The 113,726-nt window shown below is 63.7% G+C and carries 100 protein-coding genes, 1 tRNA gene and 1 pseudogene (1 of these 102 running past the window's edge); 43 read left to right on the top strand and 59 right to left on the bottom strand.

The annotated features are described in order from the left end of the window. Nucleotides 1-180, top strand: partial view of a glutathione S-transferase gene (locus ACKLLE_RS17685; protein ID WP_420058647.1) — the end only. It extends 441 nt beyond the left edge of the window; 180 of the gene's 621 nt are visible here — the last part of the coding sequence; its start codon lies beyond the left edge, outside the window; its stop codon occupies nt 178-180. Between the two features lie 208 nt (nt 181-388). Here the strand turns inward: ACKLLE_RS17685 and creD are convergent, their stop codons facing one another. The 4 genes from creD to rloA2 form a co-directional block, all read right to left on the bottom strand. Then, complete coding sequence (gene creD, locus ACKLLE_RS17680) at nt 389-1,720, bottom strand: cell envelope integrity protein CreD (protein WP_420058646.1); 1,332 nt, start codon at nt 1,718-1,720, stop codon at nt 389-391. Nucleotides 1,721-1,807: 87 nt separating this feature from the next. Then, the gene (creC, locus tag ACKLLE_RS17675; protein ID WP_420058645.1) at nt 1,808-3,241 is read right to left on the bottom strand and encodes a two-component system sensor histidine kinase CreC; all 1,434 of its coding nucleotides are present in this window, start codon (nt 3,239-3,241) and stop codon (nt 1,808-1,810) included. Continuing rightward, nucleotides 3,241-3,927 carry a two-component system response regulator CreB gene (creB, locus tag ACKLLE_RS17670; protein ID WP_420058644.1) on the bottom strand — a complete coding sequence of 229 codons (687 nt, stop codon included), beginning with the start codon at nt 3,925-3,927 and terminating at the stop codon, nt 3,241-3,243. Before creB ends, creC begins: the two co-directional genes overlap by 1 nt. A 90-nt stretch (nt 3,928-4,017) precedes the next feature. Next, nucleotides 4,018-4,515 carry a retropepsin-like aspartic peptidase RloA2 gene (rloA2, locus tag ACKLLE_RS17665; protein ID WP_420058643.1) on the bottom strand — a complete coding sequence of 166 codons (498 nt, stop codon included), beginning with the start codon at nt 4,513-4,515 and terminating at the stop codon, nt 4,018-4,020. Nucleotides 4,516-4,693: 178 nt separating this feature from the next. Here rloA2 and ACKLLE_RS17660 point away from each other — a divergent pair, with 178 nt between their 5' ends. Further along, a complete protein-coding gene (locus ACKLLE_RS17660; protein WP_064303676.1) occupies nt 4,694-5,584 on the top strand; it encodes an acyltransferase in 891 nt (296 codons plus the stop codon). Here the strand turns inward: ACKLLE_RS17660 and ACKLLE_RS17655 are convergent. The 8 genes from ACKLLE_RS17655 to ACKLLE_RS17620 all read right to left on the bottom strand — a co-directional run bounded on the left by ACKLLE_RS17655 (nt 5,573) and on the right by ACKLLE_RS17620 (nt 14,513). After that, a complete protein-coding gene (locus ACKLLE_RS17655) occupies nt 5,573-6,160 on the bottom strand; it encodes a DUF2780 domain-containing protein (RefSeq protein WP_420058642.1) in 588 nt (195 codons plus the stop codon). The genes ACKLLE_RS17660 and ACKLLE_RS17655 overlap by 12 nt on opposite strands. A gap of 199 nt (nt 6,161-6,359) precedes the next feature. Beyond that, the gene (locus tag ACKLLE_RS17650; RefSeq protein ID WP_420058641.1) at nt 6,360-6,521 is read right to left on the bottom strand and encodes a hypothetical protein; all 162 of its coding nucleotides are present in this window, start codon (nt 6,519-6,521) and stop codon (nt 6,360-6,362) included. Then, nucleotides 6,518-7,624: a PepSY-associated TM helix domain-containing protein gene (locus ACKLLE_RS17645; RefSeq protein WP_420058640.1), complete on the bottom strand. Its 1,107-nt coding sequence runs from the start codon at nt 7,622-7,624 to the stop codon at nt 6,518-6,520. Before ACKLLE_RS17645 ends, ACKLLE_RS17650 begins: the two co-directional genes overlap by 4 nt. A 6-nt stretch (nt 7,625-7,630) precedes the next feature. Beyond that, a complete protein-coding gene (locus ACKLLE_RS17640) occupies nt 7,631-10,060 on the bottom strand; it encodes a TonB-dependent siderophore receptor (RefSeq protein ID WP_420058639.1) in 2,430 nt (809 codons plus the stop codon). A 196-nt stretch (nt 10,061-10,256) separates the two neighbouring features. Further along, nucleotides 10,257-11,234: a FecR domain-containing protein gene (locus tag ACKLLE_RS17635; protein ID WP_064303672.1), complete on the bottom strand. Its 978-nt coding sequence runs from the start codon at nt 11,232-11,234 to the stop codon at nt 10,257-10,259. Beyond that, the gene (locus ACKLLE_RS17630) at nt 11,231-11,749 is read right to left on the bottom strand and encodes an RNA polymerase sigma factor (protein WP_009404165.1); all 519 of its coding nucleotides are present in this window, start codon (nt 11,747-11,749) and stop codon (nt 11,231-11,233) included. Before ACKLLE_RS17630 ends, ACKLLE_RS17635 begins: the two co-directional genes overlap by 4 nt. Nucleotides 11,750-11,868: 119 nt before the next feature. Then, nucleotides 11,869-12,579, bottom strand: coding sequence for a 3'-5' exonuclease (locus ACKLLE_RS17625; RefSeq protein ID WP_420058638.1), 711 nt, complete (start codon nt 12,577-12,579; stop codon nt 11,869-11,871). Further along, nucleotides 12,576-14,513 carry a DUF294 nucleotidyltransferase-like domain-containing protein gene (locus ACKLLE_RS17620; protein WP_064303019.1) on the bottom strand — a complete coding sequence of 646 codons (1,938 nt, stop codon included), beginning with the start codon at nt 14,511-14,513 and terminating at the stop codon, nt 12,576-12,578. The genes ACKLLE_RS17625 and ACKLLE_RS17620 overlap by 4 nt, the downstream gene beginning before the upstream one ends. Before the next feature lie 191 nt (nt 14,514-14,704). On the opposite strand from ACKLLE_RS17620, the gene ACKLLE_RS17615 reads away from it, so the two are divergent. Next, the gene (locus ACKLLE_RS17615; protein WP_037061633.1) at nt 14,705-15,148 is read left to right on the top strand and encodes a response regulator; all 444 of its coding nucleotides are present in this window, start codon (nt 14,705-14,707) and stop codon (nt 15,146-15,148) included. Between the two features lie 153 nt (nt 15,149-15,301). Here ACKLLE_RS17615 and ACKLLE_RS17610 read toward each other — a convergent pair whose 3' ends face one another. Beyond that, a complete protein-coding gene (locus tag ACKLLE_RS17610) occupies nt 15,302-17,479 on the bottom strand; it encodes a malate synthase G (protein WP_420058637.1) in 2,178 nt (725 codons plus the stop codon). Between the two features lie 437 nt (nt 17,480-17,916). Here ACKLLE_RS17610 and ACKLLE_RS17605 point away from each other — a divergent pair, with 437 nt between their 5' ends. Further along, a complete protein-coding gene (locus ACKLLE_RS17605) occupies nt 17,917-18,435 on the top strand; it encodes a glycine cleavage system transcriptional repressor (RefSeq protein WP_064303018.1) in 519 nt (172 codons plus the stop codon). 226 nt (nt 18,436-18,661) lie between these two features. Here ACKLLE_RS17605 and rarD read toward each other — a convergent pair whose 3' ends face one another. From rarD to ACKLLE_RS17580, 5 genes are all read right to left on the bottom strand, one after another. Beyond that, the gene (gene rarD, locus ACKLLE_RS17600) at nt 18,662-19,549 is read right to left on the bottom strand and encodes an EamA family transporter RarD (protein ID WP_009404173.1); all 888 of its coding nucleotides are present in this window, start codon (nt 19,547-19,549) and stop codon (nt 18,662-18,664) included. A 60-nt stretch (nt 19,550-19,609) separates the two neighbouring features. After that, on the bottom strand, nt 19,610-20,584 hold the full coding sequence (locus ACKLLE_RS17595; protein WP_009404175.1) for a serine/threonine protein kinase: 975 nt from the start codon (nt 20,582-20,584) through the stop codon (nt 19,610-19,612). Nucleotides 20,585-20,746: 162 nt separating this feature from the next. Then, nucleotides 20,747-22,651, bottom strand: coding sequence for a PhoX family protein (locus ACKLLE_RS17590; RefSeq protein WP_420058636.1), 1,905 nt, complete (start codon nt 22,649-22,651; stop codon nt 20,747-20,749). Between the two features lie 65 nt (nt 22,652-22,716). Then, a complete protein-coding gene (locus ACKLLE_RS17585; RefSeq protein WP_420058635.1) occupies nt 22,717-23,481 on the bottom strand; it encodes a TOBE domain-containing protein in 765 nt (254 codons plus the stop codon). 60 nt (nt 23,482-23,541) lie between these two features. Next, nucleotides 23,542-24,279, bottom strand: coding sequence for a ComF family protein (locus ACKLLE_RS17580; protein ID WP_064303014.1), 738 nt, complete (start codon nt 24,277-24,279; stop codon nt 23,542-23,544). Nucleotides 24,280-24,368: 89 nt separating this feature from the next. Between ACKLLE_RS17580 and bioB the strand changes: the two genes are divergently transcribed. The 9 genes from bioB (at nt 24,369) to ACKLLE_RS17535 (ending at nt 34,913) form a co-directional block, all read left to right on the top strand. Beyond that, entirely contained in the window at nt 24,369-25,427 is a 1,059-nt protein-coding gene (gene bioB, locus ACKLLE_RS17575; protein ID WP_420058634.1) for a biotin synthase BioB, read from the top strand. A 7-nt stretch (nt 25,428-25,434) separates the two neighbouring features. Next, the gene (gene bioF, locus ACKLLE_RS17570; protein ID WP_064303012.1) at nt 25,435-26,607 is read left to right on the top strand and encodes an 8-amino-7-oxononanoate synthase; all 1,173 of its coding nucleotides are present in this window, start codon (nt 25,435-25,437) and stop codon (nt 26,605-26,607) included. Continuing rightward, nucleotides 26,600-27,331 (top strand): alpha/beta fold hydrolase, encoded by a 732-nt coding sequence (locus ACKLLE_RS17565; protein ID WP_420058633.1) that lies wholly within the window; start codon nt 26,600-26,602, stop codon nt 27,329-27,331. The genes bioF and ACKLLE_RS17565 overlap by 8 nt, the downstream gene beginning before the upstream one ends. Further along, nucleotides 27,324-28,148 carry a malonyl-ACP O-methyltransferase BioC gene (gene bioC / locus ACKLLE_RS17560; RefSeq protein ID WP_064303010.1) on the top strand — a complete coding sequence of 275 codons (825 nt, stop codon included), beginning with the start codon at nt 27,324-27,326 and terminating at the stop codon, nt 28,146-28,148. Before ACKLLE_RS17565 ends, bioC begins: the two co-directional genes overlap by 8 nt. A gap of 1 nt (nt 28,149) precedes the next feature. Then, nucleotides 28,150-28,830 carry a dethiobiotin synthase gene (gene bioD / locus ACKLLE_RS17555; RefSeq protein ID WP_420058632.1) on the top strand — a complete coding sequence of 227 codons (681 nt, stop codon included), beginning with the start codon at nt 28,150-28,152 and terminating at the stop codon, nt 28,828-28,830. Nucleotides 28,831-29,049: 219 nt separating this feature from the next. Beyond that, the gene (locus ACKLLE_RS17550; RefSeq protein ID WP_064303009.1) at nt 29,050-29,346 is read left to right on the top strand and encodes a hypothetical protein; all 297 of its coding nucleotides are present in this window, start codon (nt 29,050-29,052) and stop codon (nt 29,344-29,346) included. Nucleotides 29,347-29,608: 262 nt separating this feature from the next. Further along, complete coding sequence (locus ACKLLE_RS17545) at nt 29,609-31,414, top strand: phenylacyl-CoA dehydrogenase (RefSeq protein WP_064303008.1); 1,806 nt, start codon at nt 29,609-29,611, stop codon at nt 31,412-31,414. 313 nt (nt 31,415-31,727) lie between these two features. Continuing rightward, nucleotides 31,728-33,011, top strand: a complete 1,284-nt coding sequence (locus ACKLLE_RS17540; RefSeq protein WP_064303007.1) for a GGDEF domain-containing protein — start codon at nt 31,728-31,730, stop codon at nt 33,009-33,011. 123 nt (nt 33,012-33,134) lie between these two features. After that, the gene (locus ACKLLE_RS17535) at nt 33,135-34,913 is read left to right on the top strand and encodes an acyl-CoA dehydrogenase C-terminal domain-containing protein (RefSeq protein ID WP_009404199.1); all 1,779 of its coding nucleotides are present in this window, start codon (nt 33,135-33,137) and stop codon (nt 34,911-34,913) included. 240 nt (nt 34,914-35,153) lie between these two features. Here the strand turns inward: ACKLLE_RS17535 and ACKLLE_RS17530 are convergent, their stop codons facing one another. After that, nucleotides 35,154-36,074, bottom strand: a complete 921-nt coding sequence (locus ACKLLE_RS17530; RefSeq protein ID WP_064303005.1) for a LysR family transcriptional regulator — start codon at nt 36,072-36,074, stop codon at nt 35,154-35,156. A gap of 228 nt (nt 36,075-36,302) precedes the next feature. Here ACKLLE_RS17530 and ACKLLE_RS17525 point away from each other — a divergent pair, with 228 nt between their 5' ends. Both ACKLLE_RS17525 and ACKLLE_RS17520 read left to right on the top strand, forming a co-directional pair. Then, nucleotides 36,303-37,565 carry an aspartate aminotransferase family protein gene (locus tag ACKLLE_RS17525; protein WP_064303004.1) on the top strand — a complete coding sequence of 421 codons (1,263 nt, stop codon included), beginning with the start codon at nt 36,303-36,305 and terminating at the stop codon, nt 37,563-37,565. A 147-nt stretch (nt 37,566-37,712) separates the two neighbouring features. Continuing rightward, nucleotides 37,713-37,871: a YqaE/Pmp3 family membrane protein gene (locus tag ACKLLE_RS17520; protein WP_009404205.1), complete on the top strand. Its 159-nt coding sequence runs from the start codon at nt 37,713-37,715 to the stop codon at nt 37,869-37,871. Between the two features lie 93 nt (nt 37,872-37,964). Here ACKLLE_RS17520 and ACKLLE_RS17515 read toward each other — a convergent pair whose 3' ends face one another. From ACKLLE_RS17515 to ACKLLE_RS17470, 10 genes are all read right to left on the bottom strand, one after another. After that, nucleotides 37,965-39,770 (bottom strand): S9 family peptidase, encoded by a 1,806-nt coding sequence (locus ACKLLE_RS17515; protein WP_420058631.1) that lies wholly within the window; start codon nt 39,768-39,770, stop codon nt 37,965-37,967. Further along, nucleotides 39,736-40,887, bottom strand: coding sequence for a pyrroloquinoline quinone biosynthesis protein PqqE (pqqE, locus tag ACKLLE_RS17510; RefSeq protein WP_064303002.1), 1,152 nt, complete (start codon nt 40,885-40,887; stop codon nt 39,736-39,738). Before pqqE ends, ACKLLE_RS17515 begins: the two co-directional genes overlap by 35 nt. After that, entirely contained in the window at nt 40,859-41,134 is a 276-nt protein-coding gene (gene pqqD, locus ACKLLE_RS17505) for a pyrroloquinoline quinone biosynthesis peptide chaperone PqqD (protein WP_009404210.1), read from the bottom strand. Before pqqD ends, pqqE begins: the two co-directional genes overlap by 29 nt. Further along, entirely contained in the window at nt 41,131-41,880 is a 750-nt protein-coding gene (gene pqqC, locus ACKLLE_RS17500) for a pyrroloquinoline-quinone synthase PqqC (protein WP_009404211.1), read from the bottom strand. Before pqqC ends, pqqD begins: the two co-directional genes overlap by 4 nt. Before the next feature lie 11 nt (nt 41,881-41,891). Further along, a complete protein-coding gene (pqqB, locus tag ACKLLE_RS17495; RefSeq protein WP_009404212.1) occupies nt 41,892-42,803 on the bottom strand; it encodes a pyrroloquinoline quinone biosynthesis protein PqqB in 912 nt (303 codons plus the stop codon). A 68-nt stretch (nt 42,804-42,871) separates the two neighbouring features. Further along, nucleotides 42,872-42,943, bottom strand: a complete 72-nt coding sequence (pqqA, locus tag ACKLLE_RS17490) for a pyrroloquinoline quinone precursor peptide PqqA (RefSeq protein WP_003243383.1) — start codon at nt 42,941-42,943, stop codon at nt 42,872-42,874. 142 nt (nt 42,944-43,085) lie between these two features. Further along, complete coding sequence (gene pqqF, locus ACKLLE_RS17485) at nt 43,086-45,236, bottom strand: pyrroloquinoline quinone biosynthesis protein PqqF (protein ID WP_420058630.1); 2,151 nt, start codon at nt 45,234-45,236, stop codon at nt 43,086-43,088. Between the two features lie 41 nt (nt 45,237-45,277). Continuing rightward, nucleotides 45,278-46,075, bottom strand: coding sequence for a carbon-nitrogen hydrolase family protein (locus ACKLLE_RS17480; protein ID WP_420058629.1), 798 nt, complete (start codon nt 46,073-46,075; stop codon nt 45,278-45,280). A 13-nt stretch (nt 46,076-46,088) separates the two neighbouring features. Next, the gene (locus ACKLLE_RS17475) at nt 46,089-47,771 is read right to left on the bottom strand and encodes a flavin monoamine oxidase family protein (RefSeq protein ID WP_064302999.1); all 1,683 of its coding nucleotides are present in this window, start codon (nt 47,769-47,771) and stop codon (nt 46,089-46,091) included. A 236-nt stretch (nt 47,772-48,007) separates the two neighbouring features. Beyond that, nucleotides 48,008-48,469, bottom strand: coding sequence for an Lrp/AsnC family transcriptional regulator (locus ACKLLE_RS17470; RefSeq protein ID WP_064302998.1), 462 nt, complete (start codon nt 48,467-48,469; stop codon nt 48,008-48,010). A 233-nt stretch (nt 48,470-48,702) separates the two neighbouring features. Between ACKLLE_RS17470 and ACKLLE_RS17465 the strand changes: the two genes are divergently transcribed. From ACKLLE_RS17465 to ACKLLE_RS17445, 5 genes are all read left to right on the top strand, one after another. Beyond that, nucleotides 48,703-49,503 carry an AraC family transcriptional regulator gene (locus tag ACKLLE_RS17465; protein WP_420058628.1) on the top strand — a complete coding sequence of 267 codons (801 nt, stop codon included), beginning with the start codon at nt 48,703-48,705 and terminating at the stop codon, nt 49,501-49,503. Nucleotides 49,504-49,746: 243 nt separating this feature from the next. After that, on the top strand, nt 49,747-50,658 hold the full coding sequence (gene kdgD, locus ACKLLE_RS17460; RefSeq protein ID WP_009404223.1) for a 5-dehydro-4-deoxyglucarate dehydratase: 912 nt from the start codon (nt 49,747-49,749) through the stop codon (nt 50,656-50,658). 104 nt (nt 50,659-50,762) lie between these two features. Then, nucleotides 50,763-52,130: an MFS transporter gene (locus ACKLLE_RS17455; protein WP_009404224.1), complete on the top strand. Its 1,368-nt coding sequence runs from the start codon at nt 50,763-50,765 to the stop codon at nt 52,128-52,130. 79 nt (nt 52,131-52,209) lie between these two features. Beyond that, a complete protein-coding gene (gene garD / locus ACKLLE_RS17450; RefSeq protein WP_009404225.1) occupies nt 52,210-53,763 on the top strand; it encodes a galactarate dehydratase in 1,554 nt (517 codons plus the stop codon). Between the two features lie 119 nt (nt 53,764-53,882). Next, nucleotides 53,883-55,466, top strand: a complete 1,584-nt coding sequence (locus ACKLLE_RS17445; protein ID WP_420058627.1) for an aldehyde dehydrogenase (NADP(+)) — start codon at nt 53,883-53,885, stop codon at nt 55,464-55,466. 45 nt (nt 55,467-55,511) lie between these two features. Here ACKLLE_RS17445 and ACKLLE_RS17440 read toward each other — a convergent pair whose 3' ends face one another. From ACKLLE_RS17440 to rpsU, 7 genes are all read right to left on the bottom strand, one after another. Next, a complete protein-coding gene (locus ACKLLE_RS17440) occupies nt 55,512-56,270 on the bottom strand; it encodes a FadR/GntR family transcriptional regulator (protein ID WP_009404229.1) in 759 nt (252 codons plus the stop codon). Between the two features lie 157 nt (nt 56,271-56,427). Next, on the bottom strand, nt 56,428-56,622 hold the full coding sequence (locus ACKLLE_RS17435) for a helix-turn-helix domain-containing protein (RefSeq protein ID WP_420058626.1): 195 nt from the start codon (nt 56,620-56,622) through the stop codon (nt 56,428-56,430). 101 nt (nt 56,623-56,723) lie between these two features. After that, nucleotides 56,724-56,800 (bottom strand) — tRNA-Ile (locus tag ACKLLE_RS17430). 13 nt (nt 56,801-56,813) lie between these two features. Next, on the bottom strand, nt 56,814-60,557 hold the full coding sequence (locus ACKLLE_RS17425; protein WP_420058625.1) for a bifunctional diguanylate cyclase/phosphodiesterase: 3,744 nt from the start codon (nt 60,555-60,557) through the stop codon (nt 56,814-56,816). Between the two features lie 122 nt (nt 60,558-60,679). Further along, nucleotides 60,680-62,530 (bottom strand): RNA polymerase sigma factor RpoD, encoded by a 1,851-nt coding sequence (gene rpoD, locus ACKLLE_RS17420; protein ID WP_420058624.1) that lies wholly within the window; start codon nt 62,528-62,530, stop codon nt 60,680-60,682. 67 nt (nt 62,531-62,597) lie between these two features. After that, nucleotides 62,598-64,592: a DNA primase gene (gene dnaG, locus ACKLLE_RS17415; protein WP_064302988.1), complete on the bottom strand. Its 1,995-nt coding sequence runs from the start codon at nt 64,590-64,592 to the stop codon at nt 62,598-62,600. Between the two features lie 321 nt (nt 64,593-64,913). Continuing rightward, a complete protein-coding gene (rpsU, locus tag ACKLLE_RS17410; protein ID WP_002551877.1) occupies nt 64,914-65,129 on the bottom strand; it encodes a 30S ribosomal protein S21 in 216 nt (71 codons plus the stop codon). Between the two features lie 201 nt (nt 65,130-65,330). Here rpsU and tsaD point away from each other — a divergent pair, with 201 nt between their 5' ends. Then, nucleotides 65,331-66,356 carry a tRNA (adenosine(37)-N6)-threonylcarbamoyltransferase complex transferase subunit TsaD gene (gene tsaD / locus ACKLLE_RS17405; RefSeq protein WP_064302987.1) on the top strand — a complete coding sequence of 342 codons (1,026 nt, stop codon included), beginning with the start codon at nt 65,331-65,333 and terminating at the stop codon, nt 66,354-66,356. On the opposite strand, the gene plsY is transcribed toward tsaD, so the two are convergent. Beyond that, nucleotides 66,353-66,922: a glycerol-3-phosphate 1-O-acyltransferase PlsY gene (gene plsY / locus ACKLLE_RS17400; RefSeq protein WP_064302986.1), complete on the bottom strand. Its 570-nt coding sequence runs from the start codon at nt 66,920-66,922 to the stop codon at nt 66,353-66,355. The two genes, tsaD and plsY, sit on opposite strands and share 4 nt — an antisense overlap. Nucleotides 66,923-66,997: 75 nt before the next feature. Here plsY and folB point away from each other — a divergent pair, with 75 nt between their 5' ends. Together folB and folK are read left to right on the top strand one after the other, a co-directional pair. Continuing rightward, nucleotides 66,998-67,354: a dihydroneopterin aldolase gene (gene folB / locus ACKLLE_RS17395; protein WP_009404245.1), complete on the top strand. Its 357-nt coding sequence runs from the start codon at nt 66,998-67,000 to the stop codon at nt 67,352-67,354. Next, nucleotides 67,345-67,860: a 2-amino-4-hydroxy-6-hydroxymethyldihydropteridine diphosphokinase gene (gene folK, locus ACKLLE_RS17390; protein ID WP_064302985.1), complete on the top strand. Its 516-nt coding sequence runs from the start codon at nt 67,345-67,347 to the stop codon at nt 67,858-67,860. The genes folB and folK overlap by 10 nt, the downstream gene beginning before the upstream one ends. A gap of 109 nt (nt 67,861-67,969) precedes the next feature. Here the strand turns inward: folK and ACKLLE_RS17385 are convergent, their stop codons facing one another. The 11 genes from ACKLLE_RS17385 to ACKLLE_RS17335 form a co-directional block, all read right to left on the bottom strand. Beyond that, nucleotides 67,970-69,199 (bottom strand): multifunctional CCA addition/repair protein, encoded by a 1,230-nt coding sequence (locus ACKLLE_RS17385; protein WP_420058623.1) that lies wholly within the window; start codon nt 69,197-69,199, stop codon nt 67,970-67,972. Nucleotides 69,200-69,259: 60 nt separating this feature from the next. Continuing rightward, a complete protein-coding gene (locus ACKLLE_RS17380; protein WP_009404248.1) occupies nt 69,260-70,822 on the bottom strand; it encodes a SpoVR family protein in 1,563 nt (520 codons plus the stop codon). Beyond that, nucleotides 70,819-72,090: a YeaH/YhbH family protein gene (locus ACKLLE_RS17375; protein ID WP_009404249.1), complete on the bottom strand. Its 1,272-nt coding sequence runs from the start codon at nt 72,088-72,090 to the stop codon at nt 70,819-70,821. The genes ACKLLE_RS17380 and ACKLLE_RS17375 overlap by 4 nt, the downstream gene beginning before the upstream one ends. Nucleotides 72,091-72,231: 141 nt before the next feature. Continuing rightward, nucleotides 72,232-74,154 (bottom strand): PrkA family serine protein kinase, encoded by a 1,923-nt coding sequence (locus tag ACKLLE_RS17370; RefSeq protein ID WP_009404250.1) that lies wholly within the window; start codon nt 74,152-74,154, stop codon nt 72,232-72,234. A 282-nt stretch (nt 74,155-74,436) separates the two neighbouring features. Then, entirely contained in the window at nt 74,437-74,766 is a 330-nt protein-coding gene (gene glpE, locus ACKLLE_RS17365; protein ID WP_009404251.1) for a thiosulfate sulfurtransferase GlpE, read from the bottom strand. 32 nt (nt 74,767-74,798) lie between these two features. Next, the gene (locus ACKLLE_RS17360) at nt 74,799-75,662 is read right to left on the bottom strand and encodes a symmetrical bis(5'-nucleosyl)-tetraphosphatase (protein WP_064302982.1); all 864 of its coding nucleotides are present in this window, start codon (nt 75,660-75,662) and stop codon (nt 74,799-74,801) included. Beyond that, nucleotides 75,662-76,042, bottom strand: coding sequence for a Co2+/Mg2+ efflux protein ApaG (gene apaG / locus ACKLLE_RS17355; protein WP_009404253.1), 381 nt, complete (start codon nt 76,040-76,042; stop codon nt 75,662-75,664). Before apaG ends, ACKLLE_RS17360 begins: the two co-directional genes overlap by 1 nt. Nucleotides 76,043-76,145: 103 nt before the next feature. Beyond that, a complete protein-coding gene (gene rsmA, locus ACKLLE_RS17350) occupies nt 76,146-76,952 on the bottom strand; it encodes a 16S rRNA (adenine(1518)-N(6)/adenine(1519)-N(6))-dimethyltransferase RsmA (protein ID WP_009404254.1) in 807 nt (268 codons plus the stop codon). Further along, a complete protein-coding gene (gene pdxA / locus ACKLLE_RS17345; RefSeq protein WP_420058622.1) occupies nt 76,949-77,938 on the bottom strand; it encodes a 4-hydroxythreonine-4-phosphate dehydrogenase PdxA in 990 nt (329 codons plus the stop codon). Before pdxA ends, rsmA begins: the two co-directional genes overlap by 4 nt. Then, the gene (surA, locus tag ACKLLE_RS17340) at nt 77,935-79,251 is read right to left on the bottom strand and encodes a peptidylprolyl isomerase SurA (protein WP_420058621.1); all 1,317 of its coding nucleotides are present in this window, start codon (nt 79,249-79,251) and stop codon (nt 77,935-77,937) included. Before surA ends, pdxA begins: the two co-directional genes overlap by 4 nt. Continuing rightward, on the bottom strand, nt 79,232-82,051 hold the full coding sequence (locus tag ACKLLE_RS17335; protein WP_420058620.1) for an LPS-assembly protein LptD: 2,820 nt from the start codon (nt 82,049-82,051) through the stop codon (nt 79,232-79,234). Before ACKLLE_RS17335 ends, surA begins: the two co-directional genes overlap by 20 nt. Before the next feature lie 271 nt (nt 82,052-82,322). Between ACKLLE_RS17335 and ACKLLE_RS17330 the strand changes: the two genes are divergently transcribed. The 3 genes from ACKLLE_RS17330 to ACKLLE_RS17320 are packed head-to-tail and all read left to right on the top strand — an operon-like array spanning nt 82,323 to nt 84,767. Next, a complete protein-coding gene (locus ACKLLE_RS17330) occupies nt 82,323-83,336 on the top strand; it encodes an aminoglycoside phosphotransferase family protein (RefSeq protein WP_420058619.1) in 1,014 nt (337 codons plus the stop codon). Next, nucleotides 83,333-84,004: an N-acetylmuramate alpha-1-phosphate uridylyltransferase MurU gene (gene murU, locus ACKLLE_RS17325; RefSeq protein WP_064302977.1), complete on the top strand. Its 672-nt coding sequence runs from the start codon at nt 83,333-83,335 to the stop codon at nt 84,002-84,004. The genes ACKLLE_RS17330 and murU overlap by 4 nt, the downstream gene beginning before the upstream one ends. Before the next feature lies 1 nt (nt 84,005). Further along, nucleotides 84,006-84,767 (top strand): TerB family tellurite resistance protein, encoded by a 762-nt coding sequence (locus ACKLLE_RS17320; protein WP_064302976.1) that lies wholly within the window; start codon nt 84,006-84,008, stop codon nt 84,765-84,767. Here the strand turns inward: ACKLLE_RS17320 and ACKLLE_RS17315 are convergent. Beyond that, on the bottom strand, nt 84,764-85,756 hold the full coding sequence (locus ACKLLE_RS17315) for an alpha/beta hydrolase family protein (RefSeq protein ID WP_420058618.1): 993 nt from the start codon (nt 85,754-85,756) through the stop codon (nt 84,764-84,766). The two genes, ACKLLE_RS17320 and ACKLLE_RS17315, sit on opposite strands and share 4 nt — an antisense overlap. Nucleotides 85,757-85,851: 95 nt before the next feature. Between ACKLLE_RS17315 and ACKLLE_RS17310 the strand changes: the two genes are divergently transcribed. The 9 genes and pseudogenes from ACKLLE_RS17310 to trpE all read left to right on the top strand — a co-directional run bounded on the left by ACKLLE_RS17310 (nt 85,852) and on the right by trpE (nt 96,737). After that, entirely contained in the window at nt 85,852-88,254 is a 2,403-nt protein-coding gene (locus ACKLLE_RS17310) for a PAS domain-containing sensor histidine kinase (protein ID WP_420058617.1), read from the top strand. Beyond that, a complete protein-coding gene (locus ACKLLE_RS17305; RefSeq protein WP_009404263.1) occupies nt 88,251-88,880 on the top strand; it encodes a response regulator in 630 nt (209 codons plus the stop codon). The genes ACKLLE_RS17310 and ACKLLE_RS17305 overlap by 4 nt, the downstream gene beginning before the upstream one ends. Before the next feature lie 261 nt (nt 88,881-89,141). After that, nucleotides 89,142-90,266 carry an ABC transporter ATP-binding protein gene (locus ACKLLE_RS17300; protein WP_009404264.1) on the top strand — a complete coding sequence of 375 codons (1,125 nt, stop codon included), beginning with the start codon at nt 89,142-89,144 and terminating at the stop codon, nt 90,264-90,266. 40 nt (nt 90,267-90,306) lie between these two features. Then, nucleotides 90,307-91,341, top strand: a complete 1,035-nt coding sequence (locus ACKLLE_RS17295) for an ABC transporter substrate-binding protein (RefSeq protein ID WP_009404265.1) — start codon at nt 90,307-90,309, stop codon at nt 91,339-91,341. Nucleotides 91,342-91,407: 66 nt separating this feature from the next. After that, the gene (locus tag ACKLLE_RS17290) at nt 91,408-92,655 is read left to right on the top strand and encodes an ABC transporter permease (RefSeq protein WP_009404266.1); all 1,248 of its coding nucleotides are present in this window, start codon (nt 91,408-91,410) and stop codon (nt 92,653-92,655) included. Nucleotides 92,656-92,666: 11 nt separating this feature from the next. Continuing rightward, nucleotides 92,667-93,494: an ABC transporter permease gene (locus ACKLLE_RS17285; protein ID WP_064302973.1), complete on the top strand. Its 828-nt coding sequence runs from the start codon at nt 92,667-92,669 to the stop codon at nt 93,492-93,494. 204 nt (nt 93,495-93,698) lie between these two features. After that, entirely contained in the window at nt 93,699-94,373 is a 675-nt protein-coding gene (gene rpe / locus ACKLLE_RS17280; protein WP_009404268.1) for a ribulose-phosphate 3-epimerase, read from the top strand. Then, nucleotides 94,370-95,186: pseudogene (locus ACKLLE_RS17275) on the top strand (phosphoglycolate phosphatase). The gene rpe and the pseudogene ACKLLE_RS17275 overlap by 4 nt, the downstream one beginning before the upstream one ends. Nucleotides 95,187-95,258: 72 nt before the next feature. Further along, nucleotides 95,259-96,737 carry an anthranilate synthase component I gene (gene trpE, locus ACKLLE_RS17270; RefSeq protein ID WP_420058616.1) on the top strand — a complete coding sequence of 493 codons (1,479 nt, stop codon included), beginning with the start codon at nt 95,259-95,261 and terminating at the stop codon, nt 96,735-96,737. A 165-nt stretch (nt 96,738-96,902) separates the two neighbouring features. Here the strand turns inward: trpE and estP are convergent, their stop codons facing one another. Continuing rightward, the gene (estP, locus tag ACKLLE_RS17265) at nt 96,903-98,810 is read right to left on the bottom strand and encodes an esterase EstP (RefSeq protein WP_420058615.1); all 1,908 of its coding nucleotides are present in this window, start codon (nt 98,808-98,810) and stop codon (nt 96,903-96,905) included. Nucleotides 98,811-99,175: 365 nt separating this feature from the next. Here estP and ACKLLE_RS17260 point away from each other — a divergent pair, with 365 nt between their 5' ends. The 4 genes from ACKLLE_RS17260 (at nt 99,176) to ACKLLE_RS17245 (ending at nt 102,522) form a co-directional block, all read left to right on the top strand. Then, on the top strand, nt 99,176-99,769 hold the full coding sequence (locus ACKLLE_RS17260) for an aminodeoxychorismate/anthranilate synthase component II (RefSeq protein WP_064302969.1): 594 nt from the start codon (nt 99,176-99,178) through the stop codon (nt 99,767-99,769). Between the two features lie 9 nt (nt 99,770-99,778). Beyond that, nucleotides 99,779-100,828, top strand: a complete 1,050-nt coding sequence (trpD, locus tag ACKLLE_RS17255) for an anthranilate phosphoribosyltransferase (RefSeq protein ID WP_279900049.1) — start codon at nt 99,779-99,781, stop codon at nt 100,826-100,828. Further along, nucleotides 100,825-101,640, top strand: a complete 816-nt coding sequence (gene trpC / locus ACKLLE_RS17250) for an indole-3-glycerol phosphate synthase TrpC (protein WP_009408507.1) — start codon at nt 100,825-100,827, stop codon at nt 101,638-101,640. Before trpD ends, trpC begins: the two co-directional genes overlap by 4 nt. A gap of 177 nt (nt 101,641-101,817) precedes the next feature. Beyond that, nucleotides 101,818-102,522, top strand: a complete 705-nt coding sequence (locus tag ACKLLE_RS17245; protein WP_420058614.1) for a lipoate--protein ligase family protein — start codon at nt 101,818-101,820, stop codon at nt 102,520-102,522. Here ACKLLE_RS17245 and crp read toward each other — a convergent pair. Beyond that, nucleotides 102,519-103,163 carry a cAMP-activated global transcriptional regulator CRP gene (gene crp, locus ACKLLE_RS17240; protein ID WP_009408511.1) on the bottom strand — a complete coding sequence of 215 codons (645 nt, stop codon included), beginning with the start codon at nt 103,161-103,163 and terminating at the stop codon, nt 102,519-102,521. The two genes, ACKLLE_RS17245 and crp, sit on opposite strands and share 4 nt — an antisense overlap. Nucleotides 103,164-103,354: 191 nt before the next feature. Between crp and ACKLLE_RS17235 the strand changes: the two genes are divergently transcribed. Further along, a complete protein-coding gene (locus tag ACKLLE_RS17235) occupies nt 103,355-103,777 on the top strand; it encodes an OsmC family protein (protein WP_064302966.1) in 423 nt (140 codons plus the stop codon). Between the two features lie 4 nt (nt 103,778-103,781). Here the strand turns inward: ACKLLE_RS17235 and ACKLLE_RS17230 are convergent, their stop codons facing one another. From ACKLLE_RS17230 to hemJ, 6 genes are all read right to left on the bottom strand, one after another. After that, on the bottom strand, nt 103,782-104,618 hold the full coding sequence (locus tag ACKLLE_RS17230) for a DUF2157 domain-containing protein (RefSeq protein ID WP_420058612.1): 837 nt from the start codon (nt 104,616-104,618) through the stop codon (nt 103,782-103,784). Nucleotides 104,619-104,624: 6 nt separating this feature from the next. After that, a complete protein-coding gene (coq7, locus tag ACKLLE_RS17225; RefSeq protein ID WP_420058611.1) occupies nt 104,625-105,272 on the bottom strand; it encodes a 2-polyprenyl-3-methyl-6-methoxy-1,4-benzoquinone monooxygenase in 648 nt (215 codons plus the stop codon). Between the two features lie 65 nt (nt 105,273-105,337). Beyond that, nucleotides 105,338-105,676: a histidine triad nucleotide-binding protein gene (locus ACKLLE_RS17220; protein ID WP_009408519.1), complete on the bottom strand. Its 339-nt coding sequence runs from the start codon at nt 105,674-105,676 to the stop codon at nt 105,338-105,340. Nucleotides 105,677-105,750: 74 nt separating this feature from the next. Continuing rightward, nucleotides 105,751-106,524, bottom strand: coding sequence for an SDR family NAD(P)-dependent oxidoreductase (locus tag ACKLLE_RS17215; RefSeq protein ID WP_009408521.1), 774 nt, complete (start codon nt 106,522-106,524; stop codon nt 105,751-105,753). Nucleotides 106,525-106,573: 49 nt separating this feature from the next. Next, nucleotides 106,574-107,530: an NAD(P)H-dependent flavin oxidoreductase gene (locus ACKLLE_RS17210; protein ID WP_420058610.1), complete on the bottom strand. Its 957-nt coding sequence runs from the start codon at nt 107,528-107,530 to the stop codon at nt 106,574-106,576. Between the two features lie 27 nt (nt 107,531-107,557). After that, nucleotides 107,558-107,980: a protoporphyrinogen oxidase HemJ gene (gene hemJ / locus ACKLLE_RS17205; protein WP_420058658.1), complete on the bottom strand. Its 423-nt coding sequence runs from the start codon at nt 107,978-107,980 to the stop codon at nt 107,558-107,560. A 142-nt stretch (nt 107,981-108,122) separates the two neighbouring features. Here hemJ and argC point away from each other — a divergent pair, with 142 nt between their 5' ends. Next, a complete protein-coding gene (argC, locus tag ACKLLE_RS17200) occupies nt 108,123-109,157 on the top strand; it encodes an N-acetyl-gamma-glutamyl-phosphate reductase (RefSeq protein WP_009408527.1) in 1,035 nt (344 codons plus the stop codon). Between the two features lie 144 nt (nt 109,158-109,301). Beyond that, a complete protein-coding gene (gene erpA / locus ACKLLE_RS17195; protein WP_009408529.1) occupies nt 109,302-109,652 on the top strand; it encodes an iron-sulfur cluster insertion protein ErpA in 351 nt (116 codons plus the stop codon). 59 nt (nt 109,653-109,711) lie between these two features. Here erpA and ACKLLE_RS17190 read toward each other — a convergent pair whose 3' ends face one another. Continuing rightward, nucleotides 109,712-110,803, bottom strand: a complete 1,092-nt coding sequence (locus ACKLLE_RS17190; protein WP_420058609.1) for an anhydro-N-acetylmuramic acid kinase — start codon at nt 110,801-110,803, stop codon at nt 109,712-109,714. A 3-nt stretch (nt 110,804-110,806) separates the two neighbouring features. Then, a complete protein-coding gene (locus ACKLLE_RS17185) occupies nt 110,807-112,234 on the bottom strand; it encodes a peptidoglycan DD-metalloendopeptidase family protein (protein ID WP_420058608.1) in 1,428 nt (475 codons plus the stop codon). Between the two features lie 210 nt (nt 112,235-112,444). On the opposite strand from ACKLLE_RS17185, the gene tyrS reads away from it, so the two are divergent. Then, a complete protein-coding gene (gene tyrS / locus ACKLLE_RS17180; RefSeq protein WP_420058607.1) occupies nt 112,445-113,644 on the top strand; it encodes a tyrosine--tRNA ligase in 1,200 nt (399 codons plus the stop codon). Nucleotides 113,645-113,726: the final 82 nt, after the last annotated feature.

Below are 113,726 nucleotides of genomic sequence, written 5' to 3'. Positions count from 1 at the left end.
AACCACTACGCCGAGATCGCCTCGGCGTTCGATGTGGCTTCGATTGGCGTGGCCTGCGCCCTGGGCTATATCGACCTGCGCATGCCGGACTTCGGCTGGCGCGAGCAGCAGCCGAAGCTGGCGGCCTGGTATGCCGAGGTCAGTCAGCGGGCTTCGATGAAGGCGACTGTCCCGGCCTGATCCTCAATGTCGGGGCCGCCCCGGACCCTGTGGGAGCCGGCGTTGCCGGCGATGGCGGCAGCAGGTTCAACCCTGCTGCCTGTCCGGGCCTTATCGCTGGCAACGCCAGCTCCCACAAGGTGATGGGCCAGCAGCACCTGTGCGTTCCACAAGACCCTGATCCCCTTCACCAACTCTTCCCCAAACTCCCGGTCCTCCCTGAGCCCGCTCATCCTTGCACCTGCCCGGCCCGGTACCAGTCCAGCCGCCGCGTCAGCACCATGAATACCCCAAGCAGCGCGAACAGCAGCAAGGCCCCCATCAGCAGCGCGTAATCCTCGGCGCTCAACAGCCCGTAGAGCAGCGCATACAACACCGCCAGCCCGCCAGCGAAACCGAACCCGCGCACACGGCTGTGCAACACGTGGCACAGATAGAAACCGATCAACAGCACACAGCCGCCCGCCGACAACAGATACGCCAGGCCAAACCCGATGTGCTCCGACAACGACAGCAGCAACAGGTAGAACAGCGCCAGGGCCGCGCCCACCAGCGCGTACTGGATCGGGTGCACGCTGAGGTTGCGCAGCACCTCGAAGAGGAAGAAGCCGGCAAAGGTCAGGGCGATGAACAGCAGCGCGTATTTGATCGCCCGCTCGCTCTTCAGGTATTGGTCCACCGGGTCGACGAAGCTCACGCCAAACGCCCGGCTTGCGAAGCCCTCGCAGTTCTGCTGGGTAGTGCAGCGGCCCAAGGTTTCTTCGAGGTTGGTGGAGAAAAACGAGGTCTGCCATGTCGCCTTGAAGCCCGTCGCGTCGATCTCGCGGCTGGTGGGCAGGTAGTTGCCGATGAAGCTTGGATGCGGCCAGTTGGCGGCGAGCGTCACGCTGCTGCTGCGGCCCACCGGCAGCACATGCAGTTGCCCGGTGCCTTGCAGGTCGAGGTCGAAGGCATAGTCCAGGCGCATCTCTGCCTTGCTGTCGAGGTTGTCGATCACCGCGTGCACGCCGCCGCCCAGCCAGTCCAGCCGGCTGCCGGCGGCGAAGTCCAGGGTGCGGCCGTCGAGCTGCAGTTGCAGGCCGTTCTGGATGCCGCGGATATCGCTGATGCCCACGGCGATGAAGGGCTTGTCGAAGCGGTAGTCGTCCAGGTCGCTGGTGATGCCCCAGTTGGCCGGAACCTTGAACTGCCCGCTGATCCGGCTCTGCGCATGGAACAGCCGCGCTTGGTAGATGCCCCGCGAGCGCAGTTCGGTGCTGGCGCTGCCGTCGAGGACGAAACGCTCGGGGAGAAACACCAGGTAGCTCCTGGTCACCTCGGCGGTCTGGAAACTCTTGCCATCCTGGATCTTCCATACCCGCTCGTACTTGCTGTACGGCACCACCAGCAGCGGCCCGCTGATCTGCTGGGCGCGGCTGGCGCTTTGCGCGATATCCTCGACCACGCTGTCGCGCAGGGCCTGGCGTTCATCGATAAGGCCGCCGATCATGACCAGCGGGATCAGCAGCACCACCACCAGCAAGGCGATGGTGCCGAGTTTCAGGCTTAGTGACTTGTTCATGCAAAGGGCTCCGCTTGAGAAGGAGCCCAGTCTGGCGGCGCTATGTGGAGGCTTTCGGGAGCTTGTGTGGAGCTTGTGTGGAGAGATTCAGCCCAGGCGACTGGCCGGCAGCCATAGCCGCACGCGCACCCCATCCTCGACATTGGCGATCTCCAGCGAGCCGCCATGCAAGTGCAGCACTTCCTCGACGAAATTCAGGCCCAGGCCGGTGCTCTTGCGGCCCGTGCCCGGGCGCGGCAGCGAATAGAACCGTTCGCTGAGCCGGCCCAGGGCGTAGTCGGGGATGGCCTCGCCCTGGTTGAACAGGCTCAGGGCCACGCGCTGCGCATCCTGCTCCAGCTCGAACACCAGCAAACCACCGGGCGGGGTGAAATCGAGGGCGTTTTCCAGCAGGTTGCCGATGGCCTGGCGCATCAGGAAGGGCTCGCAGTACAGCCGGGCCACGGCCGGGATGCGTTGCCGGACCTGCAAGCCGGCGCTTTCGATGCGCGCGCCGCGCGCCATCAGCAGTTCATCGACCAGCGCCGCCACGGCCACCTGCTGTTGATCTTCCAGGCCCTGGCGCTGCTCGACCTGGGCCAGGTCCAGCAGGCGCTCGATCAGTTGCTGCATGCGCGCGCTTTCGCTTTCGATATTGCTGGCGAAGCGCTGCCGCTGCTCTTCGCTCATCGGCCCCTGCAGCAGCTCGCTGGCGCCACGGATCGCGGCCAGCGGGCTTTTCAACTCATGGGTCAGGGTGTGCACGTAGCGTTCGACGTAGTCCTTGCCTTCCAGCTGGGTGCGCATGCGTTCCACGGCGGCGGCCAGCATCGCCAGCTCGCCGCCGCGATAGTGCGGCAGGGCGACCCGCTCGCCCTCGCTGACCGCCTGGGCATAACGGGTCAGGCGCCGCAGCGAGCGCGCCAGCCACCAGGACAGCGCCGCGCCGACCAGCAGGCCGAGGACGATCAGGCCGATGCCGAGGGTGATCAGGCGTTTCTCCGAGCGATCGACGTAGGGCTTGAGCGACAGGTTGGGCTTGGCCACGGTGACCACGCCGATCAGGGTTTCACCATCGCGGATCGGCGCCGCCACGTGCATCACCGACGAGTCGGGATCGTCGGGATCGCTGCGGGTCGAGCGCGCACCGTACTGGCCGCGCAGGGTCAGGTAGACGTCGTTCCAGCGCGAATAGTCCTGGCCTACAGCCTCGCCGGCAGAGTCGAGCAGAACGATGCCCTTGGCGTCGGTAACGTAGATGCGGTGATTGACCTCGGTCTTGGCCAGGCCCCAGATATCCGCGTTGGGCCGGCGTTGGCCGTAGGCCTTGAGCACGTGCGGCAACTCGCTCTGGCCGAGTGTCCCGGCCTTGACCTGGTCACGCAGGATCTCGGCGAGCAGGTTGGCGGTGTCCACCAGGGTTTCCTCGGTGGACTGGCGCACCGCCGGGCGTACCTGTTCACGCACGGTGTTGAGGACGAACCAGGCGGTCAGCCCGACGAACAGGAAGTACACCAGGAAGATGCGGGTACCCAGGCGCATCAGGCGTGCGCCGGGTTGTAGCTGTAGCCCAGGCCGCGGTGGGTCTGGATTGGCTCGGCATCGGCGGCGACCCCGCGCAGCTTGGCGCGCAGGCTCTTGATATGGCTGTCGATGGTGCGCTCGTAGCCGGCGTCGGCGGACACCCCCACGGCATCGAGCAACTGCTCGCGGCTGAACACCCGCTCCGGTTGCGCCAACAGGCATTGCAGCAGGCGGAATTCATGGCGGGTCAGGTTGAGCAACTGCTCGCGGTAGTGGATCTGCATGCGCAGGGTGTCGAGGCTGAACGGCGTGCTGGCCGGTGCCGGGGCGAGGGCAGGCGCTGGCGCCATGCGCTTGAGGATGGCGCGCACCCGGGCGCTGACTTCACGCGGGCTGAAGGGCTTGACCACATAGTCGTCGGCGCCGATTTCCAGGCCCACCACCCGGTCGATCTCGCTGTCGCGGGCACTGAGGAACATCACCGGCACCTCGCTGAAGCATCGCAGTTGCCGGCAGGTCTCGAAGCCACTGATATCCGGCAGGCCGATGTCCAGGATCACCAGGTCCGCCGGCTGCTGGCGCAGGCGTTCCAGAGCCCGTTGGCCGAGGCTGACCCACTCGGTGCTGTGGCCGTCGCCTTGCAGGGCGAAGACCAGGGTGTCGGCGATCGCTGCTTCGTCTTCAACGATGAGGATGTGGGGCATGGGCAGTTGCAAGCGGCAAGTGGGAAGCTGCAAGTGTAAAGCGATCTGCCTTTGCTTGCCGCTTATCGCGTGCAGCTTGCAACTGCTGCGTCAGCAGCCGGGTTTGCCGGCGGTGTAGCGACGGGCCGGGTTGACCGCGGCGTTGAACTCGCGCAGGGCCTTGGCGCCAATCAGCAGCGGGTAGTTGAAGCTGCTGCGGTCGGTGAGGTTGACCTCGACGGTGCGCTTGACGTCGCCCAGGCACAGTTCCAGGTCGATCACCGGGCGGTGGGCGATATCGGCGCCTTCCTCGTCCTCTTCGTCGGCGCGGTTCTTGATCTTGCTCATGCGCGCGAGCTTGTGTTCGTAGACCTTGTCGTCGGCGTCCTTGGTGGCCAGGCGGAAACGCACCCAGTCCTCGCCGTCACGGGTGAACTGCTCGATGTTCCTGGCCGACAGCGAGGCGGTCAGCGCACCGGTGTCCATCTTGGCCTTGAAGGTCTGGCCGATATCGGCAACGCCGATGTATTCGTAGCGGCCATACAGGTCGGGCTCGGCGGCCATCACCGGCAGGGACAGCAGGCCGAGCAGGGCAATCAGTGGTTTCAATGCAGTGCTTCCTGGGATCGTGACAGTGCTTAGACTGCCGTTGGGCTACAGGTTCGGCAACAGACTGTAAACAACACAATGTGAAACATTTGTCTGTGACCGTATGCCGGTGGCGTTTGGTGTTCCTCACCCGGCTGCTTAAAATGGCCGACTGTTTTCCCACGATAAGAGTCGACTTATGCGTCGCCTGCTCACCGGCAGTTTCGTCACCCTGTTGCTGTTGCTCAACACCCTGGTCCTTATCGGGCCGCTGATGGTTTTCGCCTTGCTCAAGCTGGTCCTGCCCGGTCGCTACCGCGACTACGCGTCATGGATGGTGATGTGGTTCGCCGAGACCTGGGCCGAGATCGACAAGCTGATCTTCGCCCTGTGCATTCCTACGGTCTGGGATGTGCGCGGCAACTCGAACCTGCGCCTGGACACCTCGTACCTGGCGGTCAGCAACCACCAGACCTGGGTGGATATCCCGGCGTTGATCCAGGTGCTCAACCGCAAGATCCCGTTCTTCAAGTTCTTCCTGAAGAAGGAACTGATCTGGGTGCCGCTGCTGGGCCTGGCCTGGTGGGCGCTGGATTACCCGTTCATGAAGCGCTACAGCAAGGCCTTTCTCGACAAGCACCCGCACCTCAAGGGCCAGGACCTGGAAATCACCAAGGCCGCCTGCGAGCTGTTCAAGCGCCAGCCGGTGACAGTGGTGAACTACCTTGAAGGCACCCGGTTCACCGAGGCCAAGCGTGCGGCGCAGCAGTCGCCGTACAAGCACCTGCTCAAGCCCAAGGCGGGCGGGGTGGCGTTCGTCCTGGCGGCGCTGGGCGAACAGCTGGATGCGCTGCTGGACGTGACCATCGTCTATCCGGGCGACAAGGCCCCGGGGTTCTGGGACCTGGTCAGCGGCTCGATCCCGCGGGTGATCGTCGATATCGAGGTGCGCGAGCTGGACCCGGCGCTGTGGGCCGGCGACTACGAAACCGACCCCGCCGTGCGCCAGGCCGTGCAGGCCTGGGTCAACCAGCTGTGGCACGACAAGGACGAGCGCATCGAGCGCCTGCGCGCCGAATTAAACCGATGAGCGCGGCGTCGGGGCCAGCGGTGCGGTAGTGCCGTGGCCCCAGATGCCGGCCAGGCTCTGCAGCAGCGAACCGGCCACGCCCTGCTGGCCGAGGTATTGCAGGATCAGCGGGGCGAACTGGCCGATCATCCCGATATCCATGCCCAGTGCGCTGAAGGCGTTGTTCAGGTCGGTGCCGTTCTTCACATTGCCACCCAGGGCATTGCCCAGGGCCGAGCTTTCTCCGCTCTTGCCGAGCAGTTCACCCAGCCCCGCCAGCCCGCCCAGGGCGTTGTCCCCGGACAGCATGTCCAGGCCCGGTACCGCCTTGCTCAGTTGTTCGTAGTCGCTGCCGCTGAGCTGGTTGCGCGCCAGGCCCAGCAGGGCACCGGTGCCGCCGATGGCTTGCTCGGGCGTGATGTTCAATTGACTGCCCAGGGTATTGAGCAGGTTGGCCGAGGCTTCGGGCGCCTGGACCGGAGCCTTGTTCTGCTGGCCTTGAATGGTCGAGATGGCGTTGGCCGCATCGCCGAGATTGAAGGCGAACACCGGGGTGGCAGCCAGGGCCAGGAAGGAGACCAGGGCGAAGCGTTTCATGGAGAGGAACCTCGTCAGCCGGGAAAGGCAGGGAAAACGAGGGTTGGATCGGGATTTTGGGGGAATGTTCCCTAGCACCGACGCAGAGGCCGTACGCGGACCCTGTGGGAGCGGGTTCACCCGCGATTGCGTCAGTGTGGCCACCACCGCAATCGCGGGTGAACCCGCTCCCACAAGGACCGCACTGGCCGCTGGATATTCAGGGAGACCTGAAGAACCCCCTGAACCCATACCACGCCGGCAACCCCAGCCCAACCCAGGACAGGACATCCCACCAGCCATCCCCGAGCAGCGCGGCAAACAGCCCCGCCGCGCCGAGCACGCCGATCAGCAGCGGCATGCCGAATACCTTCCAGTTCATCGGCCCACCTCCGTCCGTCGGCGCACCCACCACAGGTACAGCCCGCTGCCCAGCACGATGATGGTCAGCACATCCAGCGCTGCCCAGAGCATCTGCATGGGGCGGCCGCCGTAGTCGCCGAAATGCAGGGGCGCCGACAGGCCCATGGCATCCATGTACCAGGGGCGCTCGCCCACGGCCGTGACCTTCAGGGTGCTGGCATCGATCAATACCGGCGTCAGCAGGTGCGAGGTCAGGTGCGTGCTGCCTTTCATGAACACCGCATAGTGGTGCTCGCTGGAGAAGCGCGTGCCCGGGAAGGCGATGAAGTCCGGCTGCATGCCCGGCGCGGCTCCGGCTGCGATATCCAGGACCCGGCTGACCGGAGCCGGTTCGGTCAGCGGCGGCGCATCCCGGTACGGCGCGACCATCTGTGCCAGGCTGTCGTTGCGCCAGGCGGCGATGACCAGGTCGGACAGCGCGCTGATCACCCCGGTCATGCCGACCACCAAGGCCCAGGTCAGGGTGACGATGCCGATCAGGTTATGCAGGTCGAGCCAGCGCGTACGCCGAGCCTTTTCATGGCGCACGGTGGCGAAGTCCAGGCGGCGCATGAAGGGTGCGTAGAGCACCACCCCGGAAATGATCGCCACCACGAACAGCACGCCCATGAAGGCCAGCAGCAGCTTGCCTGGCAGCCCGGCGAACATGTCCACGTGCAGGCGCAGCATGACCATCATGAAGCCGCCGTTGGCCGACGGCATTTCCACCGCCTCGCCGGTACGGGCGTCGAGCATGAAGGTATGCGACGAGTTCGGCTCGGTGCCGGCGCTGGCCGCCATGATCGCCACCACGCCGTTGCTGTCGTCCTCGTCCCAGCCGAAGTACTGCATCACCTCGCCCGGGCGGTGTGCCTCGGCCTTCAGGACAAGCTGTTGGAGGTCCAGCCTGGGCGTGTCGGCAGGCATCTCCTGCAACTCGGGCGCATCGCCCAGCAGGTGGTCGATCTCGTGATGGAAGATCAGCGGCAGCCCCGTTACTGCCAGGAGCAGCAGGAACAGGGTGCAGATCAGGCTGGTCCAGCTGTGGACTGCGGACCAGCGGCGGATGGTCTTGCTCTTCATCCCGGCTTAGAACTTGTAGTTCACGCTGGCCACCACGTTGCGCTCGTCGCCGTAGTAGCAGTAGTAGCCGTCGCAGGTGGACAGGTAGTCCTTGTTGAACAGGTTCTTCGCGTCCACCGCCACGGTCATGCCCTTGAGGCTGCTGTTGACGCGGCCCAGGTCGTAGTGCACCGAGGCATCGTAGACGGTGTAGGAACCTACATGACCCCAGTAGGTGTTGGTGGTGTTGCCGTAGGTGTCGCCGACATAGCGCACCCCGGCACCAACGCCGAAGCCGTCGAGCAGGCCGCTGCGCCAGGTGTAGTCGGCCCAGGCGGTGGCCTGGTTGCGTGGCACCTGGGCCATGCGCTTGCCTTTCTCTTCTGCGGTGCCCTTGGTGATTTCGCTGTCGTTATAGGTGTACGAGGCCACCAGCTTGAGGCTCTCGGTCACGTCGGACGTGGCTTCCAGCTCCAGGCCACGGTTGCGCACTTCACCGACCTGGCGGGTGATATTGGCCTCGGTGACCGACATGTTTTGCTGGGTCAGGTCGAATACCGCAGCGGTCAGCAGGGTCTTGCTGCCTGGCGGCTGGTACTTCACGCCCAGTTCGTATTGCTTGCCTTCGGTCGGCTTGAAGGTGCCGGTACTGGCGACCTGGGTGCCGATGGCCGGCTGGAACGACTCGGCGTAGGAGATGTACGGGGTGATGCCGTTGTCGAACACGTAGCTCAGGGCCGCGTTGCCGCTGAACTGCTTGTCGCGCAGGGTGTTGGTGGCGTCGCCCAGGTTGTGGAAGGTGGTGCCGTTGTGCACCCAGTCTTCACGACCGCCCAGGGTCAGGCGCCAGTTGTCCAGGGCCAGTTGGTTCTGGATGTACAGACCGGTCTGCTGGATCTTTTGGGTGTAGTCGTACATGTCGAAGTACGTGACGTTGGAGAAGTCCTGTCCGTAGATCGGCTTGTGGATGTTGCTCGACGGCACGCCGGCCGAGCCCCAGCGCCAGCGCGCATCGGAGGTGGAGCGCTGGTGGTCGAGGCCGAGCAGCAGGGTGTGGCTGATTGCGCCGGTCTGGAAATCGGCCTGGAAATTGTTGTCCACGGCGAACTGGCCGATGTCTTCCTCGACGATACCGGCGGTGCGGGCGACTGTGCCATCCGGTTGTACGGCCTGGTCCGGGCCGGCTGGCCAGATACTGCCACCGGCGGTGATGCCCTTGAAGTCCAGCTCGTTGCGGGTGTAGCGCAGGTTCTGGCGGAACTGCCAGGTGTCGTTGAGCCGGGTCTCGAAGGCGTAGCCAAGGGCGTAGTAGGTGCGGTCGTAGGATTCCCAGTCCGGATCGCCAAGGTTCTTGTGATGGGAAATCTTGCCTGCGGCGCTGTCGATCTTGGTTCCTTGCAGCGGCAGGAACTGCCCGGTGATACCGGTATCGTCCCGGGTGAACTGGGAGATGAAGGTCAGCCGGGTATCATCGTTGATATTCCAGGTGACGCTCGGCGCCAGGTTGTAGCGTTTGTCCGGGATGTGGTCGACCGGAGCGTTGCTGTCGCGCACGGTACCGCTGACGCGGTAGAGGAATTGGCCGTCGTCGTCGATCTTGCCGGTGCTGTCGAAGTTGATCTGGCGGTGTTCGTTGCTGCCGACCTGGACTTCCAATTCATTGCTGCTTTCGGCTTGCGGGCGACGGGTGACCATGTCCACCAGGCCGCCGGGCGGGGTCTGGCCATAGACCGAGGAGGCCGGGCCGCGCAGGACGGCGACGCGCTCGAGGTTCCAGGTCTCGATCTTCGGCGTGGCGTAGTTGCCCCGTGGCAACGGCAGGCCGTCGAGGAACTGGGTTGGCACGAAGCCGCGAACCAGCAGCCAGTCGCTGCGCGAGTCGGAGCCGTAGCCGCTGCTTTGCACGCCGGCGGCATAGCGCAGTGCATCGTTGAGGTTGAGGACCGGGCGGTCCTCCATCTGCTGGCGAGTGACCACGGTCATCGAGCGAGGAATCTCGGCAATGGCGGTGTCGGTCTTGGTGCCAGCGGCGGAGCGGGTGGCGGTGTAGCCTTCGACCGCGCCCCAGGCGCTTTCGTAATTGCCGGCGGCGTTGATCTCGGTTTCCGGCAGGGCCAGGGTGCCCTCTGGAATCGCTACCAGGCTGTAGGTGCCGACGCTGCTTTGTTGCAGTTGCAGACCGGTGCCGCGCAGGGCCTGTTGCATGGCGCTGACGCCATCGTACTGGCCGTTGACCGGTGCCGAGCTCTTGCCGCTGGCCAATGCCGGATCCAGCGTCAGGGCGATTCCTGCCTGGCTGGCGATCCGGGTCAGGGTGCTGGCCAGCGGGGCCGCCGGCAGGTTGTAGCTTTGGGTCTGTTCGGCGGCGAGCAGCGGCGTGGCGGCCAGGGGGGCGGCGATGGTGATGGCCATGGCCAGCAGGCTGGGGCGCAGGAGGCTTTCGATTGAGCGGGTCATGCGGGTCCTCGACGGGAATTTTGTACTGAGTAGCCTCCATGCCGAACGAAAAACGAAAAGTGATAGGGGTTAGTGAAAATATTTTTGATTTAGATTTCGGTGGTGTTTGTGAGGGCCTGATCGCTGGCAACGCCAGCTCCCACAGGGATCGCATATTCCCTGTGGGAGCTGGCGTTGCCAGCGATAGGCACAGCACTTATTTGTCTGCGCGAGCCACCACGGTCACCCACCATGGCGTGCGCTGCTGCACCTGCACCGGCAAGGTCGGCAACAACGACTTCAGCGCCAGGTCGGTGTCATGCAGCGGGAAGCTTCCGGTGATGCGCAGGTCCGCCACTTCCGGTGCCACGCCCAGGTATCCGGTGCGATAACGACCCAGTTCGCCGACCAGATCTGCCAGCCGCACGTTGTCCACCACCAGCATGCCGCGGGTCCAGGCGTCGGCCCCGACCGCGAGTGTGTCGATCCGCCCCAGGCGCTCATGGTTCATCAACACCTGGTGACCTTCCTGCACCACCTGCTCCTCGCCGCTGTCCTGCGGCTTGGCCGCGACTGCCGACTGCAACACGCTCAACCGCGTGCCGTCGCTCTCCAGGCGCACCAGGAAACGGGTGCCCAGGGCACGCAGGCGGCCGTCGTCGGTAGCGACCACGAAGGGCCGTCGGTCGTTGTCCTTGTGTCCGGTCTCGACGGAGATCTCGCCATCGTGCAGGACGATCAGGCGCTCCTTGGCCGTGAAGCGGATATCCACGGCGGAGTGCGTGGCAAGGCTGACCAGGGTGCCGTCGTCCAGGCGCAGGCTGCGGGTTTCGCCGGTGCCGGTGCGTTGGTCGGCGAGCCAGTAGCCCAGCGGCTGGTGCAGGTTGATCCAGTTGAGCAGGCCACCCAGCAGTACCAGGCTGGCCAGCCCGCCGCCGAGCTTGCGCACGCGCTGGCGCAGGCCGACGCGGGATTGCTGCAAGGCCTTGCGTGCCGGGCCCGCGGCCGCGGCGAAACGCTGGTCGAGCATGCCCAGTTGTCGCCAGGCCCGGGCGTGCTCCTCGCTCGCGGCATGCCAGCGCTCGAACTCGGCCCGCTGCTGGGCGCTGTCGCTGCCGGCATCGAAGCACAATTGCCAGTTGATCGCGGCATCGAGCACCGGGGCCGAGACCGGTGCACCATTCATCCCCTTCATGTCGGCTCGCCGTACAGGGCGATGTAGCACTGGCGCATGCCCTGGGCCAGGTACTGGCGCACCCGTGCTACCGAAACGCCGAGCCTGTCGGCGATCTCGGCGTGGCTCATGCCGTCCAGGCGGCTGTGCAGGAAGGCCGCGCGGGCCTTGCTCGACAGCTTGCCGAGCAGACGGTCGATGGCCTTAAGGTCTTCGAGGATCAGGTGCAGGGCTTCCGGAGACGGGTGCTCGGCCTCGGGCATCAGCAGCAGTTCGTCCAGATAGGCCTGTTCCAGCGCGGTGCGGCGGAAATGGTCGAACAGCAGCCCTTTGGCCACCGCCATCAGGAACGCCCGCGGCTGGCGCGGGGCGGTCAGCTCGTCGCGGCCGAGCAGACGAACGAAGGTGTCCTGGCTCAGGTCTTCGGCACGTTCGGCGCTGGCGAGGTTGCGGCGCAGCCAGGCGAGCAGCCAGCTGCGGTGATCGCGGTACAGTGCGCCAACCAGCTCGCTGTGAGGGCTAGGTACGGACGACAAGGCGTTCCCCGGAAAAAGAAAGTGTTAACTAACGAGAATTATTCGCGATTGTGTCAGAGCAGCTAGCACTGTGCAATTAACGCTTATCGGATTGCTCGTTGGTCTTTCCGGGAAAGGTCTTACAAACCGTGATGCTGCTGGCGCTTGCGCCGCCAGCCTTGCAGGCGCTGTTCCAGCTGCCGCGGACTGTCGAGCAACTGGCGTCGGGCCTGGCTGAACAGGATCAAGGCGATTTCGGCAGTAACCTGGGCATCGGCGCTGGCGTTGTGGCGTTCCTCGACCTGCAGGCCGAAATGAGCGATCCAGTCATCGAGCCCGGCGTCCCGTAGCACAACGTCCGGGTTGAGCAGCGGTGCCAGTTCGGCGACATCCATGAACGGGTGCTGGAGCTTGTAGCCGAGGCTGTCCTTGAGTGCGCGGCCCAGCATGCGCTGGTCGAACCCGGCGTGGAAAGCCAGCAGCGGGCTGTCGCCGATGAACTCCATCAGGTCCAGCAAGGCTTGCGCCGGATCGCACCCCGCGGCGATGGCGCTGGGTGCCAGGCCGTGGATCAGCACGCTGGGCGCCAGCTTGTGGTCGTGACGGTGCAGGGTGCGTTCGAATTGCTGGCCGAAGTCGATGGCGCCGTCCTCGATCACCACCGCGCCGATGGACAACACCTGGTCGCGGTTAAGGTTGAGGCCGCTGGTTTCCAGGTCCAGCACCACCCAGCGCTGCTGGCGCAGGGGCCGCTCGTCCAGGACGGGCGCGGCAGCCAGCCGGGCCAGACGCTGGCGCTGGTCGTCCTGCAGGGTGGGTTGGGCGGGACGCAGCCAGGCGAACAGGCTCATAGCTGGTACCGCAGCGCCAGGCTGCTTTGCAGGCGCTGGGCCTGCCGCAGGGATTCACGCAGGATGCGCCGGTCCAGGTCGTTCAGGTCGTCCGGATCGACGCGGTTGGAGTAGGGAAGGTTCTGCCGGGTCTGGATCTGGTGCTGCTGCATGCGGGTCTGCTGGATGAAGTGATACGCCTCCTCGAAGGCACCGCCGTCCAGTGGGTCGATCACCTCTTTTTCCACCAGTTGGCGCAGGCGCTCCAGGGTGTTGTTGGCGCTGATGCCGTGGGCCAGGGCCAGCAGGCGTGCGCCATCGACGAAAGGCGTCAGGCCCTGGACCTTGAGGTCGAGGGTGGCGGCCTTGTCATTGCCGCTGCGGGTCAGGACGAATTCGCGGAAGCGGCCCACGGGCGGTTTCTGGCGCAGCGCGTTGTCGGCCATCATGCGCTGGAACAGGCGGTTGTCGGCGACCTGTTCAAGGATGCCGTGGCGCAGTTGCTCGCAGCCCCGGTCATCGCCCCAGACCACCCGCAGGTCGAAGTAAATGCTCGAGGCCAGCAGGTTTTCCGGGGTCGCCTCGCGGATGAATGCGGAGAAGCGCCGGGCCCATTCGCTGCGCGACAGGCACAGCTCCGGGTTGCCGGCCATGATGTTGCCCTTGCACAGGCTGAAGCCGCATTGCGCCAGGTCCTGGTTGATGCGCTGGGCCAGGGGCAGCAGGCGCTCGCGGATCGCGGCGGCTTCCACCGCGTCCTTCGCCTCGAAGAGGATGCCGTTGTCCTGGTCGGTGTGCAGTGTCTGCTCGCGGCGGCCTTCGCTGCCGAAGCACAGCCAGGAGAAAGGTACGCCGGGGTCGCCCTTGTCCTCGATCGCCAGTTCGATCACCCGGCATACGGTGTGGTCGTTGAGCAGGGTGATGATGTGGGTGATCTGCGTCGAGGAGGCGCCGTGGGCCAGCATGCGCTCCACCAACTGGCCGATCTCGCCGCGCAGGGCGACCAGGTTGTCCAGGCGCGGCGCGCTGCGGATGGTGCGGGCCAGGTGAACCAGATCGACCCGTTGCAGGGAAAACAGGTCGCGCTCGGAAACCACGCCGCACAGGCGGCGGTCCTCTACCAGGCAGACGTGGGCGATGTGGCGTTCGGTCATGGCAATGGCGGCATCGAAGGCGCTGGCCTGGGGCGGCAGGTAGAACGGCGAGGCCGTCATGTGCCCGGACACCGCCGAGTCAAGGTCGGTTTCGGCGCGTGCCACCACCTGGCGCAGGTCGCGCAAGGTAAAGATGCCCACCGGAAAGCGCTGCTCATCGACGATCACGATGCTGCCGACCTGGCTCTCATCCATCATCCGCACCGCTTCGCGCAGGCTGGTTGCCGGCGTGCAGACCACCGGATGACGCATCGCCAGTTCACCGAGGCGGGTGTTGAGTGAATACTGGTTGCCCAGGGTTTCCACGGCACGGCGCTGGACCTGCTGGTTGACCTGGTCGAGCAGGCTGCTCACGCCACGCAGGGAAAAATCCCGAAACACATCGGACAGGGCGAACAGGCGGATAAAGGCGGCCTTGTTCAGTTGCAGGCAGAAGGTGTCCTCGCCGGCGATATGCTCGGTGCGGGTAGCCCTTTCGCCGAGCAGGGCGGCCAGCGGGAAGCATTCGCCGCGGGTGATTTCGAAGGTGGTTTCCGTGCCGCCCTTGACCACATGGGTGCGCTCGCCGACCACGCGGCCCTGCTTGACGATGAAGAAGTGCTCGACGGGGCCGTCGGCGGGTTTGATGATGCTGTCCCCGGCGGCGTAGAAGCGCAGCTGGCACTGTTCCACCAGGTACGCCAGATGGGCGTTTTCCATCTGGTTGAACGGCGGAAAGCGCTGCAGGAACTGCATGGTCCCCTGGATGTTCTGCATTACCGCGGTTTTACCGGCCTGGTCGAACGCGTCCATTTTGCTCATCAACGGCACCGTCTCGGGGTCTCGTGGGCGAAACCGATTGTTGTTATTGCCGCCATGGTCGGATGTGCAAGGGCCGGGTGCCCATTGGACGTAAGTCTAGGGCGCCGACGAAATGCAGGTTGCAAGCGCTCTGTTTGCGGTCTGAACTTGATAAATGAGCTTTTGCGTGCTCTGGAACCAATGAGATGCCCATGCCTGACCACGACGATTTACTGAGCGACGCAGAGCGCGAGGCCCTGGCGGAAGTGTCCGCACCGCCCGCCCGGCCGCAGAAAGTGCTGGTCGTCGATGATGATGAAGACGCCAGCGAGTTGCTGGCCCAGTACCTCCAGGCCGAAGGCATCGAATGCCTTGCCCTGACCGATGCGCGCGAGGCGCTGAAGACGATCCTGCGCGACCGGCGCATCGGATTGCTGGTCACCGATTTGCGAATGGGGCCCTTCGATGGCCTGGAACTGATCGGCAAGGTGCGCGAGTCGGAGCGGGCGGAGCTGCCGATCATCATCATTTCCGGGGATGCCGGGGTGCAGGACGCGATCACCGCGATGCACCTGAGCGTCGTGGACTTCCTGCTCAAGCCGATCGAGGTGGGGAAATTGATGGAGTTGGTGCGGCGGGAGCTGGGGATCAGCTGAAAAGAAGCCTTTGCACGGACCCTGTGGGAGCGGGTTTACCGGATCGCCGGACCGCCGCGATTACGTCGGTGAATTCACTACCACAATCGCGGGTGAACCCGCTCCCACAGGACCGCGCCGACCAGGACAATCATTGCCTGGTCGACCCATCACTTACAGGCCGTTACGCGCCTTGTACTCGCGACGACGACGATGCAGCACCGGCTCGGTGTAGCCGTTCGGCTGCCTGGCACCTTCCACTACCAGCTCGACCGCCGCCTGGAAGGCGATGTTGTTGTCGAAGTCCGGTGCCATCGGGCGGTACAGCGGGTCGTTGGCGTTCTGCTTGTCCACCACCGGCGCCATGCGCTTCAGGCCTTCCACTACCTGCGCTTCGGTCACCACGCCATGTCGCAGCCAGTTGGCCAGCAACTGGGCGGAGATGCGCAATGTGGCGCGGTCTTCCATCAGGCCGACATCGTTGATGTCCGGCACCTTCGAACAACCCACGCCCTGGTCGATCCAGCGCACCACGTAGCCGAGGATGCCCTGGGCATTGTTGTCCAGCTCGTTGCGGATTTCCTCGGCGGACCAGTTGGTGTCCGGTGCCAGCGGGATGGTCAGGATGTCGTCCACGGACGCCGGGGCACGCTTGGCCAGTTCGGCCTGGCGTTCCTTGACGTTGACCTTGTGGTAATGCAGCACGTGCAGGGCCGCAGCGGTCGGCGACGGTACCCAGGCGGTGTTGGCACCGGCCAGCGGGTGGGCGATCTTCTGCTCCAGCATGTCGGCCATCAGGTCCGGCATGGCCCACATGCCCTTGCCGATCTGGGCACGGCCTTGCAGGCCGGTGGCCAGGCCGATATCGACGTTGGAGTTCTCGTAGGCGCCGATCCATTTCTGCGCCTTCATGGCACCCTTGCGCACCATCGCGCCGGCTTCCATGGAGGTGTGGATCTCGTCGCCGGTCCGGTCGAGGAAGCCGGTGTTGATGAACACTACGCGCTCGCTGGCGGCCTTGATGCATGCCTTGAGGTTGACCGTGGTGCGGCGCTCCTCGTCCATGATCCCGACTTTCAGGGTGTTGTGCGGCAGGCCCAGCATGTCTTCGATGCGGCCGAACAGCTCGTTGGTGAACGCGGCTTCTTCCGGGCCGTGCATCTTCGGCTTGACGATGTACACCGAACCCTTGCGGCTGTTCTTGCGCGAGGTGTTGCCGTTCAGGTTGTGCATCGCCGCGAGGTTGGTGACCAGGCCGTCGAGGATGCCCTCGGGCACTTCGTTACCGTCCTTGTCGAGGATCGCGTCGATGGTCATCAGGTGACCGACGTTGCGCACGAACAGCAGCGAACGACCGTGCAGGGTGACAGTGCCACCGTTCGGCGCGGTGTACTCGCGGTCCGGGTTCATGGTGCGGGTGAAGGTCTGGCCGTTCTTGCTTACGCTTTCCGCCAGGTCGCCCTTCATCAGGCCCAGCCAGTTGCGATAGACCACGACCTTGTCGTCGGCATCCACGGCAGCGACAGAGTCTTCGCAGTCCATGATGGTGGTCAGGGCGGCTTCGACCAGGATGTCCTTCACGCCGGCGGCGTCGGTCTGGCCGACTGGGGTGGTCGGGTCGATCTGGATTTCGAAGTGCAGGTCGTTGTGCTTGAGCAGGATGCCGGTCGGCTCGCTGGCCTGGCCCTGGAAGCCGATCAGTTGCGCGTCGTCACGCAGGCCGCTGTTGCTGCCACCCTTGAGGGCGACGATCAGTTTGCCGCCTTCGATGCTGTAGCGGGTGGCGTCGACGTGGGAGCCGGCGGCCAGTGGCGCGGATTCGTCGAGGAAGGCGCGGGCGAAGGCGATGACCTTGTCGCCGCGGACCTTGTTGTAGCCCTTGCCCTTTTCGGCGCCGCCTTCTTCGCTGATGGCATCGGTGCCGTACAGCGCGTCATACAGCGAGCCCCAGCGGGCGTTCGAGGCGTTCAGGGCGAAACGGGCGTTCATCACCGGAACCACCAGCTGCGGGCCGGCCATCACGGCGATTTCTTCGTCGACATTCTGGGTGGACACCTGGAAATCCGACGCTTCTGGCAGCAGATAACCAATTTCCTGAAGGAAAGCCTTGTAGGCCGCGGCGTCATGGGCCTGGCCTTTGCGCGCCTGGTGCCAGGCATCGATCTGCGCTTGCAGGGTGTCGCGTTTGCTCAGCAGGGCTTTGTTCTTTGGAGCGAGGTCGTGGATGATCTTTTCCGCACCTGCCCAGAACTTCTCGGCGCTGACGCCGGTTCCGGGAATCGCTTCGTTGTTCACGAAGTCGAACAGGACTTTGGCGACCTGAAGGCCACCGACTTGAACGTGTTCAGTCATTGCTTGCCTCACTCTGCTCAGCTATATCGCTTTTCTATTTATGCCTTGCGCGCTTCTCTAAACACGGCACCAGGACATGCCCTGACGGGCGACTGGATGCGGCCCGCCAGGCTGGCTGGAGGGCGGTTGCGCATTTTCACAGGCGCTTGGCAGACATCGATCGGAACGTTTTGTAGTCCACGCTGCGGCATACTACATGATGCGCTGCGCATGTGAAAATTAGACTAAATACGTCGTTCTGCGACCGTTTGGTCGCATGGGGTCACGCTGGGAAAGGATATGTTCGCAAAAAACGTGTGGATTGTTCCAGATAAATCTTAAAACAGTACACGATTCGCTTTTCCGTTCCTCTGCGGCAGGTTGCCGCGCCTTGCCTATACTGACCCGACGCCATGCTGCCAGCGGCGTTTCCACGGGTATTGCAGAGGGTCGTCCGCGTGAACCATCTTGTTCTCACCGTCATTGCCGCCGACAAGGCCGGGCAGGTCGAGCGTATCGCCCAAACCATCGCCGAGCATAACGGCAATTGGCTGGAAAGCCGCATGTCGCGGATGGCCGGGCAGTTCGCCGGGATCCTGCGCATCGCCGTGCCGGCCGAGTCCCATGATGAACTGGTCGACGCCCTGCAGGCCCTGGGCGAGCGTGGCATTCGCGTGTTGATCGCGGAAAGCGGGATCGAGCCATCCTGTTCATGGAAGCCGATTGCCATGAGCCTGGTGGGCAATGACAGGCCCGGGATCGTCCGCGATATCACCCGTCTGCTGGCCGAGCAGGGCGTCAATGTGGAGCGCTTGAGTACCGACGTGCGCCCGGCACCGATGAGCAGCGAGCCGCTGTTCCATGCCGAGGCCCTGCTTGCGGTACCGCTGACCCTGTCGCTGGACGGCCTGCAGGCGCGCCTTGAAGAGCTGGCCGACGACCTCATGGTCGAGTTGGAACTGCGTCCGGAGGAGTAGGTTATCCCCAGGCACTTATCCCGTTTTCGCGTGGATCGCCCTGTGGATAAGCTGGGGGCTGCGACGTGCAGGCCACGTGGCTCAAGGCTTCCCAAGGATTGAGCAAAAAACCGCCAGAAATCAGCGGCTTGTGCACAAAGCGCGGGGATGAGGGTGTGGATAACCTTGGGAGAGGTTGCTACAGGCCACGAATCACGTGGCCTGTAGCGGCTTGATCGTTTTTTGATCAGGCGCGTTTGCGCAGGCTCAGCCAGGCATCGACGCTGTACAGGGCCAGGCCGGCCCAGATAAACATGAACGCAACCAGGGTGCTGCTCGACAGGTGCTCGTCGAACAGCAGCACCGCCTGCAGCAGCACCAGGGTCGGCGCCAGGTACTGCAGGAAGCCCAGGGTGGTATAGGGCAGATGGCGGGCCGCCGCGTTGAAGCTGACCAGCGGCACCAGGGTCACCGGCCCGGCAGCCATCAGCCACAACGCCTGGCTGGTGGTATAGAACTCCGGCTGGGCGCTGCTGGCCATCGGGTTGAGCAGCAGCCAGCCGATGGCGATCGGCACCAGCATCCAGGTTTCCACTACAAGGCCGGGCAAGGCCGCTACAGGCGCCTGCTTGCGGATCAACCCATAGAAACCGAAGCTCAGGGCCAGGGCCAGCGATACCCACGGCAGGCTGCCCACTTGCCACACCTGCTGCGCCACGCCCGCCGCCGCCAGACCCACCGCGACCCATTGCAGGCGGCGCAGGCGCTCACCGAGCAGGAGCATGCCCAGCAACACGTTGACCAGCGGGTTGATGTAGTAGCCGAGGCTGGCTTCGAGCATGCGCCCGTTGTTCACCGCCCAGACGTAGGTCAGCCAGTTGAAGGCGATCAACGAACCGCTCAGGGCCAGGATGGCCAGGCGCCGCGGGTTCTCGCGCAGCTCGCGCCACCAGCCGGGGTGTTTCCAGACCAGCAGCAACGCCGCGCCGAACAGCGCCGACCACAGCACCCGGTGGACGATGATTTCCACTGCCGGGACGCTTTGCAGGAGCTTGAAGTAGATGGGGAACAGGCCCCAGATGATGTAGGCGGTCAGGCCGAGAATGTACCCGCGGCGCGGGTTGGCGGCAGTCATGAGGATCCTTGCTTGGGCTAACGGGTTGCGCGGCTATTGTAGACAGAGGTCCTGCCGCTTCTAGAACAATTTCAGTGGCTCTTCGTCCAGTGCCGCGCACTGCTCGCGCAATGCCAGGATCTGGTCGCCCCAATAGCGCTCCTGGCCGAACCAGGGGAAGCTGCGCGGGAACGCCGGATCGTCCCAGCGCCGCGCCAGCCAGGCGCTGTAGTGCAAAAGGCGCAGGCCGCGCAGGGGCTCGATCAAGGCCAGCTCGCGGGGATCGAAATCGTGGAATTCGTTGTAGCCATCCATCAGCTCGGCGAGCTGGCCGAGGCGCTCTTCGCGGCTGCCGGCGAGCATCATCCACAGGTCCTGGACTGCGGGGCCCATGCGACAGTCGTCGAGGTCGACGATATGGAATACCTCGTCACGGCACATCAGGTTGCCGGGGTGGCAGTCGCCATGCAGGCGGATCTGCTGGTGCGGTGTGCGGGCGTAGATGGCCTCGATGCGCTTGAGCAGGTCGCGAGCCACGGATTCGAAGGCCGGAAGCAGGCTTTTCGGCACGAAGTCGCCTTCCAGCAGGGTGCTCAGCGAGGCGTGGCCAAAGTTATCCACAGCGAGGCTTTCGCGCTCGACAAAAGGACGGCTGGCACCGACCGCATGCAGGCGGCCGAGCAACTGGCCGAGGCGATAGAGCTGGTCGAGATTGCCTGGCTCCGGCGCACGACCGCCACGACGGGGGAACAGCGCAAAACGAAAACCGGCGTGTTCGAACAGGGTCTTGCCGTTATGCAGCAGCGGGGCGACCACGGGCACTTCGCACCCGGCCAATTCGGCGGTGAAGGCATGTTCCTCGAGAATGGCGGCATCGCTCCAGCGGCCGGGGCGGTAGAACTTGGCGATCACCGGCTCGGCGTCTTCGATGCCGACCTGGTACACGCGGTTCTCGTAGCTGTTCAGTGCCAGCACGCGGGCATCGCTGAGCAGGTCCTGGCTTTCGATGGCATCCAGGACCAGATCGGGGGTGAGGGTATCGAAGGGGTGGGACATGCGCGACTCCGGCTGTGCGGCGGGGAAAAGGGCCGCATCGATTCCGGCATGGTAACCCAGGGGCTGTTTCCTGGAGAGGTCCAATTCTCAAGGCATTCAGAGAACCTTGTGGCAGCTGGCAAGCCAGCTCCCACAGGGTTTTGTGTTAACCAGTCCTTTGTGTCAGGCGCCGATGATGCCGCCATCCTCCCGGGTAATCGCCATTACCGACGACCGTGGCTTGCCATTCGGCAGGTGCTCGGGGAAGGTCGAGCCGCCGGTTTCGCCCGGGTGCTGGATACCGACGAACAGGGTCTTCTGGTCCGGCGCAAAGGCGATTCCGGTCACCTCGCAAGCTACCGGCCCGACCATGAAACGGCGGATCTCCCCGGTCGCCGGATCGGCGCAGAGCATCTGGTTGTTGCCCATGCCGGCAAAATCCCCGGCATTGCTGTAGTCGCCGTCGGTGAGGATCCACAGCCGGCCGTCCGGGTCGAAGCCCAGGCCGTCGGGGCTGTTGAACATGTTCTGTGCGGTGACGTTGCCCGAGCCGCCTTTGGCCGTTCCTGGATGCACCTGCGGATTGCCGGCGACCACGAAGAGATCCCAGTCGAAGGTCATCGAGCCATGGTCATCACCTGTTTCGCGCCAGCGCAGGATCTGCCCGTAGACGTTCTTCTCCCTAGGGTTCGGGCCGCCGACCGGCTGGCCTTCTTCACCGCGCTTGACGTTGTTGGTGAGGGTGCAATAGACCTGCCCGTCCTTCGGGCTGACTACGATCCATTCCGGACGGTCCATGCGCGTAGCCTTCAGCACGCTGGCGGCCAGCCGCGCGTGGATCAGGACCTGCGCCTGGCTGGCGAAACCGGCGGCCGCGTTGAGGCCGTTCTTGCCGTGGGTGAGTTCCAGCCACTGGCCCTTGCCCTTCGGATGCCCGGGGTTGCCGTCGCCATCGTCGAAGCGGGCCACGTACAGGGTGCCGTGGTCCAGCAGGTTGCGATTGGCGGTGGGGTTCTTGTGGTCGATGCGCTCGCGGCTGATGAACTTGTAGATGAACTCGCCGCGCTCATCGTCGCCCATGTACACCACGGCGCGGCCGTCGCGGGTTTCGCCCAGTGCTGCGTTTTCGTGCTTGAAACGGCCGAGGGCGGTGCGCTTGACCGGGGTGGACTGCGGATCGAACGGATCGATTTCCACCACCCAGCCATGGCGGTTCAACTCGTTGGGGTTTTTCGCCAGGTCGAAGCGCGGGTCATGCTGGTGCCAGCCGACCTCCTTGCCCGCCACCGAGGCGCCATAGCGCTTCTGTCCGGCATCGAAGGCCTGCTGCGGATCGCTGCTGCCGAAGCAATCGGTGAAGTTTTCTTCGCAGGTCAGGTAGGTGCCCCAGGGCGTCTTGCCGTTGGCGCAGTTCTGGAAGGTGCCGAGGACCTTGCTGCCGCTGTTGTCGGCGGCGGTGCGCAGCCAGGCATCGCCGGCCGCCGGGCCGCTCATGCGCATCGGGGTGTTGCCGTGGATGCGCCGGTTGTACCTGGAGTCCTGGACGAACTGCCATTGGCCGTTCCTGCGCTGCACTTCGATCACCGACACACCCTCGGCCGCCTGGGCCTTGTGCACGTCCTCGGCGTTGGCCGGCTGGCCGCCGTGATCGAACAGGTAGCGATAGTTGGTGTACTCGTTGTTGATCGCGATCAGCGCGCGGTTTTCATCGCCCGGGAAGGGGAACAGGCTCATGCCGTCGTTGTTGTCGCCGAACTGCACTTCCTGGGCCTTGGCCGTGCCCTTGCCGGACGGGTCGAAAGCCGGCGCTCCGGGATGCAGGGGCTGGCCCCAGCTGATCAGCACCGAAGCCTTGTAGCCCGGCGGCAGGCTGATGCCGTCGGCGGTGGAGGAAGCAATCGCGCTGAATCCGAGCAACGGGCTGCCGGACGCGGCGCTGACACTGTTGGCCAGCACGCTGCGGCTCAGCAGGCTGCCGCCGAGAAACAGCGCCGCTCCACACAAGGCGCCGGCACCGATGAAACGGCGACGGCTGAGGCCGACCAGTTGCTCGAGGTCGGTCGGCTGGTTTTCTTCTAATAGGTTCATGTCAGGCTCCCTGCGGTTCGTGGCAGTCACCTTAATCAGGCCCTATGACAGTTTTGTGGCGTTTTTCAGGCGGGTATTCCGAGAAGAACGTAGGTAGGAAGGAAGGTGACCTGTACGAAACTTCCGACGCCAAGGCTGTGGGTGTTCAGCCAGTCCGGCTCGGCGAACGCACACAGGGTCTGTCCGCTGCCCAGGCTCAGGCGCAGTTCGCTGGCGCCCTGGGGATCTTCCTGCACCTCGTCGATACGCGCTTCCAGGCAGTTGCTGCCGTGCGCGACCGCAGCGTCGCGGCTGGCCAGTTGCAGCCAGCCGGCCTTTATCAGGGCGACCACGGTGGTGCCGATCTGCAGTTCCAGGCGCTGGGTGCTGTCGCGGGTGATCTGCGCCTGGATGCGCAGGTCGCCGGGCAGGGTCAGTTCGATGGTGTCGTTGCGGCCTTGCGGGTGGATGGCGCTGACCTGTCCATGCAACTGGTTACGCGCGCTGGTGCGCAGCATCAGGCGCCCGATCAGGTCGAGGTCGCTGCTGTCTTCGGCTTCCTCAAGGACCTGCGCCTGAAGAACCTGCAAACGCTGGTACAGGCGCAGCACCCGGCGGCCTTCGTCCGACAGCTGAGCGCCACCACCGCCACGGCCCCCGGCACTTCTCTCCACCAATGGCCGGGCGGCCAGGTTGTTGAGTTCGTCGATGGCATCCCAGGCGGCCTTGTAACTCATCCCCGCTGCCTTGGCGGCACGTGTGATGGAGCCTTGCTCATCGATGTGCTGCAACAGGGCGATGCGTTGCGGGCGACGGACGATGTGCTGGGACAGGGGCGTAGGCAATGACATGGGAACCGGTACCAAAGCTGGCGATGATCGGCAGGAAAGTGCCCGCCTGACCCTGCCAAGTCAAGCGCTGCCGGGGCGCGGCGTGCGTGCCAGGCAATAGACGTCCACCCGCGCCGCGCCGGCGTCGCGCAACAGCCGGGCCAGGGCCTGGGCGGTGGCACCGGTGGTCATGACATCGTCCACCAGGGCCACATGCAGGCCTTCGACGGCCTCGGGCCGGACGATGGCGAAGGCGTTGGCGAGGTTGCGCCTGCGCGCACGGGCATCCAGTTCCTGTTGCGCGATGGTCTCGACAGGGCGGGTCAGTAAGTCAGGGTCGCAGGAAATCGACAACTGCGCCGCGATCCATTGGCCAAGCATCGCGGCCTGGTTGTAGCCGCGCTGGCGCAAACGTTGCCTGGCCATCGGCACCGGTAGCAGCAGGGCCGGGCGTGGCAGCCCTTCGGCGAAACGATGGGCCAGCCAGTTGCCGAGCATCTGCGCCAGCAACCGGCCCAGCGGCCATTGGCGCTGGTGCTTGAAACGGGTGATCAGGGCATCCAGCGGAAATCCGTAGTGCCACGGCACCAGCACCCGCCTGAACGCCGGACGCCGTCGCGCGCACTGGGCGCAGAGCAGGCCGTCGATCGGCAAGGGCAGGGCGCATACCCGGCACTGTTCATCCAACCACGGCAATTCACTTTCACAGGGCATGCAGATGGGCTGAGCCTGCTCGGACGGTTCGTCGCATAAAAGGCAGTATTGGTTGTTATTTGAACAGATGTAAACCTGATGTTTAGATCCGGGTTGACAGTGCATGGGCCTTCCATAACTATGCGGACTATCCGTGATGCGCTGGCGGGCAATCCGATCCCGGCGCCAGTACAAGCCTAAACAAGGAAACACCCATGAGCGCCAGCACAACTGCAACGCTTCGTCACGACTGGTCCCTGGCCGAAGTCAAAGCCCTGTTCCAGCAGCCGTTCAACGACCTGCTGTTCCAGGCGCAGTCGGTGCATCGGGCGCATTTCGACCCCAATCGCGTCCAGGTTTCCACCCTGCTATCGATCAAGACTGGTGCCTGCCCGGAAGATTGCAAATATTGTCCGCAGTCCGGTCACTACAACACCGGCCTGGACAAGCAGAAACTGATGGAAGTGCAGAAGGTGCTGGAGGAAGCCGCCCGGGCCAAGGCCATCGGTTCCACCCGTTTCTGCATGGGCGCGGCGTGGAAACACCCGTCGGCCAAGGACATGCCCTACGTGCTGGAGATGGTCAAAGGGGTCAAGGCCATGGGCCTGGAAACCTGCATGACCCTCGGCCGCCTTGACCAGGAGCAGACTCAGGCCCTGGCCGACGCCGGTCTCGACTACTACAACCACAACCTCGATACCTCGCCGGAGTTCTACGGCAACATCATCACCACCCGCACCTACGCCGAGCGCCTGCAAACCCTGGCCTATGTGCGCGACGCCGGGATGAAGATCTGTTCCGGCGGCATCCTCGGCATGGGCGAGTCGCTGGATGACCGCGCCGGCCTGCTGATCCAGCTGGCCAACCTGCCGGAGCATCCCGAGTCGGTACCGATCAACATGCTGGTCAAGGTCGCCGGCACGCCGCTGGAAAACGCCGAGGAGGTCGATCCGTTCGATTTCATCCGCATGCTTGCGGTGGCGCGGATCCTCATGCCGCGGTCCCATGTGCGCCTGTCCGCCGGTCGCGAGCAGATGAACGAGCAGATGCAGGCGCTGGCCTTCATGGCCGGCGCCAACTCGATTTTCTATGGCGAGAAGCTGCTGACCACCGCCAACCCCCAGGCCGACAAGGACATGCGCTTGTTCGCCCGCCTCGGTATCCAGCCCGAAGCCCGCGAGGAGCATGCCGACGAGGTGCACCAGGCGGCCATCGAGCAGGCGCTGGTCGAGCAGAAGAGCAGCGAACTGTTCTACGACGCCGCATCGGCCTGAGGCCTGCATGAGCTTCGATCTTCGCGCGCGCCTCGAACAACGGCGCGCCGCTGACCTGTACCGTCAGCGTCCGTTGCTACAGAGTCCGCAGGGTCCGCAGGTGGTGGTGGACGGGCAGTCGCTGCTGGCCTTCTGCAGCAACGACTACCTGGGCCTGGCCAATCACCCCGAGGTGATCGCTGCCTGGCGTGCCGGCGCCGAACGCTGGGGCGTGGGCGGTGGCGCCTCGCACCTGGTGGTCGGCCACAGTACGCCGCATCACCAGCTGGAAGAAGCCCTGGCCGAGTTCACCGGACGCCCGCGAGCGCTGTTGTTCACCACCGGCTACATGGCCAACCTCGGCGCGGTCACCGCGCTGGTGGGGCAGGGCGACACCGTGCTGCAGGACCGTCTCAACCATGCGTCCCTGCTGGACGCCGGCCTGCTCAGCGGCGCACGTTTCAACCGCTACCTGCACAACGATGCCGACAGCCTCGACAAGCGCCTGGACAAGGCCGAAGGCAATACCCTGGTGGTGACCGACGGTGTCTTCAGCATGGACGGCAATATTGCCGACCTGCCCGAGCTGGTGAACCGTGCCCGGGCCAAGGGGGCCTGGCTGATGGTCGATGATGCCCATGGCTTCGGTACCTTGGGACGCAAGGGCGGTGGTGTGGCCGAGCATTTCGGCTTGAGCCTGGAAGAGCTGCCGGTACTGGTCGGCACCCTGGGCAAGGCCTTCGGCACCGCAGGCGCCTTTGTCGCCGGTAGCGAGGATCTGATCGAAAGCCTGGTGCAGTTCGCCCGTCCTTATATCTACACCACCAGCCAGCCTCCGGCGCTGGCCTGCGCGACCCTGAAAAGCCTGGCCCTGCTGCGCGACGAGCACTGGCGCCGCGAGCACCTGGCCGCGCTGATCGCCCAGTTCCGCGGTGGCGCCGAAGCGATCGGCCTGGAGCTGATGGACAGCTTCACGCCGATCCAGCCGATCATGATCGGCGATGCCGGGCGCGCCTTGCACCTGTCGCGGATGTTGCGCGAGCGCGGGCTGCTGGTCACCGCCATCCGTCCACCCACCGTGCCCGCCGGCAGCGCCCGCTTGCGTGTAACGCTAACGGCTGCGCACAGCGCCGCGCAGGTCCAGCTATTGTTGAATGCATTGGCCGAGTGCTATCCGCTGTTGGAGCCTGTCGATGCGTAACCATCTGATTCTTCTGCCGGGCTGGGGCCTGGGCAGCGCCGCGCTGGAACCGCTGGCGGCAAGCTTGAGGGCACAGGATGCCGGACTCCGGGTCGAACTGGCGGCCCTGCCCAGCCTGGTCAGCGACGACCCGCAAGCCTGGCTCGACGAACTGGACCGAAGGCTGCCCAAGGACACCTGGCTGGGTGGCTGGTCGCTGGGCGGCATGCTCGCTGCCGAGCTGGCGGCGCGGCGTGGCGATCACTGTTGCGGGCTGCTGACCTTCGCCAGCAACCTCAGCTTCGTCGCCCGCGCCGACTGGCCGGACGGCATGCCGCCGGACACCTTCGAGACCTTCGTGGACGGCTGTCGCAGCCATACGGCGGTGACGCTCAAGCGCTTCAAGTCGCTGTGCAGCGAGGGAGCCCAGGAGCCGCGCAGCGTGCTGCGGCAACTGGGCATCGGCGTGCCCGATACCGACCCGGTGCTGCTGGTCAAGGGCCTGGAGGTGCTCGGGCGCCTGGACACCCGTGCGGCATTGCAGGCCTATACCGGGCCGCAACTGCATTTGTTCGCCGGTTCCGACGAGCTGGTGCCGGCCCAGGCTGCCCGGGCCCTTAGCGAGTGGCTGCCGGATGTCGAGGTGGGCCTGGTCGAGGGGGCCTCCCACGCTTTCATCCTCGAATATCCGCAAGAGCTGGCAGCCAATATCAAGACCTTCCTGCACGAGAGTGGCGATGACTGATCTATCCCGACCGGCCCTGCCCGGCGCCTTGCCCGACAAGCGCCAGGTTGCCGCGTCCTTTTCCCGTGCCGCCGCCAGTTATGACAGCGTTGCCGAGCTGCAACGGGCGGTAGGCAGCCAGTTGCTGGAGCGTGTGCCGCAGGAACTGGTGCCGCGTTGCTGGATCGATCTCGGCAGCGGTACCGGGTACTTCAGCCGGGCGTTGCAGGGGCGTTATGCCGAGGGAGTCGGTGTGGCGGTGGATATCGCCGAAGGCATGCTGCGCCATGCCCGCGATGCAGGGGGCGCGGCGTATCACGTCGCTGGCGATGCCGAGCGCCTGCCGCTGCGCCCGGCCTGTGCCGACCTGGTGTTTTCCAGCCTTGCGGTGCAATGGTGCGCGGATTTTCGCGCCGTGCTGGGCGAGGCGCGCCGGGTGCTGCAACCTGGCGGCGTACTGGCGTTTTCCAGCCTGTGCGTCGGTACCTTGCAGGAGCTGCGGTCGAGCTGGGAGGCGGTGGACGGCCTGGTGCATGTCAATCGTTTCCGCCGCTTCGAGGATTACCAGCGCCTGTGCGGCGCAAGCGGGCTGGAGGTGCTCGAGCTGCGCGCACAACCCCATGTGCTGCACTACCCTGATGTGCGCAGCCTGACCCATGAACTCAAGGCCCTGGGTGCGCACAACCTCAATCCCGGGCGTCCCGCCGGGCTGACCGGGCGGGCGCGGATGCAAGGCTTGTTGCAGGCTTACGAGCGGTTTCGCCAGGCGCAGGGCCTGCCGGCGACCTACCAGGTGGTCTATGGCGTCTTGCGCAAGCCGCTGACGGAAGGGGAGTGAGATGAGCGCGGCCTACTTCATCGCCGGAACCGACACCGACGTCGGCAAGACCACCGTCGCCGCCGGGCTGTTGCATGCGGCGCAACTGGCCGGGCTCAGCACTCTGGGCGCCAAGCCGGTGGCCTCGGGCTGCGAGGTCACGCCCAAGGGGCTGCGCAACAGCGACGCCCTCGCGTTGATGGCGCAGAGCAGCGTCAAGCTGCCTTATGAGCGGATCAATCCCTTCGCTTTCGAACCGGCCATTGCCCCGCATCTGGCAGCGCGGGAGGCTGGCGTCGACCTGAGTGTGGCGGGCCTGCTCGGCCCCATGCGCGAGGTGTTGGCACAGGGCGCGGATTTCACCCTGATCGAAGGTGCCGGTGGCTGGCGCGTGCCGTTGTCCCATCATGCCAATCTGTCGGACCTGGCGATCGCCCTGAAACTGCCGGTGATCCTCGTGGTGGGCGTGCGGCTCGGCTGCATCAGCCATGCGTTGCTCAGCGCCGAGGCAATCGCCCGGGATGGCCTGCAATTGGCGGGGTGGGTCGCGAACATCGTCGATCCGCGGACCTCGCGACTGGAAGAGAACCTGGCCAGCCTGGCCGAGCGTCTGCCGGCACCGTGCCTTGGGCGGGTGCCGAAGTTGAAGATCGCCTCGGCGGAAGCGGTGGCGGAGCATTTGCAGATCGATCTTCTGGACTGACACGGACCCTGTGGGAGCGGGTTCACCCGCGATGACGATGGTAGGTTCACTAACGTAATCGCGGGTGAACCCGCTCCCACAGGGTCCGCGCATCCAGCAGGTCTGCTAGTTCCTCTCTATTGCAGCAGCCAACCCCATTAGTGTTTTTCAACGGCATTCCTTGCCTATCTCTGCTTCAATAGGCCACTGTATTGCCATCCCCTTTTCTGGAGTTTTGAAATGGAAATCTCGGGCAGTTCTGCATTCTATGCCGGCCTGGGCGCCATTCAGGCCGGACAGCAGCGCGTCGACCAGGCCGCCAGCCAGATCGCTAATAACACCGTGGAGCGGGCCGCCACCAGTCAATCCAGCGATTTCCAGGCCGAGCGCCTGCGCGCCGTGGATCGCAGCCAGCAGATGGACATGGCCACCGCCAGCGTCGAGCAGGCCTTGGGCAAGCATCAGGTCGAACTCGGTGTCAAAGTGGCCAAAGCATCGGACGAAATGCTCGGCACCTTGATCGATACCTACGCCTGAGGCGCGACGCCTCAGGCTTCATCTTTCTTCCCTACTCTTTATGCATCAGCGCCTTGGCTTTCCTGCCAGGCGTTCGGCTACCTGCTGCAAAGACTTTTCCTACGTTCGTAGTTCGTCTGGACGATGGCAGAAGTGTCATTGGCCGGGTGTTGACAAGGCATGGGCGTAAACGTATGTTTCAAACAATCGTTTGACCCCAAGGCCGAACTGCTCGGCGTGGTCTTTCAACCCAACCAGGATTCATCAGCAGAGGTTCATCGCTATGCCTGACTACAAAGCCCCCTTGCGTGATATTCGTTTCGTCCGTGATGAACTGCTCGGCTATGAAGCGCACTATCAGAGCCTGCCGGGTTGCCAGGACGCCACGCCGGACATGGTCGACGCCATCCTCGAAGAGGGCGCCAAGTTCTGTGAGCAGGTGCTGGCACCGCTGAACCGCGTGGGTGACCTGGAAGGCTGCACCTGGAGCGAATCCGGCGTTAAGACCCCGACCGGCTTCAAGGAAGCCTACAAGCAGTTCGTCGAAGGCGGCTGGCCGAGCCTGGCCCACGACGTCGAGCACGGCGGCCAGGGCCTGCCGGAGTCGCTGGGCCTGGCCATCAGCGAGATGGTCGGCGAGTCCAACTGGTCCTGGGGCATGTACCCGGGCCTGTCCCATGGCGCGATGAACACGCTTTCCGCCCACGGTACCGCCGAACAGCAGCACACCTACCTGAGCAAGCTGGTGACCGGCGAATGGACCGGCACCATGTGCCTGACCGAGCCGCATTGTGGTACCGACCTGGGCATGCTGCGTACCAAGGCCGAGCCCCAGGCCGACGGTTCCTACAAGGTTACCGGCACCAAGATCTTCATCTCCGCCGGTGAGCACGACATGGCCGACAACATCGTCCATATCGTCCTGGCCCGCCTGCCCGATGCACCAGCTGGCACCAAGGGCATTTCCCTGTTCATCGTGCCCAAGTTCCTGCCGAACGCCGAAGGTGGCGTGGGCGAGCGCAACACCGTTACCTGCGGTTCCATCGAGCACAAGATGGGTATCCACGGCAACGCTACCTGCGTGATGAACTTCGACGCGGCTACCGGCTTCCTGATCGGCCCGGCCAACAAGGGCCTGAACTGCATGTTCACCTTCATGAACACCGCTCGCCTGGGTACCGCGCTGCAAGGCCTGGCCCACGCCGAGGTGGCGTTCCAGGGTGGCCTGAAATATGCCCGCGACCGCCTGCAGATGCGCTCGCTGACCGGCCCGAAAGCGCCGGACAAGGCGGCCGACCCGATCATCGTGCACCCGGACGTGCGGCGCATGCTGCTGACCATGAAAGCCTTCGCCGAGGGTAACCGGGCGATGGTCTACTTCACCGCCAAGCAGGTGGACATCGTCAAGTACAGCCAGGACGAAGAAGAGAAGAAAAAGGCCGACGCGCTGCTGGCCTTCATGACCCCGATCGCCAAGGCGTTCATGACCGAGGTCGGCTTCGAAGCGGCCAACCACGGTGTGCAGATCTATGGCGGCCACGGCTTCATCGCCGAGTGGGGCATGGAGCAGAACGTACGCGACAGCCGTATCTCCATGCTGTACGAAGGCACCACCGGCATCCAGGCCCTCGACCTGCTGGGCCGCAAGGTACTGATGACCCAGGGCGAAGCGCTGAAGGGCTTCACCAAGATCGTGCACAAGTTCTGCCAGGCCCAGGAAGGCAACGAAGCCGTCAAGGAGTTCGTCGAGCCGCTGGCCGCGCTGAACAAGGAATGGGGCGAACTGACCATGAAGGTCGGCATGGCCGCCATGAAGGACCGCGAGGAAGTGGGTGCCGCCTCGGTGGACTACCTGATGTATTCCGGTTATGCCTGCCTGGCTTACTTCTGGGCCGACATCGCCCGCCTGGCGGCCGAGAAACTGGCTGCCGGCACCAGCGAGGAAGCCTTCTACACCGCCAAGCTGCAGACCGCGCGCTTCTACTTCCAGCGCATCCTGCCGCGTACCCGCACCCACGTGGCGACCATGCTGTCGGGCGCGAACAACCTGATGGCGATGGACGAGGAGCACTTCGGCCTGGCGTACTGAGTCATCCGCTTCAACGAAAAACGCCTGCCCTCACCGGCAGGCGTTTTTTTTCGCCCTCGAAAAGCTGGACGCGGACCCTGTGGGAGCGGGTTCACCCGCGATTGCGATAGTGAATCCAACATTGCAATCGCGGGTGAACCCGCTCCCACAGGGTCCGCGTACCGCTTTCGGAATTGATCCAGCAAATGAGCTTCAAGCTCCAGCCCTTTGGTGCCGTTAAATAAATTGGCGCCAAAATTTCATCTATTCATGTGCATTATCGATACAGTAAAGGCACAATGACATTATCGATCTGCTAGATCGGAGAGTTCCCTTGTTTCGTTTGTCTGCTGTACGCCTGAGTCACTTCCTCCCCGGGGCCTTCCTCCTGCTGTCCGGGCTCGCCGCTGCCTACGTGCGCGATCTGTCGGTGTTCTTTACCTCGCTGTTCAACGTCCTGCCCACCCTGGTGCTGCTGCTCGGCGGTGCCTACTGCGCGGTGTATCGCCGGCAGCGCGAGCTGTTCCTGATGATCACCGTGTACATCGCCTACTACCTGCTGGATACCCAGACCGACTTCTACCGCGACCACGGCCGCGTGCGCGAGGACGCGGCCGTGGTGTTCCACCTGGTGTGCCTGCTGCTGCCGATGCTGTTCGCCCTGTTCGGCGCCTGGCAAGAGCGTACCCATCTGTTCCAGGACATGGTGGCGCGCTTCGCCGTGCTGCTGGCGGTGGGCAGCGTGGCGCTGGGCCTGGAGCAGAGTTACCCGCAGGCACTGCTGAACTGGCTGGCGGAAATCCGCTGGCCGGCGCTGCATGGGCAGTGGATGAGCTTGATCCAGATGTCCTACCCGGTGTTCTTCCTTGCCTTCGTGGTGCTCGTGGTGCAGTACCTGCGCGAGCCACGGCCCTTGCACGCGGCGCAGATCATCGGCCTGGTCGGGATCTTCTGGATGCTGCCGCAAACCTTCATCCTGCCGTTCACCCTGAACATCATGTGCAGTCAGGTGATGCTGATGATCGCTGCGTCGGTGTCCCACGAGGCCTACCAGATGGCCTTCCGCGACGAGCTGACCGGCCTGCCGGGGCGACGCGCGCTGAACGAGCGCATGCAGCGCCTGGGGCGCAACTACGTGCTGGCGATGACCGACGTCGACCACTTCAAGAAATTCAACGATACCCATGGCCACGATGTCGGCGACCAGGTGCTGCGCCTGGTCGCGAGCAAGCTGTCCAAGGTCACCGGCGGCGGTCGCGCCTATCGCTACGGTGGCGAGGAGTTCTGCCTGGTTTTCGCCGGCAAGACCCTGGAAGAGTGCATCCCGCACCTGGAAGCCGTGCGCGAGATGATCGCCAACTACGCTATCCAGCTGCGCAACCAGGAGAGCCGCCCGCAGGATGACCAGCAGGGCCGCCAGCGCCGCGGCACGGCGGGCAGCGGCAGTGTGTCGGTGACGGTCAGCGTCGGCGTGTGCGAGCGCCATCCCGAGCACCGCACTCCTGAAGAAGTGCTCAAGGCCGCCGACCAGGCGCTCTACGCAGCCAAGGGCGCAGGGCGTAACTGCGTGATGGCCCACGGGCAAAGAGAGAAGAGGGGAGCCTTGCGCGTGGCGTGACCGAAACTGACTTGTCGGTCTTTAGATGACCCTATGTGTCGCAAAAGTTGTTCGGTTACACTCCAAGACCTTAGTACCGGTCCCTTGCGGGATTGCCCACGACTCAAGGTGTGAGAGGTTGCCATGGCTGACTACAAAGCGCCGCTGCGCGATATGCGCTTCGTTCTCAACGAAGTTTTCGAAGTCTCGAAACTGTGGGCAGCCCTGCCCGGACTGGCTGACGCGGTGGACGAAGACACCGCCCTGGCCGTGCTGGAGGAAGCCGGCAAGGTTACCGCCAAGACCATCGCCCCGCTGAGCCGCGCCGCCGACGAAGAAGGCTGCCACTGGGATAACGGTGCGGTGCGCACGCCGGCCGGCTTCATCGACGCCTATCGCACCTACGCCGAAGGTGGCTGGGTCGGTGTCGGTGGCGATCCGGTGTACGGCGGCATGGGCATGCCCAAGGTGATCTCGGCCCAGGTCGAGGAAATGGTCAACTCGTCGAGCCTGGCCTTCGGCCTGTACCCGATGCTGACCGCCGGCGCCTGCCTGTCGATCAATGCCCACGCCAGCGAAGAGCTGAAGGAAAAATACCTGCCGAACATGTACGCCGGGGTCTGGGCCGGTTCCATGTGCCTGACCGAGCCTCACGCCGGCACCGACCTGGGCATCATCCGCACCCGCGCCGAGCCGCAGGCGGACGGCAGCTACAAGGTCAGCGGGACCAAGATCTTCATTACCGGCGGCGAGCACGACCTCACCGAGAACATCATCCATCTGGTGCTGGCCAAGCTGCCGGACGCGCCGGCGGGGCCGAAGGGCATCTCGCTGTTCCTGGTGCCCAAGTTCCTGGTCAACGCCGACGGCAGCCTGGGCGAGCGCAACCCGGCCAATTGCGGTTCGATCGAGCACAAGATGGGTATCCAGGCGTCGGCCACCTGCGTGATGAACTTCGACGCCGCCGTCGGCTATCTCGTCGGCGAGCCGAACAAGGGCCTGGCGGCCATGTTCACCATGATGAACTACGAGCGCCTGGGTGTCGGTATCCAGGGCCTGGCCTCGGCGGAGCGCTCTTACCAGAACGCCATCGAATACGCCCGTGACCGCCTGCAAAGCCGTGCCCCGACCGGGCCACAGGCCAAGGACAAGGTCGCCGACCCGATCATCGTCCACCCGGACGTGCGTCGCATGCTGCTGACCATGAAGGCGCTGAACGAAGGTGGCCGCGCCTTCTCCACCTACGTCGCCATGCAATTGGACACCGCCAAGTACAGCGAGGACGCCAGCACCCGCAAGCGCGCTGAAGACCTGGTGGCGCTGCTGACCCCGGTGGCCAAGGCCTTCCTCACCGACCTCGGGCTGGAGAGTGCCGTGCATGGCCAGCAGATCTTCGGTGGCCACGGCTATATCCGCGAGTGGGGCCAGGAACAGCTGGTACGTGATGTGCGCATCACCCAGATCTACGAAGGCACCAACGGCATTCAGGCCCTGGACCTGATGGGGCGCAAGATCGTCGGCAGCGGCGGTGCGTTCTACAAGTTGTTCGCCGACGAGATCCGCCATTTCACCGCTACCGCCGGCAGTGACCTTGGTGAGTTCGTCAAACCGCTGAATGCTGCGCTGGATGACCTGGATGCCCTGACCGCCTGGGTACTGGACCGGGCCAAGGGCAATCCGAACGAGATCGGCGCGGCGTCGGTCGAGTACCTGCACGCCTTCGGCTATGTCGCCTACGCCTACATGTGGGCGCTGATGGCGCGCACGGCGCTGGCGAAGCAGGGCGAAGAGGACTTCTACGCCAGCAAGCTGGGCACCGCACGCTTCTACTTCGCCCGCCTGTTGCCGCGCTTGCAGTCGCTGTGCGCGTCGGTCAAGGCTGGCAGCGAGTCGCTGTACCTGCTGGAGGCCGAGCAGTTCTGAGGTGAAAGCGTCATGTAAGCATTTGCTTACATGACGTGGTGACGTTTGGCGTCTTCTCTAGGATTGGATCCGAAGTTAATCTTCTTTCCATGGACGAAGCGCAGGACGCGCAAAGTACATCACAAGGACGGAACGAAGGAAGCCTGCCCGGGACGGTGGGACGAAAGGGAAGTCAAAGGGAAACAGTCTGAGAAAACCTCGCTTCGGCGGGGTTTTCTTTTGCCTGCGTTTTTTCTCCGGCTAGCCAAGCACGTCCAGCGCTGAAACGCCCATCTGCCGCGGATCGATCTCTTCTTCCAGCAACGTGCGCAGCAGTTCCACCGAGGCCTGCTGGCGCTGCGCATCGCGAAACACCAGGCCGACCTTGAGCGGCACCCGTGGCTCGCTCAATGGCTTCCACAGCAGTTCGTGATCCTCCGAGGCCTCCCGCGCACGCCCCGGCAGCACCGTGGCCAGCGAGGTATGGTGCAGGCTGTCGAGAATCCCGCCCATGTTGTTCATTTCCGCCTGTACCTGTGGACGCCGCCCGAGGTTGGCCAGTTGGCCTTGCCAGATCTGCCGCACCTGGAATTCCTCGCCGAGAAGGATCATCGGCAGTTCCGCCGCCTGCTTCAGCGAGACCTTCTTGAATTCGCGCAGCGGGTGGGTGGCGGGAATCACTACCTGCAACTCGTCCTCGTACAACAGCAATCCGTGCAGCCCCGGCTGGCGTGGCGGCAGGTAGCTGATGCCGATATCCAGGCTGCCGTTGAGCAGGCGTCGTTCGATTTCCTGGCCTGACAATTCGTAGATCTGCACCACAAGGTGCGGCTGCGCCTTGCGCACCCGGTCGAGCAGTTGCGGAACCATGCTCGGCCGCACCGTCTGCAGTACGCCGATGGCCAGGGTGCGCAGGGCCTGGCCCTGGAAATTGCGCAGGGCGTCGCGGGCCCGCTGCATGCCGTCGAGCAAGGGCAGGGCATGGTTGTACAGGGTGTGCGCGGCAAGGGTCGGCAGCAGGCGCTTGTTGCCCCGTTCGAACAGGCTGACATCGAGGCTGTGCTCGAGCTGGCGGATCTGCTGCGACAGCGCCGGCTGGGACAACGACAGGCGTTCGGCGGCCCGGCCGACATGGCCTTCTTCATACACCGCGACGAAATATCGCAGTTGGCGGAAATCCATAAGGTTTACTTATCGAAAATGCTCGAAAAACGAAATGGCCCGGAGGCCGGCGGAAGCCTACTCTACGCCCGTATTCACGAGGTTTACAGGCCCAGAGGGCGCAATGAGCAGCGTACAGGTGGATGGCGTTTACATAGGCAAGGCTAAACCTCGGTGGGAGCATGCTGGCTTGAGGAAACGGGTGGATCGTCCGGCCCTGTCGTCACGCTGGCTGGAAGGGCTGCGCGCATGAACCTGTTCAATCTGCGTCGCCAGCTGGCTCCCGTGGTCGATGTCGCGCCGCTGCCGGGTGAACCCGTCGATCCGTTGTCGCGGGAATGCCTGATGCCGAGCAAGCAACTGGCCGAGCAGGTTTTCGTTCGTGGCCAGGGTTCCTGGCTATGGGATAGCGAAGGCCGGGCATTTCTCGACTTTACCCAGGGCAATGCGGTCAACAGCCTCGGGCATAGCCCCAAGGTGCTCGTGCAGGCCCTGAGCGGCCAGGCGCAGGCGCTGATCAACTCCGGGGCCGGCTTTCATAACCGCGAGCATCTGAAGCTGGTCAACCTGCTCTGCCAGAGCACCGGCAGCGACCAGGCCCATCTGCTCAACAGCGGTGCGGAAGCCTGCGAGGGCGCGATCAAGCTGGCGCGCAAATGGGGCCAGCTGCATCGTAATGGCGCCTACCACATCATCAGCGCCAGCCAGGGCAGCCATGGCCGTAGCCTCGGCACCCTGGCCGCCTCGGACCCGCTGCCGTGCAACCGCTGCGAGCCAGGCCTGCCGGGTTTCAGCAAGGTGCCGTTCAACGACCTGGCGGCGCTGCACGCGGCAGTGGACTCGCGCACCGTGGCGATCATGCTCGAGCCGATCCAGGGCGAAGCCGGAGTGATCCCGGCGACCCGGCATTACCTCAAGGGGGTCGAGCGCCTGTGTCGCGAACTGGGGATCCTGCTGATCCTCGATGAGGTGCAGACCGGCATGGGCCGCTGCGGTGCCCTGCTGGCCGAGCAAACCTATGGCGTGCGCGCCGATATCCTCACCCTGGGCAAGGGCCTGGGCGGCGGTGTGCCACTGGCTGCGCTGCTGGCCCGCGGCACGGCGTGTTGCGCAGAAGCCGGCGAACTGGAAGGCAGCCATCACGGCAATGCATTGATGAGTGCTGCGGGGCTGGCCGTGCTGGAAACCGTGCTTGAGCACGGCTTCCTCGACCAGGTGGGCGCTGCCGGCCGTCACCTGCGTGATGGCCTCAGCCGTCTGGCCGGGCGCTACGGCCTGGGCGAGGTGCGTGGGCAGGGTTTGCTCTGGGGGCTGGAGCTGCATGAGCCGTTGGCGGCACAAGTGGTCAAGGCGGCACGCCAGGAAGGTCTGCTGCTCAATGCGCCGCAAGCCAGTGTGTTGCGCTTCTCGCCGGCGCTGACCGTCAGCCACGGCAATATCGACGAGATGCTCCTGCGCCTGGCCCGGGCCTTCGCCCGGGTGCATACCGCGCAGCTCGGCAGCCGCTCGTAAACGAATTCAAAGAACCGTCTCGCGTTCCTGCGCGTCGCCCCGGGCCTGTTGTTTTTGGTCCGGGGCGTTTTTTGTGCGCGGGAAACAAGCGGAACCGTCCGGGCTGGGCCAGAGTCAGTATGAGGACACTACTTTGGGAGCTTTGCCATGGACCTGATTCGTATCATCTTCGCCATTCTCCTGCCTCCGCTGGGTGTGTTCCTGCAGGTCGGCTTCGCCGGTGCGTTCTGGCTGAATATCCTGCTGACCCTGCTGGGCTACATCCCGGGGATCGTGCATGCGGTGTATATCATCGCCAAGCGATAGAAGGCATACACAATACCCTGTGGGAGCGGGTTTACCCGCGATTACGTCGGTGATTTCACTACCGCAATCGCGGGTGAACCCGCTCCCACAGGGTCAGCTTTCGAGGATCCTGCTGTAGAACTTCCATTCCTCTTCCAGCGCATGCGCCAGGTTCGCCGCCGTCCTGAAGCCATGCCTTTCGGTCGGATAGAAATGGCCCTCGGCCTCGATGCCGTTGTCCTTCAACGCCTTCAGCATCGCGCGTGTCTGCTCCGGCACCACCACCGCATCCAGTTCGCCCTGGAAGAAGATCACCGGCACGCGGATATTGCCCGCATGCAATAGCGGCGTGCGTTCGCGGTAGCGCTCGATATCCCGCTCGGGATCGCCGATCAGCCAGTCCAGATAATCGCCTTCGAACTTGTGGGTGGCCCTGGCCAGTGCCAGCGGGTCGCTCACGCCGTACAGGCTGGCACCGCCGCGGAACACATCCTCGAAGGCCAGGGCGCAGAGCGTGGTATAGCCGCCGGCACTGCCGCCACGAATGAACGCCTGGTACGGATCGATCAGCCCTTCACTAGCCAGGTACAGCACCGCCGCGCAGGCATCCTCGACATCCACCTTGCCCCAGCGCAGGTGCAGCGCCTGGCGATAGGCCCGGCCATAGCCGCTGCTGCCGCGATAGTTGAGGTCGGCCACGGCAAAGCCACGCTGGGTCCAGTACTGGATACGCGGGTCGAGCACCGGATAACAGGCCGAAGTCGGCCCGCCATGGACGAACACCACCAGCGGCGCAGGCTTGCTGCCGTTCATCGCCGGATAGAAGAAACCATGGGCCTCGCCGTCGCCGCTGGGATAGCTGAAACCGCGCGGCTTGCTGATGCGCGCGGCCGGCAGGGGCTGCACGCCGCCGGCCAATACCTGCACCGAGTGATTGCGGCGGTCGATGGCGATCACTGCCGCCGAATGCAGCGGCGAGGCGGCGACGGCGTAGATGAAGTGGTCGTCTAGGTCCAGGCAGCGCAAGCGGCTGTATTCGCTGTCGATCGTGGTCAGTTCGCCGTCGCGCTTGCGCAGGCCGAGGCGGGAGAAACCCTGCTCGAACCAGGTGGCGAGATAACCATCGTCCAGCGCCAGCCAGGTGCTGGCGCCCAGTTGCCATGGCGCCGCGGCGTGGTCGGCATCGCAGCTCGGCAACGCCTGCCAGCCTTGCGCGGTCTCGCCCCACGGCTGCCAGAAACCATTGAGATCGGACAGGCAATACAGCCGCCCTTCGCGGTCGAAACGCGGCTGCTGCAGGGATTGCGCCGGGCCCTGGTCACCCGCGACGCAGCGGACTTCGGCGTTAGCTTCGCGGATATACAGGCGGGTCGCGGTCCAGGGTTGGTCCGGTCGGCTCCATTCGATCCAGGCCAGGCGCTGGCCGTCGTCGCTCAGGGTTGGCGAGGCATAGAAGTCGGCGCCCTCGGCGAGGATCTCGCGTCGGCCTTGGCTGATCGCGACCAGACGGTGCTCCTTGCCGCTTTCCTCGACGGCCAGCACTCGCCCGCCGGCCCAGACCAGGTCGCCGTAACGTCGCTCGCCCTGGGTCAAGGCCAGCGGTTGACCGCCGTCCAGTACCTGGCGATACAGCTGCTGGTCCGCCTCGTTGACGAAGAACACCTCGTTCTCGCCCAGGCAGAACGAACGTCCGCCGTACTCATACACCCGGCTGCGTACGCTGAACCCGTCCGGGGTCAGGCAGCGGGCCTGGCCGTTGCGCCATTGCCAGATACGGCAGGCACCGTCACGAGGACGGAACTCGTTCCAGAACAGGCCATCGCGGCCAGCCTTCAGTTCGGCGAAATCGGTGCCGGCGGCGACGGCCTGGTCGGCGCTGAAGCGCTCAGCCGCGGGCGATAAGTCGTGAGGTGCGCTCATTGCGGAAAGTCATCTCCTCGATGGTCAGGGTGGCGGTCTCGGCCTCCTCCCTGGCGGCGAGGATGATGCCGTGGTCCGCCGACTTGGAGCATACCGGATCGGCCTTGCTGGCATCGCCGGTGAGCATGAACGCCTGGCAGCGGCAGCCGCCGAAATCCCGCTCCTTTTCGTCGCAGGAGCGGCAGGGTTCGGGCATCCAGTCGTAACCCCGGTAGCGGTTGAAGCCGAAGGAGTCGTACCAGATGTGCTGCATGCTGTGCTCGCGCACGTTGGGGAACTGCACCGGCAGTTGCCGCGCGCCATGGCAGGGCAGGGCGGTGCCGTCCGGGGTGACCGTGAGGAACACGCTGCCCCAGCCGTTCATGCAGGCCTTGGGCCGTTCTTCATAGTAGTCCGGGGTAACGAAAATGAGCTTGCACGGGTTGCCTTCGGCCTTGAGCCGTTCGCGGTACTCGTTGGTAATGCGCTCGGCACGCTCCAGCTGGGCCTTGGTGGGTAGCAAGCCGAGCCGGTTCAGGTGGGCCCAGCCGTAGAACTGGCAGGTGGCGAGTTCGACGAAGTCGGCTTCCAGGGCGATGCACAGCTCGATGATGCGGTCGATGCGATCGATGTTGTGCCGGTGGGTGACGAAGTTGAGCACCATCGGATAACCGTGGGCCTTCACCGCCCTGGCCATTTCCAGCTTCTGCGCGAAAGCCTTCTTCGAGCCGGCGAGCAGGTTGTTCACTTGCTCGTCGCTGGCCTGGAAGCTGATCTGGATATGATCCAGGCCGGCTTTCTTGAACGTGGCGATCTTCTCTTCGCTGAGGCCGATGCCGGAGGTGATCAGGTTGGTGTAGTAACCCAGGCGCCGGCCTTCGCCGATCAGCTCGGCGAGGTCCTGGCGCACCAGCGGCTCGCCACCGGAAAAGCCCAGCTGGGCGGCGCCCATTTCCCGCGCCTCGGCCATCACCTTGAACCACTGCTCGGTGCTCAGCTCCTTGCCCTGTTCGGCGAAGTCCAGCGGGTTGGAGCAATACGGGCACTGCAGCGGGCAACGGTAGGTCAGTTCGGCCAGCAGCCACAGCGGCAGGCCGACCTCGGGCCTCTCACTCAAGGTTGATCCAGTGTTCGGCACGGGCCACCTCCATGAATTGCTCGATGTCTTCGGGAAGCTCGGGCACCCCCGGGAATTTCTCGTCGAGCAAGGCGATGATCGCTGCCACGTCGCGCTCGCCGTCGATCAGCTCGCCGATCAGCGCGGCGCTCTCGTTGAGCTTGATCATGCCCTCGGGGTACAGCAGGACGTGGGCCTTCTGCGCCGGTTCGTACTGGAAACGGTAGCCGGGACGCCAGCGCGGGGTCAGGTGACGGTCGAAGCTCATAGCGCGATCCCCTTGTGCCAGACCCGCTCGCTGGTGACGCTGTGGTAAGGCGGGCGGTCGAGTTCGTAGGCCATGCTCATGGCGTCGAGCATGCTCCACAGGATGTCCAGCTTGAACTGGAGTATTTCCAGCATACGCTGCTGCCCCTCCACCGTCGTGTAGTGCTGCAGGGTGATGCTCAGGCCGTGCTCGACATCGCGTCGCGCCTGGCTCAGGCGGGTCCGGAAGTAGCTGTAGCCGGCCGGGTCGATCCACGGGTAATGCTGCGGCCAGGTGTCCAGGCGCGATTGGTGGATCTGCGGGGCGAACAACTCGGTCAGCGAGCTGCTCGCCGCCTCCTGCCAACTGGCGCGGCGGGCGAAGTTGACGTAGGCATCGACGGCGAAGCGTACGCCGGGGAGTACCAATTCCTGGCTGCGCAACTGGTCCGGATCCAGGCCGACGGCCTGGCCGAGACGCAGCCAGGCCTCGATGCCACCGTCCTCGCCGGGAGCACCGTCGTGGTCGAGCAGGCGCTGGATCCACTCGCGGCGAACTTCCCGGTCCGGGCAGTTGGCGAGGATCGCCGCGTCCTTCAGCGGGATGTTCACCTGATAGTAGAAACGGTTGGCGACCCAGCCCTGGATCTGCTCGCGGGTCGCACGGCCCTCGTACATCGCCACGTGATACGGGTGGTGGATGTGGTAGTAGGCGCCCTTGGCGCGCAGCGCCTGTTCGAATTCGGCGGGGGACATCGGTTGGCTCATGGCGGCGGCTCCTAGAGGGTGATGCTCATGCCGTCGAAGGCGACTTCCACGCCACGGCGGTGCAGCTCGGCGCGCTCGGCCGAGTCCTCGTCGAGAATCGGGTTGGTGTTGTTGATGTGGATAAGCACCTTGCGCTGTTCAGGGAAGGCTTCGAGCACTTCGAGCATGCCGCCGGGGCCGTTCTGCGGCAGGTGGCCCATCTCCGTGCCGGTGCGGGTGCCGACGCCGCGGCGCTGCATTTCGTCGTTATCCCACAGGGTGCCGTCCACCAGCAGCACGTCGGCATCGTGCATGCGCTGCAACAGGCCGGCATCGACCTTGCCCAGGCCTGGGGCATAGAAGAGTTTGCCGCCGGTGCGCAGGTCTTCGACCATCAGCCCGAGGTTGTCGCCGGGATGCGGGTCGAAGCGGTGCGGGGAATAGGGCGGCGCGGCACTGCGCAGCGGGAACGGGCTGAAGCGCAGGTTGGGACAGGCTTCGATGGTGAAGCTGGCATCCAGCTCGATGCGGTTCCAGACCAGGCCGCCATTCCAGTGTTCGAGCATGTTGAACAGCGGAAAGCCGGTGGTCAGGTCCTGGTGGACCATCTCCGTGCACCAGACCTGGTGCGGGCAGCCTTCGCGCAGGCTGAGCAGGCCGGTGGTGTGGTCGATCTGGCTATCGAGCAGGACGATCGCGTCGATGCCGGTGTCGCGCAGGGCCCGGGCCGGTTGCATGGGCGCGAAGCCTTGCAGTTGGGCACGGATATCCGGCGAGGCGTTGCACAGGATCCAGTGCTCGCCGTCATCGGACAGGGCGATGGACGACTGGGTGCGGGCCGTAGCGCGCAGGCTGCCATCGCGGTAACCCTTGCAGTTGGCGCAGTTGCAGTTCCACTGCGGGAATCCTCCGCCGGCGGCGGAACCTAGAATCTGGATGTACATGGCTTGCTCCCGCCGCGTCCGAAAATGAAAACGCCCCGGCTGGCCGAGGCGTCGTACCGCAAAAAGGCTTAGCGATTCGCGAAGTACATGGTCACTTCAAAGCCGATACGCAGGTCAGTGTATGCAGGTTTGGTCCACATGGGATTACTCCTTCCGGATAGGTCAGGTGAGGGACAGCTACTCATTTAGTCCATCCCCGGGAATGAAGGGTTCACATCGCCGGGATAGCGCAATCCTACTAGATTTTTTGTACTGGATGGTTAATCAAGGGTGAAAGGTCTTTTACCTGGACGGTAAGAATCCTGGCGCGGCGGGGCCGTTGGCGAGGATCAGCCAGTGCCTGCCGCTGGCAAGATCGGCCCGGGCGCGGTCGATATCGGGCTGCCGGAGCTGCCTGATCCGCGCGGCGAGCCCCTGCGGATCAGCCTGGTCGCCGCCCGCCAGGTGCGCTTGCCAGAGCCATTCGGCCAGATCTGCATTGGGCATGACCGCTGCGTGGAACTGCGCGGCGAGGTTGTCGCGCGAGGCCTCTGGCAGCAGGGCGGGACGGGCGAAGAAATCACCCAGGTGGCCAAGTATTTCAGCGTGGCTGGCGCCGGGCGATTGCACGCCGAACATCAGGCCGCTGTAGCCATGAACCTGACGGAAGGCGCTGAACACTGCATAGCCCAGTTGCAATTCGCTGCGCAGGCGCTGGTAGAACGGGCCCTGGATCAGGTGGGCGAGCAGGCGGCCTGCGGCTTCGTCGGCAACCGGGACGAACAGCAGCAGGGCCTGCTCGCCGCCGCTTTCACCGCACTGCTGCCATTGACTGGGCAGGAGGCGTGGACGGGATGGTTTGTACGGCGTACCAGCGAGGCGACCGAGCAGGTGATTCAAGGCATTGCCTGCCGCTGCGTCGAAGCCTGTTGCCAGCGCAGTCCAACCGGGCTGGCCTGCGCCTGCCAGGACGTGGGGCAGCTGCTGCATCAATTGTCGGAGCGGGATCAGCGGCGGCTCGGCAGACGCACCGACGGCCGGCGGATGCTCGAGCGTCCTCAGTGCCTGCTCGACCACGGCAAGCACCATGGCCGGTGCGCCACAGCAGCGCAGTTGCCAGGTGTTGGCGCTGCGCGTCCAGTCGAGCTCAACCCCGATGCGCTTGGCACGCTCGCTCAAGGGCTTGAGCACATCGCGCAGGTGTTCGGCCTGCCAGCGAATGTACAACGCGGCGTATTCGCCGGAGGCCGGAAGCACCGAACTGTAGGCCAGGCCGGCCGGCACCGGCGTGCCTGGCGTTTGCGCCACGACCGCCGACAGCAGTGGCTCCGGCTCCGGGAACTGCCATGGATGCCGGGATTCGCCGGGGTATTCCGGCACGATCGGCACTCCGTCGTCGCGTCTTGCCAGCTCCAGTGCACCGGGCGAGCGGCAGGCTTGCAGGCGTTGGTACTCCAGCAACAGGGCGCTGTGGTCGGCCTTGCCGAAGAAGGCCAGCCAGTCGCGGATCAGCCGTTCCACCTCTGTCCTGTCCGCTGTTGCCGAGAGCCGGGCCTTGAGGTGCAGCAGGGCCTGGCCGGCGAACCGGTACAGCACGGTAAAGGCGAAGTCTTGCAGCCAGCCGCGCTCGCGCAGTTCATGCCCCAGCCCGCCCGGACGGCTGTCAGTGATCCAGGTGGTGAGGTAATCGAAGGAGGCGTTGTCGGGCAGATCCTCGTGGGCGAGCAGCACATCCAGCTGGCCTTCGATCTGCCCGGGCTGCAGCGGCCCGTCGAGCAGTGGCGGTGCCGCACTCTGCCTGACCTTTTCGCCTGGTGCGAACAGTGCGCCGAACTGCCGCGCCAGCGCTTCCAGCGGTTGTGGCCCGCTCAAGGTCAGGATGATCTGCCCGGCCTGGTAGAACTGCCGATGGAATCCGGCCAGCGCTTGCTGAAACGCCGCCTCGTGGATCGGCAACGAGTCCCGGTTGCCGGCATGGAACCCGCTCAACGGATGCTGCGCCGAGACGCTGCGCAGCAATGCGTACTGTCGCTGCGCCTCGGCATTGGCCGACCAGGCGACCCACTCGGCATGGATCACTTCGCGTTCGGCTGCTTGTCGCTCCAGCGTCAGCAGCGGATGCGCGAGCATGTCGCAGAGCCGCTCCAGCGCGCCGGACATCGCCGTTGGCGGCACCTCGAAGAAGAACTCGGTGTGGCGCTCCCGGGTGCTCGCATTGAGCTGCCCGCCCTGGCTCTGGACGAAGCGCATCAGCCCGTCTTCCACCGGAAAGCGTGCCGTGCCGAGGAACAACAGATGTTCGAGGAAGTGCGCCAGGCCGGGATAGGCCGGCGGGGCATCATGACTGCCGGCTTCGACCCTCAGCAGCGCTGCGCAGCGCTTGAGGTGCGGGGCATGCCATAGCCTGACCCGCAGGCCGTTGCTCAGGACGAGGTGCTGGAGGGTGCTGGACATGACGGCTCCGAAACGCGCAAGCCGTCATGCTAGCGGATAAATCAATTCCGTGGCGCGCTATGCAGTTCGGCACGCAGGTCCTGCAGATAGGGGCTGCTGGCACGGCCTTCATGCACCCGGTGCAGGTCGATATCCGCCGTGAGCAGGGCGCTGTCGCGCCCGGCCATGGCCAGGATGCTGCCGTCCGGGCCGACGATGCTGCTGTGGCCGCAGTACTGGATCTCGCCTTCGGCACCGCAGTAGTTGGCATAGACCAGGTAGCACTGGTTCTCGTGGGCGCGGCTGCGCACGGTAACCTGGCAGATGAAGTCGAACGGCTCCATGTTCGCCGTCGGCACCAGGATCAGCTCGGCGCCGTCACGGGCCAGGCGGCGGGCGTTCTCCGGGAATTCGATGTCGTAGCAGATCAGCATGCCGACCTTCCAGCCATTCAGTTCCACTACCGGGAAGTGATTGGGTCCGGGGCTGAACATGCTGCGGTCGAGTTCACCGAACAGGTGGGTCTTGCGGTAGTTGGCGAGGCGGCTGCCACCAGCGTCGATCAACTGCACGCTGTTGTAGATCCGCTGGTCCTCGCCGCGTTCCGGGTAGCCGTAGACGATGGCGATGGCGTTGCCCCGGGCAATGTCCGCGACGCGGCGGGCCGAGGGACCCTCCGCCTTTTCCGCCAGCCGGGCCACCGCGTCGCTGCCGATGTTGTAGCCGCTGACGAACATTTCCGGGCACACCAGCAGTTCGGCGCCCTGGCTGGCGGCGAGCTGGGCCTGGTGCTCCAGGCGCTCCAGGTTGCCGGAAAGGTCCAGCGGCTGTGGCGAGCCCTGGTAGAGGGCGATACGCATGGGCAATCTCCTGTCAGTCGGGAAGGGCGATCGGGCCGATCTCGTTGAATACATCGCCCGGGCCGGGGTTGTCCGGGTGGGTGCGGCCACCGAAGTGGTTCATGATGCCCCAGACCGCGTTCAAGGAGGTCTGCACCGCGCCTTCGACCCAGGCCGGGGTCCAGGATACATCGTCGCCGGCAATGAAGATGCCGCGCTGTTCGACGGGCATGTCCTGCTGCATGAAGTGGGCGTACATGCGCTGGTTATAGCGGTAGTGGCCGGGAAGGGCGCCCTTGAAGGCGCCGAGGAAGTACGGGTCGGCTTCCCAGGACACGGTGATCGGGTCGCCGATGATATGCCCGGCGATATCCAGCTTCGGGTAGATCTTCTTCAGTGCGTCGAGAGCCAGCTTGACGCGCTTTTCCACCGGGTGCGGGAGCATCTTCAGGGCGTCGCTCATCCACGAGTACGACAGGCAGATCACCCCCGGTTTATCGTCGCCATTGTCGAACAGGTAGGTGCCGCGGGTCAGGCGGTCGGTGAGGGTCATGCTCATCAGGTCGCGACCGGTTTCCGGGTCCTTGTCCTTCCAGAACGGGCGATCGACCATCACGAAGGTCTTCGACGACTGCATGTAGCGGGTGCGGTCCAGGGCCATCCACATTTTCTGCGAGAACAGCGATTCCTCGCATTCGATCTGGGTGGTCAGCAGCCAGCTCTGGCAGGTGGTCAGCACCGCAGCGTAATGGCGCGTGTCACCCCAGTTGTCGGTAACCGCCAGGCTGCCGTCCTCGTTGCGGGCGATGCGCTTGACCCCGGGGCGCGGTGCGCCTCGGTGCAGCGAGGCCAGGCTGGTGCCTTCCGGCCAATGGGCGCAGCGCTGCGGCACATGTTTCCAGATGCCCAGCGGTACCTGCTCGACGCCGCCGACGATCAGGTGCTGGTGGTCGTCGCAATTGGTCATGACCACGCGGAAGATTTCCAGCATCGAGTTGGGGAAGTCCGAGTCCCAGCCGCCGGTGCCGAAGCCGACCTGGCCGAACACTTCGCGGTGCAGGAAGCTGAGTTTGGCGAAGGCTTTCGAGGTGGCGACGAAGTCGTAGAAGGTGCGGTCGTCCCATAGCGGGACCAGGGTGTTCCACAGTTCCTTCAGGCGCGGTACGTCGCGGTCGCGGATGGCCTGCTGGATATCGCCGAAGCGCGCACCGTCCTCCAGGGCATCGGCCCAGGCGTCGGCGACTTCCTGGAACAGGGCCGGCAGGTCGGCGGCTTTTTCGGCGTACCAGGTCTTGCCTTCGAGGTCGATCACCGTGCTGCCGGAGGCCGGGGTCAGGGGGTTGGGGAACGGCCTGGTCTGCAGGCCGAGCTTGTCGACGTAGTGATAGAACGCCGTCGATGACACCGGGAAGCGCATGCCGCCCAGCTCGGCGACGATGCCCTCGGTACCGGCAAAGGCTTGCGAGCGCAGGCGGCCGCCCATCTTCGAGGCCTCGTAGACGACGGGCTTGAGGCCGAGTTTCATCAATTCATACGCCGCCACCAGGCCCGCGATGCCGGCACCGACGATCGCCACCTCCTCGCCATGGCGCTCGGCCGGGATGCTGCCGAGGCCGGCAGGGTGCTCGATCCAGTCGTCGAAGGCGAAGGGAAAGTCGGGGCCGAAGATGGTAACGGGCTTCTTGCCATCGGCGGGGTGGCGGTTGTTCTTGTTCATGAGGAGACCTGCCAGGGGGCTGGGGAGCCTGAGTATAGGAAATGCCTGGTGGTCAATTTTAGGGAGGTGGGTGTTCGTAATTAAGATGCAGAGTGTTGTCGTTTTGTGATGTTTTGAGGCGATATGACGATGATCAATGACAAGATGACGGACCCTGTGGGAGCGGGTTCACCCGCGATGGCGGTGCTGGGCTCACTGACGCCATCGCGGGTGAACCCGCTCCCACAGGGTCCGCCTCAAAGTGGCTGCCCCCGATCGACCTTGCTGCTGAGGATGATGGAGGTCGTGGTCTTCTCCACCCCCTCCAGGCTGCCGATCTGGTCCAGCAGCTGATCCAGCTGCTCCGGCGAGTCACTTCTCAGCCACGCCACATAATCGAATTCTCCGCTCACCGCGCACAGCTGCTGCACCTGGCCCATGGCACTCAGCCGCCGCACGATCTCGCGCCCGGCGCGGGGCTGTACGGTGATACCCACATAGGCCTGCAAGCCGCCATCGATGACGCGCTGCCCGAGGCGCACGCCATAGCCGCTGATGACCTTGCCCTTCTCCAGGCGCGCAATCCGCGAGGTCACCGTGGTCCGCGCGATGCCCAGCTGGCGGGCGAGGGTGGCGACGCTTTCGCGGGCGTTGATCTGCAAGGCGGCGATCAACTGGCGGTCGATTTCGTCGAGGGCGAGGGTGCGGCTATCGGACATGGATTTCTCAAGGGCAAGGCGCGGACCCGCCCAGTGTACTCAACCCGCCGCCTTGAAGCAGTGCTCAAGCCCCGGGAACTGCCCTGCCGGCACCCTTGCGCTGGCGGAGGGCGGGAATGTTCAGGCGGCCTTGGCCGATCTGCGTGCTCATTGACGAAACTCCTGTTGTTCAACCAGACCCGACGCAGGCTAACATCGGTCTCTGTGGCTCACTTGAGCAAAGGGGAGGATCAATGCAGCAAGCGGGACAAGACCTCGTACCACCCGTGCCAGAGCAGCTGGAGCGGCCGGTGCACGGGCGCATGTTCGACATCCCGGCGGGTTACCGGATCGAGATGCACAGCCATGAGTGGGTGCAGTTCACCTACGCCGGCGCCGGGAGCATGCAGGTGCTGACCGAACAGTACAATTTCCTCCTGCCGCCGCAGTGCGGCATGTGGATTCCCGCCGGCTTGCGCCACACCGTCTACAGCGAGCGCGCCCTGGCTTTTCGCAGCCTGTACCTGAGCGACGCCGTGCTCAACGGCTACCGTCGCGAATGCTCGGTGGTGCAGGTGACGCCGTTGGTGCGCGAACTGATCGAGAAGGCCAGCGGCTTCGGCAACGACTATCCGGAACAAGGCCCGCAGGCGCGGCTGTTGCAGGTGCTGGTGGACGAGATTCGCGAGTTGCCGGAGGCGCCCTTCAGCCTGCCGCTGCCCAGCGATCCGCGCCTGCGGCGGATCACCGACGCCTTGCAGATGAGCCCGGAAGACAACCGCAGCATCGAGGACTGGGCGCAGCAGGTGGGCGCCTCGCGCCGGACCCTGGCGCGGCTGTTCAAAGCCCAGACACAGATGCCCTTCCAGACCTGGCGCCAGCGCCTGCGTCTTCTGGCCGCGCTGCCGATGCTGGAGCAGGGCGGCAGCGTCACGGCGGTGGCCAACGAGCTGGGTTATGACTCGGTGTCGGCCTTTATCGCCTTGTTCCAGCGCCAGTACGGCGAAACGCCGGGGGCCTTCAAGTCGGCGAGCATGCGACGCGCTGGGGCTTAGTATGCTCATGAGGTTGTACGATAACGTGCCGGTGCTGGTGCTTGGGTGCAAGGTACTGCCCGGCATTTTCGCCCCGCTGGACCGCCTTTTCGGGGATGGAAAAGGGATGAGTGGTCGGTTGAGATCGGATGACTGGTGGATTTAGCCTGTTTCAGGGGCTAGTCATCGTACAACTTGTACGATAACCTACATCCACTTCGATATTCCTTTTCTCCACCAAAGCGCCACAGGATGCCTACAACAATGACCCCACAAGAACTGCGCACCGTCCTCTCCCATGGCTTGCTGTCTTTCCCTGTCACCGACTTCAACGCCCAGGGCGACTTCCACCAGGCCGGCTACATCAAGCGTCTGGAATGGCTCGCCCCGTACGGCGCCACTGCCCTGTTCGCCGCCGGCGGTACCGGTGAGTTCTTCTCCCTGGCTGCCAGCGAATACAGCCAGGTAATCAAGACCGCCGTCGATACCTGCGCCGGCTCCGTGCCGATCCTCGCCGGCGTTGGCGGCTCCACCCGCCAGGCCATCGAATACGCCCAGGAAGCTGAGCGCCTTGGCGCCAAGGGCCTGCTGCTGCTGCCGCACTACCTGACCGAAGCCAGCCAGGACGGCGTTGCTGCCCATGTGGAAGCGGTGTGCAAATCGGTGAAGATCGGCGTGGTGGTCTACAACCGCAATGTCTGCCGCCTGAACGCCGTGCAACTGGAACGTCTGGCCGAGCGCTGCCCGAACCTGGTCGGCTACAAGGACGGCCTGGGTGACATCGAGCTGATGGTGTCGATTCGTCGCCGCCTGGGTGATCGCTTCAGCTACCTGGGTGGCCTGCCGACCGCCGAGGTTTATGCTGCTGCCTACAAGGCCCTGGGCGTGCCGGTCTACTCGTCCGCGGTGTTCAACTTCGTGCCGAAAACCGCGATGGACTTCTACAACGCCATTGCCCGTGACGACCACGCCACCGTTGGCAAGCTGATCGACGATTTCTTCCTGCCGTACCTGGAACTGCGCAACCGCAAGGCCGGCTACGCCGTCAGCATCGTCAAGGCCGGTGCCAAGATCGCCGGTTACGACGCAGGCCCGGTACGTACCCCGCTGACCGACCTGACCCCTGAAGAATTCGAGCTGCTGGCAGCCCTGATGGACAAGATGGGCCCGCAATAAGCGTGACCCCGCGGCCTGCCAAAAGCCGCGCACCGGAGCGGGAAGCCCGCTCCGGCCTACAACTCAAGAGCCCGCACAAGAATAATTAGTGGGAGTACCTTCAGATGCACGCGACTAAAAAGACGCATGTTCGCTATCTGATCCTGTTCATGCTGTTCCTGGTGACCACGATCAACTACGCCGACCGCGCAACCATTTCCATTGCCGGCTCGAGCCTGCAGAAGGACCTCGGCATCGATGCTGTCACCCTCGGTTATATCTTCTCGGCGTTCGGCTGGGCCTACGTACTGGGCCAGATTCCCGGTGGCTGGCTGCTCGACCGCTTCGGCTCGAAGAAGGTCTATGCCTTAAGTATCTTCACCTGGTCGATGTTCACCGTGCTGCAAGGCTTCGTCGGCTACATGCCGGTAGCCAACGCGATCATCGCCCTGTTCATGCTGCGTTTCCTGGTCGGCTTCGCCGAAGCGCCGTCCTTCCCGGGCAACGCACGGATCGTCGCGGCCTGGTTCCCGACCGCCGAACGCGGTACCGCCTCGGCGATCTTCAACTCCGCGCAATACTTCGCCACCGTGCTGTTCGCTCCGCTGATGGGCTGGATCGTCCATGCCTGGGGCTGGGAGCACGTGTTCATCGTCATGGGTGCCATCGGCATCGTCTTCTCCGGAATCTGGCTGAAGCTGGTGTACAACCCCAAGGAACACCCGATGATCGGTGCCCCGGAGCTCGAGCACATCGAGAAGAACGGTGGCCTGGTGGATATGGACAAGCCCCGGGCGGCCGGTGCCAGCGGGCCGAAGTGGGGCTACATCAAGCAGTTGCTGTCCAGCCGCATGATGATGGGCGTTTACCTCGGCCAGTACTGCATCAACGCCATCACCTACTTCTTCCTCACCTGGTTCCCCGTGTACCTGGTGCAGGAGCGCGGCATGTCGATCCTCAAGGCCGGCTTCATCGCCTCGCTGCCGGCGATCTGCGGCTTCATCGGTGGCGTGCTCGGCGGGGTGATCTCCGATCATCTGCTGCGTCGCGGCAATTCCCTGACCTTCGCGCGCAAGGCGCCGATCGTCATTGGCCTGCTGCTCTCGACCTCGATGGTGATCTGCAACTATGTGGACGCCGAGTGGATGGTGGTCGCGATCATGGCCCTGGCGTTCTTCGGCAAAGGCCTCGGTGCGCTGGGCTGGGCGGTGGTCTCGGACACATCGCCCAAGCAGATCGCCGGTCTGTCGGGGGGCATGTTCAACACCTTCGGCAATATCTCCTCGATCACCACGCCGATCATCATCGGCTACATCATCAGCGCCACCGGCTCGTTCAAGTGGGCCCTGGTGTACGTGGGCGCCAACGCACTGGTGGCGGTATTCAGCTACCTGGTGATCGTCGGCCCGATCAAGCGGATCGAACTGCGCGATGCACCGAAGGATGAAGCGGTAGCGGCGTCATCGGGCAAACTGGCCGAGTCCGCCCGCTAAGCAGACCACGCGATGCCCGGCCTTGTAGCCGGGCGTCGCGGATGAACAAAGCCTGTGAAATAACAAGAAGGGCACCACCATGCAGTTGATCGAAACTTCCGACTCCCCTCGCTATGTCCGCCTGCACGACGACGATAACGTCGTGGTGGTGGTCAATGATGGCGGCCTGGGCGAAGGCGCCCGCTTCGCCGATGGCCTGACCCTGGTCGAAGGCGTGCCGCAGAGCCATAAGGTGGCGGTGGTGAATATCGCCAAGGGCGAGCCGGTGCGCCGCTACGGCCAGATCATCGGCTACGCCCTGGAAGACCTGCGCCAGGGCAGCTGGGTCAAGGAAAGCCAACTGGCCATGCCGGCTGCGCCGGAGCTGGACAGCCTGCCGCGCTGCGACGCGGTACCGGAGGCCCTGCCGCCGCTGGACGGCTACACCTTCGAGGGCTACCGCAACGCCGACGGTACGGTGGGCACGCGCAACATCCTCGGCATCACCACCACCGTGCAATGCGTGACCGGCGTGCTCGATCACGCGGTCAAGCGCATCCGCGAGGAACTGTTGCCCAGGTATCCCAACGTCGACGACGTGGTCGCCCTGACCCACAGCTACGGCTGCGGCGTGGCGATCAACGCCCGTGACGCCTACATCCCGATCCGCACCGTGCGCAACCTGGCGCGCAACCCCAACCTCGGCGGTGAAGCGCTGGTCATCAGCCTGGGCTGCGAAAAGCTCCAGGCCGGCCAGGTCATGCACGATAACGATCCATCGGTGGACCTCAGCGAGCCCTGGCTCTACAGGCTGCAGGACGCCAGCCTCGGCTTCGTGGAAATGATCGAGCAGATCATGGCCTTGGCCGAAGCGCGCCTGATCAAGCTGAACCAGCGCAAGCGCGAAACCGTGCCGGCCAGCGAGCTGATCCTCGGCATGCAGTGCGGCGGCAGCGATGCCTTCTCCGGCATCACTGCCAACCCGGCGCTGGGCTATGCCGCCGACCTGCTGGTACGCGCCGGTGCCACTGTGCTGTTCTCGGAAGTCACCGAAGTGCGCGATGCCATCTACATGCTCACCTCCCGCGCCGAAACGCCGGAGGTGGCCGAAGCCTTGGTGCGCGAGATGGACTGGTACGACCGCTACCTGCAAAGCGGTGAAGCCGACCGTAGCGCCAACACCACGCCGGGCAACAAGAAGGGCGGGCTGTCGAACATCGTCGAGAAATCCCTTGGTTCCATCGTCAAGTCCGGCAGCGGCGCTATCCAGGGCGTGCTCGGGCCGGGCGAACGGGTGGAGCGCAAGGGCCTGATCTTCTGTGCCACGCCGGCCAGCGATTTCGTTTGCGGCACCTTGCAGCTGGCCGCCGGCATGAACCTGCACGTGTTCACCACCGGGCGCGGCACGCCCTATGGCCTGGCCATGGCCCCGGTGGTCAAGGTCTGCACCCGCACCGAGCTGGCCCAGCGCTGGCCCGACCTGATCGATATCGACGCCGGCCGCATCGCCTCGGGCCGCGCCACCATCGAGGAACTGGGCTGGGAGCTGTTCCACTACTACCTGGACGTCGCCAGCGGCCGCAAGCAGACCTGGGCCGAACAGCACAGGCTGCACAACGACATCACCCTGTTCAATCCGGCACCCATTACTTGATGCATTCCCTTGTGGGAGCGGGTTTACCCGCGATTGCGGTGGTGAGCTCACCGACGTCATCGCGGGTGAACCCGCTCCCACAGGGTCCGCGTTTCCCCATTGTCCACAGGAGCCCCGAAATGCCAGAGATCCTCGGCCACAACTTCATCGCCGGCCAGCGCAGCGCCGCTGGCGCGCAACGTCTGCAAAGCCTCGACGCCACCACCGGCGAAGCCCTGCCGTACAGCTTCGCCCAGGCCACCGAGGGCGAAGTGGACCAGGCCGCCCAGGCTGCCGCGGCCGCCTTCGCCGAATTCCGCCAACTGTCACCGGCGCGCCGCGCCGAATTCCTCGACGCCATTGCCGCCGAGCTGGATGAGCTGGACGATGCCTTCGTCGCCATCGTCTGCCGCGAAACGGCGCTTCCGGCTGCGCGTATCCAGGGCGAGCGCGGTCGTACCAGCGGGCAGATGCGCCTGTTCGCCCAGGTGCTGCGCCGCGGTGACTTCCTTGGTGCGCGCATCGACCTGGCCCTGCCGGAGCGTCAGCCGCTGCCACGCGTGGATATCCGCCAGATGCGCATCGGTGTAGGCCCGGTCGCGGTGTTCGGCGCGAGCAATTTCCCGCTGGCGTTCTCCACCGCCGGTGGCGATACCGCTGCGGCCCTGGCCGCCGGTTGTCCGGTGGTATTCAAGGCCCACAGCGGCCATATGGCCACGGCCGACCTGGTCGCCTGCGCCATCCAGCGCGCCGCCGAGCGCACCGGCATGCCCAAGGGTGTGTTCAACATGGTCTTCGGTGGCGGCGTCGGCGAGTGGCTGGTCAAGCACCCGGCAATCCAGGCGGTCGGCTTTACCGGCTCGCTCAAAGGCGGCGATGCCCTGTGCCGTATGGCAGCGGAGCGTGCGCAGCCGATCCCGGTGTTCGCCGAGATGTCCAGCATCAACCCGGTGATCATCCTCCCGGGCGCGCTGGCCAAGCGTGGTGAAGCGATCGCCCGCGAACTGGCTGGCTCGGTGACCCTGGGCGGTGGTCAGTTCTGCACCAACCCGGGCCTGGTCATCGGTCTGCAGTCGTCCGGATTCAGCAAGCTGCTGGGCGACCTTGGCGAGCATCTGGACCAGCAGGCCGGGCAGACCATGCTCAATGCGGGCGGGCTGCGCAGCTATGTCGGTGGCCTGGAACACCTGCAGGCACATGCCGGTATCCAGCACCTGGCCGGTCAGCCGCAGCAAGGCAGCCAGGCGCGGGCCCAGTTGTTCAAGGCCGACGCCCGTCTGCTGGTGGATTCCGACCCGCTGTTGCAGGAGGAGGTGTTCGGGCCGGCCACCGTGGTGGTCGAGGTCGCCGATGATGAACAGCTACGCAGCGCCCTGCTGGGCCTGCGTGGCCAACTGACCGCCACCCTGATCGGCGAACCGGAAGACTTCGAAGCCTTCGCCTGGCTAGTGCCGCTGCTGGAAGAGAAGGTCGGCCGGATTCTTGTCAACGGTTACCCGACCGGTGTCGAAGTCTGCGACGCCATGGTCCATGGCGGGCCGTACCCGGCAACGTCCGATGCCCGTGGCACCTCGGTGGGCAGCCTGGCCATCGACCGCTTCCTGCGTCCGGTGTGCTACCAGAACTACCCGCAATCGCTGTTGCCTGAAGCGCTGCGCGACGCCAACCCGCTGCGCCTGCGTCGACTGGTCAACGGCCAATGGAGTGACGGCGTGATCGCCTGACAGGTCTGAAACGAACAAGCCCCGCGATTGCGGGGCTTGTTCGTTTCAGGCGCTCTGGCTTTGCTGCTGCTCGGCGTCTTCATGGGCCTGGCGCAAGCGCTCGCGGCTATTGCTCAGGTGCATGCGCATGGCCATTTTCGCGCCTTCGCTGTCGCGGCGGGCAATGGCCTCGTAGATCGCCTCGTGCTCGTGGCTCAGGCGGCTCATGTAGTGGGGTTGGTCATCATGGGCCAGGCGTGCGGAGTTCAGCCGCGTGCGCGGAATGATGCTGGTGCCCAGGTGATTGATGATGTCGGCAAAGTAATGGTTGCCGCTGGCCTGGGCGATCTGCAGGTGGAACTGGAAGTCTGCCGATACCGCATCGGAGGCATGGGAAGCCCCCTCGTTCAGTTCGTCCAGTGCCGCGCGCATTCCGGCCAGGGCCTCATCGCTCCGGCGTTGCGCGGCCAGGCCGGCCGACTCGACCTCCAGGGCGATGCGCAGCTCCAGCACCGAAAGAACCTCGCGCAGCGTCACGATGGTGGCCGGATCGATGCGGAAACTGCCGCCGACGGGCTGGTCGAGCACGAAGGTGCCGATACCATGGCGGGTTTCCACCTGGCCGGAGGCCTGCAAACGGGAGATGGCTTCACGCACCACCGTCCGGCTCACGCCTTCCTCGGCCATGATCTGCGACTCGGTGGGAAGCTTGTCGCCGCGCTTCAATTGCCCGCTGCGAATCCGCTCGGTCAGCACCGCGACCAGTTCCTGGGCCAGGCTACGCGGCTTGCGCCGGCCTCGCACCTGTACCTGCTGCTCTGTCATGCCTTGTCATTCACGTAGAAAAATAACCGTCATCATAGCTGATGGAGTTGTACGATCACATGGGCGGAGTGGGGAAAAGGGGAAAGAAATAGCGTGACTCGAGATGGGACGCTGTCGGTCCCTGTCTGGGACTTTTCAGTCCCGTTCTGGGACCGGGCTACAGGTCGAGGCAGTGCACCGGAATGCCGAGAGCGGCCGCGATTTTCTCACGGGTTCCCTTGCGTGGGCGTTCGGCAGATTCCTGCTGGGCATAGGCCGACTGGGAAATGCCCAGGCGTTGGGCGACCTCCGCTTGTGTCAGGTCCAGATGCCTGCGCCATGCCGCGATCGCGGTCATTCCATCCTTGATCATGTAGCCCACCACTTTTCTGGAAATGACAGGCCGTTGTTGGCTCAATTTGAGGCGAATCCCAGAAACACAAAAGCCGCGCATTTGCGCGGCTTTGTCGTACCTGGTGGGCCCACACGGACTCGAACCGTGGACCAAAGGATTATGAGTCCTCTGCTCTAACCGACTGAGCTATAGGCCCCAGTGGTCGCGGATTATATCGAGGGATTCCAGGCAGTGCCATCCGAAAGATCGGAAAGTACTATGCGTAAAAACGACTCGGCGAAGGCGTTTGCCGGCAGTGGCAGGCTAACGATGTAGCCCTGGATCTGTTCGCAGCCTTCCCGGGCGAGGAATTGCTGCTGGGCGGGGGTTTCCACGCCTTCGGCAATCACCGTCAGTTGCAGGCTGCGACCCAGGGCGATGATGGCCCGGGCGATGGCGGCGTCGTTGGGGTCGTCGGGGAGGCCGCGGATGAAGGATTGGTCGATCTTCAGGATGTCCAGCGGCAGGCGCTTGAGGTAACTGAGGGACGAATAGCCGGTACCGAAGTCGTCGATCGCCAGTTGCACGCCGAGGCGCTTGAGCTGGTGAAGTATGGCCAGGCCTTCCTCGGCCTGGCTCATGATGAAGTTCTCGGTAATTTCCAGTTGCAGATCGCCGGCCTTGAGCTGGTGGGTCCTGAGCAGTTGCTCGATGCGTCGCACCAGCCCCGGCTGGCGCAACTGGGCGCCGGCGAGGTTGACCGAGAGCGGGCCGAACGCCTGGTACTGGCGTTTCCAGGCCTGCATTTGCCGACAGGCATGCTCCAGTACCCAGTCGCCGAGTTGCAGGATCATGCCGTTCTCTTCCGCCAGCGGGATGAAGCGCTCGGGCGGCACATCGCCGAAGTTCGGATTGGCCCAGCGAATCAGCGCTTCGGCACCGACCAGGCGTTGGGTCTTGAGGCTTAGCTTGGGCTGGAAATACAGGCTCAGTTCGTTACGTTCGATCGCCCGGCGCAGTTCGTGCTCGAGCGCGATACGCTCGCTGGCCTGTGCAGTGAGGTCGCGGGTATAGGCCTCGACGCGGTTGCGGCCCTTGGCCTTGGAGCGGTACATGGCGGCATCGGCGTTGCGGATCAGCGAGGCGACATCGATACCGTCCTGCGGGTACAGGCTGATGCCGATGCTGGCGCTGGAGAAGAACTCGTGTTCGCCGGCCTGGAATGGCGCATTGAAACAGGCCAGGACCTTCTGCGCGATATGCTCGGCATCACTGGCTTGATGCAGGCCGGGCAGCAGGATGATGAATTCGTCGCCGCCGAGGCGGGCGACGGTGTCGATATCGCGTACCTGTTCCTTCAGGCGATGGGCGATGGCCTTGAGCAGCAGGTCGCCGACCGGGTGGCCGAGACTGTCGTTGATGTGCTTGAAACGGTCCAGGTCGAGGAACAGCACCGCGCCCTGGCGGCTCGATGCCTGTGGACAACTCAGTGCGGCCTGCAGGCGGTTTTCGAACAATGTGCGATTGGGCAGGCCGGTGAGCGGATCATGGTGGGCCTGGTAGTCGAGCTTGGCCTGGGCGTGCTTGAGGCTGGAAATGTCGGCGAACACGGCCACGAAGTGGGTGGTGCCAAATTCCGGGTTGCGCACTGCACTGATGGTCAGCCAGGCGGGATACAGTTCGCCGTTCTTGCGCCGGTTGAGAATCTCTCCCTGCCAGTGCCCGTCGGCACCGAGCTGATGCCACATGGCCGCGTAGAAGGCGCTGTCGTGCTGGCCGGAGGCGAGCAGGCGGGGCGTGTGGCCGAGGGTTTCGTCTTCGCTGTACCCGGTGATCTCGCTGAAGGCCCGGTTGACCGCGCTGATGCGCTGGTCGGTATCGGTAATCAGCACGCCCTCGGCAGTGTTTTCGAAGACAGTAGCGGCCAGTTGCAGTTTTTCCTGCATCTGGTGGCGATCGGTGATGTCGCGGGCGATGGTCAGCATGCAGTCGATGCCGCCGATGGGCAGCGGCCTGGCGGACAGTTCGCAAAGGCGAACCTGGCCATCGGCACGGCGCAGATTGCATAGGAAGTCTCGCACGAAGCCGTCTTTTTTCAGGTGTTCGAGCATCTCCCTGCGTTCGTTGAGATCGACCCAGATACCCAGGTCGATCGCCGTGCGGTCCAGCGAGGTCTGCATATCGAAGCCGGTCAGGCGGCAGAAACCTTCGTTGACCTCAAGCAACAGCCCGTCGCTTTGCCGCGACAGCAGCATGCCGTCTGGCGAGGCATGGAAGGCCTTGGCGAATTTCTCTTCGGAAATCTGCAGTTGCTCCTGGGTTTCCTTGAGCTGGCTGATATCGCGTACCGCCACTACCAGCGCCGGGGTGCTTTCCAGGTCGAAGGATTCCGCTGAAATCAGTCCGGTGAACAACTGGCCATTGCTGCGACGGAAGGTCATTTCCAGATTGCGCACGCTGCCGCGCTGCAGACGCTGCAGCAGGCTCGGGCCGATGCCTTCGACGCCCCAGATATTCAGTTCGGTGGCGGTGCGGCCGACCACCTGCGAAGGGGTGAGGCCGATCTGCTCTTCGAAGGTTTCGTTGATTTCCAGCAGGCAACCGTCGCTGAGACGGACGATCACCAGGATATCCGGGCATTGGTGGAACACCGAAGCGAATTTCTGCTCCGACAGGCGCAAGGCCTGTTCGGTGTGCTTGGCTTCGCTGATGTCGATCATCAAGCCGCGCATCACCGGCCGGTGGCCGTGCTCGATGAGGCTGACGATGTCGCGGATCCACAGGGTCCGGCCATCGGCGCGGATCACCCGGTAGTCCAGGCTGTGATCGCGCCCGGCGGCGGTTTCCGCGTCGCAGTAGGCCTGGGCCCAGAGGGCGTCGTCCGGGTGCAGGATGGAGCGCCAGAATCCTGGTGTGAGCCATGCGCTCAAGGGGTAGCCGAGCAGGTTTTCGGCATGGGGCGAGACATAGTTGTAGGTGAAATCGTTGGCGTCGGCTTCCCAGGCAATGGCCGAGAGACTCTCGACCAGGCCGCGGTAGTGGTATTCGCTGCTGCGCAGTTCCTGTTCAAGGGCGATGCGCCGGGAAATCTCTGAGCTGAGCCGGCGGTTGACCCGGATCACCGCTGCCAGGATCGCCACCAGCAACAACACGGCTGGCAGGCCGTAGAGCAACAGGTCGCGCCACAGTGGCCGTTGCTCCAGCACCTTGCCGACCCAGCGTGCCTGGATGTCGGCAACCTCCTGCGCAGACATGTCGGCGAGCACTTTATCGAGGATGCCGATCAGGGTCTTGTTGCCCCGGGGCGTACCCATGGCCAGTTGGTAGCGGTAGGGCGTTTCGCCGCTGACAAAGAGGCCTTCCAGCTTGAGTTCGCGCAGGGCCCAGACGCTCGACGCCAGATCGCCGACCACCGCGTCTACCTCATCGGTAGCCAGCGCTTGCAGCGCCGAGCTGACATTGGGCATGGCCACCAGGTTAAGGTCCGGGTAATGGGAGCGCAGCAATTCATGGGGCGCATAGTTTTCCACCACGGCAATCTTCAGGCCGTACAGGTCCTTGATGGCGGCGGGATGCGGGCCGCCTTCATGGGCGAGGATCACGATGGGGAAATCCAGGTAGGGCCGGGTGAACGACAGGTACTCCTGGCGCTCGGGCGTGGACATGATCCCGGGCATCAGGTCGATCTGCCCGTTGCGCGCCTGCTCGAGGACCTGTGTCCAACTCGAAGGGGCGCCGAGCGTGAAGTTGACGCCCAGGCGCTCACGAATCGCGGCGATGTAGTCGGCGGCCAGTCCCTGGTAGCGGCCTTCCTGGTCCCGGTATTCGAAGGGTAGCCACGAAGCATCGACGCCGAGGCGCAGGCTGGGGTGGGCGTCCAGCCAGGCCTGCTCTTCATCGGTCAGGGTCAAGGCGCCGGCCGCTGCGCTCCAGGTGAACAAGAGCGACAGCAGAAGGGCCGGCAATCTCGGCATAGCGGCCTCGTCTACGAATGGATAGATTCGAGTGTAGACGGGCATTTTGCCTTCAGGGTCTGGGCGACAGGCCGTTGTTCGCCCAAAAAGAAAAACCCCGGCGGTGGCCGGGGTTCGTCTTGTTACTCGTCGAGGAAGGAGCGCAGATGCTCGCTTCGCGTCGGGTGACGCAGCTTGCGCAACGCCTTGGCTTCGATCTGACGGATCCGCTCGCGGGTCACGTCGAACTGCTTGCCGACTTCTTCGAGCGTGTGATCGGTGTTCATGTCGATACCGAAACGCATGCGCAGCACCTTGGCTTCACGTGCGGTCAGGCCCGAGAGCACGTCACGGGTGGCCTCCTTGAGGCTTTCGACAGTTGCCACATCGATTGGCGACTGCATGGTCGAGTCCTCGATGAAGTCGCCCAGATGCGAATCTTCGTCGTCACCGATCGGGGTTTCCATGGAGATCGGCTCTTTGGCGATCTTCAATACCTTGCGGATCTTGTCCTCGGGCATTTCCATGCGCTCGCCCAGCTCTTCCGGCGTCGGTTCGCGACCCATTTCCTGGAGCATCTGCCGGGAAATGCGGTTGAGCTTGTTGATCGTCTCGATCATGTGCACCGGAATACGGATGGTGCGCGCCTGGTCGGCGATCGACCGGGTGATCGCCTGGCGAATCCACCAGGTGGCGTAGGTCGAGAACTTGTAGCCGCGACGGTATTCGAACTTGTCCACCGCCTTCATCAGGCCGATGTTGCCTTCCTGGATCAGGTCGAGGAACTGCAGGCCGCGGTTGGTGTACTTCTTGGCGATCGAGATCACCAGACGCAGGTTGGCCTCGACCATTTCCTTCTTGGCACGACGAGCCTTGGCTTCACCGATCGACATGCGACGGTTGATGTCCTTGATCTCGGCGATGGTCAGGCCGGTTTCGGCCTCCAGGTCGACCAGCTTCTGCTGGCAACGCACGATGTCGGCGTCCAGGCGGCCCAGGGCTTCGGCCCATTTGGTGCTGCGCTTGGCGAGATCGCCGCTCCAGGTCAGGTCGACCTCGTTGCTTGGGAACAGGCGCAGGAAGTCGGCGCGTGGCATGCGGGCGTCACGAACGCACAGTTGCATGATGGCGCGTTCCTGGGCACGCAGGCGGTCCAGGGCACCGCGGACGCGCTCGACCAGCACTTCGAACTGCTTGGGCACCAGCTTGATCGGCATGAACAGCTCGGCCAGGGCCAGCAGCTCGGCGACGCCCTGCTTGCTGTCACGACCATGCTTCTTGAGGATCTTGGCGGTCGCTTCCAGTTGTTCGGCGACGGCACCGAAACGCTGGCGAGCGACTTCCGGGTCGGGACCGCTCTCGGTCTCTTCCTCTTCGTCGCCGCTTTCTTCCTTTTCCTCGTCTTCGTCGTCACTGTCGGCAGCCGGAGCCGCCTTGGTGTCGACGGGTGGCGGCATCTCGGATGGCGCAGCGATGCTGTCGTCAGGGTCGATGTAGCCGCTCAGTACGTCCGACAGGCGGCCGCCTTCGGCGGTGACGCGATCGTATTCGCCGAGGATGTATTCGACGGTGCCGGGGAAGTGGGCGATGGCGCTCATCACTTCACGGATACCTTCCTCGATCCGCTTGGCGATTTCGATTTCGCCTTCACGGGTCAGGAGTTCGACGGTACCCATTTCGCGCATGTACATGCGCACCGGGTCGGTGGTGCGACCGATGTCGGTTTCCACGGCCGCCAGCGCAGCAGCGGCTTCTTCGGCCGCGGCTTCGTCGGTGTCGGCTTCGGCCAACAAAAGGGCATCCGCATCCGGAGCACTCTCGAATACGTTGATCCCCATGTCGTTGATCATGCGGATGATGTCTTCCACCTGTTCCGGATCTGAAATATCCTCAGGCAGGTGGTCGTTGACCTCCGCGTAAGTCAGGTAGCCCTGCTCACGACCGCGGGTGATCAACTCTTTGATGCGAGACTGCTGTTGCGCTTTTCCGGACATAACACCCTATCCACTGAAGGTCTTGGCGGGCAAAAAACAAGCCGGGGATTATACCCGAGCATGGACCTCACGCGCCAGTTGAGGTCGGGGTTTGTGCGGGAACATTGCGACTCAGGAGGTCGCGCAGCTGATTTTTTTCCTCTGCGCTCAGTTCGCTTTGACGTGCTTTCCGGAGCAGATGTTCCAGGCTGCGCTCGCGTTGGCGAGCGGACAAGCTAGTTATAGTGTCGAAAAACTGCTGTTCAAGGTTGTCGGCATCGATCAGCCATTCCTTTTCCGCCAGCGCCCGCAGCAGGCGACCCTGTTCGGTACCGTGCCAGCGTGCGATCAGCTGTAGTGAGCGTAGCTCAGGATTCTTTTGCAGCGCCTCCAGCAGTGCCACCAGCAACTGTGCGTAGACGTGCTCTTCGTCGGCAAAGTGGCTGGCGTCCTCGACCTTGCGTGCCAGCGCCGGGTGGTGCAGCAGGGTACGCAGGGCGCTGAGGGTCGGCGGCTCTACCGAGGTCGGCACGCGCGGCGGATGATTCTGCTGCTGGCCGTTTCGCTCCCACGGCTTGCCCTTGCCACCCTTCTTGTCCCATGGCTTGCCATCCCATTTCTTCTTCTGGCCGCCGCCCTGGTTGGGTGTCCATTGCTGCTGTGACTGTGGCTGGAAATGTTCTGCGTGATGGAAATCGCTGTAGTCCGGGCTGTAGTCCGGGATCGCATCGTAGTCGATGCCCGGGTCGTAGGCCGGCGGTGCGGTTTCCTGCGGTGCGTTCCGGGCCAGTTGCTCGACCTGCTGGTTGTCCAGGCCGGTGATTTCCTTCAGGCGATTGCGCATCAGCGCACGCAGGTTCGCACCCGGCACCTTGTCGATCAACGGCGCGGCGAGGGTGGCCATGTGGGCCTTGCCCTCCAGCGAGCGCGGGTCGGCTTCCTCGGTCAGTTGCTGGAAGAAGTAGTCGGCCAGCGGCTGGGCGTGCTGGTTGATCCGCGCGCGGAAGGCGTCGGTGCCCTCGGCGCGGACCAGGCTGTCCGGATCCTCACCCTCGGGCAGGAACAGGAAACGCGCCTTGCGTCCGTCCTGCAGGCTTGACAGGGTGGCTTCCAGTGCGCGCCAGGCGGCATTGCGGCCGGCCTGGTCGCCGTCGAAGCAGAAGAGCACGCTCGGCACCACCCGGAACAAGCGCTTGAGGTGTTCCTCGCTGGTGGCGGTGCCGAGGGTCGCCACCGCATTGCGCAGGCCTTGCTGGGCCAGGGCAATGACATCCATGTAGCCTTCGACCACGATGATTTCGTCGAGGTTGCGATTGAACTTGCGTGCCTCGTACAGCCCGTACAGCTCCTGGCCCTTGTGGAAGACCGGGGTTTCCGGGGAGTTGAGGTACTTGGGCTTGTCGTCGCCGAGCACCCGTCCGCCGAAGGCGATGACCCGGCCACGGCTGTCGCGGATGGGGAACATCACCCGGTCACGGAAACGGTCGTAGCGTTTGCCGCTTTCGGCGTTCTCGATCAGCAGCCCGGCGTCGATCATGGCCTTCTGCTGCAGGCTATCGCTGCCCAGGTGCTTGAACAGGTTGTCCCAGCCTGGAGGGGCGAAGCCCAGGCCGAAATCGCGAGCGATTTCTCCGGACAGGCCGCGGCCCTTGAGGTACTCCACCGCAGCCTTGCGGGTTGGATGGCTTTTCAGGGCCTGGCGATAGAACTCGGCAGCCGCGGCCAGCAGCGGATAGAGCGGTGAATCCGTGGGCTGTCGCGGCTTGTGCCCGCGCCCGCTTTCTTCTCGCGGCACTTCCATGCCGGCGGCTTTCGCCAGTTCCTCGACGGCCTGGGGGAAGTCCAGGTTGTCGTGGTCCATGATGAAGCCGAGGGCGTTGCCGCCGGCGCCACAACCGAAGCAGTAGTAGAACTGCTTGTCCGGGCTGACGCTGAAGGATGGCGTCTTTTCCTTGTGGAAAGGACAGCAGGCGGTCAGGTTCTTGCCGGCCTTTTTCAGTTGCACGCGCGAACTCACCACATCGACGATATCGGTGCGGTTGAGAAGGTCGTCAATGAAACTCTGGGGAATCAGCCCGGCCATGGCTCTCTCGTCATCAGGCGATAATGAAGTCTATCGCTAATGCTGCGGGAACGACGGTGCATTCGAAACAGGTCGAATGGCAGACGCAAGAAAACGGAAAAGAAGATGTGCTCGTCGGTAACCCGTAAGGGTCCGTCAGTGTGACGCGCACGCCTGGCTATAAGCCAGTTCTGACGATTGTGGCAGGCTGCCCGGGCTGGGAACCAGTCTGGACGTCTCCGGCGATACGACGGGTGTCGTGGCTGGAGTGAACAGCTTTGCTCGCTGCCGGCAGCCCGGCTTTGGGCCGGGCGAGGCAGAAGCTTGCGACAGACGTCTGTATCAGTACAGACGAACGGCGCGGCGCTGTTCGCGCTGAACTTTCTTGGCGTGACGCTTGACAGCAGCAGCTGCCTTGCGCTTACGCTCGGAAGTCGGCTTCTCGTAAAATTCGCGGCTACGAACTTCAGCCAGTACACCGGCTTTTTCGCAGGAGCGCTTGAAACGACGCAGAGCTACGTCGAAGGGTTCGTTCTCTTTAACTTTGACGGCTGGCATCCAGAGCTACCTTCATTCATTACCGGGGTCAACGAACTCGTGGCAGAAATGTGCACTGGAGAACGTCGGTTTTTAAGGGTTGCGGATGTTAACCCTTAGCCAGCAGGAATGCAAAGCCTCTGATCGAAAACCGCTGGTCGGCACAGGGAGCGAGGACTATCATGCGCGCCTTCGAATTCAGCCTCGACAAGGCAAGGACCCATGCTAGTACTGGGATTGGAAACATCCTGCGATGAAACCGGCGTCGCCCTCTACGACAGCGAACGCGGCCTGCTGGCCGATGCCCTGTTCAGCCAGATCGACCTGCACCGCGTCTATGGTGGCGTGGTGCCGGAGCTCGCCTCCCGTGATCACGTCAAGCGCATGCTGCCGCTGATCCGCCAGGTCCTGACCGAAGCTGGCTGCGCGGCCAGCGATATCGATGCCATTGCCTATACCGCGGGTCCCGGCCTGGTCGGCGCACTGCTGGTCGGTGCGTCGTGCGCCCAGGCGCTGGCCTTCGCCTGGGGTATCCCGGCGCTTGGCGTGCATCATATGGAAGGTCACCTGCTGGCGCCAATGCTCGAGGAGCAGCCACCGGAGTTTCCGTTCGTCGCCTTGCTGGTGTCCGGCGGCCATACGCAACTGGTTCGCGTCGATGGCATCGGCCGCTACGAACTGCTTGGCGAGTCGCTGGATGATGCCGCTGGCGAAGCCTTCGACAAGACGGCCAAGCTGATCGGCCTGGATTACCCCGGTGGTCCGGAAATCGCCCGCCTGGCTACCCAGGGTGTGCCGGGGCGCTTCGTCTTCCCGCGACCGATGACCGATCGCCCCGGACTGGATTTCAGCTTCAGCGGCCTGAAAACCTTCGCCCTGAACACCTGGCAGCAGTGCCAGAAGGCTGGAGACGACGGCGAACAGACTCGTTGCGACATCTCGCTGGCCTTCCAGCAGGCAGTGGTGGAGACTCTCACCATCAAATGCCGCCGCGCCCTGAAGCAGACAGGCCTGAAGCGCCTGGTGATCGCCGGTGGCGTGAGTGCCAACAAGGCCCTGCGCGCGTCGCTGGAGGAAATGACTGCCGGGCTCAAGGGTAATGTCTTCTATGCCCGCCCGAAATTCTGTACCGACAACGGTGCGATGATCGCCTACGCCGGTTGCCAGCGTCTGGCTGCGGGGCAGCAGGAAACCCTGGCCATCAGCGTGCAGGCACGCTGGCCGATGGAAACGCTGCAAGCGATTTAGAAGTGGCGCTCCCGGCCTGCGAAGAGGTCACGCAGGTTGCCGCGATGTCGCCAGACGATCAGCAGCGTCAGCAGGGTCATTGGCAGGAGTGCTTCCGGCTCGCGCCAGGCCAGCAGCGGCAGGGTCAGGGGCGTTGCGATCAACGCCGCCAGCGAACTGGTGCGGGTGAGGTAGAAGGTCAGCAGCCAACTGCAAATGGCCAGCAGGGCGGCAGGCGGGTAAAGGCCGAGCAGCATGCCGGCGGCGGTGGCGACGCCCTTGCCGCCGCGGAAGCGGAAGTAGAGCGGGAACAGGTGGCCGAGTACCGCGCAAAGACCGATCCAGGCTTGTTGCTGTTGCTCCAGGCCGGCCAGTTGGGCCAGCAGGACCGGCACCAGGCCCTTGCACAGGTCGCCAAGCAGGGTCAGGATCGCCAGTTTCCGCCCCGCCAGGCGCAGCATATTGGTAGCGCCGGCATTGCCGGAACCGCTCATGCGCGGGTCGGGACTGCCGTTCAGGCGGCTGAGGACGATGGCGAAGGACAGAGAGCCAAGCAGGTAGGCGAACATCGCCAGTAACCAAAACATGCTAACTATTCCGGGCAAGGACGCCCCTGATTCTAACGGCGCAAGGCGCCCTTGTCGTGCTGTGGAGAGAAGTGCTTGGACAGAGTGTTCATCGAAGGGCTGGAAGTCGACACCGTGATCGGCGCCTACGACTGGGAGCGTGGCATTCGCCAGTGCCTGCGTCTCGATCTGCGGTTTGCCTGGGACAATCGCCCGGCTGCGGCAGGTGACGATCTGAGCCTGGCACTGGACTACGCCAGTGTGTCCGCGCGCATCCAGGCATTTGCCGAGCAGGCGCAGTTCGAATTGGTGGAAACCTTCGCCGAGCGCCTGGCCAAGGTGCTGATGGATGAATTCAACATTCCCTGGCTGAGCCTCAAGCTGACCAAGCCCGGCGCCGTGCCGGCGGCTACCGGTGGTGTTGGCGTGGAGATCGAGCGCGGATGCCTCTGACACGGGTCTACCTGGGCCTCGGCAGCAATGTCGAGCGCGAGCGGCACCTGACTGCCGGCCTCGATGCGCTGGCCGGTTTCCTCCAGCAGATGGAGTGCTCGCCGGTCTTCGAGAGCCAGGCGGTGGGGATCAAGAGCGGTCCCTTCCTCAACCTGGTGGTGACCGGCCTGACCGACCTGCCGCTGATCGAGCTGGATCGCCGGCTCAAGTTCATCGAGGCCGACAATGGCCGCTATGCCCCGGAGCGCAAGGGCTTGCCGCTGGATATCGACGTACTGATGTACGGCGACCTGCACGGCAACTTCGACGGCCTGATCCTGCCCCGCGCCGAAATCCTCAAGAATGCGTTCGTGCTCTGGCCGCTGTCGTTGATTGCTCCGCAATTGGTGCATCCGGGGGCGGGCAAGAGCATGGCGCAACTGTGGAGCGAGGCACGGATCGATCAGGTGCTGGCACCTGTTCCTTTTCTCTGGCATGAGCGGCAGCTGACAATTGCCGGTAGCTGAGGCCTCATCGCTGCGGTGCGGCGGTCCGACAAGCCATACCGGGTATGCGGCGCCTGCGATCCTGTGGGAGCTGGCTTGCCAGCGATAAGGCCCTCAAAGCCACAGCAGATCAGCCTGCAGCACTCTCCTTGTAGGCCTTCAACGCATTCAGGCGAGCTTTTTTCAGCGCCTCGCCCAGTGCCTGTCCGGTGTAGCCCTGCTCGACCAGCGGCTGCACCGCGACCTTCCTCGCCGCCTCGGCCGCGCCGCGCAGGTAATCCGCCTGCGGATACTGGCGATCTTCCAGTCCCAGCCGTCCCCGGGCATCCATCTCGCACGCCACGATGAATTCCTCGAAACGCTGAGGGCGTCTGTACACATCGAAGCGTTGTAGCAGTTCCAGCAGGGTCGCGGGCTTCAGCTCCAGCGCCCGGTGCCCGTGGGTATGGTACTCACCCACCAGCATCGCCAATTCCTGACAGTCCCGTGGCACCTTGAAGCGTTGGTTGATCTTGTCGATCAGCTTCAGCCCGCGGTGCTCATGAGCGATATGCCGCGGCCATTCGTGTTCCGGTGTAGTGCCCTTGCCCAGGTCGTGCAGCAGGCAGGCCCAGCGTACGGTGAGCGGTTGAGCGTGGCGGGCGGCTTGCTCCAGCACGGCCAGGGTATGGGCGCCGGTATCGATTTCCGGATGATGGGCGGCTGGCTGTGGGACACCGAACAGGCTGTCGACTTCCGGCATCAGCTCGCGCAATGCGCCGCAATCGCGCAGGACCTGGATGAATACCTGGGGATGATCTTCCATCAATGCCCGGGAAATTTCCTTCCAGCTGCGCTCCGGCGTCAGCGCCTGGAGTTCGCCGGAATTGCTGAGCTGACGCATCAGTTCAAGGGTTTCCGGTGCGACGCTGAAGCCCAGCCCGGCGAAGCGTGCGGCAAAGCGCGCTACCCGCAGGACTCGCAAGGGATCTTCGGCGAATGCGGGGGAAACATGGCGTAAAACCCGATTGTCCAGGTCTTTCTTGCCGTTATAAGGATCGGTCAGGTTGCCGTGCTCGTCCTCGGCCATGGCATTGATGGTCAGGTCGCGGCGGATCAGGTCCTGTTCGAGGGTGACCTCGGGGCTGGCGTGGAACGTGAAGCCGCCGTAACCCACGCCGCTTTTACGTTCGGTGCGGGCGAGGGCGTACTCCTCGCCACTTTGCGGGTGCAGGAACACCGGGAAATCCGAGCCCACGGGACGAAACCCTTGTTCCAGCATCTGTTCGGCCGTGGCACCGACCACCACCCAGTCATGGTCGGTGACCGGCCTGCCGAGCAGGCGATCGCGAACGGCGCCGCCGACTTTGTAGATCTGCATGAAAAACCTCCGTAGATGCCCCACAGGATAACCCGTGTGGCCTCTCGGAGGCGTTTGGCGTTACAGGTGCACCACGGCGAGATCGAGGCGGCCGTGGTCGCCGTCGCCGTGTTCACCCTTTGGGGGGACGTGGTGGGTTTTCATGATCTGGTCGCCCTGCAAGGTTTCCAGGTGGATATCGAACCCCCACAGGCGGTGCAGGTGCTTGAGCACTTCCTCAGTGGAGTCGCCGAGTGGCTTGCGGTCATGTTGCTGGTGGCGAAGGGTCAGGGAACGGTCGCCGCGGCGGTCGATGCTCCAGATCTGCACGTTGGGCTCGCGGTTGCCAAGGTTGTACTGGGCGGCGAGGGTTTCGCGAATGACGCGGTAGCCGCTTTCGTCATGGATGGCCGGCACCAGCAGGTCGTCGCGCTGATCGTCGTCCATGATGCTGAACAGCTTGAGGTCGCGAATCACCTTGGGCGAGAGGTACTGCAGGATGAAGCTTTCATCCTTGAAGCTGCTCATGGCGAACTTGATCGCCGACAGCCAGTCGCTTCCGGCGATCTCCGGGAACCAGCGGCGGTCTTCCTCGGTGGGGTTCTCGCACATGCGGCGGATGTCGGTATACATGGCGAAGCCTAGGGCATAGGGGTTGATGCCGCTGTAGTAGGGACTGTCGAAGCCCGGCTGGAACACCACGCTGGTATGGGACTGAAGGAATTCCAACATGAAGCCGTCGGTGACCAGGCCTTCGTCGTACAGATCGTTCATCAGGGTGTAATGCCAGAAGGTGGCCCAGCCTTCGTTCATGACCTGGGTCTGGCGCTGTGGATAGAAGTACTGGGCGATCTTGCGCACGATGCGCACGATCTCGCGTTGCCACGGCTCCAGCAGCGGCGCGTGCTTTTCGATGAAGTAGAGGATGTTCTCCTGCGGCTCGGCGGGGAAGCGTGCGGTGTCCTTTTCGCTGACCTTGTCCGCGCTTTTCGGAATGGTGCGCCACAGGTCGTTGATCTGTTTCTGCATGTGCTCTTCACGGTCCTTCTGCCGCCGCCGCTCCTCTTCGGCGGAAATGGGGTAGGGCCGTTTGTAACGGTCGACGCCGTAGTTCATCAGGGCGTGGCAGGAGTCCAGCAGATCCTCGACCGCATCGATGCCGTGACGCTCCTCGCACTGGGTGATGTACTGCTTGGCGAACACCAGGTAATCGATGATCGAGCTGGCATCGGTCCAGGTACGGAACAGGTAGTTGCCCTTGAAGAAGCTGTTGTGTCCGTAGCAGGCATGGGCGACCACCAGCGCCTGCATGCAGATGGTGTTTTCCTCCATCAGGTAGGCGATGCACGGATCGGAATTGATCACGATTTCGTAGGCCAGGCCCATCTGGCCTCGGCTGTAGGATTTTTCTGTGCTGAGGAAGTGCTTGCCGTAGGACCAGTGGTGGTAGCCCAGCGGCATGCCTACCGATGCATAGGCGTCCATCATCTGCTCGGCAGTGATCACTTCGATCTGGTTGGGGTAGGTATCCAGGGCGTAGCGCTCGGCCAGGCGGCTGATCTCTCGGTCATAGGCCTGGATGAGCTCGAACGTCCACTCGGACCCGGTGGAAAGCGGTTGGCGTTTCTGCTCTCTGGCGGTCATGTCACTAACCTGCGCTGGAAGAGTTCACGGAAGACCGGATAGATATCACCGGCCGACACCAGCTGCTGCTGGGCGAACGTATCAGGGAAGGCTTCGCCGATGCGTTCGTATTCGAACCACAGTGCCTGATGTTCCCGGGGGGTGATCTCGACGTAAGTGTAGTACTGGACGAACGGCATGATCTGCTTGCTGAGAATCTCCCGGCAGATCGGCGAGTCGTCGTTCCAGTTGTCGCCGTCTGAGGCCTGGGCGGCGTAGATGTTCCATTCGTTGGCGGGATAGCGCTCGGCCATGATCTCCTGCATCAGCTTCAGGGCACTGGAGACGATGGTGCCGCCGGTTTCCCGGGAGTAGAAGAATTCTTCTTCGTCCACTTCGCGGGCGCTGGTGTGGTGGCGGATGAAGACCACTTCGATACGGTCGTAGTTGCGCTTCAGGAACAGGTACAGAAGGATGAAGAAGCGCTTGGCGATGTCCTTGGTAGCCTGGGTCATGGAGCCGGAGACGTCCATGAGGCAGAACATCACCGCCTTGGAACTGGGGTTGGGGTGCTTGACCAGCAGGTTGTACTTCAAGTCGAAGGTATCGAGGAACGGAATGCGGTTGATCCGGGCGATGAGGCGTTCGATCTCCGCTTCGATTTCCTGGATATCACCGAAGTTGTCCGGTTCTTCCCGTTTCAGGCGCGCAAGCTCTTCCCGGGCTTCACGCAGCCGGGCCCGACTGCTGCCGGACAGGGCGATGCGCCGTGCATGAGCCGAGCGCAGAGTGCGGATGATGTTGATGCGTGACGGGTTGCCCTCGTTGCTGATGCCGGCACGGACGGTCTTGAAGGTGTCGGTACCGGTCAGGTGGCGCTTGACCAGGTTGGGCAGTTCCAGGTCCTCGAACATGAATTCGAGGAATTCCTCCTGGGTGATCTGGAAGACGAACTCGTCCATGCCTTCGCCGGAGTTGCCCGCCTTGCCACGACCACCGCCGCCTCCGCCGCCCTGCGGCCGGGGGATGTGTTCGCCTGCGGTGAACTCCTTGTTGCCCGGGTGGACGACAGTCTGCTTGCCGCCACGGCCATGGTGCAGCACCGGTTCGTCGATATCGCGGCCAGGGATGCTGATCTGCTCGCCATGCTCCATGTCGGTGATGGAGCGGCGGCTCACAGCCTCCTCGACGGCTTTCTTGATGTGATCACGGTAACGCCTCAGGAAGCGCTGGCGGTTGACCGTGCTCTTGTTCTTGCCATTCAGGCGTCGGTCGATGACGTAGCTCATAGGCCCTCCGGTAGCTGGGGTACAGCTGCAAGCTTCAAGCTACTAGCTGCAAGTAAAAGCATCCGCCACGGACCCGCGCCGTGCGGTGTGCAGGAGCACACCGCGAATGGCTCAGGGCTTGTGGCTTATGGCTTGTCGCTTTTACTGGGACTTTCTGACCCGCAGGTACCATTCCGACAGCAGGCGAACCTGTTTGTCGGTGTAGCCGCGTTCCACCATGCGCGTGACGAAGTCGTTGTGTTTCTGCTGGTCCTCCTTGCTCGCCTTGGCGTTGAAGCTGATGACCGGCAGCAGGTCCTCGGTGTTGGAGAACATTTTCTTCTCGATCACCACCCGCAGCTTTTCGTAGCTCAGCCAGGTCGGATTCTTGCCGTTGTTGTTGGCACGGGCACGCAGGACGAAGTTGACGATCTCGTTGCGGAAATCCTTCGGATTGCTGATGCCGGCCGGCTTCTCGATCTTTTCCAGCTCTTCGTTGAGGGCGATGCGGTTGAGGATTTCGCCGGTTTCCGGGTCGCGGTATTCCTGGTCCTGGATCCAGAAGTCTGCATAGAGCACGTAGCGGTCGAAGATGTTCTGACCGTACTCGCTGTACGACTCCAGGTAGGCGGTCTGGATTTCCTTGCCGATGAACTCGATGTAGCGCGGGGCCAGGTATTCCTTGAGGTAGCGCAGATAGCGTTCGCGGACCTCGGCCGGGAATTGTTCCTGCTCGATCTGCTGTTCCAGCACATAGAGCAGGTGGACCGGGTTGGCCGCCACTTCATGCGGGTCGAAGTTGAAGACCTTGGACAGGATCTTGAAGGCGAAGCGGGTCGACAGGCCGTTCATGCCCTCGTCTACACCGGCGGCGTCGCGGTATTCCTGGATCGACTTGGCCTTGGGATCGGTGTCCTTGAGGTTCTCGCCGTCATACACGCGCATCTTCGAGTAGATGTTGGAGTTTTCCGGCTCCTTGAGGCGCGAGAGCACGGTGAACTGGGCCAGCATCTTCAAGGTGTCGGGTGCGCAATGGGCCTTGGCCAGGGAGCTGTTGAACAGGAGCTTGTCGTAGATCTTGATCTCGTCGCTGACCCGCAGGCAGTACGGCACCTTGACGATGTAGATCCGGTCGATGAACGCCTCGTTGTTCTTGTTGTTGCGGAAGCTGTGCCACTCCGATTCGTTGGAGTGGGCCAGCAGGATACCGGAGTAGGGGATCGCGCCCAGGCCTTCGGTACTGTTGTAGTTGCCTTCCTGGGTGGCGGTAAGCAACGGGTGCAGGACCTTGATCGGGGCCTTGAACATCTCGACGAATTCCATCAGGCCCTGGTTGGCCCGGCACAGTGCGCCCGAGTAGCTGTAGGCGTCGGCGTCGTTCTGTGGGAATTCCTCCAGCTTGCGGATATCCACCTTGCCCACCAGGGCCGAGATGTCCTGGTTGTTCTCGTCGCCCGGCTCGGTCTTGGCCACGGCGATCTGGTTGAGGATCGAAGGGTAGAGCTTGACCACCTTGAACTGGCTGATATCACCGCCGAATTCGGCCAGGCGCTTGGTCGCCCAGGGGGACATGATGGTGTTGAGATAGCGCCGCGGGATGCCGAAGTCTTCCTCGAGAATGGCACCGTCCTCGGCGGCATTGAACAGCCCCAGGGGCGACTCGAACACCGGCGAGCCCTTGATGGCGTAGAAGGGCACCTTTTCCATCAGTTGCTTCAGTTTTTCCGCCAGGGACGATTTACCGCCGCCGACCGGGCCGAGCAGATAGAGGATCTGTTTCTTCTCTTCCAGGCCTTGGGCGGCATGGCGGAAGTACGAGACGATCTGGTCGATGCACTCTTCCATGCCATGGAAGTCGGCAAAGGCCGGATACCGGCGAATCACCTTGTTGGAGAAGATTCGCGACAGCCTGGAGTTGTTGGAGGTGTCGACCAGTTCCGGCTCGCCGATGGCCATGAGCAGGCGCTCGGCCGCGGAAGCGTAGGCGCTGCGGTCGGTCTTGCAGAGCTCCAGGTACTCCTGTAGCGAGAGCTCCTCCTGGCGGGTGGACTCGAAGCGTTGTTGGAAGTGGCTAAAAATACTCATGACGTCACCTCGCTCGATACGTGAGGCCGACGCCGGATCAGTCAGCTGATGCTGGCATGCAATCGCGATGGACGATTGCTGTATACCCCCCAGAACACCCTGAAATCGCTACCGATGACCCGCACGCCGGTGTACCGGCTCTCCCCTTTTTTGGATGGCCTGGGCTTAAGGATAGTTGGTTCTCGGGGAGGTCAAGGGCGGATGGCGGATAAGTTCGCCATGACCGTTCGTCCGGTCAGGCGCGAGCCCGCACAGGACGCGGGCTGCGGGGGCGGAAAAAAATTATTCCGGGTTTCCCTGGCTGGTTTCCGACGGAAAGGTGCCGCGCCACAGTTCAAAGCCGCCGTCGAGGCTGTAGACATCGGAAAAGCCCTGGCTGGCCAGGTACGCCGCTGCGCTCTGGCTGGAGTTGCCGTGGTAGCAGACCACCACGGTCGGTGCGTCGAGGTCGGCGCCGCGGATGAAGTCGGCCACGGAGTGGTTGTCCAGGTGACGGGAGCCGGTAATGTGGCCGTTCGCATAGGTTTGCGGGTCGCGGATATCGACCACGACCGCACCTTGCTCGCGCAGTGCCTGGGCCTGTTCGGGAGGGATGCGTTTGAATTCGCTCATTGCACGGTTTCCTTCAACGATGACGGGCCATTCTAGCTGTTTGCCGGCGGTGGGGAAGGGCGGGTGGCAAGGACCTTTTCCTTTTGCTCGCATTCGCAACGGTGCATTTCCCCGCTGTCGACGTTCATCAGGGTCATGGCTCCTCCCCAGACGCATCCGGTATCGAGGGCATACACGCCGGGAGCATCACAGCGTCCTTCGAGGGCGGCCCAGTGTCCGAAGATGATCTTCACGTGCCGCGAACGCCGGTCCTTGTGCGCGAACCATGGCTTGTAGCCAGGCGGCGCGGTGTCGGCGCCTTCCTTGCCCTTGAGGTCGAGCTTGCCCTCGGCGGTGCAGAAGCGCATGCGCGTGAAGTAGTTGGTGATTACCCGCAGGCGCGTGACGCCGGTCAGGTCCTTGTTCCACTTGGCCGGGTCGTTGCCGTACATGCCATCGAGGTATTGCTTGATGCGCAGGTCGTCGCGCAACACTTCCTCGACTTCCGCAGCCAGCCCCAGGGCCTTGCCCAGGGTCCATTGTGGCGGAATACCAGCATGCACCAGCACTGTGCCGCGCGGCTCGTCGAAGTGCAGCAGCTTCTGCCGGCGCAGCCAGTCGAGCAGTTGCGGCGCGTCCGGTGCCTCGATGATCTCGCGCAGCGTGTCGCTTTTCTTCAGACGTTCGATGTTGTGCCAGACCGCGAGCAGGTGCAGGTCATGATTGCCCAGCACGCAAACCAGCGAGTCGCGCATGGCGTAAAGAAAGCGCAGGGTTTCCAGGGACTGCGGGCCACGGTTGACCAGGTCGCCCACCAGCCACAGGCGGTCGACGGCCGGATCGAAGTTGACCCGTTCCAGCAGGCACTTGAGCGGTTCAAGGCAACCCTGGAGGTCACCGACGGCATAGGTGGCCATCAGTGCAGGGCTCCGGGTACGGCCAGACGGAACGGCGCAATGGTGGCTTCGAAGCGTTTGCCGTCGCGCGCGAACATCTGGTAACTGCCCTGCATGAAGCCGACCTTGCCGGAAATGACGGTGCCGCTGCTATAGGTATGGCTTTGACCCGGGGCGATCAGCGGTTGTTCACCGACAACACCATCACCGCGCACCTCTTCTTCCTGGCCGTCACTGTGGGTGATCAGCCAGCGGCGGGACATCAACTTGGCGGCCACGCTGCCGTTGTTGGTTACGGTGATGGTGTAGGCAAAGGCATAACGGTCTTGTTCCGGTTGCGACTGCTCGGGGAGGAAACGGGTGACGACGCTGACGTCGACCTGGTACAGGGGATCGGACATGCGGAAGAGCCTTCAAGACGAACGGATGCGGCCATGGAAGGTCAGTCTAGGCCATGGGCAGGGCCCCCGGCCAGCCTGGTGGCCAGGCTGGCCGGGGTTCGCATCACCTGTTGGCGGACTGTTCGGCCAGCTTGTCCGCGAGGCGGACGAAGGCAGCCAGGTCGAGCTGTTCGGGACGCAGGCTGCCATCGACGCCGGCGGCTTCGATGGCCTGGCTGTCGAGCAGGGCCTTAAGGGTGTTGCGCAGGGTCTTGCGACGCTGGTTGAACGCTTCGCGGACGATGCGCTCGAGCAGGCGATGGTCCTTGGCCGGGAACGGCAAGGTCTCGTGGGGGACCAGGCGCACGATCGCGGAATCCACCTTCGGCGGCGGATTGAAGGCACCGGGGCCGACATTGAACAGGTGCTCCACGCGGCAGTGGTACTGCACCATGATCGACAGGCGTCCCCAGTCACCGCCACCAGGACCCGCCGCCAGACGCTCGACCACTTCCTTCTGCAGCATGAAGTGCATGTCGCGGATCAGCTCAGCGTTGTCCAGCAGGTGGAAAATCAGCGGCGTGGAGATGTTGTAGGGCAGGTTGCCCACTACCCGCAGCGAACGCGGCGCGGCGCCCAGGGTGGTGAAGTCGAACTTCAGCGCATCGCCCTGGTGCAGGCGGAAGTTGTCGCGGCTGGCGAACTGCTGGTTGAGAATCGGGACGAGGTCCTTGTCCAGCTCGACCACGTCCAGTTGCGCGCCGCTGCCCAGTACGCCTTCGGTGAGGGCACCCTGGCCCGGGCCGATCTCGAGGATGTGCTCGCCGGCCTTGGCATTGATGGCGCGCAGGATGCGGTCGATCACGCCTGCGTCGTGCAGGAAATTCTGGCCGAAGCGCTTGCGCGCCCGGTGTTGGTATTGCTCGGTCATAGTCGGGTCTCGGCCATCTGGTAGGCGGTTTCCAGGGCGACCTGAAGGCTGCCGGTGTCGACCTTGCCGGTGCCGGCCAGGTCCAGGGCAGTGCCGTGATCCACGGAAGTGCGGATGATCGGCAAACCGAGGGTGACATTGAGCGCCGCGCCAAAGCCCTTGAACTTGAGCACGGGCAGGCCCTGGTCGTGGTACATCGCCAGCACTGCGTCGCAGTGCTCCAGATATTTGGGGGTAAACAGTGTGTCGGCGGGCAGCGGACCGCGCAGGTCCATGCCTTCGAGGCGCAGGCGCTCCAGCGTCGGCTCGATGATGTCGATTTCCTCGCGTCCCAGATGCCCACCCTCGCCAGCGTGCGGGTTCAGGCCGCAGACCAGGATCCTTGGCTGGGCGATACCGAATTTCTGCTGCAGGTCGGCATGCAGGATCCGTGTGACCCGTTCCAGGCGCTCGACGGTGATGGCGTCGGCCACGTCGCGCAGGGGCAGGTGGGTGGTGACAAGGGCGACGCGCAAACCGCGGGTGGCGAGCATCATCACCACCTGGGCGGTATGGGTCAGTTCGGCGAGAAATTCGGTATGCCCGGAAAACGGGATTCCACTCTCGTTGATCACGCCCTTGTGCACCGGTGCGGTGATCATGCCGGCGAAGTGCCCGTCCAGGCAGCCTTGACCGGCGCGGGTCAGGGTTTCCAGGACGAAGGCGGCATTGGCCTTGTCCAGCTTGCCGGGCACTGCCGGCCTGGCCAGCGGCGTATCCCAGACGTACAGGCTACCGGCCTTGGCCGGCGCATCGGGGAAGGCATCGGGACTGACCGGCAGCAGGTCGACGGCCACGCCCAGTTGCGTGGCCCGCTCGGCGAGCAGGTCACGGCTGGTGATGGCGATCAGGGGATGTGGCTGGGCTTGCGAGGCGAGCAGCAGGCACAGGTCGGGACCTATGCCTGCGGGTTCGCCGGGGGTGAGGGCGAAGCGCTGCAGTTTCACTGGGTTGCCTGTTCGGCGCCAGGAAGCTTGATTTCAACGTAGGCTTCGTCGCGGATCTGACGCAGCCAGCTTTGCAGCTCTTCGTCGTACTTGCGATTGCGCAGTACGGTCATTGCCTGTTGCTCGCGGGCCTGGGCGGTGCTGTCGGTGGCGCGACGGCCGAGGACTTCCAGGACGTGCCAGCCGTATTGGGTCTGGAATGGCTTGGACACCTGGCCCTGCGGCGAGCTGGCCATGACCTCGCGGAACTCCGGAACCAGGTTGTTCGGGTCGACCCAGTTGAGGTCGCCGCCGTTGAGTGCCGAACCCGGGTCTTCCGAGAAGCTTTTCGCCAGTTCGGCGAAGTCTTCGCCCGCCTGGATGCGGTCGTACAGGCGCTGCGCGAGGATTTTGGTCTCGGCTTCGCTGCGGATCTCGCTTGGCTTGATCAGGATATGGCGAACATGCACTTCGTCACGCAGTTGGGTCTGGCCACCGCGTTTCTCTTGCAGCTTGAGGATGATGAAACCGCCCGGGGTGCGAACCGGCTCGGTGACGTCGCCCACGGCCATGGTGCTGAGCATGCGATCGAACGGAGGTGGAAGCTGGGCTGCCTTGCGCCAGCCCATCTCGCCGCCTTCCAGCGCGGTTTCGCTGGCGGAACGGGCGATGGCCAGCTGGGCGAAATCGGCGCCTTGCTTGAGCTGCTGGTAGATCTCGCCAGCCTGGCGGGCTGCCGCCTGGATAGCGGTGGAGCTGGCGCTTTCCGGGGTCGGAATCAGGATGTTGGCGAGGCGGTATTCTTCCGACAGCTGCATCTTGCCCAGGTCAGAGGCGAGGAAGTTCTTCACTTCCTGCTCGGAGACCTGGATGCGCTCGGCAACACGACGCTGGCGCACGCGGCTGATGATCATCTCGCGACGGACCTGCTCGCGAGCGTCGTTGAACGACAGGCCATCATGGGCCAGGGCAGCGCGGAACTGCTCCAGGCTCATGTTGTTGCGCTGGGCGATGGTGCCGATGGCCTGGTTCAGTTCTTCGTCGGTGATGCGGATGCCGGAGCGCTCGCCGATCTGCAGTTGCAGGTTCTCGACGATCAGGCGCTCCAATACCTGCTGATCCAGCACGCTGGCGGGCGGAACGGCGCCGCCACGCTTGGCGATGGTCTGCTGCACCTCGTGGACGCGCTGGTCCAGCTGGCTTTGCATGACCACGTCGTTGTCGACGATGGCGACGATCTTGTCCAGGGTCTGCACCGCCGCATGGGCGGTGCTGCTCAACATCAGAGCGCCCAGCATCAGCGGGCGCAGACAATCAATAAGCTTGGTCTTCACGTGTACGGTAACCTTGAATGCCTGTGTCGAGGAAGCTCTCGACCTTATTGCCCACCACGCCACCGAGGCCTTTCAGCACGATCTGCAGGAAGACGCCGTGGTCGCCTTTTTCGTTTTGCGGAGTTGCCTGGCTAAAGTCGTCGTAGTCAACCCAGTAGCGGTTGATCAGGCGCAGTTTCCAGCAGCAGTTGTCGTACTCGAAACCACCGAAGGCTTCGAGGGTACGGTTGCGGTTGTAGTCGTGCTGCCAGCGAGCGATCGCGGTCCACCGTGGAACGATCGGCCACATGACGGAGAAGTCATGCTGCTGGATCTTGTAGTAGTCCTTGACGTAGTTCGGATCGCCCGGTGTGCCGTAGTCCCCGCCGCCTACCTGCCAGCGGCCGGTAGTGCTGTTGTACGAGATAGTGTCGTTGCGATAGCGATAACCAAGGTTGACCACCTTGTTTACATTATCTTCCGGTTGGTAATGGAACATCGCACTGCCCGAGCGGGTGCTGCGGCTGTCCGGGTCCCAGTTGAAGTCGGAATTGAAGCGCCAGTCGCGGTTGAAGCGGTATTCGTATTCCAGCGCGTATGGCGAGACATCGGATTGCGCGTCGCTCCGGGTACGGTAGTCGATGCCCGGCAACTGGACCTTGCGGTCCTTGAAATACACGGCCTGGCCGATGCTGAAGCGCTGGCGCTCGAAACCGTTTTCCTCGATCCAGCGGTTGGTCACGCCGAGGGACAGCTTGTTCTCGTCACCAATGCGGTCGCCGCCAGCGAAACGGTTGTCGCGGAACAGCGAGGAGAAGCTGAAGAGAGATTCGCTGGTGTCGAAGATCGGGATATCCGTCTGATCTTTATACGGCACGTACAAATAGTAGAGGCGCGGTTCAAGAGTCTGGTTGTAGTTTTTGCCGAACCATTGAGTCTGGCGATCGAAAAACAGGCCACTGTCGATGCTGAAAATCGGAATGTCACGGTTCTGCGAACTGCGGAATGTTTCATCGGCAAGCAATGTGCTCTTGCCGCGTTGATCCAGATTATCCAGCTCGTAATGGCTGTACGCGTACTTGACCGAAGGAATAATGAAACCATAGTCGGCCATCATCGGCAGGCTTACTTTTGGCGCTGCACTCAATCGAGTGCCATTGGCGCGGGCCAGACCTTGAACGTTGTAGTCGAGACGGTTGCTAGGAGAGTTCAAGTCCGAGATGACACTTGTATCGCGATTACCGTCTTTGTCGGTAAAAATATCGTTTTTCAAGTCACGATCGAACCGTACAGCTTCGGTTTCGTAGCTGAGGTCGAAACCTGCCGGGTTATACGGTAGCTTGCCATTGAGGTAGATCTGCGGCAGACGGTCATAAGGCGTGATCTGCGAGACAGTCGCCATTTCGTAGGCATGAACATTCAAACCTGCGGTGTAGCTATCACCACGGTATGTCAGTGCGCCGCGCTGATTGAGCACATCGCGACTCTCTACGCCAATCTGGTCGCTTTCCAGATCCTGGAAGTAGAACGGATCACTGATGTCGGTGTAGTCGACTTCTGTCATCAAGCGCGAATCAAGGCCGCCCTTGTGCTGCCAGTTGACCATCCAGCGCTGGTCTTTGTAGTCGGTCTGTTTCTTGCGGTCATCATCCTGATCATTTAGCCAGGCACCACCGAACTGCCCTTCGCTGCTCGGCGTCAGGTAACGGAACTCACCCTCCATCAACAGGCCACGCTTGGCCATGTAGCGTGGATAGAGCGTGGCGTCGTAGTTCGGCGCAAGGTTGAAGTAGTACGGCGTGACCAGCATGAAGCCGGTGTCGCTGCTGGTGCTGAACGATGGTGGCAGGAAGCCGGACTGGCGACGGTCGTCGATCGGGAAGTAGATATAGGGTGTGTAGAGCACCGGAATATCCTTGACCCGCAGGGTGACGTTGGTCGCGGTACCGAAACCGGTGGCCGGGTTCAGTGTGATGTTGTTGCCCTTGAGCTGCCAGGCGTTGCTGTTCGGCTCACAGGTGGTGTAGGTGCCATCCTTCAGGCGGATGATGGCGTTCTCGGAACGCTTGGCGTACAGCGCGTTGCCGCGGATGTGCGACTTGTGCATCACGTATTCGGCGTTGTCGACCTGGGCTTCGCCGGTGTCCAGCTGGATCTCGGCGCGGTCGCCGACTACCAGCGAGCCGTTGTCGCGGATCTTCACGTTGCCGACCAGCTCACCGCGGTTCTCGGCCTGGTACAGGTTGGCCTCATCGGCCTCGGCCTGCATGCTGCCTTGGCGCATGACCACGTCACCGGCGAGGGTGGCGATCTGCTGTTCCTGCTGGTAGCGGGACACCTTGGCACCGAGGAAGGTCGGCGACTCGTCCTTCGGCGTGGTGTCGTTCATGCCCGGGCGCACCGGCTCGATGTAGGCGCCGGAGCAGTACGGGCCGGTCTCGGCGAGCTGGGCCGGGGTCAGCTTCTCGCGAGGCACCCAGTCCAGGTGGCTGTAGTCGGCGCTGCGGGATTTCAGACCGCGGCCCTTGGATTCGGTGACCAGGACCGGTTTCGGACCACGGTCCTCGACGGCCGTGCCATCGCTGGACTGTTCCGGCGTGGCATTGGCCGAGCTGACCGCGGCACCGTCATGGATCGGGCGAGGCGGCAACTGGGTGGCGCTGGTCTTGGGCTTGCAGTCCCATCCGCCGGAAGCGGAAACCTGGCAGTCGAACTGCTCGGCAGCGACTACATAGGAGGTCGCCAGGGGTTGCAATGCCAGCAGACCGCCGGTGACCAGCAACGGGAATTTTTTACGAAACGCGGGGGATTTCAATGCCATCTTATTAGTCCGGGCTTCCTGCGTGCCATCTGCCCGCGTGTGGGGCCGCACGCCTCTCGATGGTCTGAAAAAGATGCTGGATGATAAAGCATGCCCCGCTTGACGGCTAGGCTCTGTAAGAAATGCATCCTGCTTGCATCAGGTGCATCGAAAACGGCTCGGAATGCGCATTTACAACCAGTAAACTCCGCTTCCTTGTCCGTTTTCGCCTCGCCTGGCCTGCGCATGATTACCCTCGATACAGCGCCCAGGGCCTTCGGAGACCCTTGCAATGCCCGATCACGATGTACGCCTGCAACACCTGACCGTCTGGCTCGATGAGCAACTGGCGAATCTGTTTCGAACCCAGGGGTGGGGCCAGGTTCCCGCAGGCAGCCTGACCGCCGCGAGCAGCGATGCCAGCTTTCGCCGTTATTTCCGCTGGCAGGCCGACGGCCGCAGTTTCATCATCATGGACGCGCCGCCACCCCAGGAGAACTGCCGCCCCTTCGTGGCGATCGCCCGCTTGCTGGCGACTGCCGGCGTCAATGTGCCGGTGATCCATGCGCAGGACCTCGAGCGCGGCTTCTTGCTGCTGAGCGACCTGGGCAACCAGACCTACCTGGACGTGATCGACGCCGGCAACGCCGACGCCCTGTTCGACGATGCCATCGATGCGCTGCTGGCCTTCCAGCGCCTGCCCATGGACGCGCCTCTGCCAAGCTATGACCTGGCCCTGCTGCGCCGCGAGATCGAGCTGTTTCCCGAGTGGTATGTCGGTCGCGAGCTGGGCAAGACCTTCGACCAGCACCAGCTTGCCCTGTGGCAGCAGGCCAGCAGCCTGCTGATCGACAGCGCCCTGGCCCAGCCCAAGGTGCTGGTGCACCGCGACTATATGCCACGCAACCTGATGCGCAGCGTGCCCAACCCGGGTGTGCTGGATTTCCAGGATGCGGTCTACGGCCCGGTCACCTATGACATCACCTGCCTGTTCAAGGACGCCTTCCTCAGCTGGCCGCCAGCGCAGGTCGCCGCCTGGCTGCGGGATTACTGGGAGCGGGCGCGGGCCGCGGGTATTCCGGTGCAACCCGAATTCGAGGACTTCCACCGCGCCAGCGACCTGATGGGCGTGCAGCGTCACCTCAAGGTGATTGGCATCTTCGCCCGTATCTGCCACCGCGACGGCAAACCGCGCTACCTGGCCGATGTCCCGCGGTTCTTCTCCTATATAGAAGAAGTGATTTCCCGCCGGCCGGAACTGGCCGGGCTGGGCGAGCTGATCGACAGTCTCGGAGTGCGTTCATGAAGGCGATGATCCTTGCGGCCGGCAAGGGCGAGCGGATGCGCCCGCTGACCCTGCATACGCCCAAGCCGCTGGTGCCGGTCGCCGGAGTGCCGTTGATCGAATACCACCTCAAGGGGCTGGCTGCGGCGGGTTTCAAGGACATCGTGATCAACCACGCCTGGCTCGGTCAGCAGATCGAGGATCATCTCGGCGACGGCTCGCGGTTTGGCCTGGACATCCGTTTCTCCGCCGAGGGCGAGCCGCTGGAGACCGGCGGTGGCATCTTCAAGGCGCTGCCGTTGCTGGGGGACGAGCCGTTCCTGCTGGTCAACGGCGATATCTGGACCGACTACGATTTCGCACGCCTGCACCAGCCGCTGCAAGGCCTGGCTCATCTGGTGCTGGTGGATAACCCCGGCCATCATGGCGCCGGTGACTTCCGTCTGGTCGCCGGGCAGGTCGAGGACGGCGCCGGAGCCGACGGCACCCTGACCTTCAGCGGTATCTCGGTGCTCGACCCGGCACTGTTCGCCGGTTGCCAGGCCGGCGCGTTCAAGCTGGCGCCGTTGCTGCGTGCAGCCATGGCCGACGGCAAGGTCAGTGGCGAGCACTTCCGCGGCCACTGGGTGGATGTCGGTACCCTCGAGCGACTTGCCGAAGTCGAGCGCCTGCTCGCCGAGCGTCGTTGATATGTTGTGGCCGAGCACAGTGATCGGAGCCGGAGCCGGCTTCGCCGTTGCCAGCATTCCTGGCGCGCTGTTGGGAGCCCTGCTCGGGCAGGCGATGGACCGCCGTTTGCAGTTGCACAGTTGGGCGCACCTGCGGGAAAAACTTGGCGGTCGTCCGGTGCTTCGCGACGACGAGGTGCTGTTCGTGCTGCTGGGGCGGCTGGCCAAAAGTGACGGGCGGGTGGTCGAAGCGCATATCCAGCAGGCGCGCCAGGAAATGCAGCGCCTGGAAATGAACGACGACGCCCGCAGGAAAGCCATCGCGGCATTCAACCTCGGCAAGGCCGGACGGGAGAGGGTCGAGGGCTACCTGCAACGGTTGAAGCAACAGCCCCATGCCGCAGAAGGGGTGTTGCGTGCCTGTTGCCGCATGGCATGGGCCGATGGCCGCGCCGGGCGTGACGAGAGGGAGTTGCTGCTGCACTGGGGCCGGCAACTGGGCTGGTCAGCGGCCAAGGTGCAGGCCCTGGCGGGCGACTATGAACCGCGCAAGGCGGTGCTGGAAGGGCCCGGCAGCTACGCCGAGGCGTTGCGACTGCTGGGTGTCGGCCCGGACACTGTGCCCAGTGAGATCAAGCAGGCCTATCGTCGCCTGGTCAGTCGCCATCATCCCGACAAACTGCAAGGCAGCGGGGCCAGTCCGGCCAAGGTACGCGAGGCGACCGAACGTACCCGCGAGCTGCACCAGGCCTACGCGATCATTCGCAAACGCCTCGAGTTCTAGTCCACGTTGCTCGGGTTCAGCCAGCCACGAATCCGCCGGAACAACTGCTCTTGCTCGGCAGAGCGGTTGCCGGGCATCGCGGTCAGGGCGACCTGCTTGTAGGTGCTGTCCTTCAGGCGCTTGCTGGCTTGCAGCCGCTGCTGTGCTGCCTGACGGGCCGATCCCTGATCGTTGTAGTAGACGTCTGCGGTTGGCACTTTCAGAGACGGCGTCAGGCTTTCCAGGCTGTGTTCGGCCTTGATCGGCGCCTGCGCCGACACCATCACTAGTTTCTGCACTTGCGCCGGCTGGCGTTCGCTCAGGTAGCGCGCGGCCCAGTAGGCGCCGGTGCCGTTGCCGAGGATTACCACGCTGCGCGCGTTCTGCTGCTGGGCATAGGCCACGGCGGCATCGAGGCGGGCGAAGATGCGCTCGGCGTCGGTGTTGTCGCTGCTGGCGTCGGCGGGTGGGCTATCGCTGGTTTCCGCGTCGGTCTCTGGCGCCGTGGCCTGAGCGATGTTGGCGTTGGCGTCGGCCGGTGTGTCCTTGGCCGGAGCGGCCTTGCTGGTGTCTTCTGCCTGGGGTGCCGGGGCCGGGCTTTCGGTACGGGCCACCGGGCTGTCGGTCAGCAGGTCGGGCAGGGCCAGGCTGAGGGTGCCCCAGCCCGCATCCGGGAACTTGCGCCGCAATGGGCCGACGGTCTTCGGCCAGTCGGCGGTTTCGCCGGCGCCGGCAAGGAGTACCAGTACGCCGTGGGGCGCCGGATCATTCGCCGGTTTCCACAGGGCGAGGAAGCTGTCGCTGCCTGCCAGCAGGGTTTGTTGCTGTTCCTTGGGCACCTGGCGCTCCAGGGCGAGGGCGTCTTCTTGATTGCGCTCGATAAGGGCCGGGCGTTGCACCGTGGCATCCGCGCTGCTTTCTGGCGTTTTGCCATCCTCGGCATGGGCGCTGCAAGGTAGTATCAAGGTCAGGCATAACGCAGGAAGCGTTGCGCGATAAAGTGAGAACATTGATCGATCCAGGCCAGATTGAGACCGGCAGCCTAATGGTATTTGTCCGGGACGGCCATGCTCGGCAGGCGTCCTTCTATATGACGAGATTCAAGATGATTGGTTTGCGCCGTCTGTGGGTTATCGGCTGTTTTTTCCTGCCCTTGATCGTTTGGGCTGCTCCTGCGCCCTCCTTGGTGCAGCTCGACCCGGCTCAGCGGGAATGGCTGGAGCAGCATCGCAGCCTGCGCGTGGGGATGATCCTGCAGGCGCCCTTCGCCCAGTTCGACCGGCGCCTGCAACAGTTGTCCGGGGTCAATGTCGAGGTCATGAACCTGCTGGCGCGCAACCTTGGCCTGGACCTGACGTGGCGCAACTTCGCCGACCAGGCCGAACTTGAGCATGCCCTGGCACGGGGCGAGATCGACCTGGCCCCGGGCCTGACCCAGACGCCTGCCGGCCTGCGCCTGTGGCTGTTCAGCGACCCTTATATGCGCGTGCCGCAGTTGATCGTCGGCCAGCGCAACGGCGCGGTGGCGGTGGATGTGGAGAACATCGGCGAGATCGAGCGGGTTGCCGTGCGCATGCCCAGTGCGGTGGCCGACCATCTGCGCGCCACCTACACCAATCTCAACCTCCAGGGGGTGCCAGGCGAACGCCAGGCCCTGCAACTGGTGGTCAGCGAGCAGGCCCGTTATGCGGTAGTGGATGAAGCGCAACTGAGCCGGCTGTCCCGCGAGAGCGAGTTCAGCGAACTGGCGGTGGTGGGCGATATCGGTTTCCCGCAACTGCTGCGGGTCGCCTCACGGCGGGACTGGCCGTTGCTCGCGGATGTGCTTGAACGTGGTCTGCAGGCAATTCCCGCGAGGGACCTGGAAGAGCTGCACAGCCGCTGGCTGCAACCCCGATATCCGCGCCTCAGCGAGTCCCCCGGTTTCTGGCAGAACCTTGCGCTGCTGTTCGCTGCGCTGTTCTTCAGTAGCGTGGCGATCATCGTCTGGCAGCGCCGCCAGCAGAGTTTCCTGGAACACAACCTGCTGGCAGCGCGGGAGGACCTCGCCGAGCGCCTGGGGCGTGAAGAGGCGCTGCGCCTCAGCCAGTTCTCCCTGGACCAGAGCACTGTCGGCATTCTCTGGGTGCACTGGGACAGCCATGTGCGCTATGCCAACCGCGCTGCCGAGGTCATGCTTGGCTACGAGCCGGGCAAGGTAGTGGAGCGACCGCTGATCGACTTCGAACCGCAACTGCACATGGACCGCTGGCTCGACCTGTGGAAGCGCGCGCGGGCCAGCGACGAGTCGGCGCAGCGCTTCGAAACCCAGTGGCTGCGCGCCGATGGCTCGTTCCTGCCGGTGGACGTGTCCTTGAGCTTCCTGCGTTTTCGTGATGCCGAATACCTTGTGGTGTACCTGACGGACGTCAGCGAGCGCCGGCGCGCCCTGGCTGCCCAGCGCGAGAGCGAGGCGCGGCTCAAGGGGATCGCCGCCAACGTGCCGGGGCTGGTGTTCCGCCTGGAGCGCGACCCGGGAATCGACGAGCTGGAGTTTCCCTACATCAGCGAGGGCAGTGAAACCCTGGTCGGCTACGCCCCGGCGGAGATCCAGGATCCGAAGATGGGCCTGCGCAACCTGGTGCATGCCGATGACCGTGCGGACTATCACCGGGTCCAGGATCAGGCCCTGGCCACTGACAGCGACTGGTCGTGGCAGGGCCGCATACTCACCCGTCAAGGTGAGCAGCGTTGGGCCGATATCAAGGCCAGTGCCCGAACCCTGAGCAATGGCCGGGTGGTCTGGGACGGCATCGTCTGGGATATCACCCAGAGCAAGCAGGTCGAGCTGGAGCTGGAGAGCTCACGCGAGCATCTGCGTGAACTGGCCGCGCACCTGGAGAGTGTGCGCGAGGAGGAAAAGGCGCGGATCGCCCGGGAAGTGCATGACGAGCTTGGTCAGATGTTGACCGTGCTGAAGCTGGAAACGTCCATGTGCGAACTGGCCTACGCCGACCTTGATCCGGGTCTTACGGAACGTTTGGGCAGCATGAAGCGCCTGATCGCCCAGCTTTTCCAGTTGGTTCGCGATGTGGCGACGGCGTTGCGTCCGCCGATCCTGGATGCCGGCATTGCCTCGGCCATCGAATGGCAGGCCCGGCGCTTCGAGGCGCGGACGCAGATTCCCTGCCTGGTCCAGGTGCCGGAAAACCTGCCCCCCTTGAGCGATACCAAGGCTACCGGGCTGTTCCGGGTGTTGCAGGAGGTGCTGACCAATGTCATGCGCCATGCCCGGGCGCATACCGTGGAGATCAGCCTGACCCGTGAAGGGCCTATGCTGTGCCTGAGCGTCAGCGATGATGGTGTGGGATTCATGACGGATGAGAGTCGGCCAAGCTCCTTCGGGCTGGTCGGCATGCGGGAAAGGGTGCTGATGCTCGGTGGCGAGATGCATCTGCACAGTGAACCTGGCGAGGGCACCAGCCTGAGCGTGCGTATTCCTTTGGATGAAACAGGAGCGGGGCAGTGATTCGAGTATTGGTGGCCGAAGACCACACCATCGTGCGCGAGGGCATCAAGCAGTTGATCGGCCTGGCCAAGGACATGCAGGTGGTGGGCGAGGCGGGCAATGGCGAACAGTTGCTGGATGCGCTGCGGCATACGCCATGCGAAGTGGTCCTGCTGGACATTTCGATGCCGGGGGTCAACGGCCTGGAGGCGATTCCGCGGATCCGCGCGCTGAATGCTCCGCCGGCGATCCTGGTGCTGTCCATGCACGACGAAGCGCAGATGGCCGCCCGGGCGTTGAAGGTGGGGGCTGCGGGGTATGCCACCAAGGACAGCGATCCGGCCCTGCTGCTGACGGCGATCCGGCGGGTGGCCGGAGGCGGGCGCTATATCGATCCGGATCTGGCCGACCGCATGGTCTTCGAGGTTGGCCTGACCGATACCCGGCCGCTGCACTCGCTGCTGTCGGAGCGCGAGTTCTCGGTGTTCGAGCGCCTGGCCCAGGGGGCCAATGTCAACGATATCGCCCAGCAACTGGCGCTGAGCAACAAGACCATCAGCACGCACAAGGCGCGCCTGATGCAGAAGCTGAATGTCACCTCGCTGGCGGAGTTGGTGAAGTATGCGATGGAGCACAAGCTGCTCTGAGTGTTCTGAAAGCGACGTCCGAAAGAGTGATGTCGTTTGGGCGGGCCTCATCGCTGGCAAGCCAGCTCCCACAGGATTCTGTATGCGGCTCGCCAGCGATGAGGCCCTCAAGACATACCTAAACCCGCCATCTTTGTAGGGCGATCCCTACAAGCACCCTTCCACCCGGCTGATATCAATCTCTCAGCACCCCCGATTTGCGCCGCCCGGGCCTTTCCTTACGCTTGGATCACAGCAGTCATCCAACAAAAAGGTGCAGGTATGAGTGAGGTCAGTTCGAACGCTGCGTCCGGCGAGATCCTGGTCAGCTTCCGTGGTGTGCAAAAGAGCTACGACGGCGAATCGCTGATCGTCAAGGACCTCAACCTGGACATCCGCAAGGGCGAGTTTCTTACCCTGCTTGGCCCCTCCGGCTCGGGCAAGACCACCAGCCTGATGATGCTGGCCGGCTTCGAGACGCCGACTGCCGGCGAGATCAAGCTGGCCGGTCGCTCGATCAACAACGTGCCGCCGCACAAGCGCGACATCGGCATGGTGTTCCAGAACTACGCGCTGTTCCCGCACATGACCGTGGCCGAGAACCTGGCCTTCCCCCTTAGCGTGCGCAACCTGAGCAAGACCGACATCAGCGAGCGGGTCAAGCGCGTACTGAACATGGTCCAGCTCGATGCCTTCGCCCAGCGCTACCCCGGCCAGCTGTCCGGTGGCCAGCAACAGCGCGTGGCCCTGGCCCGGGCGCTGGTGTTCGAACCGCAGCTGGTACTGATGGACGAACCCCTCGGCGCCCTCGACAAGCAACTGCGCGAACACATGCAGATGGAGATCAAGCACCTGCACCAGCGCCTGGGCGTGACCGTGGTCTACGTGACCCACGACCAGGGCGAGGCGCTGACCATGTCCGACCGCGTGGCGGTGTTCCATCAGGGCGAGATCCAGCAGATCGCCGATCCGCGCACCCTCTACGAAGAGCCGAAGAACACCTTCGTCGCCAACTTCATCGGCGAGAACAACCGCATCAACGGCCGCCTGCTCAGCAGCGACGGCGAGCGCTGCCTGGTGGCCCTGGCCCGTGGCGAGAAGGTCGAGGCACTGGCGGTCAACGTCGGCCAGCCGGGCGAGCCGGTGACCTTGTCGGTGCGTCCGGAGCGGGTGCGCCTGAACGGCCACAGCGAAAGCTGCGTGAACCGCTTCTCCGGCCGCGTGGCCGAGTTCATCTATCTGGGCGACCACGTGCGGGTTCGTCTGGAGGTCTGCGGCAAGGCCGACTTCTTCGTGAAGCAGCCGATCGCCGAACTCGACCCGGCCCTGGCCGTGGGCGACGTGGTACCGCTGGGCTGGGAGGTCGAGCATGCACGTGCCCTCGATCCTATCCTGGAAGCCCACTGAGGTTTGCTAACCAACACCCTGCACTGTGGAGAGAACAAGAATGCTCAAACACTTGAAGTTGACCGCCCTGGCATTGGGTCTGTGCACTGCGACCCACGCAATGGCGGCAAGCGATCTGACCGTGATTTCCTTCGGCGGCGCCAACAAGGCGGCGCAGGTCAAGGCGTTCTACGAGCCTTGGGAAAAGGCCGGCAAGGGCAAGATCGTCGCGGGCGAGTACAACGGGGAAATGGCCAAGGTCAAGGCCATGGTCGACACCAAGAGCGTGTCCTGGAACCTGGTAGAGGTCGAGTCGCCGGAGCTGGCTCGCGGCTGTGACGAGGGCATGTTCGAGGAACTGGATCCTGCGTTGTTCGGCAACGAGTCCGACTATGTGCCAGGCGCTATCCAGCCATGCGGCGTCGGTTTCTTTGTATGGTCCACGGTCATGGCCTACAACGCCGACAAGCTGAAGACCGCACCGACCAGCTGGAAGGACTTCTGGGACACCAAGAACTTCCCTGGCAAGCGTGGCCTGCGCAAGGGCGCCAAGTACACCCTGGAATTCGCCCTGATGGCCGACGGCGTTGCGCCGAAGGACGTCTACAAGGTGCTCGCCACCAAGGACGGCCAGGATCGCGCCTTCAAGAAGCTCGACGAGCTGAAGCCGAACATCCAGTGGTGGGAAGCCGGCGCCCAGCCGCCGCAGTACCTCGCTTCCGGCGACGTGGTCATGAGCTCGGCCTACAACGGCCGGATCGCCGCGGTGCAGAAGGAGAGCAACCTGAAGGTGGTGTGGAACGGCGGTATCTACGACTTCGACGCTTGGGCCATTCCGAAGGGCGCCAAGAACGCCGAGGAAGCGAAGAAGTTCATCGCCTACTCGGTACAGCCTGAGCAGCAGAAAATCTACTCGGAAAACATTGCCTACGGTCCGGCCAACTCCAAGGCGGTCGCACTGCTGTCCGACGAGATCAAGAAGGACATGCCGACCACCCCGGAAAACATCGCCAACCAGGTGCAGATCGACGTGGCCTTCTGGGCTGACAACAGCGAACAGCTGGAACAACGCTTCAACGCCTGGGCGGCCAAGTAAGTCGCCCCGATGGAGCGCCGGTGCCGAGCCGGCGCTCCCCGTTTTCCAAGATTTCCGGAGTTCGCTATGGCCATCGCAGTGCCCCTCAAAGAAGGCGCAGGTCCTACCCTCAAGCAGCGTCTGGCGCGTGCCGAGCGGGTCAACCGCTTCAAGGCGCAGGCGTTGATCGCGCCGCTGGCGCTGTTCCTGCTGCTGGTGTTTCTCGTGCCGATCGCCGCGCTGCTGTACAAGAGCGTCGGCAACCCCGAGGTGGTCGGCGGCCTGCCGCGCACCGTGGCCGCCGTGGCGGAGTGGGATGGCAAGAGTCTGCCGGGCGAGCCCGTCTATAAAGCGCTGAGCGAAGACCTCGCCGAGTCGCGCAAGAACCAGACCCTGGGCGACCTGTCCAAGCGTCTCAACATGGAACTGGCCGGCTACCGCAGCCTGCTGGCAAAAACTGCCCGGGCCCTGCCGTTCAAGACCGAGCCGGCTTCCTACAAGGAAGCCTTGCAGGAGCTCGACGAGCGCTGGGGCGACCCTGCCTACTGGCAGGCGATCCGTCGCAATACCAGCAGCGTGACGCCGTTCTATCTGCTGGCAGCCCTCGACCACCGCATCGACGATCTCGGTGAACTGGCCCCGGCCACCCCGGATCAATCCATCTACCTGGATATCTTCACCCGGACCCTGTGGATGGGCTTCGTCATCACCGCCATCTGCCTGGTGCTGGCCTATCCGTTGGCGTACCTGCTGGCCAACCTGCCGACCCGGCAGAGCAACCTGCTGATGATCCTCGTGCTCCTGCCGTTCTGGACCTCGATCCTGGTGCGGGTGGCGGCGTGGATCGTGCTCCTGCAATCCGGCGGCCTGATCAATAGCGCCTTGATGGCCATCGGCATCATCGACAAGCCGCTGGAACTGGTATTCAACCGTACCGGCGTATACATCTCGATGGTCCACATCCTGCTGCCGTTCATGATCCTGCCGATCTACAGCGTAATGAAGGGCATCTCGCCGACCTACATGCGCGCGGCCATCTCCCTGGGTTGCCATCCCTTCACCAGCTTCTGGCGCGTGTACTTCCCGCAGACCTACGCCGGCGTGGGCGCCGGGTGCCTGCTGGTGTTCATCATGGCCATCGGTTACTACATCACTCCGGCGCTGCTCGGCAGCCCGAACGACCAGATGGTCAGCTACTTCGTGGCCTTCTACACCAACACCAGCATCAACTGGGGCATGGCGACCGCGCTGGGCGGCCTGCTGCTGCTGGCCACCGTGCTGCTGTACCTGATCTATAGCTGGCTGGTCGGCTCCAGCCGCCTGCGTCTGAGCTGAGGAGCGTCGTCATGCTGAGTCCGTACATGTCGCCCGTCGAGCGGGTCTGGTTCTACAGCTTGCGCATTCTTTGCGGGCTGATCCTGCTGTTCCTGGTGTTGCCGGTGCTGGTGATCATTCCGTTGTCGTTCAACTCCGGCAGCTTCCTGGTCTACCCGCTGCAAGGCTTCTCGTTGCAGTGGTACCACAACTTCTTCGCTTCCGATGAATGGATGCGGGCCCTGAAGAACAGCATCATCGTCGCCCCGGCGGCCACGGTGCTGGCGATGGTCTTCGGCACCCTGGCTTCGATCGGCCTGACCCGCGGGGACTTCCCCGGCAAGTCGCTGATCATGGCCCTGGTGATCTCGCCGATGGTGGTGCCGGTGGTGATCATCGGCGTGGCCAGCTACCTGTTCTTCGCCCCGCTGGGCCTGGGCAACAGCTTCCTGTCGTTGATCCTGGTGCACGCGGTGCTGGGTGTGCCGTTCGTCATCATTACCGTGTCGGCGACCCTGCAAGGCTTCAACCACAACCTGGTCCGCGCCGCAGCCAGCCTGGGCGCCTCGCCGATCACCACCTTCCGTCGGGTGACCCTGCCGCTGATCGCGCCGGGGGTGATCTCGGGGGCGTTGTTCGCCTTTGCGACCTCGTTCGACGAGGTGGTGGTAACGCTGTTCCTCGCCGGCCCAGAGCAAGCGACCCTGCCGCGGCAGATGTTCAGCGGTATCCGCGAGAACCTGAGCCCGACCATCGCGGCGGCGGCCACCTTGCTGATCGCCTTCTCGGTAGTGCTGTTGCTGACCCTGGAATGGCTGCGCGGGCGCAGCGAGAAACTGCGGACACAGCAGCCTGCCTGAAGGCAACTCGGGACCCTGTGGGAGCCGGCGTTGCCGGCGATGAGGCCAGACCAGGCAATGATGTTGTCAGTGCTGGCCTCATCGCTGGCAACGCCAGCTCCCACAGGTTTTTGTGTTGTTCCGCCCATCTCCAGACAACATCCGTCAGTCTCCTTTCCCCTGATGTACAATGCGCGCCACCGTGAATTTGCCCAAAGGTGCGCCATGCAGCCCTTCGCTATTGCCCCCTCGATCCTGTCCGCCGACTTCGCCCGCCTGGGCCCGGACGTGGATGCCGTGCTTGCCGCCGGCGCCGATATCGTCCACTTCGACGTGATGGACAACCATTACGTGCCCAACCTGACCATCGGCCCGATGGTCTGCTCGGCCCTGCGCAAGTACGGTGTGACTGCGCCGATCGACGTGCACCTGATGGTCAGCCCGGTCGACCGCATCATCGGCGACTTCATCGAGGCCGGCGCCACCTACATCACTTTCCATCCGGAAGCCTCGCAGCACATCGACCGCTCCCTGCAACTGATCCGCGACGGTGGCTGCAAGGCCGGCCTGGTGTTCAACCCGGCCACCGGGCTGGACGCGCTGAAGTACGTGATGGACAAGGTCGACATGGTCCTGCTGATGAGCGTAAACCCCGGCTTCGGCGGGCAGAAATTCATCCCCGGCACCCTCGACAAGCTGCGCGAGGCCCGCGCCCTGATCGATGCCAGCGGCCGGGATATCCGCCTGGAAATCGATGGTGGCGTGAACGTGAAGAACATCCGCGAAATCGCTGCCGCTGGCGCCGACACCTTCGTCGCCGGTTCGGCGATCTTCAATGCCCCTGACTACAAGGCGGTCATCGACCAGATGCGCGCCGAACTGGCGCTGGCCCGCCCATGAGCGGCTTCGAGCAGTTGTTTGCGCAACGCTTGCCACGCCTGGTGATGTTCGACCTGGACGGGACCCTGATCGACTCGGTCCCGGACCTGGCGGCGGCGGTGGATCGCATGCTGCTCGAAATGGGCCGCGCGCCTGCCGGTGTCGCAGCCGTGCGCCAATGGGTCGGCAACGGCGCGCCGGTGCTGGTGCGCCGGGCCCTGGCCGGTGGCATCGAGCATTCGGCGGTCAGCGACCAGGAAGCCGAGCACGGCCTGGAGATTTTCCTCCGTGCCTATGGCGAGAGCCATGACCGTACGGTGATCTATCCGGGCGTGCGCGACACCTTGCGCTGGCTGCAGGCGCAGGGCGTGGAAATGGCCCTGATCACCAACAAGCCCGAGCGCTTCGTCGGTCCGCTGCTGGACCAGATGCAGATTGGCCCGTATTTCCGCTGGATCATCGGGGGCGACACCCTGCCACAGAAGAAACCGGACCCTGCCGCCTTGCTGCATGTCATGCAACTGGCCGGGGTGACGGCGGACGAGGCGCTGTTCATCGGCGATTCACGCAGCGATGTGCAGGCGGCGAAGGCGGCCGGGGTCAAGTGCGTGGGCCTGACCTACGGCTACAACCACGGCCGGCCGATCAGCGAGGAGTCGCCGGCGCTGGTGATCGACGATCTGCGCGCCTTGCTCCCGGTTGCTTCGGTGCAGCCACTGAGCTAACGTTGAGCCCTTCAACCTTCCCCTCGGTAGAGATTCCATCGTGGTAGCACCTGGCAAACTCTGGATGAAAGTCATCAAGGCCCTGGCCCGTTGGCGTTGGCGCGCCTGACTTCTTTCCAGCCGGCTCCGACCCGGCCCGTTTGCCATTTGTCTTTTCTTGCCCTACTGCCACGAGGCAATCATGACCCGCGAAGAATTCCTGCGCCTGGCCGCTGAAGGCTACAACCGCATCCCCCTGGCCTGTGAAACGCTGGCCGACTTCGACACACCGCTGTCGATCTACCTGAAACTGGCCGACCAGCCCAACTCCTATCTGCTGGAGTCGGTTCAGGGCGGTGAGAAGTGGGGGCGCTATTCGATCATCGGCCTGCCAAGCCGTACCGTGCTGCGGGTGCATGATCACCAGGTGCGCATCACCGTCGACGGTGTCGAGACCGAGCGCCACGATGTGGAAGACCCGCTGGCCTTCGTCGAAACCTTCAAGGAGCGTTACAAGGTTCCGACCATTGCCGGTCTGCCGCGCTTCAACGGTGGCCTGGTCGGCTACTTCGGCTACGACTGTGTGCGTTATGTCGAGAAGCGTCTGGGCAAATGCCCGAACCCGGACCCGCTGGGCGTGCCGGATATCCTGCTGATGGTGTCCGATGCAGTGGTGGTCTTCGACAACCTGGCCGGCAAGATGCACGCCATCGTCCTCGCCGACCCGGCGCAGGACAACGCCTACGAGCAGGGGCAGGCCCGACTGCAGGATTTGCTGGAGCAACTGCGCCAGCCGATCACTCCGCGCCGCGGCCTTGACTTCAGCGGCCCGCAGGCCGCCGAGCCGGCGTTCCGCTCCAGCTTCACCCAGGCGGACTACGAACGCGCGGTAGACACCATCAAGGAGTACATCCTCGCCGGTGACTGCATGCAGGTGGTGCCGTCGCAACGCATGTCCATCGACTTCAAGGCGGCGCCGATCGACCTCTACCGCGCGCTGCGCTGTTTCAACCCCACGCCGTACATGTACTTCTTCAATTTCGGCGATTTCCACGTGGTGGGCAGTTCGCCGGAAGTGCTGGTGCGGGTCGAGGACAACCTGGTCACCGTGCGGCCGATCGCCGGTACCCGCCCGCGCGGCGCTACCGAGGAAGCCGACCGGGCGCTGGAAGAAGACCTGCTCTCGGACGACAAGGAGATCGCCGAGCACTTGATGCTGATCGACCTGGGACGCAACGATACCGGGCGCGTGTCGGAAGTCGGCTCGGTGAAGCTGACCGAGAAAATGGTGATCGAGCGTTACTCCAACGTGATGCACATCGTTTCCAACGTCACCGGGCAGTTGAAGAGCGGCCTGACTGCCATGGACGCCCTGCGCGCGATCCTGCCGGCGGGCACCCTGTCGGGGGCGCCGAAGATCCGCGCGATGGAAATCATCGACGAACTGGAGCCGGTCAAGCGTGGTGTCTATGGTGGTGCGGTCGGCTACTTCGCCTGGAATGGCAACATGGACACGGCCATTGCCATTCGCACGGCAGTGATCAAGGACGGCGAGCTGCATGTGCAGGCCGGTGGCGGCATCGTCGCCGACTCGGTGCCGGCGCTGGAGTGGGAAGAAACCATCAACAAGCGCCGGGCGATGTTCCGCGCGGTGGCGCTGGCTGAGCAGAAGCCCCACTAATCAGGTTGCTTTGCCACCTTCTGTAGGAGCTGGCTTGCCTGCGAAGCACCGCGCAGCGGTCCCGGTTCCCGTTCCAAAGCCAGGCCAATGCTATCTCGCGGCTGCAGATCAGGAACCGGGACCGCGTTGCGGTCCTTCGCAGGCAAGCCAGCTCCTACAGGAGGCTTAGAACTCCAGACTCAAGGCCAGATTGACCCCTTGCTGGGTCAACTCATCACTCTTGCGCCAGTTGTAGCTTCCGCGCAGCGCCACTCCCGGCGCCACCGTCTGGCTCAGGCCCAGGCTCACCCGGTTCAGATTGCTCTGCGGCGTATACCCGGTCAGGGTGAAGTCATTCGCCGGCAGGCTGTTCAGGTGCGTGGTCAGGTCCTGCGTGTCATCCTCGAACTCATGCTCATGGGCAACCTCGCCGAACAGCAGGGTCGCTGGCGCTACCCGGTACTTGCCCTGCAGCCCGGCACCCAGCCGCCGTGAATCACGTTTCTGGTCATCGAAGGTCAGCGCCGTGGCCCGCATGCCTTTCTCGCTATAGCCATCCACCTCGATTCGCGCGTAATCGGCGCTGACGAATGGCGACAGGCTCCACTCGCTGCCCGGCGCCGCCAGATCGAAGCCGAGGCGGGCGGAGACGGCGACTACATCGCCATCGGTATCGCCTTTCTCGCTGCGGTCATTGGGCCCGAGGGCGAAGGTGCGTTGCAGGTCGTCGTAGTCCAGGCGCCCGCCGGTCAGCGCGGCATCGGCCCACCAGCGGCCGTGGTTGAACTGGGCGAAGACGGTGGCGAGGTAGCTGTTCAGGCGATAGTCGGAGTTCCGCGCCCCGGCTTCCAGCTTCTGCCGATAGACGCCGCCGGCAATACCGATCCGCCAGTCCTGGTCGAGACGATAGCTACCGCCGACAGTGAGGTTGTAGCCGTGGCCGTCGGCGCTGGCCGAGCTGCGCTGGCTGTCGATATCCAGCTTTTGCCCGCCGGCAGCGACGATCGCCTGCCATTGTCCGACCGCCTGCCAGTCGGCTTGCCATTGGTTGTGCAGCTCATCCTGATGCGCGCGCAAGGTGCCATGGGCCATTTCCGGCAGCAGCGTCAGTTCCCAGGGGGCGGAAAGGATCGAATAGCCGTAGTCGGCGATCATCCGCTGGCCGGCGATGGTCGGGTGCACCGAGTCGTTGAACAGCAGCTTGCTGGCGTCCGGATTGCTGCCGTTGGCGCCATATACCGGATTCTGCGTGCAGCCGTTGCCGCTGTAGCAGGTTTGCAGCAGGTTCTGGTCGCTGGCGAGGCCGAACAGGCCTGGCGAGGCGATGGCTTCCTGGAACAGCAGAGGGATGTTCAGCGGAATGATCTGGGCATCGATCCGTGCCAACTGGCTGACCAGGGCCTGGTTGAACAAGGCACTGAGCTGTGAGCTGGCGCCTTGCAGCGGTGTGCCGTTCAGCGCCGGCGTCAGGCCGAGGTCGGGCAGCAGCCAGACCATGATGTAGCGCGCCCCCGCCTGTTGCAGCGCCTGGGCGCTGGCCGCCAGTTGGGTGGCCGATGTTGCGGCGGCGGCAGGCGAAGTCACCAACCCCTGGAGGAAGTCGTTGCCGCCGCCGGTGAGGTAATACAGCGCATTGGGATCGGCCAGGCGTCCGCCGGCCAGGTAGCCCGGGCGCTGGCGCAGCACCGTGCCTTCGCCAGGGTTGCCCGGGGGAATGACCACCAGGGATTCGCCGGTGATGGATTCGAAGATCTGGTCGGTTCGATAGCCGCCGGTCGCCCAGTTGTTGCCATCCGGGATACCCAGGGCGGCGTTCACGGGTGAAGTGGAGGCATTCAGGTCGCCCGGGGCGATGCCCAGGTAGCCGCCGAGAAGCATCGACGACACCGGGGCGAAAGTGCCGTCCGGGTTGCGGTTGGTGTAGCGCTGGCTGGTGCCGGGCGCACCATCGGGGTCGGGGAACTGGCCGGCGTCGGCGAGGCTGTCGCCGAAGACGATCATCGTCGAGTAGGGGGAGGGGCTGGCCATGGCATTGGCACAGGCGAGGGCGAGCAAGCACGCGGCGGATTGACGCAGATAACGGCGTTTTCTCATCGCAAGAGTCCTTTTGTCGTTGTTTTTGGGCATTGCGCCCGAACACGGTAGCAAATCCCTGGCTTCGTGCCCCCTCGATATTGCGCGCATTGTTTCCGTAAGCTACTGTGCGGCAACGTATGAACGAGACCTACCCCGTGTTGATCGTCAGCAAACTCTTGATGCGCGTTATCAAGGCCCACGCCCGCTGGCGTTGGCGCGCCTGACTTTATCTCCTGCCGGTTTTCCGGCCCGTTACGTTTTGCCTTTCTGAAATGATTCCACACACCTTCGCAACAGTTGGAAATGACTGGGGCGTGTGGCACTGCATGTCGGCAGTCGGGAAGGCGACCTTTCAAAGTCAGTATTCAAGAGGTTGAGCCCAGATGTTACTGATGATCGACAACTACGACTCCTTCACCTACAACGTCGTCCAGTACTTCGGCGAGCTGGGTGCAGAGGTCAAGGTCATTCGCAACGACGAACTGACCATCGAACAGATCGAGGCCCTGCAGCCCGAGCGCATCGTCGTTTCTCCCGGTCCATGCACACCGACCGAGGCCGGTGTGTCCATCGCCGCCATTCATCACTTCGCCGGCAAGCTGCCGATCCTGGGTGTGTGCCTGGGGCACCAGTCCATCGGCCAGGCCTTCGGCGGGGACGTGGTGCGCGCGCGCCAGGTGATGCACGGCAAGACCAGCCCGGTGGTCCACGAAAACAAGGGCGTGTTCGCCGGTCTCAACAATCCGTTGACCGTAACGCGCTACCACTCGCTGGTGGTCAAGCGCGAAACCTTGCCGGACTGCCTGGAAATGACCGCCTGGACCGCCTTCGAAGACGGCTCCATCGATGAAATCATGGGCCTGCGTCACAAGACCCTGAACATCGAAGGCGTACAGTTCCACCCCGAGTCGATCCTCACCGAGCAGGGCCACGCGCTGTTCGCCAATTTCCTCAAGCAGACCGGCGGCCGCCGTTAAGGATTGCGCATGGATATCAAGACTGCCCTGGGCCGTATCGTCAGCCAACTCGACCTGTCCACCGAGGAAATGCGCGATGTGATGCGCCAGATCATGACCGGTCAGTGCACGGAGGCGCAGATCGGCGCTTTCCTGATGGGCATGCGCATGAAGAGCGAGAGCATCGACGAGATCGTCGGCGCGGTTTCGGTCATGCGTGAGCTGGCGGACAAGGTCGAACTGGAAACCCTCGACGGTGTGGTCGATATCGTCGGTACCGGCGGTGACGGCGCCAATATCTTCAACGTATCCACCGGCTCGGCGTTCGTCGTCGCCGCGGCCGGTTGCACGGTAGCCAAGCACGGTAACCGCGCGGTATCCGGCAAGAGCGGTAGCGCCGACTTGCTGGAGGCCGCAGGTATCTACCTGAACCTGACGCCAGTCCAGGTTGCCCGCTGCATCGACAGCGTCGGTATCGGCTTCATGTTCGCCCAGACCCACCACAGCGCCATGAAGCACGCCGCCGGCCCGCGCCGCGACCTAGGTCTGCGGACCCTGTTCAACATGCTCGGCCCGCTTACGAATCCGGCTGGTGTGAAGCACCAGGTTGTCGGTGTGTTTACCCAGGCACTCTGCCGCCCGCTGGCCGAAGTGCTGCAGCGTCTGGGCAGCAAGCATGTGCTGGTGGTGCATTCGAAGGATGGCCTGGACGAGTTCAGCCTCGCCGCGCCGACCTTCGTCGCCGAACTGAAGAACGGCGAAATCACCGAGTATTGGGTCGAGCCGGAAGATCTTGGCATGAAAAGCCAGAGCCTGCACGGCCTGGCGGTCAGCGGTCCAGAAGAGTCCCTGGCGCTGATTCGCGATGCCATTGGCCGGCGCAAGACCGAGAACGGCCAGAAGGCCGCCGAGATGATCGTCCTCAATGCTGGCGCGGCACTCTATGCCGCGGATCTGGCAATAAGCCTCAAGCAAGGCGTCGAACTGGCCCACGATGCACTGCACACCGGCCTCGCTCGGGAAAAGATGGAAGAGCTGGGTGCCTTTACCGCGGTATTCAAGCAGGAGAATGAAGGATGAGTGTGCCGACGGTTCTTGAAAAGATCCTTGCCCGCAAGGTCGAGGAAGTCGCTGAGCGCAGCGCCCGGGTCAGTCTCGCCGAGCTGGAGCGCCTGGCCGCTGCGGCCGATGCACCGCGTGGCTTTGCCAACGCGCTGATCGAGCAGGCCCGGCGCAAGCAGCCGGCTGTCATCGCCGAGATCAAGAAGGCGTCGCCGAGCAAGGGTGTGATCCGCGAGAACTTCGTTCCGGCGGAAATCGCCGTCAGCTATGAGAAAGGTGGGGCGACCTGTCTGTCGGTGCTGACCGATGTGGACTACTTCCTCGGGGCTGACGCCTACCTGCAGCAGGCCCGTGCTGCGGTGTCGCTGCCGGTTATCCGCAAGGACTTCATGGTCGATCCGTACCAGATCGTCGAGGCCCGTGCCTTGGGCGCCGACTGTGTGCTGCTGATCGTCTCTGCCCTGGACGACGTGAAAATGGCCGAACTGGCCGCCACTGCAAAAGGCGTCGGCCTCGACGTACTGGTGGAAGTGCATGACAGCGACGAGCTGGAGCGCGCGCTGAAGACCCTCGACACTCCGCTGATCGGGGTCAACAATCGCAACCTGCACACCTTCGAGGTCAGCCTGGAAGCCACCCTGGACCTGCTGCCACGCATTCCGCGCGATCGCCTGGCGGTTACCGAGAGCGGCATCCTCAATCGGGCCGATGTCGAGCTGATGGAAATCAACGAGGTCTACTCGTTCCTGGTAGGCGAGGCCTTCATGCGTGCCGAGGAGCCGGGAGTAGAGCTGCAGCGCCTGTTCTTCCCCGGGGGCGTGCCCGACTGATCGACTCGAAGCCGGCGTTTGCCGGCTTTTTTATTTGACCGATCGCCACTGAGCCTGTGGGAGCGGGTTCACCCGCGATGGCGTCGGTGAATCCACAACCGTAATCGCGGCGGTCCGGCGATCCGGTAAACCCGCTCCCACAGGGATCGCGTAAAGGCTTGAGGAGGGAAAAAACACATGAGTGAACAACCCGTAGCCGTAACCGTCGCAGCCGGCCTGCAGGCTGAGCAGGATCTGCTGGCGGCTGTCTGCAAGGGCGATCAGGACCATGGGCTGCTGTTCTGGCGCCCCACCGACCGGGCACTGGTGATGCCGCGCCGGATGAGTCGGTTGGAAGGCTTCGAGGCCGCCTGTGGCGAGCTGGCGATCGGAGGCTGGCCGGTGCTGCTGCGCGAAACCGGTGGCGAGCCGGTTCCCCAGTCCTCGGCAGTGATCAATATCGCCTTGGTGTACGTCGCACCACGCAGTGAAGGCGACCTGAACCGTATCGAGACCGCCTACGAGCGCTTGTGCCTGCCGTTGTGCGAGGTCCTGCGGGAGTGGGGAGGCGTGGCTTCCGTCGGGGAGATCGAAGGCGCGTTTTGCGATGGGCGCTATAACGTCAATCTGAATGGTCGCAAGCTGGTTGGCACGGCCCAGCGCTGGCGCCAGGGCCTGGGGGGTAAACGCCCGGTGGTGCTGGTGCATGGCGCGCTATTGCTGGATAACGAGCGCGAATCGATGGTTGCGGCGGTCAACCGCTTCAATGAGTGTTGCGAGCTGGAGCAGCGGTGCCTGGCCGACAGCCATATCGCCTTGCATGAAGTCATGCCCGAGGCACCCTTGCTGGAGCGCCTGGCCCAGGCCTATGCCCGGACCCTCGAAGCCATTGCCAAGGATTAGCGGGTGCCGAAGACCACCATGGTCTTGCCTTTCACATGCACCAGGTTGCGTTCTTCGAGGTCCTTCAGAACGCGACCGACCATCTCACGCGAGCAGCCGACAATACGACCGATCTCCTGGCGGGTGATCTTGATCTGCATGCCGTCCGGGTGGGTCATCGCATCCGGCTGCTTGCACAGCTCCAGCAGGCAACGGGCCACGCGGCCGGTGACGTCGAAGAAGGCCAGGTCACCGACCTTGCGCGTGGTATTGCGCAGGCGCTGAGCCATCTGGCTGCCGAGGGCGTAGAGAATGTCCTGGTCCTGGCGTGCCAGCTCGCGGAATTTCTCGTAGCTGATTTCTGCAACTTCGCATTCGCTTTTCGCCCGTACCCAGGCGCTGCGCTGCTGTTCCTTGCCCGTGGGTTCGAAAAGCCCGAGTTCGCCGAAGAAATCTCCGCTGTTGAGGTAGGCGATGATCATTTCCCGACCATCATCGCCTTCAATCAGGATGGTGACCGAACCCTTGACGATGAAGGACAAGGTTTCAGCGGTATCGCCGGCGCTGAGAATATTGCTTTTGGCCGGGAAGCGGCGGCGCTGGCAGTGCGCAAGCAACTTGTCGACATTCTTGATCTTGGCTGGAAGTGTTGCGGCAACCATGGTTAAGCCCCGAAATACGCGGTCCGTGAGTATTTGTTGTTCTGGGATGGGTGCAAAACGCCATCAAATTGGCGTCAGTTTATCAGACGACAAGATGTTATCGGCATATTTACTGAAGTGCTTAAGCCTTTTCGCTTTCGGCTGTAGGGACTAAGCTGGCAGCCATTTTTCCAAGCGAGAGGAAACCGGTTATGAAGGCGCGTATCCAGTGGGCCGGCGAGGCAATGTTCCTGGGTGAGTCGGGCAGTGGCCATGTTGTGGTGATGGATGGCCCACCCGAGGCTGGTGGGCGCAACCTGGGTGTTCGTCCGATGGAAATGCTCTTGCTGGGCCTGGGCGGCTGCAGCAATTTCGATGTGGTCAGCATCCTGCGCAAGTCCCGCCAGGCTGTCGAAAGCTGCGAAGCCTTCCTTGAAGCCGAGCGGGCCAGCGAGGATCCCAAGGTGTTCACCAAGATCCACCTGCATTTCGTGGTCAAGGGCCGTGGCCTGAAGGAAGCCCAGGTCAAGCGGGCCGTCGAGCTGTCGGCAGAGAAGTACTGCTCGGCATCGATCATGCTGGGCCGTGCCGGTGTAGAGATCACCCACGACTACGAGATCGTCGAACTCGGCTGATTCCTCAGCGCCGCAGTGCCGGCAGCCAGTCCATCAGGCTGGCCGGCAGTGCGGCGCGCAGTCGGTCGCTGAGGCGCTCACGGTGTTTCTGGTAGAGCAGGCCGAGGCCGATCACCGCCAGGCCGATCAGGCTCAGGACCACCGGGAACAGCAACGACTCGGCGAACACCTCGTAGGACAGATAGCCGAGATAGGCCGCCACACCCAGCGCACCGAAGACCATGAACATCGGTCGGCGCAACAACACCGCCACCAGCATCAGGCCGACGTTGATCAGGCAGTACAGGGCCTTGCCCAGTTCGCTGTCGCTGTTCATCGAGGTCAGCCCGCCCCAGAACGCCAGCAATCCGGCCAGATAACCCCAGAACGCGTAGTCCTCGCGAGTGCGGCCGTCGATCAGCAGGACCACCAGCAGCAGGCCCAGCCCGAACCACAACGAGACCTCCTGGCGTTGCTCCCAGGTGAAGGTGTCGCCGTGGAACCATTCGCTCAGGTCCATCGACATGAACCACAGCGCCACGGCGATCGGCATGACGATGAACGGGAAGGGGATCAGGCGCAGCATCAGCAGGCCGGCGAAGGTCAGTAGGGTGATGTAGGCGAGGGCAAGCACCAGCAGCGCGGTGTCGCCGATACGCATCCAGGCTTCGCTCAGTAGCCAGCCCATGGCGCCCATGATCAGCAGGGCGCCCAGATAGAAGGCGACGTGGGCGAGCTGGAAACTGGGGGGCTGCGCCGGTTGTTCGCGCAGGAAGCGCAGGAGCGCCTGTTCCTGCTCGGCGCTCAACAGGCCCGCTTCAACTGCGCGGGCCAGGTCCCTGGCATCGAAGCGCCCGGTCATGGCGGGTCAGATTCGGTAGGTGCTTTTGGTCATGACCTTGGCCATCAGGCTCATGCCGAACTTGACCGGTGCCGGGAAACGGAACCCTCCGGCATCCAGGGCCGCGTCGGCGTGGTGTTCTTCGTCGATGCGCATCTGCTCGAGGATCGCCCGGGATTTCTCGTCTTCCGGCGGGATCTGCTCCAGGTGTTCGTCGAGGTGCTTGCAGACCTGATGCTCGGTGGCGGCGACGAAGCCCAGGCTGACCTTGTCACTGATCAGGCCGGCAACCGCGCCGATGCCGAACGACATGCCGTAGAACAGCGGATTGAGAATGCTCGGCGAGCTGCCCAGTTGGCGGATGCGTTGTTCGCACCAGGCCAGGTGGTCGATTTCTTCGTCGGCCGCCTGCTCCATCGCCTTGCGCACTTCCGGCAGCTTGGCGGTCAGGGCCTGGCCTTGATAGAGCGCCTGGGCGCAGACTTCACCGGTATGGTTGATGCGCATCAGGCCGGCGACATGGCGGGCCTGCTTGTCGTCCAGCTCGGCTTCGGGCTGGATGATGGCAGGAGAAGGACGGGAAGGTTGGCCGCTGAAGGGCAGCAAGGTACGCATGGCCGTATCGGCCTGCAGCAACAAGCGGTCGAGCGGCGAGTATTGACGTTCGGTAGCCATCGGGCACCTCCGCAAGAATGTGCCCGACAGTCTAACTCAAACCCCGTGACAGGGCTTGCGCTGGATCAGCCCGGAGGCCAGTGCATCTGACGTTGGCCGAGCACGTGCATGTGAATGTGGTAGACCGTCTGGCCGCCCAGTTCGTTGCAGTTCATTACGACGCGGAAGCCGTCCTCGCAACCCAGCTCCTTGGCCAGGCGCTGGGCGGTGAAGAGGATATGCCCGGCCAGGCCCTTGTCTTCCTCGGTGAGGTCGTTGAGGGTGCGGATCGGCTTTTTCGGGATGACCAGGAAGTGTACCGGCGCCTGCGGGGCGATATCGTGGAAAGCCAGGACCTGGTCGTCTTCGTAGATGATCTTCGCCGGGATTTCCCGGTTGATGATCTTGGTGAAAATTGTCTCCACAACGCTTGCTCCATGGGTGGTGGTCGGGGCTGAGTGTACTCAGCCGGCACGCCGCCGCCCAGTGGCGATTCGATTCAGCGTGGACAGTAGGCGCGGTTGATGACACCCGCCAGCTTGCGGCTGATCCAGCGGGTCAGCAGGCGTGGCGCCCGGGCCAGCCAGCGGTTGCGGCGGCCGGGGATGATGATCGCCTTGTTGCGGTCCAGGGCGCGCACGGTATAGAGCGCGACTTCTTCCGGACTCAGGCAGCGGTTACCTTTTTCCAGGCGCGGGATACGCCGGTTGGCCGAACGCACCGGGCCGGGGCACAGCACCGAGACCTTGATCCCGGTCTGCTTGAGTTCTTCGCGCAGGCCTTCGGAGAAATGCAGGACATAGGCCTTGCTCGCGGCATAACTGCTCATCCACGGGCCCGGCGCGAAAGCAGCGAGTGAGGCGACATTGAGAATCTGTCCGCCCCCCTGTACGGCCATGGCGTTGCCCAGGGCATGGCAAAGGCGTGTGAGGGCAAGGATGTTGACCTCGATCAGGTCCTGCTCGTCGCCCCACTCCTGGGCGAGGAAGTGCCCGTAGGAGCGGATGCCGGCACAGTTCACCAGCAGGTCTATCTGCCGCTCGCCTTCCTCCAGCTCTAGCAGGAAACCCGAAAGCCGCAGTGGTTCGCCAAGATCACAGGCACGGAACAACACTTCCACACCGAAGCGTTGGGTGAGCTCGATGGCGACCGGCTCCAGCCGCTCGCGCTGGCGTGCTACCAGGATCAGGTTGCGCCCGCGCCGTGCCAATGCTTCGGCCAGTGCCAGGCCCAGACCGCTGGAGGCACCGGTGATCATGGCGTAACGGGTCATGCGGCTCTCCAATGGCGGGGGCGTTCGAAAAGGGCGCCTAGTCTACTTGTTAGCGTGGCCAGTGGCTGCCCAGTTGACCGGCTTTTTTCAGCGCCTGGCGATATTCCCCATCGAGTCGGGCGATCAGCTGATTCACCGGCAATTCCCGGTCGATGGCGCCCACGCCCTGGCCGGCGGACCATACGGTTTTCCAGGCCTTGGCTTCTTCATGAATGGGCTTGAGCTGGATGTCGCCGCCTTTGGCGAGCGTGGTCAGGTCATAGCCGGCCTTTTCCAGGCTCTGGCGCATGAAGCTGGCGGGAACGCCGGACACCACCGGGGTATGCACGATATCGGCGGCCCTGGCCTCCAGCAGCATCGCTTTGTACTCCGGCGAGGCCTGGCTTTCCAGGCTGGCAATGAAGTGGGTGCCCAGGTAGGCGAGGTCAGCGCCGAGCAATTGGGCGGCGAGGATCTCATGGCCGCTATTGATGCAACCGGCAAGGAGGAGGGTCTTGTGGAAGAACTGGCGGATTTCGCTGACCAGGGCGAACGGACTCCAGGTCCCGGCATGCCCGCCAGCGCCCGCGGCTACTGCGATCAGGCCGTCGACGCCGGCCTCGGCGGCCTTTTCGGCATGCCGCCGGGTCGTCACATCGTGGAACACCAGGCCGCCATAACCATGTACGGCGTCCACCACTTCCTTCACCGCGCCCAGGCTGGTGATCACCACCGGCACCTTGTACTCGATGCAGGCGGCCAGGTCGGCCTGCAAGCGCGGATTGCTCTGGTGGACGATCAGGTTCACCGCATAGGGGGCGGGGTTGGCCAGGTCGGCCAGCCCTGTTTCGATCTCCTCCAGCCAGGCCCGGAAGCCCGCGGTGTCGCGCTGGTTCAGCGCAGGGAAACTGCCCATCACGCCATTGCCGCAACAGGCCAGAACCAGTTGTGGGTTCGATATCAGGAACATCGGTGCTGCCACTACCGGCAGGCGCAGGCGTCGTTCGAGCAGTTCGGGCAATGACATGAGGATTCTCGCGTTTGAATGTCGGAATCAGAACGGTTTGACCACCACCAGAATTACGATCAACAGCAGGAACAGTACCGGTACTTCGTTGAACCAGCGGAAGTAGACGTGGCTGCGATTATTTTCGCCGCGGGCGAAGCGCTTCACGTTGGCGCCGCACATGTGATGGTAGCCGGTGAGCAGGATCACCAGCGTCAGCTTGGCGTGCAGCCAGCCCTGGCTCAGCCAGCCCGGGGTCAGGTAGAGCATCCAGATGCCGAAGACGAAGGCGGCGATCATCGCCGGGCCCATGATGAAGCGATAAAGCTTGCGCTCCATCACCACGAAGCGGTCGCGGCTGACCTGGTCCTCGCTTGCGGCGTGGTAGACGAACAGGCGTGGCAGGTAGAAGAGGCCGGCAAACCAGCAGACGATGGCGACGATGTGCAGGGCTTTGATCCAGAGGTACAGCATGTTTTTCAGTCCTTGGCGGTTCACGGTCGTCAGATAGTAGTAGCTAGGCGCTGCGCCCGTCATCTCAACGGTTGTGGCGGTCACCACGGGCCCCTATCATCACTGGTTTTCCAGTCGGTTCGTTGATAGGGGGCAGTTAATGGTCAAGGTCGGTATCGTCGGCGGCACGGGTTACACCGGTGTCGAGTTGCTGCGTCTGCTGGCACAGCATCCTCAGGCTGAAGTCGCAGTCATCACCTCGCGCTCGGAAGCGGGCCTGGCGGTGGCCGACATGTACCCGAACCTGCGAGGCCACTACGATAACCTCGCGTTCAGCGTTCCGGACACCAAGGCCCTGGCCGCCTGCGACGTAGTGTTCTTCGCCACTCCGCACGGTGTTGCCCATGCCCTGGCCGGTGAGCTGCTGGCGGCTGGCACCAAGGTGATCGACCTGTCTGCCGACTTCCGTCTGCAGGACGCCGATGAGTGGGCCAAATGGTACGGCCAGCCGCACGGCGCTCCCGAACTGCTGAAGGATGCTGTCTACGGTCTGCCCGAAGTCAACCGCGAGCAGATCCGCCAGGCACGCCTGATTGCCGTGCCGGGTTGCTACCCGACCGCCACCCAGCTGGGGTTCCTGCCGCTGCTCGAAGCTGGAATCGCCGACGCCTCGCGTCTTATCGCCGACTGCAAGTCCGGTGTCAGCGGCGCCGGGCGTGGTGCCAGCGTCGGTTCGCTGTTCTGTGAGGCGGGCGAGAGCATGAAGGCCTATGCGGTGAAAGGTCACCGCCACCTGCCGGAAATCCGCCAGGGCCTGCGTCGTGCCGCAGGTGGTGAGGTCGGCCTGACCTTCGTGCCACACCTGACCCCGATGATCCGTGGCATCCACTCGACGCTTTACGCAACGGTCGCCGATACCTCGGTTGACCTGCAGGCGCTGTTCGAGAAGCGCTACGCCAACGAACCGTTCGTGGACGTGATGCCAGCTGGCAGCCATCCGGAAACCCGTAGCGTACGTGGCGCCAACGTCTGCCGTATCGCTGTGCATCGTCCACAGGGTGGCGACCTGGTGGTCGTGCTCTCCGTTATCGACAACCTGGTGAAAGGCGCTTCCGGCCAGGCGGTGCAGAACCTCAACATCCTCTTCGGCCTCGATGAGCGCCTTGGCCTGTCCCACGCAGGCTTGCTGCCGTAGGCAACGGCTTGTCAGGCTACCGGCGAGACTTATGCTTTCCGCTTGTAGCCTGATACCGCTTATATAGTTGACCGATTTTCTCGGGGAAGCGGATAATGCGCGCCATCACGCACGATGGCGGTATAGCGCCGGGAGATATTCAGCATGAGCGTCGAATCCTTCACCCCTTCGGCCCTGCAGTTCACGCACAACGCCGCGCACAAGGTGAAGACCCTGGTTGACGAAGAGGGCAATGATCGTCTGAAGTTGCGGGTTTTCGTGACAGGCGGTGGCTGCTCCGGCTTCCAGTACGGCTTTACCTTCGATGAAGACATCGCGGAAGACGACACCATTGTCGAGCGCGAGGGCGTTGCCCTGGTGGTCGATCCAATGAGCTTCCAGTACCTGGCGGGCGCCGAAGTGGACTACCAGGAAGGCCTGGAAGGCTCGCGTTTCGTCATCAAGAACCCGAATGCCACGACCACTTGCGGTTGCGGTTCTTCGTTCTCGATCTGACTCGCCTGGTCTTCAAGCAAAACGCCGCGCTTATGCGCGGCGTTTTGCTTTCCTGAACGTCATGCCGGGTAGATCGCCCCGAGTACTCGCAAGCCGCGAGCGCCGGTGACGCTGGGGCGGTTCGCGGCGATGCCTTCCAGGCAGCAATGAGCCAGCCAGGCGAAGGCCATGGCTTCGACCCAGTCCGGATCGACACCGAATTCGGCGGTGCTGCCGACCCGGGCAGCAGGAAGCAGGCCGGCCAACCGTGCCATCAGCGCCCCGTTATGCGCACCGCCACCGCAGACCAGCAGGGCCTGGGTGTCTTGCTGGGCCTTCCTCAGCGAGTCAACGATGCTCAGCGCGGTGAGCTCCAGCAAGGTCGCCTGGACATCTTCATCGGCGCAGGCTGGCTGGGTGCTCAGGTGATGGTGCAGCCATGGAAGGTTGAACAATTCGCGGCCGGTACTCTTGGGGCCGGTACCGGCGAAGAAAGGATCTCCCAGAAGGCTTGCGAGCAGCCCAGGAAGAATCTTGCCACTGGCTGCCCAGGCGCCGTTGGCGTCGTAGGCTAGGCCACGCTTTTCGTTGATCCATGCATCCAGCAGAACATTCCCCGGACCACAATCGAAGCCAGTAACCGGCTTGTCCTGTTCGATCAGGCTGAGATTGCTGAAGCCACCGACATTGAGCACTGCAATACGCTCGCCCTGGGCGTTGAACAACGCATCATGAAAGGCGGGGACCAGCGGTGCACCCTGGCCCCCGGCAGCGACATCGCGGCGCCGGAAGTCGCCGACCACGCAGATACCGGTCAGCTCCGCAAGCAGGGCGGGATTGCCGATCTGCACGGTAAAGCCCCGGGCGGGTTCGTGGCGGATGGTCTGGCCGTGGCTGCCAATGGCGCGGATATCTTCGGGGCGAAGGCCTTCGGTATCGAGCAGGTGCCGGATTCCCTGTGCTGCCAGCCGAACCCATTCGGCCTCGGCCAGGGCGGCGCGGGCAATCTCGTCCGGACCGCTGGCGCACAGGCCGAGCATGGCCAGGCGTAGCGTTTCGGGCATCGGAATGTAGTGGGAAGCGAGTAGAGAGACTCGCGGCTCGTTTTCGATCAAGGCGATGTCCAGTCCGTCGAGACTGGTACCGGACATCACTCCCAGATAAAGGGCCATGGATCAGCGCTTGTTCAAGGCGAGCATGCTGGCCTTTTCCTGGTCCATGCGGGCCACCAACGGCTGGCTGACCTGCATGAAGCGTTGACGTTCGGCTTTCGCGATCGGGTCGGCCATCGGCAGCTTCTGTCCCAGCGGATCGACGTGGACCCCGTTGACCTGGAACTCGTAGTGCAGGTGCGGTCCGGTGGACAGCCCGGTGGTACCGATATAACCAATGACCTGGCCCTGCTTGACGGTGCTGCCGGTCTTCACGCCTTTGGCGAAGCCTTGCATGTGGCCGTAGAGCGTCTGGTAGGTGCTGCCGTGCTGGATGATCACGGTGTTGCCGTAGCCACCGCGGCGACCGGCGAGGAGCACCTTGCCGTCACCGGCGGCCTTGATTGGCGTACCGCGTGGAGCAGCGTAGTCAACGCCCTTGTGGGCGCGGATCTTGTTCAGGATCGGGTGCTTGCGGCCTGCGGAGAAGCGCGAACTGATACGGGCGAAGTCTACCGGTGTACGGATGAAGGCCTTGCGCATGCTGTTGCCGTCAGCGGTGTAGTAGCTGGTGCTGCCGGCCTTGTTGGTGTAGCGCACTGCACTGTATGTCTTGCCGCGGTTGGTGAAGCGTGCGGAAAGGATGTTCCCGGTGCCGACGACCTTGCCGTCGATCATCTTCTGCTCGTAGATCACGTCGAATTCGTCGCCTTGGCGGATGTCCTGGGCGAAGTCGATGTCGTAACCGAAGATGTTGGCCATATCCATGGTCAGGTTATGCGACAGGCCGGCGCGCTGGGCCGAGGCCGAGAGCGAGCTTTTGATCACGCCGTGGACATAGGCGGAGCGGGTGACTGGCTTGGTGACTTCACGGTTGAAGACGTAGCCGCTGGCGCTTTTGGCCAGACGGATGGTTTCCAGGTCGCTCACCTTGCTGTGCAGGCTGGCCAGCTGGCCGTCCTTGTCCAGTTCGATCTGCAGTACCTGGCCGTTCTTCAACTGGCTGAACTGTTTGGCCTGCTTGTTACTGGCCAGTACTTCATGCACGGCGCTGGCAGGCAGGCCGAGCTTGGCGAAGAGGGTGGAGAGGGTGTCACCCTTGGCAACCACCACTTCGCGATGACCGGGCTGCTTGGCAGGCTCGGCTTCAGCGACTTCGGCTGCCTTCTCGGCAGGTTCGGTGGTGGCGGTGCCTTCGGATTGCGCTTCGGCGTTGTCGATCTGGGCGAAAGGCGAAGCACTGGTTTCCTCGCCGGCCAGAGGCTGTTCCGGTTGGGCCTTGAGCTGTTCGGCCGGGGCTTCCAGCTCAAGGTTGAGAGTGGTGCGCTTGGCTTCTACTTCGCTGGAAGGAAATACCAGCAAGGCCAGGCTGAGCAGGGCGGCGATGCCGCTGGCGGCCAACAGGTGGCTCTTCGGATAAAGCGGAGGCGCTTTAGTCGGTTCGTTGGTCATGTGATGAATAACTTTGAAAAAGATGAAAAGGAAAAGATGAATGACATGATGAAGATGAAATAACTGTATAAAATATAACCAAATCTCCTTCAAAGCAAGCGCGCAGACGTCATCAACCTGCCGGCGGGTCACATCACTCGGCGGATCTTGTATTTGATGGCTGATCTTGTATGGTTGGGGCCCTTTGAATCTGAGCCTGCGGGTCTGTGTATGAAGTCGGTTGAAGAGCAGCTAGCGCTGATCAAGCGTGGTGCGGAAGAGGTCCTGGTAGAGACCGAACTTGTCGAGAAACTCAAGCGCGGTCAGCCGCTGCGCATCAAGGCGGGCTTCGATCCGACCGCACCTGACCTGCACCTGGGGCACACGGTACTGATCAACAAGCTGCGCCAGTTCCAGGATCTGGGGCACCAGGTCATCTTCCTGATCGGGGACTTCACCGGCATGATCGGCGATCCCAGCGGCAAGAGCGCTACCCGTCCGCCGCTGACCCGCGAGCAGGTACTGGACAACGCCGAGACCTACAAGCAGCAGGTCTTCAAGATTCTCGACCCGGCCAAGACCGAAGTGGCGTTCAACTCCACCTGGATGGACAAGCTCAGCCCGGCCGACTTTATTCGACTGGCCTCGCAGTACACCGTTGCGCGCATGCTCGAGCGCGACGACTTCGACAAGCGCTATAGCAGCAACCAGCCGATCGCTATCCATGAATTCCTTTATCCGCTGGTGCAGGGTTACGACTCCGTGGCCTTGAAGGCGGACGTCGAGCTGGGTGGTACTGACCAGAAGTTCAACCTGCTGATGGGGCGCGAGCTGCAGCGCAGCTATGGGCAGGAGGCCCAGAACATCGTGACCATGCCGCTGCTGGAAGGTCTCGATGGCGTTAAGAAGATGTCCAAGTCCTTGGGCAACTATGTCGGCATCCAGGAAGCGCCTGGTGTCATGTACAGCAAGCTGGTTTCGATTCCTGACACGCTGATGTGGCGCTACTTCGAGCTGCTCAGCTTCCGCTCCATGGAAGAGATCGATGGTTTCCGTGCCGATGTGGCTGCTGGTGCCAACCCGCGTGACATCAAGATCAAGCTGGCCGAGGAGATCGTCGCTCGTTTCCACGGTGAAGAGGCGGCTGCCAATGCGCACCGTGCTGCGGGTAACCGCATGAAGGATGGCGAACTGCCGGAAGATCTGCCTGAGGTCGAGGTGCTTGCTGCGGAAGACATGCCGATCTCGGCCGTGCTGAACAAGGCGGGGTTGGTGAAGAACTCCGCTGCGGCGCGCGACCTGTTGGCCTCTGGTGGCGTTCGCGTCGATGGCGAGGTCGTCGATCGTGGTTTTGTCTTCGCTCTCGGCAAGACCCATGTCTGTCAGGCAGGCAAGAAGGCGTTTGCGCGGATCACCCTGAAGGCTGAATAAGAGGTCTCTTCCTTTATAGAGGTAATCGCTGTTTCAGGGCTGTTTTGAAAAAGTTTCAAATCAGCCCTTGACGCCCCGTTCC

This window comes from Pseudomonas bharatica, from assembly GCF_048586865.1.
In the GTDB taxonomy this organism is placed as follows: domain Bacteria; phylum Pseudomonadota; class Gammaproteobacteria; order Pseudomonadales; family Pseudomonadaceae; genus Aquipseudomonas; species Aquipseudomonas bharatica.
The sequence above is the reverse complement of the archived record's forward strand: the minus strand, read 5'-3'. Positions and strand labels throughout refer to the sequence as shown.

Bases quoted from the DNA above. Each gene is read 5' to 3' on its own strand.
- creD (WP_420058646.1), bottom strand. From the start codon at position 1,720: ATGAACAAGTCACTAAGCCTGAAACTCGGCACCATCGCCTTGCTGGTG.
- creC (WP_420058645.1), bottom strand. From the start codon at position 3,241: ATGCGCCTGGGTACCCGCATCTTCCTGGTGTACTTCCTGTTCGTCGGG.
- creB (WP_420058644.1), bottom strand. From the start codon at position 3,927: ATGCCCCACATCCTCATCGTTGAAGACGAAGCAGCGATCGCCGACACC.
- ACKLLE_RS17660 (WP_064303676.1), top strand. From the start codon at position 4,694: ATGCGTCGCCTGCTCACCGGCAGTTTCGTCACCCTGTTGCTGTTGCTC.
- ACKLLE_RS17655 (WP_420058642.1), bottom strand. From the start codon at position 6,160: ATGAAACGCTTCGCCCTGGTCTCCTTCCTGGCCCTGGCTGCCACCCCG.
- ACKLLE_RS17650 (WP_420058641.1), bottom strand. From the start codon at position 6,521: ATGAACTGGAAGGTATTCGGCATGCCGCTGCTGATCGGCGTGCTCGGC.
- ACKLLE_RS17645 (WP_420058640.1), bottom strand. From the start codon at position 7,624: ATGAAGAGCAAGACCATCCGCCGCTGGTCCGCAGTCCACAGCTGGACC.
- ACKLLE_RS17640 (WP_420058639.1), bottom strand. From the start codon at position 10,060: ATGACCCGCTCAATCGAAAGCCTCCTGCGCCCCAGCCTGCTGGCCATG.
- ACKLLE_RS17635 (WP_064303672.1), bottom strand. From the start codon at position 11,234: ATGAAGGGGATGAATGGTGCACCGGTCTCGGCCCCGGTGCTCGATGCC.
- ACKLLE_RS17625 (WP_420058638.1), bottom strand. From the start codon at position 12,579: ATGAGCCTGTTCGCCTGGCTGCGTCCCGCCCAACCCACCCTGCAGGAC.
- ACKLLE_RS17620 (WP_064303019.1), bottom strand. From the start codon at position 14,513: ATGAGCAAAATGGACGCGTTCGACCAGGCCGGTAAAACCGCGGTAATG.
- ACKLLE_RS17615 (WP_037061633.1), top strand. From the start codon at position 14,705: ATGCCTGACCACGACGATTTACTGAGCGACGCAGAGCGCGAGGCCCTG.
- ACKLLE_RS17610 (WP_420058637.1), bottom strand. From the start codon at position 17,479: ATGACTGAACACGTTCAAGTCGGTGGCCTTCAGGTCGCCAAAGTCCTG.
- rarD (WP_009404173.1), bottom strand. From the start codon at position 19,549: ATGACTGCCGCCAACCCGCGCCGCGGGTACATTCTCGGCCTGACCGCC.
- ACKLLE_RS17595 (WP_009404175.1), bottom strand. From the start codon at position 20,584: ATGTCCCACCCCTTCGATACCCTCACCCCCGATCTGGTCCTGGATGCC.
- ACKLLE_RS17590 (WP_420058636.1), bottom strand. From the start codon at position 22,651: ATGAACCTATTAGAAGAAAACCAGCCGACCGACCTCGAGCAACTGGTC.
- ACKLLE_RS17585 (WP_420058635.1), bottom strand. From the start codon at position 23,481: ATGTCATTGCCTACGCCCCTGTCCCAGCACATCGTCCGTCGCCCGCAA.
- ACKLLE_RS17580 (WP_064303014.1), bottom strand. From the start codon at position 24,279: ATGCACTGTCAACCCGGATCTAAACATCAGGTTTACATCTGTTCAAAT.
- bioB (WP_420058634.1), top strand. From the start codon at position 24,369: ATGAGCGCCAGCACAACTGCAACGCTTCGTCACGACTGGTCCCTGGCC.
- bioF (WP_064303012.1), top strand. From the start codon at position 25,435: ATGAGCTTCGATCTTCGCGCGCGCCTCGAACAACGGCGCGCCGCTGAC.
- ACKLLE_RS17565 (WP_420058633.1), top strand. From the start codon at position 26,600: ATGCGTAACCATCTGATTCTTCTGCCGGGCTGGGGCCTGGGCAGCGCC.
- bioC (WP_064303010.1), top strand. From the start codon at position 27,324: ATGACTGATCTATCCCGACCGGCCCTGCCCGGCGCCTTGCCCGACAAG.
- bioD (WP_420058632.1), top strand. From the start codon at position 28,150: ATGAGCGCGGCCTACTTCATCGCCGGAACCGACACCGACGTCGGCAAG.
- ACKLLE_RS17550 (WP_064303009.1), top strand. From the start codon at position 29,050: ATGGAAATCTCGGGCAGTTCTGCATTCTATGCCGGCCTGGGCGCCATT.
- ACKLLE_RS17545 (WP_064303008.1), top strand. From the start codon at position 29,609: ATGCCTGACTACAAAGCCCCCTTGCGTGATATTCGTTTCGTCCGTGAT.
- ACKLLE_RS17535 (WP_009404199.1), top strand. From the start codon at position 33,135: ATGGCTGACTACAAAGCGCCGCTGCGCGATATGCGCTTCGTTCTCAAC.
- ACKLLE_RS17530 (WP_064303005.1), bottom strand. From the start codon at position 36,074: ATGGATTTCCGCCAACTGCGATATTTCGTCGCGGTGTATGAAGAAGGC.
- ACKLLE_RS17525 (WP_064303004.1), top strand. From the start codon at position 36,303: ATGAACCTGTTCAATCTGCGTCGCCAGCTGGCTCCCGTGGTCGATGTC.
- ACKLLE_RS17520 (WP_009404205.1), top strand. From the start codon at position 37,713: ATGGACCTGATTCGTATCATCTTCGCCATTCTCCTGCCTCCGCTGGGT.
- ACKLLE_RS17515 (WP_420058631.1), bottom strand. From the start codon at position 39,770: ATGAGCGCACCTCACGACTTATCGCCCGCGGCTGAGCGCTTCAGCGCC.
- pqqD (WP_009404210.1), bottom strand. From the start codon at position 41,134: ATGAGCTTCGACCGTCACCTGACCCCGCGCTGGCGTCCCGGCTACCGT.
- pqqC (WP_009404211.1), bottom strand. From the start codon at position 41,880: ATGAGCCAACCGATGTCCCCCGCCGAATTCGAACAGGCGCTGCGCGCC.
- pqqB (WP_009404212.1), bottom strand. From the start codon at position 42,803: ATGTACATCCAGATTCTAGGTTCCGCCGCCGGCGGAGGATTCCCGCAG.
- pqqF (WP_420058630.1), bottom strand. From the start codon at position 45,236: ATGTCCAGCACCCTCCAGCACCTCGTCCTGAGCAACGGCCTGCGGGTC.
- ACKLLE_RS17480 (WP_420058629.1), bottom strand. From the start codon at position 46,075: ATGCGTATCGCCCTCTACCAGGGCTCGCCACAGCCGCTGGACCTTTCC.
- ACKLLE_RS17475 (WP_064302999.1), bottom strand. From the start codon at position 47,771: ATGAACAAGAACAACCGCCACCCCGCCGATGGCAAGAAGCCCGTTACC.
- ACKLLE_RS17470 (WP_064302998.1), bottom strand. From the start codon at position 48,469: ATGTCCGATAGCCGCACCCTCGCCCTCGACGAAATCGACCGCCAGTTG.
- ACKLLE_RS17465 (WP_420058628.1), top strand. From the start codon at position 48,703: ATGCAGCAAGCGGGACAAGACCTCGTACCACCCGTGCCAGAGCAGCTG.
- kdgD (WP_009404223.1), top strand. From the start codon at position 49,747: ATGACCCCACAAGAACTGCGCACCGTCCTCTCCCATGGCTTGCTGTCT.
- ACKLLE_RS17455 (WP_009404224.1), top strand. From the start codon at position 50,763: ATGCACGCGACTAAAAAGACGCATGTTCGCTATCTGATCCTGTTCATG.
- garD (WP_009404225.1), top strand. From the start codon at position 52,210: ATGCAGTTGATCGAAACTTCCGACTCCCCTCGCTATGTCCGCCTGCAC.
- ACKLLE_RS17445 (WP_420058627.1), top strand. From the start codon at position 53,883: ATGCCAGAGATCCTCGGCCACAACTTCATCGCCGGCCAGCGCAGCGCC.
- ACKLLE_RS17440 (WP_009404229.1), bottom strand. From the start codon at position 56,270: ATGACAGAGCAGCAGGTACAGGTGCGAGGCCGGCGCAAGCCGCGTAGC.
- ACKLLE_RS17435 (WP_420058626.1), bottom strand. From the start codon at position 56,622: ATGATCAAGGATGGAATGACCGCGATCGCGGCATGGCGCAGGCATCTG.
- ACKLLE_RS17425 (WP_420058625.1), bottom strand. From the start codon at position 60,557: ATGCCGAGATTGCCGGCCCTTCTGCTGTCGCTCTTGTTCACCTGGAGC.
- rpoD (WP_420058624.1), bottom strand. From the start codon at position 62,530: ATGTCCGGAAAAGCGCAACAGCAGTCTCGCATCAAAGAGTTGATCACC.
- dnaG (WP_064302988.1), bottom strand. From the start codon at position 64,592: ATGGCCGGGCTGATTCCCCAGAGTTTCATTGACGACCTTCTCAACCGC.
- rpsU (WP_002551877.1), bottom strand. From the start codon at position 65,129: ATGCCAGCCGTCAAAGTTAAAGAGAACGAACCCTTCGACGTAGCTCTG.
- tsaD (WP_064302987.1), top strand. From the start codon at position 65,331: ATGCTAGTACTGGGATTGGAAACATCCTGCGATGAAACCGGCGTCGCC.
- plsY (WP_064302986.1), bottom strand. From the start codon at position 66,922: ATGTTTTGGTTACTGGCGATGTTCGCCTACCTGCTTGGCTCTCTGTCC.
- folK (WP_064302985.1), top strand. From the start codon at position 67,345: ATGCCTCTGACACGGGTCTACCTGGGCCTCGGCAGCAATGTCGAGCGC.
- ACKLLE_RS17385 (WP_420058623.1), bottom strand. From the start codon at position 69,199: ATGCAGATCTACAAAGTCGGCGGCGCCGTTCGCGATCGCCTGCTCGGC.
- ACKLLE_RS17380 (WP_009404248.1), bottom strand. From the start codon at position 70,822: ATGACCGCCAGAGAGCAGAAACGCCAACCGCTTTCCACCGGGTCCGAG.
- ACKLLE_RS17375 (WP_009404249.1), bottom strand. From the start codon at position 72,090: ATGAGCTACGTCATCGACCGACGCCTGAATGGCAAGAACAAGAGCACG.
- ACKLLE_RS17370 (WP_009404250.1), bottom strand. From the start codon at position 74,154: ATGAGTATTTTTAGCCACTTCCAACAACGCTTCGAGTCCACCCGCCAG.
- glpE (WP_009404251.1), bottom strand. From the start codon at position 74,766: ATGAGCGAATTCAAACGCATCCCTCCCGAACAGGCCCAGGCACTGCGC.
- ACKLLE_RS17360 (WP_064302982.1), bottom strand. From the start codon at position 75,662: ATGGCCACCTATGCCGTCGGTGACCTCCAGGGTTGCCTTGAACCGCTC.
- apaG (WP_009404253.1), bottom strand. From the start codon at position 76,042: ATGTCCGATCCCCTGTACCAGGTCGACGTCAGCGTCGTCACCCGTTTC.
- rsmA (WP_009404254.1), bottom strand. From the start codon at position 76,952: ATGACCGAGCAATACCAACACCGGGCGCGCAAGCGCTTCGGCCAGAAT.
- ACKLLE_RS17335 (WP_420058620.1), bottom strand. From the start codon at position 82,051: ATGGCATTGAAATCCCCCGCGTTTCGTAAAAAATTCCCGTTGCTGGTC.
- ACKLLE_RS17330 (WP_420058619.1), top strand. From the start codon at position 82,323: ATGCCCGATCACGATGTACGCCTGCAACACCTGACCGTCTGGCTCGAT.
- murU (WP_064302977.1), top strand. From the start codon at position 83,333: ATGAAGGCGATGATCCTTGCGGCCGGCAAGGGCGAGCGGATGCGCCCG.
- ACKLLE_RS17320 (WP_064302976.1), top strand. From the start codon at position 84,006: ATGTTGTGGCCGAGCACAGTGATCGGAGCCGGAGCCGGCTTCGCCGTT.
- ACKLLE_RS17315 (WP_420058618.1), bottom strand. From the start codon at position 85,756: ATGTTCTCACTTTATCGCGCAACGCTTCCTGCGTTATGCCTGACCTTG.
- ACKLLE_RS17310 (WP_420058617.1), top strand. From the start codon at position 85,852: ATGATTGGTTTGCGCCGTCTGTGGGTTATCGGCTGTTTTTTCCTGCCC.
- ACKLLE_RS17300 (WP_009404264.1), top strand. From the start codon at position 89,142: ATGAGTGAGGTCAGTTCGAACGCTGCGTCCGGCGAGATCCTGGTCAGC.
- ACKLLE_RS17295 (WP_009404265.1), top strand. From the start codon at position 90,307: ATGCTCAAACACTTGAAGTTGACCGCCCTGGCATTGGGTCTGTGCACT.
- ACKLLE_RS17290 (WP_009404266.1), top strand. From the start codon at position 91,408: ATGGCCATCGCAGTGCCCCTCAAAGAAGGCGCAGGTCCTACCCTCAAG.
- ACKLLE_RS17285 (WP_064302973.1), top strand. From the start codon at position 92,667: ATGCTGAGTCCGTACATGTCGCCCGTCGAGCGGGTCTGGTTCTACAGC.
- rpe (WP_009404268.1), top strand. From the start codon at position 93,699: ATGCAGCCCTTCGCTATTGCCCCCTCGATCCTGTCCGCCGACTTCGCC.
- trpE (WP_420058616.1), top strand. From the start codon at position 95,259: ATGACCCGCGAAGAATTCCTGCGCCTGGCCGCTGAAGGCTACAACCGC.
- estP (WP_420058615.1), bottom strand. From the start codon at position 98,810: ATGAGAAAACGCCGTTATCTGCGTCAATCCGCCGCGTGCTTGCTCGCC.
- ACKLLE_RS17260 (WP_064302969.1), top strand. From the start codon at position 99,176: ATGTTACTGATGATCGACAACTACGACTCCTTCACCTACAACGTCGTC.
- trpD (WP_279900049.1), top strand. From the start codon at position 99,779: ATGGATATCAAGACTGCCCTGGGCCGTATCGTCAGCCAACTCGACCTG.
- trpC (WP_009408507.1), top strand. From the start codon at position 100,825: ATGAGTGTGCCGACGGTTCTTGAAAAGATCCTTGCCCGCAAGGTCGAG.
- ACKLLE_RS17245 (WP_420058614.1), top strand. From the start codon at position 101,818: ATGAGTGAACAACCCGTAGCCGTAACCGTCGCAGCCGGCCTGCAGGCT.
- crp (WP_009408511.1), bottom strand. From the start codon at position 103,163: ATGGTTGCCGCAACACTTCCAGCCAAGATCAAGAATGTCGACAAGTTG.
- ACKLLE_RS17235 (WP_064302966.1), top strand. From the start codon at position 103,355: ATGAAGGCGCGTATCCAGTGGGCCGGCGAGGCAATGTTCCTGGGTGAG.
- ACKLLE_RS17230 (WP_420058612.1), bottom strand. From the start codon at position 104,618: ATGACCGGGCGCTTCGATGCCAGGGACCTGGCCCGCGCAGTTGAAGCG.
- coq7 (WP_420058611.1), bottom strand. From the start codon at position 105,272: ATGGCTACCGAACGTCAATACTCGCCGCTCGACCGCTTGTTGCTGCAG.
- ACKLLE_RS17215 (WP_009408521.1), bottom strand. From the start codon at position 106,524: ATGACCCGTTACGCCATGATCACCGGTGCCTCCAGCGGTCTGGGCCTG.
- ACKLLE_RS17210 (WP_420058610.1), bottom strand. From the start codon at position 107,530: ATGTCATTGCCCGAACTGCTCGAACGACGCCTGCGCCTGCCGGTAGTG.
- argC (WP_009408527.1), top strand. From the start codon at position 108,123: ATGGTCAAGGTCGGTATCGTCGGCGGCACGGGTTACACCGGTGTCGAG.
- erpA (WP_009408529.1), top strand. From the start codon at position 109,302: ATGAGCGTCGAATCCTTCACCCCTTCGGCCCTGCAGTTCACGCACAAC.
- ACKLLE_RS17190 (WP_420058609.1), bottom strand. From the start codon at position 110,803: ATGGCCCTTTATCTGGGAGTGATGTCCGGTACCAGTCTCGACGGACTG.
- ACKLLE_RS17185 (WP_420058608.1), bottom strand. From the start codon at position 112,234: ATGACCAACGAACCGACTAAAGCGCCTCCGCTTTATCCGAAGAGCCAC.
- tyrS (WP_420058607.1), top strand. From the start codon at position 112,445: ATGAAGTCGGTTGAAGAGCAGCTAGCGCTGATCAAGCGTGGTGCGGAA.